The organism is Streptomyces sp. NPDC047982 (assembly GCF_043204165.1).
Lineage (GTDB): Bacteria > Actinomycetota > Actinomycetes > Streptomycetales > Streptomycetaceae > Streptomyces.
In genome coordinates this window covers 57,672-173,014 of record NZ_JBIDBS010000013.1, presented here as the reverse complement: position 1 = coordinate 173,014, position 115,343 = coordinate 57,672, and the positions used below count along the sequence as shown (strand labels likewise).

General features: G+C 70.7%; 86 protein-coding genes and 3 pseudogenes (1 of these 89 only partly in view). 49 read left to right on the top strand and 40 right to left on the bottom strand.

What is annotated here, in order from left to right; translation table 11 throughout:
• Nucleotides 1-514 precede the first annotated feature (514 nt).
• The 4 genes from ACGF2V_RS18105 to ACGF2V_RS18090 all read left to right on the top strand — a co-directional run bounded on the left by ACGF2V_RS18105 (nt 515) and on the right by ACGF2V_RS18090 (nt 12,821).
• The gene (locus ACGF2V_RS18105) at nt 515-685 is read left to right on the top strand and encodes a hypothetical protein (protein ID WP_362707041.1); all 171 of its coding nucleotides are present in this window, start codon (nt 515-517) and stop codon (nt 683-685) included.
• Nucleotides 686-889: 204 nt separating this feature from the next.
• Nucleotides 890-2,161: an MFS transporter gene (locus ACGF2V_RS18100; RefSeq protein WP_362707038.1), complete on the top strand. Its 1,272-nt coding sequence runs from the start codon at nt 890-892 to the stop codon at nt 2,159-2,161.
• On the top strand, nt 2,158-5,448 hold the full coding sequence (locus tag ACGF2V_RS18095) for a beta-ketoacyl synthase N-terminal-like domain-containing protein (protein ID WP_362707035.1): 3,291 nt from the start codon (nt 2,158-2,160) through the stop codon (nt 5,446-5,448). Before ACGF2V_RS18100 ends, ACGF2V_RS18095 begins: the two co-directional genes overlap by 4 nt.
• A gap of 47 nt (nt 5,449-5,495) precedes the next feature.
• Nucleotides 5,496-12,821, top strand: a complete 7,326-nt coding sequence (locus ACGF2V_RS18090) for a MupA/Atu3671 family FMN-dependent luciferase-like monooxygenase (RefSeq protein WP_362707097.1) — start codon at nt 5,496-5,498, stop codon at nt 12,819-12,821.
• Nucleotides 12,822-12,910: 89 nt separating this feature from the next.
• Here ACGF2V_RS18090 and ACGF2V_RS18085 read toward each other — a convergent pair whose 3' ends face one another.
• A complete protein-coding gene (locus tag ACGF2V_RS18085; protein WP_362625654.1) occupies nt 12,911-13,678 on the bottom strand; it encodes a MerR family transcriptional regulator in 768 nt (255 codons plus the stop codon).
• Between the two features lie 32 nt (nt 13,679-13,710).
• Between ACGF2V_RS18085 and ACGF2V_RS18080 the strand changes: the two genes are divergently transcribed.
• Nucleotides 13,711-14,178: a DUF6194 family protein gene (locus ACGF2V_RS18080; protein ID WP_362625714.1), complete on the top strand. Its 468-nt coding sequence runs from the start codon at nt 13,711-13,713 to the stop codon at nt 14,176-14,178.
• Between the two features lie 110 nt (nt 14,179-14,288).
• Here the strand turns inward: ACGF2V_RS18080 and ACGF2V_RS18075 are convergent.
• Together ACGF2V_RS18075 and ACGF2V_RS18070 are read right to left on the bottom strand one after the other, a co-directional pair.
• A pseudogene (locus ACGF2V_RS18075) lies at nt 14,289-14,397 on the bottom strand (WhiB family transcriptional regulator); the annotation flags it as partial.
• A gap of 5 nt (nt 14,398-14,402) precedes the next feature.
• Entirely contained in the window at nt 14,403-14,657 is a 255-nt protein-coding gene (locus ACGF2V_RS18070) for a hypothetical protein (protein ID WP_362707033.1), read from the bottom strand.
• A gap of 197 nt (nt 14,658-14,854) precedes the next feature.
• Between ACGF2V_RS18070 and ACGF2V_RS18065 the strand changes: the two genes are divergently transcribed.
• The 3 genes from ACGF2V_RS18065 (at nt 14,855) to ACGF2V_RS18055 (ending at nt 18,919) form a co-directional block, all read left to right on the top strand.
• Nucleotides 14,855-16,948, top strand: coding sequence for a HelD family protein (locus tag ACGF2V_RS18065; protein WP_392912625.1), 2,094 nt, complete (start codon nt 14,855-14,857; stop codon nt 16,946-16,948).
• Nucleotides 16,949-17,400: 452 nt separating this feature from the next.
• A complete protein-coding gene (locus ACGF2V_RS18060) occupies nt 17,401-17,835 on the top strand; it encodes a hypothetical protein (RefSeq protein WP_362707030.1) in 435 nt (144 codons plus the stop codon).
• A gap of 439 nt (nt 17,836-18,274) precedes the next feature.
• A complete protein-coding gene (locus ACGF2V_RS18055) occupies nt 18,275-18,919 on the top strand; it encodes a TetR family transcriptional regulator (RefSeq protein ID WP_362707027.1) in 645 nt (214 codons plus the stop codon).
• Between the two features lie 377 nt (nt 18,920-19,296).
• Here the strand turns inward: ACGF2V_RS18055 and ACGF2V_RS18050 are convergent, their stop codons facing one another.
• The 3 genes from ACGF2V_RS18050 to ACGF2V_RS18040 all read right to left on the bottom strand — a co-directional run bounded on the left by ACGF2V_RS18050 (nt 19,297) and on the right by ACGF2V_RS18040 (nt 21,583).
• The gene (locus ACGF2V_RS18050; RefSeq protein ID WP_362630787.1) at nt 19,297-19,716 is read right to left on the bottom strand and encodes a hypothetical protein; all 420 of its coding nucleotides are present in this window, start codon (nt 19,714-19,716) and stop codon (nt 19,297-19,299) included.
• An 845-nt stretch (nt 19,717-20,561) separates the two neighbouring features.
• Nucleotides 20,562-20,801 (bottom strand): hypothetical protein, encoded by a 240-nt coding sequence (locus ACGF2V_RS18045; RefSeq protein WP_362707024.1) that lies wholly within the window; start codon nt 20,799-20,801, stop codon nt 20,562-20,564.
• A 587-nt stretch (nt 20,802-21,388) separates the two neighbouring features.
• Entirely contained in the window at nt 21,389-21,583 is a 195-nt protein-coding gene (locus tag ACGF2V_RS18040) for a hypothetical protein (protein WP_362630792.1), read from the bottom strand.
• Nucleotides 21,584-21,668: 85 nt separating this feature from the next.
• Here ACGF2V_RS18040 and ACGF2V_RS18035 point away from each other — a divergent pair, with 85 nt between their 5' ends.
• Nucleotides 21,669-22,682, top strand: coding sequence for an alpha/beta hydrolase (locus ACGF2V_RS18035; protein ID WP_362707021.1), 1,014 nt, complete (start codon nt 21,669-21,671; stop codon nt 22,680-22,682).
• Between the two features lie 500 nt (nt 22,683-23,182).
• Here the strand turns inward: ACGF2V_RS18035 and ACGF2V_RS18030 are convergent, their stop codons facing one another.
• Nucleotides 23,183-23,638, bottom strand: a complete 456-nt coding sequence (locus ACGF2V_RS18030; RefSeq protein ID WP_362630798.1) for a hypothetical protein — start codon at nt 23,636-23,638, stop codon at nt 23,183-23,185.
• Between the two features lie 334 nt (nt 23,639-23,972).
• Nucleotides 23,973-24,230 (bottom strand): type I-U CRISPR-associated protein Cas7, encoded by a 258-nt coding sequence (locus tag ACGF2V_RS18025; protein WP_362630823.1) that lies wholly within the window; start codon nt 24,228-24,230, stop codon nt 23,973-23,975.
• Between the two features lie 188 nt (nt 24,231-24,418).
• Between ACGF2V_RS18025 and ACGF2V_RS18020 the strand changes: the two genes are divergently transcribed.
• Together ACGF2V_RS18020 and ACGF2V_RS18015 are read left to right on the top strand one after the other, a co-directional pair.
• A complete protein-coding gene (locus tag ACGF2V_RS18020) occupies nt 24,419-25,069 on the top strand; it encodes an RNA polymerase sigma factor (protein ID WP_362630820.1) in 651 nt (216 codons plus the stop codon).
• A complete protein-coding gene (locus ACGF2V_RS18015; RefSeq protein ID WP_362707019.1) occupies nt 25,066-26,133 on the top strand; it encodes a CU044_5270 family protein in 1,068 nt (355 codons plus the stop codon). Before ACGF2V_RS18020 ends, ACGF2V_RS18015 begins: the two co-directional genes overlap by 4 nt.
• A gap of 127 nt (nt 26,134-26,260) precedes the next feature.
• On the opposite strand, the gene ACGF2V_RS18010 is transcribed toward ACGF2V_RS18015, so the two are convergent.
• A complete protein-coding gene (locus tag ACGF2V_RS18010; protein WP_362707017.1) occupies nt 26,261-27,238 on the bottom strand; it encodes a DsbA family protein in 978 nt (325 codons plus the stop codon).
• 63 nt (nt 27,239-27,301) lie between these two features.
• Between ACGF2V_RS18010 and ACGF2V_RS18005 the strand changes: the two genes are divergently transcribed.
• Nucleotides 27,302-27,859 carry a TetR/AcrR family transcriptional regulator gene (locus ACGF2V_RS18005; protein ID WP_362707014.1) on the top strand — a complete coding sequence of 186 codons (558 nt, stop codon included), beginning with the start codon at nt 27,302-27,304 and terminating at the stop codon, nt 27,857-27,859.
• Between the two features lie 534 nt (nt 27,860-28,393).
• Here ACGF2V_RS18005 and ACGF2V_RS18000 read toward each other — a convergent pair.
• Complete coding sequence (locus ACGF2V_RS18000) at nt 28,394-33,055, bottom strand: cation-translocating P-type ATPase (protein ID WP_362707011.1); 4,662 nt, start codon at nt 33,053-33,055, stop codon at nt 28,394-28,396.
• Nucleotides 33,056-33,180: 125 nt separating this feature from the next.
• Complete coding sequence (locus ACGF2V_RS17995) at nt 33,181-33,705, bottom strand: hypothetical protein (RefSeq protein WP_362629922.1); 525 nt, start codon at nt 33,703-33,705, stop codon at nt 33,181-33,183.
• A gap of 805 nt (nt 33,706-34,510) precedes the next feature.
• Between ACGF2V_RS17995 and ACGF2V_RS17990 the strand changes: the two genes are divergently transcribed.
• The 8 genes from ACGF2V_RS17990 (at nt 34,511) to ACGF2V_RS17955 (ending at nt 46,715) form a co-directional block, all read left to right on the top strand.
• Complete coding sequence (locus ACGF2V_RS17990; protein WP_362707008.1) at nt 34,511-36,451, top strand: ABC transporter ATP-binding protein; 1,941 nt, start codon at nt 34,511-34,513, stop codon at nt 36,449-36,451.
• A gap of 348 nt (nt 36,452-36,799) precedes the next feature.
• Nucleotides 36,800-37,516 carry a DUF6083 domain-containing protein gene (locus ACGF2V_RS17985; RefSeq protein ID WP_362707005.1) on the top strand — a complete coding sequence of 239 codons (717 nt, stop codon included), beginning with the start codon at nt 36,800-36,802 and terminating at the stop codon, nt 37,514-37,516.
• Between the two features lie 512 nt (nt 37,517-38,028).
• Complete coding sequence (locus ACGF2V_RS17980; RefSeq protein ID WP_362707003.1) at nt 38,029-38,634, top strand: TetR family transcriptional regulator; 606 nt, start codon at nt 38,029-38,031, stop codon at nt 38,632-38,634.
• A gap of 56 nt (nt 38,635-38,690) precedes the next feature.
• Entirely contained in the window at nt 38,691-40,286 is a 1,596-nt protein-coding gene (locus ACGF2V_RS17975) for an MDR family MFS transporter (RefSeq protein ID WP_362707000.1), read from the top strand.
• A gap of 274 nt (nt 40,287-40,560) precedes the next feature.
• Nucleotides 40,561-42,450 (top strand): glycerophosphodiester phosphodiesterase family protein, encoded by a 1,890-nt coding sequence (locus ACGF2V_RS17970; RefSeq protein ID WP_362706997.1) that lies wholly within the window; start codon nt 40,561-40,563, stop codon nt 42,448-42,450.
• Between the two features lie 598 nt (nt 42,451-43,048).
• Nucleotides 43,049-43,609 carry a 2Fe-2S iron-sulfur cluster-binding protein gene (locus tag ACGF2V_RS17965; RefSeq protein ID WP_362706994.1) on the top strand — a complete coding sequence of 187 codons (561 nt, stop codon included), beginning with the start codon at nt 43,049-43,051 and terminating at the stop codon, nt 43,607-43,609.
• Nucleotides 43,606-44,598, top strand: coding sequence for a xanthine dehydrogenase family protein subunit M (locus ACGF2V_RS17960; protein WP_362629943.1), 993 nt, complete (start codon nt 43,606-43,608; stop codon nt 44,596-44,598). The genes ACGF2V_RS17965 and ACGF2V_RS17960 overlap by 4 nt, the downstream gene beginning before the upstream one ends.
• Nucleotides 44,595-46,715 carry a xanthine dehydrogenase family protein molybdopterin-binding subunit gene (locus ACGF2V_RS17955; protein WP_362629946.1) on the top strand — a complete coding sequence of 707 codons (2,121 nt, stop codon included), beginning with the start codon at nt 44,595-44,597 and terminating at the stop codon, nt 46,713-46,715. Before ACGF2V_RS17960 ends, ACGF2V_RS17955 begins: the two co-directional genes overlap by 4 nt.
• Nucleotides 46,716-47,280: 565 nt before the next feature.
• Here ACGF2V_RS17955 and ACGF2V_RS17950 read toward each other — a convergent pair.
• From ACGF2V_RS17950 to ACGF2V_RS17940, 3 genes are all read right to left on the bottom strand, one after another.
• Nucleotides 47,281-47,925, bottom strand: coding sequence for a hypothetical protein (locus ACGF2V_RS17950; RefSeq protein ID WP_362706991.1), 645 nt, complete (start codon nt 47,923-47,925; stop codon nt 47,281-47,283).
• Nucleotides 47,926-49,172: 1,247 nt separating this feature from the next.
• A complete protein-coding gene (locus ACGF2V_RS17945; protein ID WP_362630300.1) occupies nt 49,173-50,552 on the bottom strand; it encodes a radical SAM protein in 1,380 nt (459 codons plus the stop codon).
• 154 nt (nt 50,553-50,706) lie between these two features.
• Nucleotides 50,707-51,543 carry a pentapeptide repeat-containing protein gene (locus ACGF2V_RS17940; RefSeq protein WP_362706988.1) on the bottom strand — a complete coding sequence of 279 codons (837 nt, stop codon included), beginning with the start codon at nt 51,541-51,543 and terminating at the stop codon, nt 50,707-50,709.
• A 166-nt stretch (nt 51,544-51,709) separates the two neighbouring features.
• Between ACGF2V_RS17940 and ACGF2V_RS17935 the strand changes: the two genes are divergently transcribed.
• From ACGF2V_RS17935 to ACGF2V_RS17915, 5 genes and pseudogenes are all read left to right on the top strand, one after another.
• A complete protein-coding gene (locus tag ACGF2V_RS17935; RefSeq protein ID WP_362706986.1) occupies nt 51,710-52,456 on the top strand; it encodes a hypothetical protein in 747 nt (248 codons plus the stop codon).
• A gap of 155 nt (nt 52,457-52,611) precedes the next feature.
• Nucleotides 52,612-53,115 (top strand): hypothetical protein, encoded by a 504-nt coding sequence (locus ACGF2V_RS17930; RefSeq protein ID WP_362630290.1) that lies wholly within the window; start codon nt 52,612-52,614, stop codon nt 53,113-53,115.
• Between the two features lie 141 nt (nt 53,116-53,256).
• Complete coding sequence (locus tag ACGF2V_RS17925) at nt 53,257-53,484, top strand: hypothetical protein (protein ID WP_362630288.1); 228 nt, start codon at nt 53,257-53,259, stop codon at nt 53,482-53,484.
• Nucleotides 53,485-53,608: 124 nt separating this feature from the next.
• Nucleotides 53,609-53,845 (top strand): annotated as a pseudogene (locus ACGF2V_RS17920) (rhamnose isomerase); the annotation flags it as partial.
• Complete coding sequence (locus ACGF2V_RS17915; protein ID WP_392912661.1) at nt 53,838-54,131, top strand: hypothetical protein; 294 nt, start codon at nt 53,838-53,840, stop codon at nt 54,129-54,131. The pseudogene ACGF2V_RS17920 and the gene ACGF2V_RS17915, both read left to right, overlap by 8 nt.
• A gap of 153 nt (nt 54,132-54,284) precedes the next feature.
• Here the strand turns inward: ACGF2V_RS17915 and ACGF2V_RS17910 are convergent, their stop codons facing one another.
• The 5 genes from ACGF2V_RS17910 to ACGF2V_RS17890 form a co-directional block, all read right to left on the bottom strand.
• Complete coding sequence (locus tag ACGF2V_RS17910) at nt 54,285-55,358, bottom strand: enoyl-CoA hydratase/isomerase family protein (RefSeq protein ID WP_362706984.1); 1,074 nt, start codon at nt 55,356-55,358, stop codon at nt 54,285-54,287.
• 285 nt (nt 55,359-55,643) lie between these two features.
• Nucleotides 55,644-56,132 (bottom strand): GNAT family N-acetyltransferase, encoded by a 489-nt coding sequence (locus ACGF2V_RS17905; protein ID WP_362630282.1) that lies wholly within the window; start codon nt 56,130-56,132, stop codon nt 55,644-55,646.
• Between the two features lie 54 nt (nt 56,133-56,186).
• Nucleotides 56,187-56,600 carry a roadblock/LC7 domain-containing protein gene (locus tag ACGF2V_RS17900; RefSeq protein ID WP_362630279.1) on the bottom strand — a complete coding sequence of 138 codons (414 nt, stop codon included), beginning with the start codon at nt 56,598-56,600 and terminating at the stop codon, nt 56,187-56,189.
• 343 nt (nt 56,601-56,943) lie between these two features.
• Nucleotides 56,944-58,371, bottom strand: a complete 1,428-nt coding sequence (locus tag ACGF2V_RS17895; protein ID WP_362706981.1) for an LCP family protein — start codon at nt 58,369-58,371, stop codon at nt 56,944-56,946.
• A 332-nt stretch (nt 58,372-58,703) separates the two neighbouring features.
• Nucleotides 58,704-59,474, bottom strand: a complete 771-nt coding sequence (locus ACGF2V_RS17890; RefSeq protein ID WP_362706979.1) for a hypothetical protein — start codon at nt 59,472-59,474, stop codon at nt 58,704-58,706.
• Between the two features lie 938 nt (nt 59,475-60,412).
• Between ACGF2V_RS17890 and ACGF2V_RS17885 the strand changes: the two genes are divergently transcribed.
• The 3 genes from ACGF2V_RS17885 (at nt 60,413) to ACGF2V_RS17875 (ending at nt 61,430) form a co-directional block, all read left to right on the top strand.
• Nucleotides 60,413-60,538, top strand: coding sequence for a hypothetical protein (locus tag ACGF2V_RS17885; RefSeq protein ID WP_362706977.1), 126 nt, complete (start codon nt 60,413-60,415; stop codon nt 60,536-60,538).
• Nucleotides 60,539-60,603: 65 nt separating this feature from the next.
• Nucleotides 60,604-60,804, top strand: coding sequence for a hypothetical protein (locus ACGF2V_RS17880; RefSeq protein ID WP_362630270.1), 201 nt, complete (start codon nt 60,604-60,606; stop codon nt 60,802-60,804).
• On the top strand, nt 60,801-61,430 hold the full coding sequence (locus tag ACGF2V_RS17875) for a hypothetical protein (RefSeq protein WP_362706975.1): 630 nt from the start codon (nt 60,801-60,803) through the stop codon (nt 61,428-61,430). Before ACGF2V_RS17880 ends, ACGF2V_RS17875 begins: the two co-directional genes overlap by 4 nt.
• 584 nt (nt 61,431-62,014) lie before the next feature.
• Here ACGF2V_RS17875 and ACGF2V_RS17870 read toward each other — a convergent pair.
• A complete protein-coding gene (locus ACGF2V_RS17870) occupies nt 62,015-62,794 on the bottom strand; it encodes an SAM-dependent methyltransferase (RefSeq protein WP_362706973.1) in 780 nt (259 codons plus the stop codon).
• 403 nt (nt 62,795-63,197) lie between these two features.
• On the opposite strand from ACGF2V_RS17870, the gene ACGF2V_RS17865 reads away from it, so the two are divergent.
• The 8 genes and pseudogenes from ACGF2V_RS17865 to ACGF2V_RS17830 all read left to right on the top strand — a co-directional run bounded on the left by ACGF2V_RS17865 (nt 63,198) and on the right by ACGF2V_RS17830 (nt 71,201).
• The gene (locus tag ACGF2V_RS17865; RefSeq protein WP_362706970.1) at nt 63,198-63,635 is read left to right on the top strand and encodes a hypothetical protein; all 438 of its coding nucleotides are present in this window, start codon (nt 63,198-63,200) and stop codon (nt 63,633-63,635) included.
• A 423-nt stretch (nt 63,636-64,058) separates the two neighbouring features.
• Nucleotides 64,059-64,361 (top strand): annotated as a pseudogene (locus ACGF2V_RS17860) (integrase core domain-containing protein); the annotation flags it as partial.
• 204 nt (nt 64,362-64,565) lie between these two features.
• Nucleotides 64,566-65,429, top strand: a complete 864-nt coding sequence (locus tag ACGF2V_RS17855; RefSeq protein ID WP_362706968.1) for an SDR family oxidoreductase — start codon at nt 64,566-64,568, stop codon at nt 65,427-65,429.
• The gene (locus tag ACGF2V_RS17850) at nt 65,429-66,151 is read left to right on the top strand and encodes an HAD-IB family phosphatase (protein WP_362630624.1); all 723 of its coding nucleotides are present in this window, start codon (nt 65,429-65,431) and stop codon (nt 66,149-66,151) included. Before ACGF2V_RS17855 ends, ACGF2V_RS17850 begins: the two co-directional genes overlap by 1 nt.
• Entirely contained in the window at nt 66,148-67,650 is a 1,503-nt protein-coding gene (locus tag ACGF2V_RS17845) for an NAD(P)/FAD-dependent oxidoreductase (protein ID WP_362706965.1), read from the top strand. Before ACGF2V_RS17850 ends, ACGF2V_RS17845 begins: the two co-directional genes overlap by 4 nt.
• Nucleotides 67,647-68,483, top strand: coding sequence for an alpha/beta hydrolase (locus tag ACGF2V_RS17840; RefSeq protein ID WP_362706962.1), 837 nt, complete (start codon nt 67,647-67,649; stop codon nt 68,481-68,483). Before ACGF2V_RS17845 ends, ACGF2V_RS17840 begins: the two co-directional genes overlap by 4 nt.
• 75 nt (nt 68,484-68,558) lie before the next feature.
• Nucleotides 68,559-70,265: an aldehyde dehydrogenase family protein gene (locus ACGF2V_RS17835; protein WP_362706959.1), complete on the top strand. Its 1,707-nt coding sequence runs from the start codon at nt 68,559-68,561 to the stop codon at nt 70,263-70,265.
• A gap of 129 nt (nt 70,266-70,394) precedes the next feature.
• Nucleotides 70,395-71,201 carry a methyltransferase gene (locus ACGF2V_RS17830; protein WP_362706956.1) on the top strand — a complete coding sequence of 269 codons (807 nt, stop codon included), beginning with the start codon at nt 70,395-70,397 and terminating at the stop codon, nt 71,199-71,201.
• 790 nt (nt 71,202-71,991) lie between these two features.
• Here ACGF2V_RS17830 and ACGF2V_RS17825 read toward each other — a convergent pair.
• The 8 genes from ACGF2V_RS17825 to ACGF2V_RS17790 form a co-directional block, all read right to left on the bottom strand.
• Nucleotides 71,992-72,477 carry a hypothetical protein gene (locus ACGF2V_RS17825; RefSeq protein WP_362706953.1) on the bottom strand — a complete coding sequence of 162 codons (486 nt, stop codon included), beginning with the start codon at nt 72,475-72,477 and terminating at the stop codon, nt 71,992-71,994.
• 2 nt (nt 72,478-72,479) lie between these two features.
• Complete coding sequence (locus ACGF2V_RS17820; protein ID WP_362706951.1) at nt 72,480-73,142, bottom strand: fumarylacetoacetate hydrolase family protein; 663 nt, start codon at nt 73,140-73,142, stop codon at nt 72,480-72,482.
• A gap of 162 nt (nt 73,143-73,304) precedes the next feature.
• Nucleotides 73,305-74,336: a GNAT family N-acetyltransferase gene (locus tag ACGF2V_RS17815; protein WP_362630609.1), complete on the bottom strand. Its 1,032-nt coding sequence runs from the start codon at nt 74,334-74,336 to the stop codon at nt 73,305-73,307.
• Nucleotides 74,333-75,379 (bottom strand): L-threonine 3-dehydrogenase, encoded by a 1,047-nt coding sequence (gene tdh / locus ACGF2V_RS17810; RefSeq protein ID WP_362706948.1) that lies wholly within the window; start codon nt 75,377-75,379, stop codon nt 74,333-74,335. The genes ACGF2V_RS17815 and tdh overlap by 4 nt, the downstream gene beginning before the upstream one ends.
• On the bottom strand, nt 75,376-75,948 hold the full coding sequence (locus ACGF2V_RS17805; RefSeq protein WP_362630603.1) for a pyridoxamine 5'-phosphate oxidase family protein: 573 nt from the start codon (nt 75,946-75,948) through the stop codon (nt 75,376-75,378). Before ACGF2V_RS17805 ends, tdh begins: the two co-directional genes overlap by 4 nt.
• Nucleotides 75,948-76,679 carry a class I SAM-dependent methyltransferase gene (locus ACGF2V_RS17800; protein ID WP_362630600.1) on the bottom strand — a complete coding sequence of 244 codons (732 nt, stop codon included), beginning with the start codon at nt 76,677-76,679 and terminating at the stop codon, nt 75,948-75,950. Before ACGF2V_RS17800 ends, ACGF2V_RS17805 begins: the two co-directional genes overlap by 1 nt.
• 93 nt (nt 76,680-76,772) lie before the next feature.
• Nucleotides 76,773-76,955 (bottom strand): hypothetical protein, encoded by a 183-nt coding sequence (locus tag ACGF2V_RS17795; protein ID WP_362706945.1) that lies wholly within the window; start codon nt 76,953-76,955, stop codon nt 76,773-76,775.
• Between the two features lie 168 nt (nt 76,956-77,123).
• Nucleotides 77,124-77,501 carry a lipocalin-like domain-containing protein gene (locus ACGF2V_RS17790; RefSeq protein WP_362624424.1) on the bottom strand — a complete coding sequence of 126 codons (378 nt, stop codon included), beginning with the start codon at nt 77,499-77,501 and terminating at the stop codon, nt 77,124-77,126.
• A gap of 354 nt (nt 77,502-77,855) precedes the next feature.
• On the opposite strand from ACGF2V_RS17790, the gene ACGF2V_RS17785 reads away from it, so the two are divergent.
• Entirely contained in the window at nt 77,856-78,230 is a 375-nt protein-coding gene (locus ACGF2V_RS17785) for a GNAT family N-acetyltransferase (RefSeq protein WP_362706942.1), read from the top strand.
• Between the two features lie 681 nt (nt 78,231-78,911).
• Here the strand turns inward: ACGF2V_RS17785 and ACGF2V_RS17780 are convergent.
• The gene (locus ACGF2V_RS17780; protein WP_362706939.1) at nt 78,912-79,832 is read right to left on the bottom strand and encodes an oxygenase MpaB family protein; all 921 of its coding nucleotides are present in this window, start codon (nt 79,830-79,832) and stop codon (nt 78,912-78,914) included.
• A gap of 312 nt (nt 79,833-80,144) precedes the next feature.
• Nucleotides 80,145-81,299, bottom strand: a complete 1,155-nt coding sequence (locus tag ACGF2V_RS17775; protein WP_362624418.1) for an acyl-CoA desaturase — start codon at nt 81,297-81,299, stop codon at nt 80,145-80,147.
• Between the two features lie 314 nt (nt 81,300-81,613).
• On the opposite strand from ACGF2V_RS17775, the gene ACGF2V_RS17770 reads away from it, so the two are divergent.
• From ACGF2V_RS17770 to ACGF2V_RS17750, 5 genes are all read left to right on the top strand, one after another.
• Nucleotides 81,614-84,517: a DEAD/DEAH box helicase gene (locus tag ACGF2V_RS17770; protein ID WP_362706936.1), complete on the top strand. Its 2,904-nt coding sequence runs from the start codon at nt 81,614-81,616 to the stop codon at nt 84,515-84,517.
• Complete coding sequence (locus tag ACGF2V_RS17765; protein ID WP_362706933.1) at nt 84,514-86,112, top strand: SWF or SNF family helicase; 1,599 nt, start codon at nt 84,514-84,516, stop codon at nt 86,110-86,112. The genes ACGF2V_RS17770 and ACGF2V_RS17765 overlap by 4 nt, the downstream gene beginning before the upstream one ends.
• A gap of 303 nt (nt 86,113-86,415) precedes the next feature.
• On the top strand, nt 86,416-87,765 hold the full coding sequence (locus ACGF2V_RS17760; RefSeq protein WP_362706930.1) for an esterase-like activity of phytase family protein: 1,350 nt from the start codon (nt 86,416-86,418) through the stop codon (nt 87,763-87,765).
• Between the two features lie 451 nt (nt 87,766-88,216).
• Complete coding sequence (locus ACGF2V_RS17755) at nt 88,217-88,810, top strand: N-acetylmuramoyl-L-alanine amidase (RefSeq protein ID WP_362624406.1); 594 nt, start codon at nt 88,217-88,219, stop codon at nt 88,808-88,810.
• A gap of 48 nt (nt 88,811-88,858) precedes the next feature.
• Nucleotides 88,859-89,065 (top strand): hypothetical protein, encoded by a 207-nt coding sequence (locus ACGF2V_RS17750; protein ID WP_362706928.1) that lies wholly within the window; start codon nt 88,859-88,861, stop codon nt 89,063-89,065.
• A gap of 62 nt (nt 89,066-89,127) precedes the next feature.
• Here ACGF2V_RS17750 and ACGF2V_RS17745 read toward each other — a convergent pair whose 3' ends face one another.
• Entirely contained in the window at nt 89,128-90,357 is a 1,230-nt protein-coding gene (locus tag ACGF2V_RS17745) for a DUF6351 family protein (RefSeq protein ID WP_362624404.1), read from the bottom strand.
• Nucleotides 90,358-90,868: 511 nt separating this feature from the next.
• Here ACGF2V_RS17745 and ACGF2V_RS17740 point away from each other — a divergent pair.
• Together ACGF2V_RS17740 and ACGF2V_RS17735 are read left to right on the top strand one after the other, a co-directional pair.
• Nucleotides 90,869-92,290, top strand: coding sequence for an MFS transporter (locus ACGF2V_RS17740; RefSeq protein WP_392912582.1), 1,422 nt, complete (start codon nt 90,869-90,871; stop codon nt 92,288-92,290).
• A 280-nt stretch (nt 92,291-92,570) separates the two neighbouring features.
• Nucleotides 92,571-92,744 carry a hypothetical protein gene (locus ACGF2V_RS17735; protein WP_362706923.1) on the top strand — a complete coding sequence of 58 codons (174 nt, stop codon included), beginning with the start codon at nt 92,571-92,573 and terminating at the stop codon, nt 92,742-92,744.
• Between the two features lie 172 nt (nt 92,745-92,916).
• On the opposite strand, the gene ACGF2V_RS17730 is transcribed toward ACGF2V_RS17735, so the two are convergent.
• Nucleotides 92,917-93,381: a universal stress protein gene (locus tag ACGF2V_RS17730; protein WP_362706920.1), complete on the bottom strand. Its 465-nt coding sequence runs from the start codon at nt 93,379-93,381 to the stop codon at nt 92,917-92,919.
• Nucleotides 93,381-93,641, bottom strand: a complete 261-nt coding sequence (locus ACGF2V_RS17725; RefSeq protein ID WP_362706917.1) for a hypothetical protein — start codon at nt 93,639-93,641, stop codon at nt 93,381-93,383. Before ACGF2V_RS17725 ends, ACGF2V_RS17730 begins: the two co-directional genes overlap by 1 nt.
• 289 nt (nt 93,642-93,930) lie before the next feature.
• Between ACGF2V_RS17725 and polX the strand changes: the two genes are divergently transcribed.
• Together polX and lpdA are read left to right on the top strand one after the other, a co-directional pair.
• Nucleotides 93,931-95,658 carry a DNA polymerase/3'-5' exonuclease PolX gene (gene polX, locus ACGF2V_RS17720; RefSeq protein ID WP_362706914.1) on the top strand — a complete coding sequence of 576 codons (1,728 nt, stop codon included), beginning with the start codon at nt 93,931-93,933 and terminating at the stop codon, nt 95,656-95,658.
• Between the two features lie 341 nt (nt 95,659-95,999).
• Nucleotides 96,000-97,412: a dihydrolipoyl dehydrogenase gene (gene lpdA, locus ACGF2V_RS17715; RefSeq protein ID WP_362706911.1), complete on the top strand. Its 1,413-nt coding sequence runs from the start codon at nt 96,000-96,002 to the stop codon at nt 97,410-97,412.
• A gap of 309 nt (nt 97,413-97,721) precedes the next feature.
• Here lpdA and ACGF2V_RS17710 read toward each other — a convergent pair whose 3' ends face one another.
• Nucleotides 97,722-98,933: a Dyp-type peroxidase gene (locus tag ACGF2V_RS17710; RefSeq protein WP_362706908.1), complete on the bottom strand. Its 1,212-nt coding sequence runs from the start codon at nt 98,931-98,933 to the stop codon at nt 97,722-97,724.
• A gap of 57 nt (nt 98,934-98,990) precedes the next feature.
• Between ACGF2V_RS17710 and ACGF2V_RS17705 the strand changes: the two genes are divergently transcribed.
• Nucleotides 98,991-100,331, top strand: coding sequence for a right-handed parallel beta-helix repeat-containing protein (locus ACGF2V_RS17705; protein ID WP_362706905.1), 1,341 nt, complete (start codon nt 98,991-98,993; stop codon nt 100,329-100,331).
• Nucleotides 100,332-100,442: 111 nt separating this feature from the next.
• Here the strand turns inward: ACGF2V_RS17705 and ACGF2V_RS17700 are convergent, their stop codons facing one another.
• From ACGF2V_RS17700 to ACGF2V_RS17675, 6 genes are all read right to left on the bottom strand, one after another.
• Nucleotides 100,443-101,267, bottom strand: a complete 825-nt coding sequence (locus tag ACGF2V_RS17700) for a hypothetical protein (protein WP_362624385.1) — start codon at nt 101,265-101,267, stop codon at nt 100,443-100,445.
• Between the two features lie 152 nt (nt 101,268-101,419).
• Nucleotides 101,420-104,110, bottom strand: a complete 2,691-nt coding sequence (locus ACGF2V_RS17695; RefSeq protein ID WP_362706903.1) for an SdrD B-like domain-containing protein — start codon at nt 104,108-104,110, stop codon at nt 101,420-101,422.
• 1,053 nt (nt 104,111-105,163) lie between these two features.
• Nucleotides 105,164-107,296, bottom strand: a complete 2,133-nt coding sequence (locus ACGF2V_RS17690; RefSeq protein WP_362706900.1) for an ATP-binding protein — start codon at nt 107,294-107,296, stop codon at nt 105,164-105,166.
• On the bottom strand, nt 107,293-107,997 hold the full coding sequence (locus ACGF2V_RS17685; protein WP_362624379.1) for a DUF4255 domain-containing protein: 705 nt from the start codon (nt 107,995-107,997) through the stop codon (nt 107,293-107,295). Before ACGF2V_RS17685 ends, ACGF2V_RS17690 begins: the two co-directional genes overlap by 4 nt.
• The gene (locus ACGF2V_RS17680; RefSeq protein WP_362624377.1) at nt 107,994-111,152 is read right to left on the bottom strand and encodes a hypothetical protein; all 3,159 of its coding nucleotides are present in this window, start codon (nt 111,150-111,152) and stop codon (nt 107,994-107,996) included. The genes ACGF2V_RS17685 and ACGF2V_RS17680 overlap by 4 nt, the downstream gene beginning before the upstream one ends.
• Nucleotides 111,153-111,356: 204 nt before the next feature.
• Complete coding sequence (locus ACGF2V_RS17675; RefSeq protein ID WP_362706897.1) at nt 111,357-112,082, bottom strand: LuxR C-terminal-related transcriptional regulator; 726 nt, start codon at nt 112,080-112,082, stop codon at nt 111,357-111,359.
• A gap of 234 nt (nt 112,083-112,316) precedes the next feature.
• On the opposite strand from ACGF2V_RS17675, the gene ACGF2V_RS17670 reads away from it, so the two are divergent.
• Entirely contained in the window at nt 112,317-113,621 is a 1,305-nt protein-coding gene (locus ACGF2V_RS17670; RefSeq protein WP_362707093.1) for a hydrolytic protein, read from the top strand.
• An 863-nt stretch (nt 113,622-114,484) separates the two neighbouring features.
• A protein-coding gene (locus ACGF2V_RS17665; RefSeq protein ID WP_362706894.1) for a phage tail sheath family protein crosses the window boundary here: on the top strand, nt 114,485-115,343 show its 5' portion. Its footprint extends 671 nt past the window's final position; only the first 859 of its 1,530 coding nucleotides appear in the window; it begins with the start codon at nt 114,485-114,487; the stop codon falls past the right edge of the window.

Here is a 115,343-nt window from a genome sequence, read left to right as displayed (position 1 = left end):
ACACGAAGCGGCGCGAGCGACCACAGGAAAGGCGGGATCAAAAAGGTTTCTTTACTCATTCTCCATGACAGGCCGAAGTAACGTGACGGTAATGCGTGAAGGACGTTTTTCAGTCATGAGCTTTTCGGTAGACCGGACGACCAGTCGATCAAACCGCCTGGTCATGGCGCCGCATGGGCGACCCTCATCCATCTTGCATGCGGCTTGAAGGCTCGCTCGAGGATGCCCGTCCGCGCCATGGGGTTGCAAAACGTAAAGCGCCGTTATTGCATTGATCGCGTCCGGACGGGCCCGTCGCCCATAACGACGCAACTTGCTCAAACGTCAACTTTAATGTTGGTTTCCGGCCACCTTCCGGCGAGAACCGCACCCCCGCCCCATGGGCCGGGGGCGGAAAGGCCTGCATTTTGATGATCAAGTTCGGCACGTACGGAGGATGCCGGTTCCCTTTCACTCGTACACGGAAAGGGAAGTATCCGGTGCAGTGCCGCTCGGCGAACAGTAGGGAGATCACGTGAGTGCGCGTTCTGCCGATGGCGGTGATGTCCTCGGTGGTCTTCACGTCGTCTCCAGCATCGGCGGCCTCCGCCCCGGTGACGGCGGCGAGCCCCACGCTTTCTGCTTCCCCCAGGGCCGCAATCCGGCCCCGACGGCGCCCTTCGTGATCGGCCTGGCGCAGCCGTAGCGAACTGCCGCGCCGCCCGGCCCGGCCCGAAGACAGGCTCCGGCGTCCCGTGCAGCCGGTCCGCTCCGGGCCGTGAGGAAGCCCGCGGGCTCATCGACCGCGCATCGGCGCCCCGGGCCGCCGCGGGCAGCAGCACCGCAGGAGGAGAACCGACCGTGCCCGCCACGCGGTTCACGCCGTTCAGCAGATTGAAGGAAACGTCGCATGAGGTATTTCCACCTGCTCGTCGTCGGCAACGGGATCTCGGCGTACGGCAGCTACCTGAACATGGTGGCGCTGAACGTCTTCGTCTACGACGTCACGGGCAGCGCGATGGCCGCCGGGCTCTTCATGGCCGTACGCCTGGTGACGAGCGTCGGGTCGGGCTTTGTGAGCGGCCGTCTCGTCTCGGCCTGCGACCGCAAGCGGCTGATGGTCGGCGCCGACCTCTGCCAGGCCGCGGCGCTGCTGACGCTGCTGCTGGCCCCCGACGGGGCGCGTCCCGGGCTGCTGTACGCCCTCGCCGTGGTCACCGGCGGCTGTTCGACGCTCACCCAGGTGGCGCTGCGCAGCAGTGTCCCGGCGATCGTCGGCGACGAGCACCGGGCCCGCGCCAACGGTCTGCTGGTCATCGGCCGCTCGCTCGCCATGATCCTTGGCTTCGCCTCGTCGGGCGTGGTCGTCGCGCAGCTCGGCTACTCCGCGGCGTTCGCGCTCGACGCGGCGACCTTCATGGTCTCCGCGACTGTCATGTTCCTGCTACCCATCCGCACGAGGGCGGCCTCGTCGGAGGCGGCCACCGACGGCGGCCCGGCCGGGTCCTCCGGCGCCGCCCGATGGACCGCCCGCGTCCTGCTGCGGACCGCTCCGCTGCTGATGGTGATGATCGTCATCCGTGCGGTGGACGGGCTCGGCTCCTCGTCCCACAACGTCGCCCTGCCGCTCTACTCCCACGGCCTGGATCCCGGCCATCCGGCTGCGTTCATCAGCCAGTTCTGGGCGACGTGGGCGATCGGCAACATCGTGGCCCAGCAGGTGTTCGGCCGGGTGGCCAAGAGGACGGGCCGGACGCCGGGCGAACAGGCATTCGCCCTCGGGGCCTGCGTGATGTCGGCGGGGTTCATCGTGGTGTTCAGCGGGCTGCCCACCGTACCGACCGTCATCGCCGCCCTTGTCGCGGGGGCCGCCGACGGGTTCACCGAGATCGTGTACGTGACGAGGCTGCAGGCCGCTCCCGACGAACAGCGCGGCCGCCTCTTCGGACTCTCCGCCTCGGCCGAGAACGCCGGCTTCGGTCTGGGGATGCTCGTCAGCGGGGCGCTGCTGGAGACCTTCTCGCCCCTGCAGGTGGTGGCGGCTTTCCACGGCCTGGCCATCGCCCTGTGCGCCACCCTGTTCGTGGTGCTCCTCGGACGGGCGGGCGCGGCCACCCGGAACGAGGAGGAACCGGTCGGCCGGGACAGACCGGCGGCGGCGGAGGAGGGGCACGGTCGATGACGAGGCACGCCTCCGACCCCCGCATCGCCGTGATCGGCATGGCCTTCCGGCTGCCGGGCGCCGACACCCCCGAAGAGTTCTGGCGCGTCATCCGCGACGGCACCGACTGCGTCACCCGGTTCACGGACCAGGAGCTGGCCGTCGCCGGTGTCCCGGCCGAGCAGTACCGGGAGCCGGACTTCGTCGGCGTGTCCGGTGTATTGGACGACATCGCCGGTTTCGATGCCCGGCACTTCGCGATGAGCGCCCGCGAGGCCCAGCTCACTGATCCCCAGCAGCGCATGTTCCTGGAGTGTGCCCAGCACGCCCTGGAGAATGCCGGGTACCCGGACGAGCGGGACGGCGGCCGCGTCGGCGTCTACGCCAGTACGGGCTTCCACCTGTACTCCCTGCAGAACTACCTCCTGAACAACGTCCTGCCCCGGCGGGCCGTCAGCGACTGGCTGACCGGGTTGCAGATCACGATCGGCAACTACACCGATTTCACGGCCACCCGCGTCGCGTACCGGCTCGGTCTCACCGGCCCGGCCGTCAGCGTGCAGACCGCCTGCTCCAGCTCCCTGGTCGGTGTGCAACTCGCCGCGCAGTCACTGCTCATGGGCGACTGCGACATCGCCCTGGCAGGTGCGACCGCCGTCCACGTGCCTCAGGTGCTGGGCTATCGCCACGTCAGGGGCTCGATCCTCTCCAAGTCCGGCCGTCTGCGGGCCTTCGACGCCGACGCGGACGGCACGGTGGGCGGTACGGGCGTGGTGGCCGTCGTGCTGAAGAGGCTGGCACGGGCCGTCGCCGACGGCGACACCGTTCACGGTGTCATCCGCGGCTGGGGCGTCTGCAACGACGGCGCCGACAAGAAGGCGTTCACCGCGCCCAGCGCGCGGGGCCAGCACGTGGCCATCCGGCGGGCCCTGAAACGTGCGGGTGTCGGTGCGGAGACCATCGGCTACCTGGAGACCCACGGCACCGGCACGTTCAAGGGCGACCCGATCGAGTTCGAGGCCGCCGCCGCCGCGTTCCGCGAGGACACGGACCGGACCGGCTACTGCGCCCTCGGCTCGGTCAAGGCCAACGTCGGCCATCTCGACGTGGCGTCCGGACTGACCGGGCTGGTCAAGACCCTCCTGGTCCTCAAGCACGGGGTCATCCCGCCGATGGCGAACTTCAGCCGGCCCAACCCCGCCCTCGATCTGGACGGCAGCCCGTTCTACGTTCCCCGGGCCGTCCTGCCCTGGCCCGAGAGCGACACCCCGCGCCGCGCGGGTCTGACATCCCTCGGCGTCGGCGGCACCAACGTCCATCTCGTCCTGGAGCAGGCCCCCGAACCCGCGCCCCGTTCCGGCGGCGCCGCCGCGCCGGACGTGCTCCTGGTCTCCGGGAGCAGCGCGGAGGCCATGGCGGCCAACGCCCGCGCCCTGCGCGACCGGCTGCGGGAGCGGCCCGGAACGCCTCTGGCGGATCTGGCCACCACCGCCGCCCTCGGCCGCGTTCACGGACGCCACCGGCTCGCCGCCCGGGGCGCGGCCCCGGCCGCTCTCGCCGCCGCCCTCGACGCCTGGCTGGTCGGCGCCGAACCGGCGGCGGTGACGACGGGCACGGCGCCGCGGGAGGGCGGCCCCCGGGTGGCGTTCCAGTTCACCGGGCAGGCCAGCCAGTACCCCGGCATGGCCGCGTCCCTGTACGAGCGCTTCTCCTTGGTACGCGAGGTGCTCGACACCTGCGAGCGCCGATACCGCGTCCTCACCGGCGGCTCCCTGCACACCGAACTGCTCGGCAGCGGCTCCCGGAGCGGCGGGCCGTGGCACACCGACACCGCGCAGCCCGCCCTGTTCGTGCTGCAGTGCGCCCTCGTCCGATTGTGGCGCGACGCCGGTATCGCTCCGGTCGCGGTGACCGGGCACAGCGCCGGGGAGTACGCGGCGCTGTACGCGGCCGGCGCCCTGTCGCTCGACGACGGTCTGCGTCTCACCGCCGCCCGCGGCCGGCTGATGCAGCGGCTCTGCGCGCCCGGCGGGATGGTCGCGGTGGCGCTCGCACGGGACGCCGCCTCGGCGCTGGCCGCCGAGGTGCCCGGCCTGGAGCTGTCCGTGACCAACGGGGAGCATGCCCAGGTGCTGGCCGGTCCCACCGCGGCCGTGGACCGGCTGTGCGCGCTGCTGACCGAGCGCGGCGTACCGGGCGAGCCGCTGCCGGTGGACCGCGCCTTTCACACCGCTTTGATGGAACCCATGCTGGAGGAGTTCCGGGCGGTCCTGGGCGAGGTGACCTTCCGGCCGCTGCGGACCCCGTTCGTGAGCGGGCTGGACGGCCTGACCCGCTCCCGCGGCTGGGTCCCGGACGCCGACTACTTCGTCCGGCACTCCCGTGAGGCGGTCCGCTTCGACGAGGCGCTGCGCGGCATCGGCGGACACCGGGCCGACGTGCTGCTGGAGATCGGGCCGCACACCACGCTCAGCGCCCTGGCGCGCCGGGCGCGGCCGGATGTGCGGTCGGTGCCGTCGCTGCGGCGCGGCACCGGGCTCGACGCGCTCTGGGGGGCGGCAGCCGCGGTGCACTGCGCGGGGGCGGACGTCGACTGGAGCCTGTTCCTGGCCGGCTGCGGGGGCAGAAGGGTCCCGCTGCCCGGTTACCGATTCCAGCACGAGGACCACTGGGCAGGGCCTCCCCCCACGGGCCTGCCGACCGGGAAACCAGCGAGAGAAGGAGCCGTCATGACCCAGCACGACGCAGTGATCGAGCACGTACTTTGCAGCATCATCGAGTCGACCGCCCGGCACCTCAGCCATGATCCGTCGGCCGTCTCCGGTGAGACACCCTTCTTCGACCTCGGCGCCGACTCCTTGCAGATGATCAGCGTGCTGCGCGAGCTGGAGCAGGAGCACCACGTCAAGGTGACGATGCGGGAACTGTTCGAGGAGACGGGCACGCCGCGCCGGCTCGCGGAGCTGATCGCCGCCCGACGGCCGGGAACGCAGCCGGTGTCGCCGGTTCCCGGGCCCGAGCCGGCCCGGGAACCGCGGCACGTCGCCCCGCAGGCCTCGTCCGCGCCGGAGCCGACTGCACCGCGGCCCCGGCCCGCCCCGGAGCCCTCCCTCACCGTTCCCGAGCCTGCCCCTGCCCCTGCCGACGCTTCCGGGTACGCCACCCGCCAGGAGCTGGAGGAGCTCGCCCAAAGACTCCACCAGATATCCCAGATACAACTGCAGATGATGTCCCAACTGTCCCAGTTGCTCTCGCTCCAGACCGCTTCGGCGGCGCTCCGGCTCAACGGCGAGGCGGCCCAGCAGTGACCGGACTGAACGGCCTCTCCGCGGCGTTGGACCGGGACCTGGCGGCCATGGCCGAACTCTCGCAGCGCATCGCCGCGCAGGTGGGCTCCGGGGAGCAGCCCGCCGAGCCGCCGCGCACGCACGGTCCCCGAGTGGTCCTCGCCCGTACCTCCGGCATGGTCCAGGATGCCTCCCCGCGCTCCCAGCAGGAACACCTGCACGATCTCGTACGCCGTTACACCGCCAGGACCGCGACCTCGAAACGGATCGCCCAGCGCTACCGCCGTGTCCTGGCCGACAGCCGTGCCGTTGTCGGCTTCCGCAGCGCGACCAAGGAGATGCTGTACCCGATCGCGGGCCGCCGGGCGAGCGGGGCGCGGCTGGAGGACGTCGACGGCAACGAGTACGTCGACATCACCATGGGGTTCGGCGTGCTGCTCTTCGGCCACGAGCCGGGCTTCGTCGCCGAGGCCGTCCGCGAGCACCTCTCACGCGGCGTCCAGCTCGGCCCCCGCGCCATCGAGACCGGTGAGGCGGCCGAGTTGCTGGCCGGGCTGACCGGCATGGAGCGGGTGGCCTTCGCCAACTCCGGTACGGAGGCGAACTCCGCGGCCATCCGCCTGGCCCGCGCGGCCACGGGGCGCGACAAGATCGTCACCTTCACGGGGGCGTACCACGGCCATGCCGACACCGTTCTCGGCCGCTCCTCGGGCACCGGGGCGGATCGGGTCACCGTGCCCGTCTCCCGCGGCATCCCGCACGGCGCCGTCTCGGATCTGCTGGTCCTCGACTACGGCAGCGACACGGCCCTGGAAGCGATCGAGCAGCACGCCGCGGAGATCGCCGCGGTCGTGGTCGAACCGGTGCAGAGCAGGCATCCCTCGCTGCAGCCCGCGGAGTTCGTACGGAAGGTGCGCGAGCTGACCCGCCGCCACGGCATCGTGCTGATGTTCGACGAGATGCTGACCGGCTTCCGCCCCGCACTGCGCGGCGCGCAGGAGCTGTACGGCGTCACCCCGGACCTCGCCACCTACGGCAAGCTGCTCGGCGGCGGCTTCCCCATCGGGGCCGTCGCGGGCCGCGCCGACATCATGGACGGCGTGGACGGCGGCTACTGGGCGTACGGCGACGACAGCTACCCGCCCGCCGATACCACCTTCTTCGGCGGTACGTACATCCAGCACCCGGTGTCGATGGTCGCCGCGCGCGCCGTTCTGACGCATCTCAAGGAACACAGTCCGCACCTTCAGGAGCGGCTCAACACGCGGACCGCCGAACTCGCCGCGACGCTCAACGGCTTCTTCGAGGCCGAGGAGTTCCCTCTGCGGATGAGCCACTTCGGCTCCCAGTTCCGCTTCGAACACCGTGCCGACATGGAACTCCTGTACCCCCACCTGATGCTGCGCGGCGTCCACGTCTGGGAGTGGCGCAACTTCTTCCTGTCCACCGCCCATACGGACAGCGACATCGAGTTCGTCTCGGAAGCGGTGCGGGGTGCGCTGCGCGAGCTGCGGTCGGCGGGCTTCTTCCCCGGCAGCCGCCCGGTGGCCCGGTCGGCCGCGTCCCCGGCGTCGGCCGCACCGCCCACCGCGCCCACACCCGCTGAAGCACCCGCATCCGCCGAGGCACCCGCCGAAGCATCCGCACCCGCCACGGCGGCCTCCATGGCATGGAACTCGGCCGCGGCCGCCATGTCCCGCCCGGCACCCGCCGACGAGGCTGCCCGCCGCGCCCCCGCTTTCAGCGTCTACTTCTTCGGCGACTATCCGCAGGACGCCGCCGAGCCCCGGCACGGCAAGTACGAACTCCTCATGGAGACCGCCCGCTTCGCCGACCGGAACGGCTTCCACGCCCTGTGGCTGCCGGAGCGGCACTTCCACTCCTTCGGCGGCCTCTTCCCCAACCCTGCGGTGCTCGCCGCCGCGCTGTCCCGCGAGACCGAGCGCATCCGGCTCAACGCCGGTTCCGTCGTACTGCCTCTCCACGATCCGATCCGTGTCGCGGAGGAGTGGTCGATGGTCGACAACCTCTCCGGCGGACGCGTCGGCATCGGCGTCGCCAGCGGCTGGAACGCCAACGACTTCGTCTTCTTCCCCGACCGCTTCGGCCGGCACAAGGAGGTGATGTACGAACAGCTTGAGCAGGTGCGGGGCTTCTGGCGCGGTGACGCGCTGCGGCGGACCACCGGGGACGGCGAGCGCGAGGTGCGGCTCTTCCCGCGGCCCGTGCAGGACGCCCCGCCCATGTACACCGCGGTGGTCGGCAATCCGGCCTCGTACGAGTTCGCCGCCCGCCACGACCTGGGCGTCGTCACCAACCTGATGACGCAGAGCGTCGAACAGCTCCGGGAGAACATCGCCCGCTACCGCCGCGCCCGGGCCCGGCACGGCCTGGACCCGGACGCCGGGCGGGTGGCCGTCCTGCTGCACACCTACCTCGCGGCCGACCACGACACCGCGCGGGCCGAGGCGTACGAGCCGCTGTCCCGCTACATGCGTGCGTCCCTGTCACTGTTCAGCGGCGTCACCAACAGCCTCGGGCACAGCGTCGACCTCTCCACCCTCAGCGAGGAGGACCTGGAGACGGTGTTCCGCCGCGCCTACGGCCGCTACTGCGACCAGCGGTCCCTGATCGGCACGGCGGACAGCGTCCGTCCCGTGGTGGACATGGTGACCGCCGCGGGAGCCGACGAGATCGTGGCCCTGGTCGACTTCGGGGTCGCACCGGACGCGTTGCGCGTGGGTCTCCCGCATATCGCCGTGCTGCGCCGCCGGTATCAGGAGGGCCCGGAAGAAGCCGGGCCGAACGCCACCGCGCTGGCCGCCTCCGCGTCGGCCGCCCCGGAGCCCGCGCCCGGTGACACGCCCGAGGACGCCCCGCTGTCGCAGGGGCAGGAGAGGATCTGGTTCGTCGAGCACCTGCTTCCGGGGCGTACCGCGTACAACGAGGTCAAGGCGATCCGCCTCGACGGCCCGCTCGACGTGCCCGCCCTGCGCGCGGCCCTGCGCGGCCTCGTCGCCCGCCACGAGGGGCTGCGCACCGTCTTCCGGGAGACCGGAGAGGGGCCGCGGCAGGTGGTGCGGGCGCCTGCCGAGCCGGACTTCGAGGTCGTGGACGGTGCCGGTGGCCCGCAGGACGTGCTCCGGGAGGTTCTGGCGGCGGAGAGCGCCCGCCGCTTCGACCTGACGGCGGGCCCGCTGTTCGTCACCCGGCTGGTCAGGATGGCCGACGAGGAGCACGTCCTCGTCCTCTCCCTCCACCACATCGTGGTCGACGCGGCCTCCGCCACCGTCCTGAGCCGCGACCTGTCCGCCCTCTACCGCGCCGAACGCGATGGCGCCGCTCCCGCGCTGCCCCGGCTGACCTGGAGCTACGCCGACTACGCCCGGGAGCGGGCGGCGGCCCTGGACATCCCCGGGACCGCCGAGGACCTGGCCTACTGGCTGCGCACGCTCGGCGGGGACCTGCCCGTACTGGAGCTGCCCACCGACCGGCCGCGGCCCACGCCGATGACCTCCAACGGCCGGGCGGTCTTCCGCACGCTCGACCCGGAACTGTCCCGGCGGCTGCGGGAGCTGAGCCGCCTGCGCCGGAGCACCCTGTTCATGACCCTCCTCGCCGGGTACGCGGCGATGCTGCACCGGGTCACCGGGCAGGAGGACATCATCATCGGCACCCCGGTCTCCGACCGGCCCGAGCGGGCCGGGGACCTGCTCGGTTTCTTCGTCAACACCCTCGCGCTGCGCTTCGACCTCTCCGGCGACCCCACGTTCGGCACGCTGCTGGACCGGGTGCGCACCGTCGCCCTGGACGCGTACGACCACGCCGGTGTGGCGTTCGAGACGGTGGTGCGCGAGCTCGCCCCGCCACGGAGCGCGGACCGTACCCCGGTGTTCCAGGTGCTCGCCGAGTACCAGCGGACCGAGCCGTTCCGTTTCGAACTGCCCGGCATCGACGCCACCCCGCTGGACGCCGGCCCGGACAAGGCCCTCACGGATCTCACCTTCTACTTCACCGACCAGGCACAGGGCATCCGCTGCCACCTCGAATACAACACCGACTTGTTCGACGCGGACACCGTCGAGCGGTTCTTCACCACCTTCCGGGACCTGCTCGCGGCAGCGGTCGTCGCCCCGGAGACCCCACTGTCCCGGCTCGCCGCGACGGCCGCCGAGGGTGATCCCGTACCGGAGTCCTGGCAGCGCGGTCCGTCCCGTGCGCTGTCGGACGGCGGCGTCCACGAGCTGGTGGCCCGGCAAGCCGCCACGAACCCGGACCGCACGGCCGTGGTCAGCGGCGACACCGTTCTGACATACAGTCAACTCAACGAGCATGCTGTACGGTTGGCCGCCGTCCTGAGGGAACGGCACGCGGAGGGCGGTGACACCGACACGGTGGCTCTGTGGTTGCCGCGCTCCGCCGACCTCGTCGTGGCCATGCTCGCGGTGCTCAGGACGGGACGCGCGTATGTGCCGCTCGATCCCTCCCTGGGCCGGGCACGCGCCGAGCAGGTGATCGCCGAGTGCGGAGCCCGGACGGTGGTGTCCACGCCGGCCGGGGCGGCCGCGCTGGCGTTGCCCGGCGGAGTGACCGTCGTGGCACCCGACGCCGTCCCTCGGCACACCCCTCCCGCCGCGGCCGCCGCCGGCCACGCATCCCTGTGCTGCGTCCTCTACACATCCGGCAGCACCGGCACCCCCAAGGGCGTCGCCGTGCCGCACCGCAGCGTCGTGGACCTGTGCCGGTGGCACCACCGGCGCTTCGCCTTCACCCCGGCCGACCGCAGCGCCGTCGTCTGCAGCCAGAGCTTCGACGCCTCGATCCTGGAGATCTGGCCGGCGCTGACCGCGGGAGCCTCGGTCACCATCGCCGACGAGACGGTCCGCAGGGACCCGCTCGCCCTGGCCCGCTGGTACGCCGGACAGGGCGTCACCTTCTCCATCCTGCCCACAGCCCTGGGCGAGGCGGTGCTGCGGCTCCCGCCCGGCGACCAGCCGCCGCTGCGCCATCTGCTGCTGGGCGGCGACGTCCTGCGCACCCGACCGCGGCCGGAGGCACCGTACGAGACGGTGAACGTGTACGGGCCGACCGAGGTCACCGTACTGTGCACCACGCAGACCGTGCCGCCTCGGGCCGAGGGCCCCGGCGGGACCGCCGGGACGATCGCGATCGGCCGCCCGGTCGACAATGTGCGCCTGCGCGTGACCGACGCGTCGGGCAACCCGGTGCCGGTCGGCACCGTGGGGGAGCTGTACGTCGGCGGCCCGGGCGTGGCCCTGGGCTACCTCCACCGGCCCGAGCTGACCGAGGAGCGCTTCCTGCCGGACCCGGACGGGGGCAAGGGCGCCCGCCTGTACCGCACGGGCGACCTGGTCCGCTGGACCCCGGACGGCAGGCTGGAGTTCCGCGGCCGGACCGACGACCAGGTGAAGATCCGCGGCTTCAGGATCGAACCGGAGGAAGTCTCCCTGACGCTCAACGGCCTGGACGGCGTGCGCGAGGCGGCCGTGCTGGCCCGCCGCGACGAACGAGGTGAAGCGTATCTCGCCGCGTACGCCGTCCCCGCCGACCCGGTCGACGACACCCCCGACGACCGGCAGGCCTTCGCCGACCTCATGGCTGACGAACTGGCCGTCCTGCTACCGGAGTACCTGGTGCCGCGCGCCTGGCGCGTCCTCGCCGAACTGCCCAGGACGGACAACGGCAAGCTGAATCGTTCGGAGCTGGCGCCGCCCGACCTCGTCACCGCCGCACCGCACCGGGAGCCGGGCGCGACGGGCGGGGCAAGGGAAGCCGGCCTCGGCACAGCCGTCGAGGGCCGCCCCCGTGCGGAGGTCGAGCGGTGCGTACGGGCGCTGTGGGCGGCCGAGTTCTCCATCGACGCCGACGGCATCGCGGCGGACGCCTCGTTCTTCGACCTGGGCGGCCACTCGATCACCGCGATGCGGCTGGTCAACCGGGCCCGAGAGGAATTCGGCACCGAGTACCCGATGGTGCGGTTCTACCAGGAGCCGACGCTGCGGGCCATGACCGACCACATGGCCGCGGAAGCGGGGGGACGCCGGCCGTCCGCGGCCCACATCGGCCCCGGCACCGTCGAGCACCGGGCGCCCGCCACCGAACAGCAGACCCGCTTCGTCTCGGTGCACGTCCGTCATCCTCTCCCGCAGGTCCTCAACGTCGCGATGCGGATCACTTTCTCCGGGGCCCTGGACGTGGCGGCGCTGCGCACCGCTCTGACCCGGCTCGTGGAACGCCACGAGGGCCTGCGGACCCGCTTCGCCGAGAACGGCGACGGCTGGCAGCAGGAGGTGCTCCGGCCCCGGCCGGTCGACCTGCCCGTCGAGGACCTCACCGCCCGGCCACCGCGGGAGCGGGAGGCCGCCGTGGAGCGGGCCGGTGCCGAGGCCGCCGAGACACCGCTCGACCCCGTCGACGGCATGCCGGTGGCGCTGCGTCTGCTGCGCATAGGCGAGAGCTCCTGGGTGCTGCTGTTCACCCTGCACCACGCCGTGTGCGACGGATGGTCCGTCAGCCTGCTGCTGAAGGAACTGGCCGCGCTCTACGGCTCGGCCGTCACGGGTGTCCCCCACGCCCTGCCCCCCGCGCCGTACCAGCCCACCGCGTACGCGCAGTGGCAGCGCGACCACGCCGAGCCGGGCAGCGACGAGCGGAAGCTACGGTTCTGGCTGCGCCAGTTGGACGGTGTGCCCTTCGACATCGACCTGCCGCTGGACCGGCCGCGGCCGACGACCCCGAGCGGGCGGGGCGGTGTCGTGACGTTCACCGTGCCCGGCGAGGTGCGCCAGGCCGTGGAGCGCCTCGCCCGAACGCGGGGCACGACCCCCTTCGTGGTCACGGCAGCGGCCCTGGGCCGGCTGCTGTCGCGGAAATCCGGGCAGCCGGACGTGCTGTTCAACATCTCCTACGCGAACCGTGAGCGCCGCGCGTTCGAGTCGCTCGTCGCCTGTACGGTCACGGGGTTCGCGCTCCGGATACGCGAGGGCGCGACCGGCTCTTTCGCCGCCCTGACGGACCAGGTCGCCCGCACCACGGTGGAGTGCATCGACCTGGCCATGCCAGTACGCCGGATCGCCCCGGTGATGCTGGAGCGGAAAGGCATCGCCGTGCCGGACAAGCTGGCCGTCGGCTTCGCCTATCAGAGCTCGTTGGACACCGACATCGAGCTGCCCGGCCTGACCGCGGCCGTCGAGGACCTCGCCCCCGCCGCTGCCCGGACGGAGCTCACCGTCGGACTCGTACCGGCCGGGGACGTGCTCTCGGGCTACCTGGAGTACTCGGCCGACCTGTGGGACCGCGCGACGATCGAAGGGTGGGCCCACGACTACACCGAGCTTCTGCGCAAGGAAGTCCGGCAGGCTCTCGACGACTGAGCGGACGGTCGCAGCCGCGACAGGGCACTCGGCCGAAACGGGCCGGGCGCCCGACGACCCGGATCGTCAGCACGCGAGGCGGTCCGGGTCTATCGGGCGATCGGCGGTTCCTGGGCCGACGTGACAACGGCTGCCAGGTCTGCGCCCGCTCGAAGCAGTGCAACGGTGCGCATGGCGATCTGGTCGAGACGTTGTTGCAGGATCCGCTGCGTTTCTCCCAGGCCGTCGAGCTGGTGCAGGGAGCCCATGATGTCGCGAACTGCGGGAATGCCGTAACCGGTGCCGCGGAGGGCCGCGACGATTCGGGCCGCTCTGATCGCTGAAAGCCCGTATCGACGTGCTCGCAGTGACGTCACTCGCTCGGGGATGACGAGCCCTTCCTGCTCCCAGAACCGCAGGGTTGAGGGACGGACATCGAGCGCTGCGGCCAGCTGCGTGATCGTCATCGCGTCGCTCTCGTGCTCGAACTCGGGTGCGTTCGTCTCCCCATGGATCGCACGCAACGCTTGTTGAGCACGCAGAGCCTCATCCCGTTCCCGCGCGAGCCGAACGTGCACCGCGCTGATCGCCGAGGCTGCCTCCGTGATCATCTCCGTCCGCAGCTCCGCGAGCATCTGCCGGGCTGCGACAGGCCCGACAGCACCGGCGAGTCCGCGATAGGCGCGAAGAGCATGCACGTGAGCTGATGTGTATGAACGGTAACCGTTGCTCGATCGAGCGGCTGGGGGAATGACTCCCAGCCGCTCCAGGTCGCGAACCTGTTGCACCGAGTACCCCGACTCTCTGGCGACATCGACTGTTCTCAGCGGTACTCGTCGCGAACCGCTTGTGGTCTCGTCCACCAGCCAACCCCACATAAGCACTTGAAGGTAATGCTTGAACCATGAGTATGGAACAGATCATCGCGACTGTGCGTGGCCTTGACGGCGCGCTCGTGTTTGTCCCCGAACCGGGAGGCGACTTCCCTGAAATCGCGTGGGGGGACGCGTTCTTCCACTACGCCCCCGACGGCCGGATACCCAAGAACGTTCAGCCCTACGGGACGATCGTCACCAAGAACTACCCCGACGACGCCGCTTCCGACCTGGACCCTCCGGGCCGCTGGCGCGTGAACGTCCACGTCGACCGCGTGATGTTCCAGGAGCTCACTGGAGAGGAGCCACGCAGCATCAGCCGCCCTCGCGACTACGCAGCCGCCGACAGTGTGATGCCGCATCCGGTATACGGCGCGCTCGGCTGGATCTCCGTCGTCAATCCCGGTGAGAGGACAACGGCCACAGTTGTGCAATTACTGCACAGCGCTCACGAGGCCGCTCGTGCGCGGTTCACGCGGCGACATGAACCAGGACCCGCCTGATGCAGCACTGGCACCACAGGTTTTGCACACGATGCTGTCGATCACACCGGCGCTGAGCTGCACAAAGTGGTTCCTACTCCCGTCGCGCCACGGGGTTACCCCCAGAGAACCCGGCAGACGGCCTTGGCTTCCTCGATCTGGAGGAGGGCCGGGCCGGTGGTGCCGGAAGAACAGCTCGGGGTCTTCGTCGCGACAGACCGCGTTGTGTCGCCAGTCCATGACGATCAGCCCCTCATCTGCGCGAGGGTGCGACGGGCGCGGCGACCGGCCCGGGCGGCGCGGGTCGCCTGCGGCGACGAGGTGGCGGACGAGTCCATGAAAGCAGCGGGGGTGGAATCAACGGAGTTGGCGTATCCGCCGTCGGCCCACACCGGACCGACCGCGCGGAAGCCGACGGCGAGCCGGGCCAGGACAGCGCGGCCTCCGGCCCGGTCCTGCACGGACGCGGAGGTGACCGCGACGACCAGCAGCAGGCCCATCGACCGGCCGCTCCACGCGCTGGGCGCCGCCCAGGTAAGCAGCCGCTCTCAGCGCTGCCGTGCCGTCGGCGGGATCCGGCCGCCAATAACACAACTCAGCCAGTCTATTAACCCGGTTCAGTTATGCTGCGACCCGGAATTCGTCGTCCGGTCGCGCCGGGCGGCGCGCAAGGCCGTCACTTCGGAAAGGTCGATCGATGACGTCACACGTCCAGGACACGTACGGCACCCAGGAGGCCGGCGGACTCGACGACGAGCTGGCCCTGGAGCGTGCGTACGTCGCGATGTGCCGCGAGGCGATGATCCGCCAGGTGGACGATGCCCAGTACCAGGTCGTCGCGGGCGAGGACGTGTCGGGCGACGGCGCGAGCGCCGAGGCGCTCGGCCGCTACCTGCGCACCCGCGCACGGCAGATGGCGGAGGAGCCCCACAGCCCGCTGTTCTTCGGCCGGCTCGCCTTCGAGGACTCCGAGGAGGCCGGGGACCACCGGCGGCAGCGGTATTACATCGGCCGCAGGCGGGTCTCGGAGCACCCGGCCGCACCGCCCCTGGTGATCGACTGGCGCGCGCCGGTCTCCCGCACCTACTACCAGGCGAGCGCCCTGGAGCGGCGCGGAGTCGCGGTGCGGCGGCGCTTCGGGTGGGCGCCGTGGAGCCACGGCGCTCCCGAGGACCTCACCGGGCTGGAGGACGAGCACCTCGACCACGCCCGGGGCGAGGACGGCGGGGACGCGGCGAGCGCGATCGTCGCCGCCGAGATCGAGCGGCCCCGCCTCGGTCCGATGCGCGACATCGTCGCCACCATCCAGCCGGAACAGGACAACCTGGTCCGCAGCGAGCTGAACGAGTCGGTCTGTGTGCAGGGCGCGCCGGGCAGCGGCAAGACCGCCGTCGGCCTGCACCGCGCCGCGTATCTCCTCTACACGTTCCCCGAGCGGCTGCAGCGCAGCGGTCTGCTGATCATCGGCCCGAACCGCACCTTCCTGCGCTACATCTCGGAGGTGCTGCCGTCGCTCGGCGAGATCGACATCGCCCAGTTGACGGTGGAGGACGTCGTCGCCCGGCACCCCGTGCGCCGGGTGGACTCCGAGGATGCCGGCGTCCTGAAGCACAGCGACCGTATGGCCACCGTCCTTGAGCGTGCGCTGTACGCCCGGGTGAGGCACCCGGAGGAGTCCATCGCGGTCACCGACGGCTCGTACCGCTGGCGGGTGGACTCGTACGACCTGGCCCGGGTCATCGACGAGGTGCGGGGCATGGGCGTGCCGTACGGGATCGGCCGCGAGCATGTGCGCTCGCGGGTGGTGAGGCTGATCCAGCAGCAGGCCGAGCGGCGGGCCGGCCCGAAGAGCGTGACATGGGCGCGGAAGATCGGCCGTTCGAAGCCGGTCGCCGCTCTGCTGGAGGCGGCGTGGCCGGTGGCGCGGCCCGAGGAGGTCGTGGCCACGCTGCTGAGCGATCCCGCGGTGATGGAGGCCGCCGCGGACGGGGTGTTCGACGCCGCCGAGCAGCGGGCCCTACTGTGGGCCAAGCCGCCGCGGTCGGAGAAGAGCGCCACCTGGTCGGTGGAGGACATGCTGCTGCTCGACGACGTCGCGGGGCTCATCGAACGCCCCGAGGGCTACGGCCATGTGGTCGTGGACGAGGCCCAGGACCTGTCGCCGATGCAGTGCCGGGCGATCGCCCGACGCAGCGCGTTCGGCTCCCTCACGGTGCTGGGCGACCTGGCCCAGGCGACAGCGCCCTGGTCGGCGCGGACCTGGCAGGAGCAGCTGACGCACCTGGGCAAGGCGCAGGCCACGGTCGTCCCGCTGACCACCGGCTTCCGTGTGCCCGCCGCGGTCATGGAGCTGGCCAACCGGCTGGTGGGCGCCCTCGGTGTGGACGTGCCGCCGGCCCGCTCGCTCCGCCATGACGGCGAGTTGAGGGTCAGCGCGGTCGACGACGTGGCGTCCGCCACCGTGTCCACGGTCCGCGCCGCCCTCGACCGGGAGGGGTCCGTCGCCGTCATCGCCGCCGACGACGCGGTGGCCGCCACGTCGGCGGCCCTGCGCAGGGCGGGCATCGAGACGGCGACGGCCGAGGAGGTCGGCACCGCCGCCCGGGTGACCGTACTGCCCGCGACGGTCGTCAAGGGCCTGGAGTACGACCATGTCGTCGTGGTGGAGCCGGCCGCGATCGTGGAGTCCGAGCCGCGCGGACTGCACCGGCTCTACGTCGTGGTGACGCGTGCGGTGTCCCGGCTCGACGTCCTGCACGCCCGGCCGCTGCCGGAGCCGCTCGTCGCCTGACGGCGGCCTGTCCGAGACGTGCGGCCCGGGGACTCCCCCGGCCGCATTTTTCTTACGCCTCTTTGAAGAACCCCAAGGCAGAAAGTTGCCCTGGCTTTCGAAGTTGGCCGAATTGCCGTTCTCGAAGGTCACACTTGCGCCAAATCCCTGTGGCGATGACCACTGAAGGCCCCCGGACTGCCTGATATTGCAGGATGGCCGAAGACCTACCGAAGCCTCGGCACCATAGGGAGCATCCTGCGGATGTCCCTCGTCGGACGGGGCGTACAACTCACCCAATTACATGACCTGCTGGCCGCACGCGACGGCGGAGCGGGTCCGATCGCCCGGTCAGTGGCTCTGCCGGGGTCGGCAAGACGCTCTCCTGCACGAATTCACCCAGCGCGCGGCGAAATCCGGTTCCCTCGTCCTGAGAGCGGCCTGCTCTCCGAGGGAACGCGCCAACGCATGGGGTGTGGTCCATCAACTACGACGCCGCGGAGGTGCTGGAGCTGGTCGACCACCAGCTGGCCGACGACCCGGGCGAGGAGGGTGTGGCCGAGGTGCGGGCGCTGCAGCGGTGGCTGTCCGTGCTGTGCCCGCCGTTCCACCGACGGATGTTCGGCGATGTGTCCCCGACGCCGCCGACGAGATCGCCCCCGCGGCGATCGCCGCGGGGGCGCGGGCTGCAGGCGGCCACCGCCCTGTCCGTCGTCCTGCGGGGCGGCGAACCCGGGCCGGCGGTGGTCGGCGCCGCGCATGTGCTGGAAATGTCCAGTCTGACGTCGGCGCTGGAGACCATCCCGCTGGCGCTGACGACGCTGTTCTACGCCGACCGCACCGAGCAGGTCGACGCATGGTGCGCCACGCTGCTGGAGGCGGCCCGTGAGCGGAACATCCCCACCTGAGACGCGCTGCTGTCCTCGCTGCGAGCGGCGAACCTCATCCGGCAGGGCCGGCTGCTGGAGGCCGAGCGGCACAGCGACGTGGCCCTGTCGCGGATGTCGTCACGGGGCTGGGGCTGAGCATCGGCCTGCCACTGGCGAGTTCGGTGTACGCGCTGACCGCGATGGGCCGCTACGACGAGGCGCGGGCCCGACTCGGCCAGCCGGTGCCCGAGGCGGTCTTCCAGAGCCAGGGCGATCCCCCCCAGCCCCCACCACCGGGAGCGCACCGACCTCTCGGTGGAGGCCGCTGTTGTCCTGATGCCCTTCCCTCGCCGCGGGCGGCGCTCCGTCCGGCCCGTCCGTCTTCCGCTGGAGGTCACTGGAGCAAATTACTTAACCAAGTCAATTCACAGACTCGGTCACCTGATTGCCTAAGTAAGGGATGTGCTAGGATGACCTGGTGAATGCGCCGATGGGCTTGCGGGAGCGCAAGAAACAGCGAACGCGAGAGACGATCTCCGACACGGCGATCACGCTCTTCCTCGAGCACGGGTTCGACCAGGTCTCGGTCGTCGATATCGCGTCTGTCGCCGAGGTCTCCAAACCCACGCTGTTCAAGTACTTCCCCACCAAGGAAGACCTGGTCGTCCACCGCTTCGCCGACCACCAGACGGTGAGCAGCACCGTCGTCGCGGAGCGGCCGCCCGGGGTGTCCGCGATCGACGCCCTGCACCGGCACTTCCTGGACGGACTGGCGGCCCGGGACCCCATCACGGGGCTCAACGACGACGAGGACGTCCTCGCCTTCCATCACCTGGTGTACTCCACGCCGAGCCTGGTGGCGCGCGTCAGCCAGTACCTGGCCCAGGCCGAGGAGGCGCTCGCCCAGGCCCTGGTCGACGCGCTCGACTCCGACCGCGAGATCACGGCCGCCCTGCTGGCCGGCCAGGTCATCGCCACCGAGCGCATCCTGGCGTCTGCGAACTGGCAGCGCATCGTCGCCGGCCGGTCCGCGGACGAGGTGTACCCCGAGGCGGTGGCCGACGCCGACCACGCGTACGAACTGCTGCGCCAGGGCCTGGCGGGGGCAGCCCCCCAGAAGTGAGAACGACAACGACGACGGCGCCGCCTCCGAAGAGGCGGCGCCGTCGTCGTTCTGCAAGCGTCCGGTTTCTCCTGCGCAGCCGGTGGGACAAGGCGCTGGAAGCCGTCCTGGAGGACCTGGAGTTCGCGTGGGGCCGGTACCCCGAGACGTCGCGCTTGATCAGCAGGCAGGTGCCCGTCGGCCGAAGCAGGCAGGCGGGCACCAAGAGGGCTGATCAGCGATCACGTGTACCGGCACTCTCCCGCGCCGCGAAGGACGTGGGCGACACCCCCGGTGAGTACGCATCGAGACTGCACTCGCCGCCTGTCACCCGCCGATGGTCGCGCAGGTCCTCTTGCGTGGGGCACGGCGCACGATCTGAGCCCGGTGGTGGGCCGTTACAGGACGGCTACGGTGAACGGCCGGTCTGCGCCCTTGCCGCTGCTGTCGCTGGTGACGACGGTGATGGTGTGGGCGGCGTTGCCGCAGTAGGAGTGCGGCGCACCGATGGCGGTGATCTCTCCTCGGAAGTTGTTGAGCGTGGCGACGATCGCCGCGGTGGAAAGGTTGCTCACGGCGCGGGACGCGACCTTGACGCAGTAGGTGGCAGCGGCGCTGCCTCGGGTGACCGACTGGACGTTCTTGGTGCCCAGGAGCTTGGCGTCGGAGGAGACCTTCGCAGCGGCGCGGGCGTAGGGGGCGTCGATGTCGGCAGCCGAGGCGGTGCCGGACAGAACGGTCAGAGACGTCGCTGCTGCGAGAGCGAGCGTGAGGAGGCGGCTGGTAGCCGGGGTCGTGGTGCGCATTTTCTTCTTCACAGCCTTTGCTGTAGAGCGATTACAAACAGCGGTAGTTTCGAGGTCGCGGGCAGCCGTTTGTGAGTTCTGCGGCACAAGCCCCCCAGACGAAGGATGTGGCACGTCCCGCTTGACCACGTCTCCGCCTGTGGTCGGGGCTGATTCGAACAACTCCAGGACATGATGTTGTCGAAACTCCTGAGCATCTGCTGTCGGTCATGAACAGAGCCGCTGGGCGGACGGAGTGTCCGTCGGACGGGGGAGGTGTCCTTGCCTCCGCCGGCCGCGTCGTCCTGGTCCTCGGTGCGCTGGGCGGGGAACCGGCCGGAGCTCCGGTCCGCGCGGGCCAGCAGGGCCGGGGAGGGATCGCCGTGGGCAGGCGGCTGGAGGCCGCGGCCCTCCGGGGCCGGGGCAGTGGTGTCGGCGTGCGCGCTCCGGTGAGTGCGCCCGGGTTCCAGCCTCGTGAGGGAGGCGGGGATGTGCCGGACTATCACCTGTCGGGACGGGTGATTCGGAGGGGGCGTGAATGCGGTCGGGGCGGTCGTGGCAGTCGGCCCTGCCCGTACTGCCGGGGCGCATGGCGTCGAGGTCGCGAGATGGGCGGGAGTCCGAGGTCGACCAGCCTGTTGGAGACCCTTACGCCCCGTGTCGGCACGGTCGGTTGCTGCCGCATGCCGTCGGACGTGTACACGGCCCCTGATGGGCGTCGAACTCGGGCGGCAGGGACCGGTGTTCGGGATCGGTCGGGTGGAGGAGTTCGCAGACAGGCTGCCAGACCCGGTGGTGCGGAACGCCGGAAGGACCTGGGCCCGGGACCGCCTGAGCCCACCGGGCGGCCTGGGCAGCCCGGTGGGCTCAGCGGTGGGTCACGACCAGGACGCGGCCACCAGCGAGCGTTCCGCAGCCACCCGGGGCACGGCCGAGGCGAGCCAGGCTCTTGCGTAGGCGTCGGCCGAGAGGTCGGTCAGGCGGCCGAAGGTGTCGCGGGGGCGGCGACCCGCCTCCGTTGTCAGGGCCTGTGCGAGGTGGGCCGCTGCGCCGATCTCCGCCCGGGTCAGGCGGGCGGAGAGCGAGGCCGCGTCCGTTCCTCGGCCTGCGTCGGCCACGGCACGGCGACCGCCCGCGACGCCCGTCCAACAGGCGCCGGACACGCCACAGCGGTGCCTGCGCCAGCGGGTCGGGGCCCGCGGTGACCGGCCCGCGGTCCGCGGATCCCGCCGTCTGGCGGGGGAAGTGCTCGCTCTGGAGCCGGTCACGGCCCAGGTCGGCACGGCCCTTCCACGCGTCCTGCAGCCGCAGCATGGCGGACTCCCCCGCCACCGGCCCGACGGCAGTGGCCGGAGCGTCGCCGCCCGGTCGGGGCGGCCGAGCACAGGCAGAGCGAGCCCCGGGTGTTCGGCGATCCGGCGCAGGTTGGCGGCGTGCGGCCAGCTCCGGCCAGGGGTGTGCGGGGCGGAGGCGCAGCAGCGGAGCGCGAGCACGTCAGTGCGTCCCGCGTCGGCGGCCCGCGCGGGGACCTCCTCGCGTACGTCGGTGCCGCCTGGAGCTCGCCAGGGCCGTCCACAACGGCAAGGAGTGCGGCGAGGTTCCCCCGGACGCCGACCCCGACCTCGCCGGCCTCGAACTGCACAGCCTGACCGAGGGGCGGCCCTTCAGCTCGGGTCCGACCCCGACGACGCCGCCCGCGCCGCTATCAGTCTCGTGGCGAAGCGGGCCCGGGCCGTGTTCCCAGGGCGTTGCCGCCAGTACGGATGAACGCGGGGCGTCGGTGGCCCAGCCGCTCGCCGTGCCATCGCAGCGCGTCGTCCGTGGCACGCAGCCGCATGCCCCGCAGGACCCTCTCCCTCTTACCGTGCCGCTCCACCGCTCCGTCCTTCGAGATTGCCAACCCGGCAAGGCTGTTCGCGGTGGGCGGGTGCCGAGCCGCATGATCGACGGGTAGCCGCGTCCGCCCGCGAACCGAGGAGAAGCCTATGCAGCCCGAACCCGCCGCCGAGTTCCGCCACCGCACCGTTGAGGCCCCGGCCGGGCGCCTGCATCTGGTCGAGCAGGGAACCGGCCCGCTGGTCCTGCTCGTGCACGGCTTCCCCGAGTCCTGGTACTCCTGGCGCCGACAGTTTCCGGCCCTCGTCACGGCCGGCTACCGGGCGGTGGCGATCGACGTGCGCGGTTACGGCCGTTCCTCCAAGCCTGAGGCGACCGACGCCTACCGGATGCTCGGCCTGGTGGAGGACAACGTCGCCGTCGTGCGCGCCCTCGGCGAGGAGAGCGCGGTGGTCGTCGGCCACGACTGGGGCTCCAACATCGCCGCCGCCTCCGCCCTGCTCCACCCCGAGGTCTTCCGCGCCGTCGGCCTGCTGAGCGTCCCCTACGCGCCGCCCGGCGGCCCCCGCCCCACCGACATCTTCGGCCAGATAGGCGGTCCCGAGCGGGAGTTCTACGTCTCCTACTTCCAGGAGCCCGGCCGCGCCGAGGCGGAGATCGAGCCTGACGTCCGAGGCTGGCTCGCGGGCTTCTACGCGGCTCTGTCCGCCGACACCATGCCCGCCCAGGGCGAGCCCGACCCGCACTTCGTCGCCCGCGGCGGCCGGCTGCGCGACCGCTTCCCCACAGGCGCCCTCCCGGCCTGGCTGAGCGAGGACGACCTCGACGTCTACGCCGGGGAGTTCGAGCGCACCGGCCTCACCGGCGCCCTCAACCGCTACCGCAACATGGACCGAGACTGGGAAGACTTCACCCCGCACCGCGGAGCCCCGATCGAACAGCCGTCCCTGTTCATCGGCGGCGCCCTGGACGCCTCCACCACCTGGATGTCCGATGCCATCGACGCCTACCCCACCACCCTCCCCGGCCTGTCGGCCTCCCACCTCCTGGACGGCTGCGGCCACTGGATCCAGCAGGAGCGCCCCGACGAGGTCAACCGCCTGCTGACCGACTGGCTCGCCTCCCTCCAGGGGCTGAACCAGCGGGACGACCGGGCAAATTGACGACACGTTCGGGGCAGGCGGCGGTGACAAAGCGCATAGCCGTCTGCTCGCTGATGCTGAACAGCCGCATCCGCCTGCGCGGGGCGATGCTTTCGGTGCTTCTTGAGGATGCGGGCCCTGGCTCAGGTCGCTCAGCGCGAGACCGCGGACAGCGGCTCCGCAGCCTGTCAGACAGCGCGGCGGCGCTCAACGTGGTGGCATCCGGCACCGCGGGCGCCGCCACACCGTTGTTCACGCTGTGCGACGACAGCAGCTTCGTCGGCCGCTCGTACACCATCTACGGCTACGAGGGCGGCTGTGACCGCGCCGGCTACAGGTACCCCGCGTTAGGCTGGTCGTACAACGACTTTGCGCGGTCGATTCGGCTGCACGGTGCCTGCAACACGGCCAACCTCCATGAACACGCGAACCGTGGCGGCGCGGTGAGTGGGCGGGACCTCCTCACGCCCGCAGACCGGCGCGGCCTGACCCCGCTCTTCTGGTTCGGCGAACGTCCAATCTCACTTCGAGTAGCGGACCTTGCAGAGTGCCGTCCACTTTCGCTCAGCCTCGTGCACCCTCTCCAGCGCTGCTGTGCTGTTCTGTTGTCTTCGTAGCGTGGCCGCCCAGTCCTGGTGGGCGTATACCGACTCGCGCAACCTCCCACGGAGCTCAGGCTCATCGGTTGCCTCCGCAGCCGTGAGTAACCTCTCGGCATATGCCAGGGCATCCGCTTGCCATTCCTCTGACGTCACAGTGGTCGTCTGGACATTGCGAGCGGCGACTGCCAGGGCGCAAGCTTTGGACCGGGCGGAGTCCTTGTCGTTCAACAGGTCGTCGAAACTCGTGATGCCGAAGAACGCCAAGACGGCGATCACGGACACCGCGATCCCCAGGCCCGTAGCGAATTTCTGCGTGCCAGAACCGTCGCTCACCTCTGTGCCCCCGCCACCCGAAAGCGTTGCCACCTCGAGCATAGGGCCAGGGCGGTAGTTGGCGGAGCGTCTTGTCTGGCACCGGTCCTGGCCATGCAGACCGACAAGCTCACCCTCCCTCAGAGCTCGTAACACGAGCATGAGTGGGTCTTCTTGAGGCGTCGCTAGCAGATGAGGCTGCAGGCGAGGGAGACGAAGGCGTCGTGGAGTCCGGTGCGTCGTTCCCATCGGACGGCGAGGCGTTCATCGCCCGCCTCGCCCATGCCCACTGCTCCCCGCCCGCCTACCTGCGGCGTTTCTCGCGGGAGCTCCCGGATATCGCGGCAGCCCGTCCTGGGAACGGCTCGCGGCCGTCACCGGACGTGACGCCGGACAGCTACGGAAGACTCCCGACACCGCCGCAGCGCGGTGCCGGGCTCCGTCTGGTCGAACGCCGTACCGTCGCTGTTCTCCGCGTCGCGGAAGTAGGCGTCGCGGACCGGTGGGGAGCCTTCATGCTCGTGATCCGCACCGGCATCCCTTCTGCCTCGGTCGTCAGCTCCGGGTGGGGGTTGAACAGGTCGTGCCGGTGTACGGCGTTCAGGAGAGCCTGCTCGCACCGGTTCGCCTGGGACTGGCGCTGGTCGAGGAGCACGACGGTGACCTGCTCGCCGTCCACGCCCGCGCGACCGGACCTGCCCGATCGCGAACCGCCGCCTCGTACGGCCTTCGTCGTGCACGCAGGCGTTCTCCTGCTGTCCCGCCAGACTTCGTGGACCGGGATGCTGGCGCAGCGTGACGTGCGTCACGGGAACTGAGTGGGTGGGGCGGACAACGATCTACGTGGACTATTCACTGCATGCCCGGATCCGGGCAGGAGATCCGGAGGCGTTCCGGGAGCTTTTCCGCGACTATGCGCAGTTGGTGTTCCGTCATTCCGTGCGTGTGACGGGTGATTGGGCGGCGGCTGAGGATGTCGTCTCGCTGACGTTTCTGGAGGCGTGGCGGTTGCGGGCCCGGCTGCGGGACGAGGGGGACAGCCCGCGGCCCTGGGTGATGGGTATTGCCGCGAACGTGCTGCGCAACATTTCCCGGGCCGCGCGGCGTCATGCGTACGCGGTGGCTCGCATGCCTGCCAAGGAGGCGATGCCGGACTTCGCCGATGAGCTGGTGGGGCGGATGGCTGATGCCGAGGAACTGGCCGCTGCCGGGCGGGCGCTGGCCAAGCTGCGGCGCGGTGAGCGGGAGGTGTTCACGTTGTGCGTGTGGTCCGGGCTCGGCTACGCGGAGGCGGCGTTGGCGCTGGGGGTGCCGTTGGGCACGGTCCGTTCACGGCTGTCGCGTGCCCGCGCCCGGCTGCGCAAGCTCGCGCACGAGGAACTCGCCGTAGCTCGAAGGAGCGGGCGAAGCGGCATGGAACCCCTCCCGCGCCGCGGACAACAACAGGGCAGCCGCACCCTTGCGGCCCGGTCGGACGAGGAGAAGCACCGATGATCCCCACCCCGTGGCGACGGCCCGAGGCTCCGGACCCCGCGGAGCTGGCCCGGCTCCTGCCGGCGCCGGGCGATCCGGTCATGCCGCGCGACCGGCACCACCAACTCGAGGAGTTCTTGATGAAGCAGATCCAGCAGCAGACCGTCCCTGCCCCGGCGCCGGCCGCCCCGCGCCGCCGGGTCCTGCTGATCGGGGTGCCGGTCACTGCACTCGCCGTGGCCGCCGGCATCACATTCGCCCTGGCCGGCACCGGCTCCGACTCGCCTGGGAAGCCTGCCTCGGTCGCGGCCCCGGTCGTGGCAGCCCCGGTCGCGGCCCCGGTCGTCCAGCTCGAACCGGGCAGTACCGTACAGCTGGCCTCCACCACGAAGCGCATCGCCGACGCCACCGCCCGGCACGCCACACCCCAGCCGTCCCAGGATCAGTACGTCTACGTCAAGACCAAGGTCTCCCACCTCTCCACCAAGGTGAGCACCGACACCAACGCGTCCCGGACATGGGTCGAGCCCCTGCACACGCGTGAGGTGTGGATGTCCCCCGACGGCCTCAAGGGGTGGCTGGACGAGCCCGGCTACCAGCCCGAGGGAGGGATCACCCTCGACCGCGACGAACCCGGCGACTCCTACTACAAGGTCAAGGCCCTGCCCACCGACCCCGACACCCTGCTCAAGCGGATCTACGCACGCACCAACAGCGAAAGCGACCGCGACCAGCAGGCATTCACCCTCATCGGAGACGTCCTGAGCGAACAGTTGGTCCCCGCCCGCACCGCCGCCGCCCTCTACCAGGCCGCCGCGAAGATCCCCGGGGTGGTCGTCGTGGAACACTCGCAGGACGCGGCAGGCCGTGACGGCGTCGCCCTCGCCCGCCTCGACGCCCGAACCGGCGTGCGCACCGAATGGATCTTCGACCGGCATACCTACACCTACCTGGGCAGCCGAGGCGTCCAGGTCAACGCCGTGGACAACGTCAAGCCGGGCACGGTCGTCGACCGCACCGCAGTCCTCGAACGCGCCGTCGTGGACCACAAGAAGCAGCGCCCCACCAGCCCGGATGCCGCCTGACAGAGCCGTCCGCGCAGCAGTCGGGTGGGGTCACCGGCCCGTAACCGGTGACCGCACCCGGCGGACCGGCCACCACGACGAGGGCCCGATGGGGCCGTCTCGCGCGCCGTGTCGGCGACCAGATCGGTCAGGCGAACTCGGGCGTCATGGCGACGGCCATCTTCAGGTGCGAAGAGGCTTGGCCCTCATCCCCCAGGCGCTGGAGGGTGCGCCCGAGCATGAGCCTCGCATAGGAGTCGTCCGGCGCGTCGTTGATCAACTGTTCCAGTATGTCGCGGGCCCGGGTCAGTTGCGCGGAGTGGAAGTAGCCGCGGGCCGCTATACGACGGACGTTCAGGTCATCCGAGTAATCGTCGAGCAAAGGCTTCAGCAGGGTAAGGGCGCCGAGCGGCTGCCGCTGGTCCAGCAGGGACTCGGCCCAGCGCAATCGCTGGACCTCCTGCGGCACCTTGCGCCCAAAGTCGCCTGCGGCGAGAAAGTCCGCAATCGCCTCCGGCGGCTGGGCGCCGGCAAGGGCCCGGTCACCGACCACGATCGTCGGTGATGTCGTGATGCCTCGTGCTTTGCCGATCAGAAGGAGCTCCCGTACCTCTCGGTCGCCCGCGTCGGTGTCCAGGAGCTCCGCGCCCTCGGCAAATCCGGAGCGGACGGCGGCCGCCCCGAGGCGTCGGCGGTCACTGATGTCGTCGCCATCGATGAAGTGCGCCTTCAGTACCTGCTCGGCGACCTCGTTCTGCAGCGCGGCGCTGCCGCGCTCCCCGGCCAGGTGGAGGAGACGGTGAGCGTCGTGGCTGCTGGCGTGCCAGGCCGCTCCCCACTGCGGCCCCAGTCCTTCGTCCGCCGCGATCTGGGAGACGCGGATCCGGTTCTCCGCCGAAGACAGACCCGGGGCGCACTGCCGCAACGTGGCGTCCACCAGCGGATCGCGCCACGTCTCCTCGAGGGGAACGGCTCGGTCCGGCGCGGTCGGGTCGATGCGGAACGGACGCCAGACCACCTCGGCGCTGGCATCGGCGAGTGCCGGACTGGCCAGCGCCTTCTCCAGGCGCCGCTTGCCGATGTAAGCCCATGGACAGACCATGTCCGCCCAGATCTCGATTCGCATACCCGGAACACTAACCGACACCCGTCGATTATCAAGGCAACAGATGTCGGTTAGTGTGCAGCAATGAACCTGGACGACCCGCGTGCCCAGCGCAGCCGGGCCCGGCTGCGCACGGCGATCCTGGAACTCGCCGCGGTCAAGGACCCCGCCGCGATCACCATGTCGGAGGTCGCCAAGCACGCCGAGGTGAACCGGGCCACCGTGTATCAGCACTTCCCCGATGTGAACGCGCTCGTGACGGACGCCATGGAAGACGCGGTGGCGCATGTGGCATGCGTGGCAGCCCTGTGCCCTCTCGACGCGCCTCGGGACGACGCGCCCCAGCCCTTGAACGATTTATTCCAGCACATCGCCGACAACGCAGCCCTGTACCGCCGCATGTTGGGCCCCCAGGGAAGTGCATTGCTCGCCGCGCGCATGCGGGAACGGCTGACCAGCGAACTCGTCACCTCATTCCGCGAAGGACGCCGCCCCGCCGGGTTCGACGATGTGCCGGAGGAAGTACATGCGGCGTATCTGGCCGGCGCCTTGATCGGCGTGATCACCACCTGGACCACTGAGGACGCGCCGGTGTCCGCGCCGACGATGGCCCTTGCCTTCTGGAGGATGTTCCAGCGCTGACTCCCCAACGGCCGGGCGGGCGCGGCGATGGTGCCAGGTTGCCAGGTTGCGGCGTCGGCGCGGCCGCGTTCTCGGGGGAGGCGCGGGCGTTTGCGTACGCGCTCAACGGACCACCGCCCCGAGGTCGCACACTCACCCGACCTGGACGCGTGTCAGCCGAGTCGCCCAGGTACACGCCCCCTGACCAGCAGGAACAGCGAACTGCGACTGGAGCACCAAGCGCTGCACAGGCGGCGGGACGGGGGGGGGGGGGGGGGGGGGGGGGGGGGGGGCGCGGCGGCGCCGCCCCCCCCCCCGCCCCCCCGCCCCCCCCCCCCCGCCGCGGCCGGGGGGGGGGGCGGCCCCCCCCCCCCCCCCCCCCCCCCCCCCGTTACTGCCCGCTGACGTCCCCTTCTCCGGCCGAGCCGGGCCGCCGCGGGCGCTACCGCCACGGAGTGAGGTTCGCCGGCCCACGGCCATGACGTGCGCCCGGCATCCGGCCGCGCGGCGGCTCACGCCCGGCGGAGCCCAGCGCATCCGTCTGCTGGACCGGTGTCAGTGCGGCACAGGGATGAACCGCTTCAAGGGCTCCAGGCGTGTGCTGATGTCGGTCAGCAGGCGCTCGGTGTGCGGCACTGCGCGGGGTGAGAGGGCCGCGGTCGCCACGGCGAGGGCGACTCCGGTCCAGGCGAGCGGGCCCAGCGGGGTGCAGTCGAAGAAGTGGCTGACCCCGGGGGTCTGGACGAGCGCGATGAGGAAGGCGGCGGTGCCGAGGACGGTGGCCAGGATCAGGAGGCTGTGGCGACGGTCGAGGAGGATCTGTGTGAGCTGCGCCCCGACCACGCCGCACAGGGCCATCGTGCTGGTGCGCCGGGCCGTGCCCGGTGTGAGGTGGCCGATCAGCCAGGCGCAGGCGGCTCCGATGCCGGTGACCACGCCGCGTTGCCGGATCTGGCGGTTCAGGGGGGACTGGAGGGCGGCCAGGCCCACGGATCGGCTGCCCGGCTGCGGGTCCTGGGGGGTCACGGCGACGGCCATCGCGGGGAACATGTCGGTGAGCAGGTTGACCAGCAGCAGTTGGCGGGTGGACAGCGGGGAAGCCCCGGCGAACAGGGTGCCGAGGACGGAGAAGCCGACCTCTCCGGCGTTGCCGCCGAGCAGGATGCTGATCGCGTCGGCGACGCTGTGCCACAGGGCCCGGCCTTCACCGATGGCGTCGGTGAGAACGGAGAGTTCGTCGGTGGTGATCACCAGGTCCGCAGCGTTGCGGGCGGCCGCGGATCCCCGGGTGGCGATTCCGACGCCGACGTCGGCGGCACGGATGGCGGCTGCGTCGTTCGCGCCGTCGCCGACCATGCCGACGACGCGTCCGGCGCCCCGTAGCGCTTCGATGACCTGGAGTTTCTGCTCGGGAGCGACTCTGGCGATCACGTCGCAGTCCTTCAGGGACCTGATCTGCCCGGCCCGGTCGAGCGTGGCGAGTTCGTCACCGGTGACGACCGTGACGTCCGTCGGCCAGCCCAGGGCACGTGCCACCGTCTGGGCGGTCCGGGGATGATCGCCGGTGAGCATGACGGGCCGTACGCCCATGTTGTTCAGCCCCGCGACCAGCGGTGCGGAGCTGGGGCGGGGGGTGTCGGCGAGTGCCACGAACCCCATGAACTCCAGGAGTTCGAGGGGCTTGTCCAGCGACTCGTCCGGTGATTGGCCCGTCTCGTCGTCCGCGGACAGCCGACGCTGAGCGAGGGCCAGGAGCCGCAGACCTCGTGCGGCGAGCCTGAGTGCGGGATCGAGGGCGTCCGGACCGGCGTCGGGGCAGCTGGGCAGAACGACTTCCGGTGCGCCCTTGACGACCAGCAGGTGGGCGCCGTCGGGTCCGCAGCCCACGGCAGCGGCGTAGCCGCGGCTGGCCTCGAAGGGCCGTCCTGCGAGGGTGGTCCACTGCGTGTCGTGCGGGGCTGCGGCCAGGACTGCCGCGTCGGTGGAGTGAGCATGTGCGCCGCTGTCCTGGGCGGGGCGGGGGCAGGCACGCGCGGCGAGACGCAGGAGCGGTGCCGCCTCGGGATCGGACGGCTGGTGCTCGGTGCCGGAGGCGGTGGCGAGCTGGACGACCTTCAGGCGGTTCTCGGTCAGTGTGCCGGTCTTGTCGAAGCACAGGGTGTCCATGCGCCCCAGTGCTTCCAGGCTGCGCGGGGTGCGGACGAGAACGCCCAGCCTGCTCAGCCTCCGTGCCGCCGCCATCTGCGCCACCGTCGCCACCAGCGGCATGCCTTCGGGGACGGCGGCGACGGCGACCGCCAGTCCGCCTCGCAGGGCGGTGCGCATCGGGCTCCCGCGCAGCAGGGACAGCCCGGCCACGGCGGCACCGCCGAGGAGGGTGAGGGGCAACACCTTGCGGGTCAGTTCGTGCAGCCGTGCCTGGGCCCCCGCCGATGTGGGAACACGGGCGGCGAGCGCGGCGGCGCGGCCGGCCTCGGTCTGGGCGCCCGTGGCCACCACGACCGCTCGGGCGCGACCGGCCACGACGGTGGTGCTCTGGAAGACCATGCAACTGCGGTCGGCCACGGCTGCCTGTGGCTTCGACGCCAACTGCTTGCGGGTCGGCAGGGACTCGCCGGTGAGTGCGGACTCGTCCACCTCCAGGTCCTCGACCTCCAGCAGCCGTGCATCGGCGGGCACCACGTCGTTGGTACGCAGCTCGATCACCTCGCCCAGAGCCAGGCTCTCCGCCGCCACGACGGACGGCTGCTCGTCTCTCGGGCCGGCCAAGCGCCTGGCCGTGTGGCGCTGGCTGGTGACGAGGCCCGACAGGGCGCGTTCCGCGCGCAGCCGCTGCATACCGCCGACCAGGGCGTTGATCGTCACGGCGCTGGTGACCAGGAATGCGTCCACCGTGGAGCCGAGCAGGGCGGATGCTGTGGCGCCGACCATCAGGACCGGCGTCAGGGGATCGTCGAGTTCGGCCCATGTGACGATCAGCAGACGCAAACCCCAGCGCGCCGGGGAGATGAACGGGGAGACGTACGGATGCGCCGCGGCGGCACGCGCGACGCGGCTCGCGTCGGCGCGCAGCGTCATCAGGGCGGTGGGGGCGGAGCGCGGCGCCCCGGCCAGCCGGGCCAGCACCTCTCCCGGCTCCAGCGCGTGCCAGGGCACCCGCGGCCTGGGGTGTGGAGTGGCGTGCACGGCAGTGCCCAGCGCGGCCCACCAGCCCCAGACCAGCGCCGCGGCGACGGCGATGTTGACCGGGCTGAGCCGCACCTTGAGTGGAAAGGGCGGTCGACTGGTGCGCGTTCCTCTGCTGAGCACCAGCAGCGCGGACAGTGCCGCGCCTGCCTCGGTGAAGAACTTGGCATGGCTGCCGACCGTCCGTGCCGCCGGGACCGCGCACAGGAGCCGCCACACACCCGCCAGCCCGCGCACGCACATCACGTCCGCACCCCAGACGACGGCGCTGCGCTTGTCGGTGATCGCGACGGCGATGTCGCCGGCGAGGAGCCCTTCGGTCACGTCCCGGCCGCGGGCGGACAACCGTGGTCTGGCCGGCCCCGACAACAGGGGGCGGCCAGAGGCGTATTCGTGCGGAACGCGAGCCACCGTCAACACCGTCCGCCCCTCGTCCTGCAGGGCTCGGACCACACGGGCGAACGGCCGGTCGGCGGGGGCGAGTTCATCGGCCAGTACCCCGAACTCGCCCAATGACTCGTCCTCCAGGACCACAACGTGCAGGCCCGCGCGCCGGGCCGCGTCCATCGCGGCCTCGGCCATCGGGTCGGTCTCCCAGCCGACCAGCACGGTGCCGACGTCCCGGTCGCCCACCGAGGCGATCATCATGCCCGTCTCCGCGGGCGGGCCGCCGGGTACCGGGCGCAGGCCGAGGCAGGCTTCCTCCGCCATACCGGCTGCCCCGCCGTTCGCCCACGAGACATCCCACGACGCATCCCACGAGGCCCCCTGGAGAGCCCTGGTGGCGGCCTGCCAGAGCCGGTGCCGGTCCCAGTCGTCGGTGCTCGGGTGAACCTCCAGCACACACAGCCGGTAGCGGTGCAGCGCTTCCGGGTGCAGCACCACGGTGTCCACGAGTTCGAGCCGACGCAGCCGCTCGATGTCGCGGACCAGGGCGTCCTCGCCGGCCAGCAAAGTGCTCAGCGCCGCGGTGAAGCCGGCCGGGCCGTACCGCGCCGCCTTGGGGGTCCCGGCAAGTGCGGCCTCGGCAGCTTCGCCCATGTCACGGGTGAACAACAGCGTCGTCGCCGCCCCGGCCAGCATGCCGTTCACGGCGGCGTCGGCGTACTCCTCCCCCGGGCAGGCCCGCAGCGCAGGGCGCTCGGCGTGGTCCCCGGCAACTGTCAGCCGGCTGGGTTCGCACAGTGCGTCGTGCACCGCGTCGAACGCGGCGAGCCGGGCCAGGGCCGCCACCAGTTGAGTGGTCCGCAGGGCCGCGTCCAGCAACAGCGGTGCGGGCGACTGACCGACGCCGTTGGCCGCCGCGTACGCCGCGGCGAGCAGCAGATCGGCACCGTCGGTGCCCAGCGGGCCCCGCAGCAGGGCCCGCACCCGCGAGTCCTCCCGCAGCAGCGTGGCCATGGCCGCCACCACCTGGGGCGCCTGCTGCACGTGAGCGCTCCGCGCGGCCAACGCGGCGGCGACACCAACGGCGTCGCACGCCAGGCCGACCAGGCTCGCGCGCACGCCCCCGGCAGCGCCCGGATGCGCGTGGGCCAGCGTCGGCTCACCTACACGCTCCAGACCGTGCCCGGCGGCCAATTCGGCCGCCGCATCCGCCACCACCTCATCGGCCGTGTCGTTGGCAAGCTGCACGACGAGCCGAGCCAGTCCCCCGTCCCAGTAGGCGCTCACCACATCAGGGTGCTCGCACAGTTCGGAGGCCACCTTCGCGGCCTCGGCCTCGAGGCGCGCCATCGACCTCACCGGCGCGTCCGGGGAGTGGTGCAGGACAAGGTGCATCCGAGATGCGGCGTGCCAGTATCCGACCTGAGGGGTCATCGCGTTACGGGCTGCCCTGCCGAACAGCAGTGCTGTGTTCGACACGGCCACCGCGCCGCTCACAGCACCTCTCGAACCGGCGCTGACGATCTCGGTCGCCACCCGTCCGGCCGCCGAAGCCGACATACGGCGCGTGACGCGGGCCGGCGCAGCGGCCAGCGCGCTGCTCAGCTCCGTGGCGGGCAGCAGGGTCAGCAAGCGCGACAGCATCTCTCACCTTCACGGGCTCGTCGTCAGACCGTTGTGCTGGGACTGGGCCTACGAGCCCGGGGGTGAGCGCACCGGCCACCCGATGACGGCCGGCGGGCCGTCAAGCACGCTGAACCGACGTCGGTTCAGCTCTTCTTCCGCCCGGCTGCCGCAGGCTTTCGCGCACTGCTGCGCTGCCCGGACGCACCGGCCTTCACCTTCCCTTTCGCGCCAGTCGTCTTTTTCGCCGGCGCCCTCGTCGGCGACTTGGGCTTCCGCGCAGCCGTCGTGGAGGCCGATGCCTTGGCCGACCTGGCCGCCTGTTCGGCCCGCGGCCCGCCACCGTCACCCGCCGGCTCCTCGATCACGTCCTCGGGACGGGGCTGGGTCAGCCACACCACCGCGGCGCCCGCGACCGCCACCGGCCACTCGATCAGCCCCGCCGCCCCGAGCAGGCCGGCCCCGGCATACGCCGTGACCCGCCGGGCGTGCGGCGAGATGACTCCGATGGAATCCAGCACGCCATCGGCGAGGCCTTTGACCTCCTCGACACCCGGGATCCTGTCCACCACCGCCGTCATGGTCTCCATGGGGTGCGCCAGAGCGTCCTGGACGGGATGCGTCGCCGGCTTCGTATCGCCGGAGCGCTGTCCGTCGGCTTTCGCAGCCATGATCGCTCCTTTCGAAAGGCTCTCGAGGCAGAGGGCGGCGTCACCGCTCCCCTCCCGCCTGCGGATTTATCGTCCCAAACGCAGGCACATCCGGCAATGTCAAGGAAACCGAACGGAGGCAAGCGACTACGTACTGTCGCACGATCTGCCGACAGGCTCACCCCGTCGCCAAAATCCGCGGGAAGCGACGCTCTACTTCACCGCTCTCCCCGACCTGTCGACGGCGACCTCTCGGAAACACACCCCGGCTTCGCTCTGTACTCAAGGCCCGACCTACTGGCCCAACGCACGGCGCGCACCGAGCGCCCCGGAACCGGCGTCGCCTGTCGCCGGATCGACGACCACCCCGCCCTCACCGGCCCGGACGGCAGGCATGTCCAGGAACCGGACCGCGAGGGTGCCTCTCGCCGCGGCCCTCGCCCCGTGTCGACCCCGCCCCGACCCGGCCGTCGGCCGCGCCTGCACACGCGTCCTCGCCACGCCGGAGCGGGCTGCCGCACTGTTCAACTGGGCCCCACGGCTGCGGAGCAGATCGACGGCGTCCACGAGGCCCGCCGTCACCTCGACATTCCTCGGGCCGCCGCCAACCGGTCACCGAACTGTCCGACCCGCCCTGGTAGCCGTCTCGGCGTTTCGGCCACCACCGCCACCAGGCCCGGCCCTTGCGGGACTTGAGTCCGGCACGACCGGCGGCATTCCACCGCGCATTCCTGGGCTTCACAGCTCGTCTGAAACACGCGTGTTCGAAAAGCGTGCGGGCTCGTTGAGCCTCACGACCCCGGTCACGACCGACAAGGAGACCCGTTTGACCTCGGCCGAGAACAAATCGCCTGACGCACAACCATCAGAGACGGACACACCGCTCGACACGGGCAGCGCCCACGAGGAGGAGTTCCTCTTCCGGGACGAGTCCCGGCTCCAGGCCGGTGCGCAGTTGACCACCGGCACGATGGCGCGGCGGCTGCCCGCGCTGGTGATGAGGTCGCTGAAGACGGCGTGGCAGGTGGACCGTGTCGCGACGGCCGGGCTGCTGGCGTGCCAGGTCGGCACGGGTGTACTCGCGGTGCTGGGGCTGCTCGCGGTCACGGGGACGATCACCGCGCTCATCGCGTCGGGTGACATCACCGAGCGCCTTTGGGAGGCGGCTCCGCAGCTCGCGGTCATCGCCTCGGCGGCCGGCCTGCGCGCGCTGCTGGGGATCACGGTGACGTGGCTGACCGCTCGGCTGCGCCCCGTGCTGGCCCGGGCGGCGGAGATCACCATGATCGAGGCGGCGATCGGTGCCGAGCTCGCGGCGAACAATCAGCCCGGCTACAACGATTCCTACGACATCGCCGACCGTGGTGCCCAGGTCACCCCGGACCTTGTCGATGAGGCCCAGGACGTGCTGGCCGCGACCGCGACCCTGGGGGCCGGGATGTACGTTCTCACGGTTCTGCACCCCGTGCTGCTCCCTCTGCTCCTCATGGCATGCCTGCCGCAGGCTGCGGCCTACGTGCGAGGGGCGCGCGTACTGTACCTGGCGGGACTGGAGACGTCGGGGCGCCGCCGCATGCTGTCCAAGCTGCGCTGGCACATGGCGTACATGGAGTCCGGCGAGGAGATGCGGGCGTGTCTGGCCGGGCCGTTCCTCCTCCGCCGGTACCGGCGGCTCGCCGATTCGGTCAACGCCGCTGAACGGAAGGCGGCGGACACAGGTGCGTGGATGGGGCTTGCCGGGGCGGCGGTCGGCGGCATGACGTCAGCGGCGGTGTGGGCGGCGCTGCTGTGGCTCCTGGCGTCCGGGCGGATGGATCTCGCGGCGGGCGGCAGCGCGGTCTTCGCCCTCCAGACGGCGACCGGATCCGTGCGCGGCATCATCAACGGCGGGGCCCGGCTGGTGCGCACGGGCTGGTACGTGCAGGACTGGCAGAGGTTCCTGGACAACGCGCACGGGCAGGCCATGGCCTCCTCCCGCGGCGCCAGGACGCTGCCCGGGCCGCCGGAACGGTTCGAGGTCCGCGACGTCACCTACCGGTACGACGGTGCCTCGAAGGACAGCCTGGCCGGGGTGTCCCTGCATGTGAAGCGCGGCGAGATCGTGGCACTGGTCGGGGAGAACGGGTCCGGCAAGTCCACTCTCTCCCGCCTGTTGTGCGGTCTGCTGCTGCCCACGTCCGGCACGGTGGCGTGGGACCACACAGCAACGGTCGACCTCGATCCATGGGAGGCATGGAAGCACGTCGGCCTGACCCCGCAGAAATACACCTACCTTCCGCTGAGCATGCGCGACAACATCACCTTCGGGCAGGGCGACACGAGCGATGCCGCGGTGCTGGCCGCGTGCGAGGCGTCCGGAGCAGCAGACATGCTGCCTGCCCTCCGGTCCGGACTGGACACCCTGCTGACCTCGGAGTGGTTCGGCGGGCAGCAACTGTCCGGAGGGCAATGGCAGCGGGTCGTGCTCACCAGGGCGTTCCACCGGCAGGCATCCCTGCTGGTGATGGACGAACCCACTGCGGCCCTCGACGCACGGGCCGAGCACCGCATCTTCACCGGGCTGCGGGATCTGGCGAAGGACCGAGCGATCCTGCTGATCACGCACCGGCTCACCAACGTCTGCGTCGCGGACCGGATCATCGTCCTCGATCAAGGACGAATCGTTCAAGAGGGTACCTACGAGGAGCTCACCCGTCGGCCGGGAGGGCTGTTCCGGTCCTTGTGGGAGCTCCAGCGCGCTGCGGAAACCGCCAGGAGGCCGCGATGAACCCTGCGGCCTCCCCGACACCACCCTGTGCGGGGTTCGGACGGCGGCATGTGGCTCCGGCCCCTGCCGCCGTCAAGGCGCGGTGGCTTGGTGTTCCCTCGTCCCACCGGGACCGGCCTGGCGGAGGTGGGGATGAGCGGCGCGCCCTCGTCGGAGAAGGAGTAAGGAGGCCCCGGCCTCGGAGCAGTTGCTGTTCGGCGGCCGGCTCACTTGGACATCGCGTGGAGCCGTCACCAAGGCGCGTGACTGGTCCTGATTCCGTGGGCCATGGCATGGGGAGTCGAGGCTGGTGGGGGTGGCCTCCGGTTGACGCATCGGGCCGACGTGCGCCCGTTGCGGGCCGTTTAGATGGCCGAGCTGGGCAGGGCCAACGGGCGGGCTGCCAGTCCGTGGGCCATCAACTCCGTGCTGGGACACATGTCAACCTGGTGGGCGGCAGGGGGCGCTGTGGCCTCCCGTGTGAATGCAGGGGGCACCGCGGAGAGGGCTGCTCCTGCGGGCACCTCGACCACCGGCGAGCACGCACCGGTGCCGGGCAGGGAGGAGAACCGCGGGACGTTCGAGAAGGTCGGCCGAATCGCGCCCTACCGGACCCGACGGCCTGTCCGGACCCTGAACCGTATGGGGGACACCGAATCCTTCCCGACAGGCCGGGACCACCCCGACGACGATCTCCAAGCCCTTGCCGAAGGCGCTACCGCTCCGCCGCCTCCAAAACCGCCCGACTGCCCGGACTGCGGCCTACGACAAGACCGGCGCCCCACCCTTTACCAAGGGCACTGGGTGCTTCTCGAACCCGGCATCGCCGTACCCGCTCATCACCTCCCGCCACGTCGGCGATGGGTCATCGGCGTGGACGGCATCGCGATCAACACCTGGGATGCCGAACCCGTCCCCGGTGCCCTGTCCCGCGTCGCACACCACCTCGTGTGCCCCTTCCCCACTGTCGCCCCTCTCTGGCCCTGGCCCCGGGGCATGGAGATGCGCGCGGAGAACAACCGTCGCTCATCATGGCTGTTCGACCTTCCGGGCCCGGAGACCTGCCCCATGCAGGACGAAGTGTGAGCGGGCCGCGGAGGCCATCCGCCCCTACTGACCCGGCTGACTCCTCACGCGGGTCACCACCTGCACCGGACTCGGAGGGCACCATCGGCCGCAGGCGCCGCGATCTTCCACGGCCCGTACCTCCTGCACCGTCGGGCGCATGACCTTCCCGAGCCCAAGGGCTGACCCCGATCGCCGGCCGGACGCCCGTCCCGGGCATGGTCCGTTCACCGGTTTCAGCGCCGGGCCGCGTCGCTGCGTCGGTGAGCAGTTCGGGCTGGTCGCGTCGGCCCCGCTGCCCGCCACGATCATGCGCGTTCCCACCGGTCCGTCGCGTCCGCGCGGCAGGCGTGGGCGCCACGGACCGTCGGCCTCGCGGTCGCGTGCCGTGCTGCGACGAGGCTGCCGGGCCCGGGCCGGGAACTCCTCCTTCGCGCCGGCCTCTGCGTGCCCGCGCCGGTGTCTCTCTCCCCCGGCAGAGGCGGGCGCATAATTTTGCGTGCAGTGCAAAGTTGCATTTAGCATGCACGTCCATGAGTACCGCCGATCATTCCCTCGGGCTGCGTGAACGCAAGAAGCGTGCGACACGTGATGCTCTCGCGGGTGCGGCGCTGCGCATGGCCGCGGACCGCGGAATCGAGAACGTGACCGTGGAAGCGGTCACCGAGGCGGTCGGCGTCTCCGTCCGTACCTTCTTCAACTACTTCCCGTGCCTGGAAGACGCGATCACACGGGCCGACCGGGACAACGCCGAGCGGATGCGCCAAGCCGTACTCGACGCACCGGAGGAACTCTCGGCACTCAGCGCTCTGCGCGAAGCCATCGCGCGAGAGCTCGCCCACATCGAAAGGGATCACGAGCGCTGGGAGCTCCAGACGGCCGTGCTCAGGAGAAGTCCGTCACTGCTGCCCGGCTTTCTGGCCGCCCAGGGCGCGGACGAACGCGCACTGGTCGCGGCGGTGGCGGAGCGCCTCGGCCGGGATCCCGACTCCGATCTCCGTCCTCGGCTTCTCGCGCACGTGGCGATCGCCGCTGTACGGGCCGCCGTAGAGCTCTGGGTGGCCTCCAGGCCCACCCGCACGTTCGAGAGCATCTACCGCGAGGCATTCGCTTCCCTGGCCGCCGGTCTGAACGACTGAAGCACACCGGGTGCCCCGTCGGGGCCCCTTCACCAGAAAATGAGGAACGTCAGCTGATGACCGCTGCTGTCACACCCGATGCCGGTGCGCCCGAGGAGGCCGCACCGGCCATGACACGCCGGCACATACTTCAGGCCATGTCGGGCCTGATGGCCGGCATGTTCGTGGCCATCCTCGCCTCCACAGTGGTCTCCAACGCCCTTCCCAGGATCATCTCCGACCTGAACGGCAGCCAGTCCTCGTACACCTGGGTGGTCACCGCGGAGCTCCTGGCGATGACGGCGACCGTCCCGATCTGGGGCAAGCTGTCCGACCTCTACGACAAGAAGCTGCTCATCCAGCTTTCCCTGTCGATGTTCGTCGTCGGCTCGCTCGTCGCCGGTTTCTCGCACAGTGTCGGTCTGCTGATCGTGAGCCGTGTGGTGCAGGGCATCGGTGCGGGCGGTCTCACCGCGCTCGCCCAGGTCGTGATGGCGGCGATCATTCCGCCCCGTGAACTCGGCCGCTACTCCGGCGTGTTCGGCGCCGTCTTCGCCGTCGGCACGGTCGCGGGACCGTTGATCGGCGGCGTGCTCGTGGACACGTCGTGGCTGGGGTGGCGCTGGTGCTTCTTCATCGGTGTGCCGTTCGCGTTGCTGGCGATCGTGCTTCTCCAGCTGACCCTGAAGCTGCCCACGGTCCGCCGGGACGTGAAGATCGACTATGCCGGTGCCGTCCTCATCATGAGCGGGGTCAGCGCCCTGCTGCTGTGGGTGACCCTCGCCGGCAACCGGTTCGACTGGGTGTCGTGGCAGACCGCCGTCCTGGTCATCACCGGTGTGGTCCTGCTGGTCGCTGCGGTCCTGGTCGAGTCCAGGGTCCCTGAGCCGATCATCCCGCTGGGCATCTTCCGCAATCGCACGGTGGCGCTGGCGACGGTGGCGAGCCTGCTGGTCGGCGTGGCCATGTTCGGCGGCACGGTGTTCCTCTCCCAGTACTTCCAGATCTCGCTCGGCAAGTCGCCGACCGTGGCGGGACTGATGAGCCTGCCGATGATCCTCGGTCTGATGGTCTCCACGACCGTCGCCGGGCAGATCATCTCCGCCCGGGGCAAGTGGAAGGGCTTCCTGATCGCGGGCGGCATCGTCATGACGGCGGGCATGGGCCTGCTGGCCACGATCGGTGCGGACTCCTCGTTCGGGCTGCTGAGCGTCTACATGGCGGTGCTCGGTGTCGGCGTCGGCATGCTGATGCAGAACCTGGTACTGGCGGCGCAGAACGACGTACCCGCGTCGGATCTCGGCTCGGCGACCTCGGTCCTGTCGTTCTTCCGCAGCCTCGGTGGGGCGATCGGCACGAGCGCACTGGGTGCCGTGCTCGGCCACCGGGTGACGAGCGAGTTGGAGAAGGGCTTCGGCGGGGCAGCGGGCGGGGGCTCGACGCACGGCATCCCCGACCTCAGCACCCTTCCCGAACCGGCCCGGCAGGTGGTGGAGCACGCCTACGGGGTCGCGACCGCCGAAGTCTTCCTGATCGGAGCGCCCTTCGCGTTCCTCGCCCTGGTCGCCGTGCTGTTCATCAAGGAGAAGCCGCTCAAGACGACGAGCGGCATGGAACGGCTCGCGGAGGAGAGCGCCGCGGCGGCGAAGACATCGGCTGCAGCCACGTACTGAACGCACCGGGTTGGGGGACGGCCGCGTGCCCGGACAGAGTCCGCGAACGCGCGTGATGCGGCGTACACGTAGGACGGGCGCGCGCGGCGGCGGAGGGCGGCGCGGCGGGGCCGGCGGAACCGGCGGGGGAAGACCGGACCGCATTCTGACCATTCGCCGGATTTCATTGAATTGCCGGCGGGCACCCGGTGCGGCTTCAGCATCCGTGCACCGTCCAGCCCGCGTTCCCCTGCCGGTCAAGGACCGTTGATCTTGCGACTTTATGTTTCCAGCCATGTCTCGTCGCTCACTTCACATGGCCTGCGCACTGCTGACCACGGCGGTGCTCGTCCCCTTGTTCACGGCCGAGCCCGCCGGCGCCGGAACCAAGTCATCCCCCTCCACCGCGGCCGACGGCCGCGTCGTCGTCTCCGAAGATTTCTCAGGCAATTCCCTGCCCGCGGGGTTCCGGGCCGCGGAGGGCTCCTGGGAGGTCAAGGACGGCCGGTTGTACGGCACTTCGGCCGACAGCAACCAGCAGAGCCGGATCACCTTCGGCGAACACCTCGACGACTTCCGCATCGAGGTGACCGCCCGGTTCGAGTCCGTGAAGGACTCCGCCCGTTGGACGGCGATGGGGCTGGACGTCCCCGCCAACGGCTCCGTCCCGTGGTCGATCGCCACCATGCGCAGCGCCACCACCGCCTCCAACGGCCTGGAGTTCGCGCAGCGCACCGCGGCCGGCGCCTGGAACGTCACCGACACCGCCGCCGCTGCATCGGCCGCTGGAACCGGCCGCGACGTACGCATCGCCGTGGAGGTGCACGGCACCAAGGCCCGCTGGTTCTTCGACGGCCGTGAGGCCATGCGCACCACGCGTGTCGCCCGCTCCACCGACGGCGTCGAGGCGCTCGTCGTCAATGGCTCCACGGTCTCGTTCGACGACCTGGAGGTCACCGAACTCCCCTCCGAGAGCTGGATCCGTCCCGCCGGCTCGCCCCTGACCGTGATCGCGCACCGCGGCGCCTCCTCGGCCGCGCCGGAGAACACTCTGGTGTCCGACGAGGTCGCCCGGCGCGGCGGAGCCGAGTTCATCGAGAACGACGTGCAGCCGAGCAAGGACGGTGTCCCGTACGTCCTGCACGACGGCACGGTCGACCGCACCACCAACGGCAAGGGCGCCATCCGCAGCCTGACCTCCGCCCAGCTCGACGCGCTGGACGCCGGTTCCTGGTTCGGTCCCTCCTACACGGGCACCCGTATCCCCACCCTGGCCGCGCAGCTCGACGACCTGCGCGGCCGTGGCGGCAACCTGCTGCTGGAGATCAAGGGGGCGCACACCCGCGACGAGGTCGCCACGATCGTCAAGACCATCCGGGACCACGGAATGACCGACCGGGTGTTCGTGCAGAGCTTCGAGGTCGACGCGTTGAAGTACACCCGCGACCTGGCGCCCGAGCTGCCGCTCGGTCTGCTGCGCGGTTCTCTGGACGCCGACCCGGTGGCACTCTCCAAGGAACTGGGCCTCGCCTCTTACAACCCGTCGGACGGCGCACTGTCCAAGCGCCCCGGCATCGTGGCCGACCTGCACCGCGCGGGCGTCGCGGTGATGGTCTGGACGGTGGACAGCCCGGCCCGCTGGCAGGCCCTGGAAGCCGGTGGGGTGGACGGCATCATCACCAACCGCCCGGCCGAGCTGTCCGGCTGGAACGCGGCCCAGCAGCAGGAACGTCCCACGCGGCCGGCCGCGCCGACCGTGACCATCACCTCCCCGGTCGCCGCGGCGTCGCTGGACCGCTCGCAGACCCCGGTCGCCGCGGTCCAGGCCGCCGGCGCCGACGAGGTCACCCTCACCCTGGACGGTGGCGCCGTCACGCCCGGCAAGCCGCTGGACCTCACCGCGCTGGCCGCCGGAGAGCACACCCTGCGTGCCGAGGCCACCGGTCCCGGCGGCACCGCTCGCGCCACGTCGACCTTCACCGTCCGTGCCACCCCGACCGGTCTGGCTCACCTGATCCTGACCTCGGGCGCCGATGCCAACCGGGTCGCCACGATGACCACCATGCTGGGCCACGGCCATTACTCCCAGCTCGCCAACTGGGCCGGTCACCAGTCCGGGGACGGCCTGAACGCCGCTCGTGCCGCGCTGATCGTCGCCGAGGCCCGGGCGTTGGCCGCCGCATAGCGCGTACACCGGCGTCCGGCGCCCCGCCGGCCGGGTGTTTCCGGGCCGACTGCTCCCCGGACCCCCGGCCGCGGGATCAACGACATGCCTGACGGAGCAGTGCAGGTGGGGGCGCGGCTTGCCACGCCCCCACTCGTGTTCGCATAAGTGGGCACGAACGTCCGAGCGATGCGGCAGCGCTCGAACGACGGCGGCAGGAGTGTGACGGCCCGGGTCACCGGGCCGTGTTCCCACCCGCCGCACGCCCCGCCCCACGCGCTCGCGACGCCTCCGGCCGCCCGAGCACAGGGCCCGGCCGCCCGACCCCGAGGCCCCGCGACTTCCGTCCCGCACTCGGCCTCCGGCGGCATCACGTTTGAGGCCGCCTTGCTGAGCGGACAGCTCTCCACTAGGTTCGACCGCTGCCGGACGGCTGCCCGTTCGAGTTCGCCCTGCTGTCGGATCCGGCGGTGTTGGCAGACCGGTTGCCCCGCCACCGGTTCTTCCCGTACCCGTATCGCCCACTCCCCGGACGAGTCGGCCCCGGGAGCGGGTCCGGGGGCGCCCGGCGGGGCCGTTTCGTCCCGGCGCACGTCCGCCACGCGAAAGAAGGCTGATCATGGCCCCATCCACGTCCACCGTCACCCTGAGCGTCAACGGCAAGCAGTACACGTTATCCGTCGACCATCGCACCACGCTGCTCGACGCCCTGCGTGAGCGTCTCGATCTGACCGGTACCAAGAAGGGGTGCGACCAGGGCCAATGCGGTGCCTGCACGGTGCTGCTCGACGGACGCCGCGTCGTTTCCTGCCTCCAGTTGGCAGTCGCCGCCGAGGGCTCCGCGATCACCACCATCGAAGGCGTCGCCGATGGTGATCGGTTGCATCCGGTGCAGCAGGCATTCATCGATCTGGACGGCTATCAGTGCGGATACTGCACGCCCGGGCAGATCTGTTCGGCTCTTGCGGTCATCGAGGAACACGCGGCGGGCTGGCCGAGCGCCGTGACCGCCGATGTCCGGCCCGAGGCCGGGGTGCCCGCACTCACCGCCGAGGAGATCCGTGAGCGAATGAGCGGCAACCTGTGCCGGTGCGGCGCCTACGTGTCGATCGTCGCGGCCGTCGCGCGGGCCGCTGAGGCCACCGGGGCGGAGGCCGGGGACGAGGGGGCCGCGGCATGAGGGAGTTCGGTTACGAGCGCGCCCTCGACATCCCGGGGGCCGTCGCACTGCGCGGCACCGGCCCCGAGGCCCGCTTCCTCGGCGGCGGCACCAACCTCGTCGACCTGATGAAGGCCGGTGTGGAGAGGCCCGCACTGCTCGTGGACGTGCGCCGACTCCCCCTCGACCGGGTCGAGTCGACGACGGACGGCGGGCTGCGCGTCGGTGCGACGGTCACCAACAGCGATCTCGCTGCCCATCCGGAAGTAAGGCGCCGCTACCCCGCCCTCGCACAGGCCGTCCTGGCCGGTGCCTCGGGCCAGTTGCGCAACATGGCCACGGTGGGCGGGAATCTGCTCCAGCGGACGCGTTGCGGCTATTTCACCGATGTCAGCAGTCCGTGCAACAAGCGCTCCCCCGGCAGTGGTTGCCCCGCCATCGCGGGCGAGCACCGCAACCACGCGATCCTCGGCTCCTCCGAGCACTGTGTCGCCGTCCACCCCTCGGACATGGCGGTCGCGCTGGCCGCGCTCGACGCCGTCGTCTCGTACCAAACGGCCGACGGGCCGGGCGAGTTGCCGATCACCGGTCTCTACCCGCCGGTGGGCGACGCCCCGCAGGTCGAGACCGCCCTGCCGCCCGGCGCGCTGGTCACCGGCGTCACGCTGCCCCCGATCCCTTCCGCGGCCGGCTCGCGGTACCGGAAGGTGCGCGAGCGCGCCTCGTACGCGTTCGCGATCGGCTCCGTCGCCGCCGCGCTGGACGTCCGGGACGGTGTCGTGCGCGAGGTGCGTCTCGCGTTCGGCGCGGTCGCGTCCCGGCCGTGGCGGGCCCGGGTCGCCGAGCAGGCGCTGACCGGCGGTCCGGCGGATGCGGAGGCGTTCGGCGCCGCGGCGGCTGCCGAGCTGGCGGCGGCCGAGCCGCTACCGGGGAACGTGTACAAGGTGGCGTTGGTGCGGGACCTGGCCGTCACCGTTCTGAGCGAACTCGCCGAGGAGGCCGCCCGATGACCACGACGACCGAGGCCGCCGCGTCGGCGGGAGCCGTCGGCTCCGCGCACACCCGGGTGGAGGGACGGGCGAAGGTCACCGGGGCGGCCCGCTATGCCGGGGAGATCTCGTTCGCCGACCTGGCGCACGGCTGGCTGGTGCTGTCGTCCGTGGCCCGCGGCCGTATCCGCCGTGTCGAGGCCGCCTCCGTCCTGGAGATGCCGGGCGTGCTCGCCGTGCTGCACCACGGGAACGCGCCGCGCGTCGACACCGGCTACGTGGGCATGCTGGGGCGGCCGAACCCGGTCCTCGGGCTCTTCCAGCACGACCGTGTGCCCTTCGCGGGCTGGCCGGTGGCGCTGGTCGTGGCCGAGACGCCCGAGCAGGCCCGGGAGGCCGCCGAGGCCCTGGTGGTCCGGTACGACGAGGAACCGCACGACGTGGCGTTCGACGCCGGGCGTGCCGACGCGTACACGCCGGAGAACAACGCCATGATGCCGGCCGAGACGGAGAAGGGGGACGTGGAGGCCCGACTGGGCGCATCCGCCGTCGTCGTGGACGAGGAGTACACCACGCCGGAGGAACACCACCATCCGCTGGAACCGCACGCGGCGACGGCCCGCTGGGACGGCGGACGGCTCGACGTCGTCGACTCCAACCAAGGCAGCAGCTGGGTGGCGGGCGAACTCGCCAAGCTCTTCTCGCTCGATCCGGCTTCCGTGCACGTACGGTCCGAGCACGTCGGCGGTGCCTTCGGTTCGAAGGGGACCGGCCCGCACCAGGTGGCCGCCGTCATGGCCACGACCCTGCTGCACCGTCCGGTGCGCGTCGTGCTGACGCGCCGCCACATGTTCTCCCTCGTCGGCTACCGCAGCCCCACGGCACAGCGGGTCAGGCTCGGCGCCGACGCGGACGGGCGGCTGCGCGCGTTCGACCACCAGGCACTGAATCAGACGTCGACGGTGCACGAATTCATCGAGTCGAGCGCCGCGCCGGGGCGCGTGATGTACGACGCCGACGCGCATCACACCCTTCACCGGCTCGTACGGCTCGACGTACCCACGCCGTCCTGGATGCGCGCGCCCGGTGGGGCACCGGGGTCCTTCGCCCTCGAATCCGCCGTCGACGAACTGGCGGAGAAGTGCGGCATCGACCCGATCGCGCTGCGCGTGCGCAACGAACCCGGGACGGGACCGGTGTCCGGGCTGCCGTTCAGCAGCCGCAACCTGGTCGCCTGCTTCGAGGAGGGGGCCCGCAGGTTCGGCTGGGCGGACCGCGACCCGCGACCGGGCGTGCGCCGCGAGGGGCGCTGGCTGCTGGGCACCGGAACCGCGGCCGCCACCTACCCGTCCGGAGTCGGACCGTCCACGGCGGCCGTGACGGCGGAGCCGGACGGGACGTTCACCGTGCGGATCAACGCGGCGGACATCGGTACCGGGGCACGGACCGCGATGGCCCTCGTGGCCGCCGATGTGCTCAAGGCTGCTCCGGACCGTATCCGCGTGCGCATCGGGGACAGCGACCTCGGACCGGCGATGATCGCCGGTGGTTCGATGGGGACGCGCTCCTGGGCCTGGGCGGTGACGCTCGCGGCGGCGGAGCTGGTGAAGCGGCTGGCTCTCGGCGGCGGTATTCCGCCCGAGGGAATCACCACCCGGTCGGACACCGCCGAGGCCGTCGGCTCGCTCATGGAGAAGGAACGGCACTCCTTCGGGGCGCAGTTCGCCGAGGTCGCCGTGGACGTCACCACGGGTGAGGTCCGGGTGCGGCGGCTGCTCGGCATCTTCGCGGCGGGCACCATCGTCAATCCGCTCACCGCGCGCAGCCAGTTCATCGGCGGGATGACCTGGGGACTGTCCATGGCTCTCCACGAGGAGGCGGTCAGGGACCGGGCGTCGGGGGCCCATGTCGGCGCCGACCTCGCCGGGTACCACTTCGCCACGCATGCGGACGTGCCGCTCGTCGAGGCGGACTGGGTGGATGATCCCGTGCCGGACGATCCGGTCGGCATGAAGGGCATCGGCGAGATCGGTGTCGTGGGCGTCGCGGCCGCGATCGCCAACGCCGTGTGGCACGCGACCGGTGTACGCCACCGGCACCTGCCGATCCGTCCCGACCGCGTCCTGGCCAGGTCCTGACCATGCCCTGAGCGCGTCGGACGCGGTCGGGCACCGGACGGGCGGAGCGGGGCCCGGGGTGCTCGACGTGGTCGGGGTGGCGCGAGCGCTTCCCGGCCACGTCGACCGCTCCGCCACTCGTGGCAGTGCACGGCACCACGCCGTGCTCCTCGGGTGCGGCGGGGCCGTCGGTGGTGCGCGAAACCGATGCCGTGTGCGGTCCGCGATCCTGTGCGGTCGACCGCCACCCTGGCCGTCGGCAGGTTGCCGCGACGGACTGGATCTGCGCCAGTCAGGGTGACTGATCACCCGGCGGTTCGTCTCGTCGACGTGGTGCCCCGGGTGTCGAGCTGGTGCCCCGGTGTCGCACGCCACTCGCCTCGCTCTCCGGTGTGCGGCGAGCGAGGCGAGTGATGGGCTACGGGTGCCTGGTCGGCGCCCTGCGGGACGAGGGAGCGCGACGCGCCGGGCAGTGCGCGGACAGGCCGCCCGCTGCCGGTGCTCCGGTCCCGTGGACGCCGTCAGGACACGGAACCCCGGCCCGATTCCGGCGGGCCGGGGTTGTGTGTGGGGTGGAGCGCTCGGGTCAGTCGCGGCCGCCGCCGTAGCCGCCCTCGTCGCCGCCGCCGTAGCCGCCCTCGTCGCCGTAGCCGCCTTCGTCGCCGCCACCGTGACCGCCGCCGTGGTGGCCGTGGTGGTGGTGGATGACGCGGAAGCTGGCGACGATTCCGTTCTTGACGTGGACGCCGCCCTTGACGTGGCCCGGGCGGACGCCGTCGCTGGAGCTCCACGGGCCGACGGTGGCGATGGGGGCGCCGTTGTCGCAGGTGACGCCGCGGAAGACCTCGACGGTCTTGTGGCTCTCGTTGCGGATGTTGAGGGTCTTGGATCCGAGCCCGCTGATCACGGTCACGCAGCCGCCGCGCTCGTCGGTGTAGGTGCGCTCGTTGATGTGGATGCGGCCGTGGTGGTGGCGGTGGTGGCGGTGGTGCTTCTTCTTCTGGTGGCCCTTCTCGTGGCCGCCCTCGTAGCCCCTGCCCTCGTTGCCCCCGCCCTCGTTGCCCTTGCCGGCGTCGCCGCCGTCGAGGGCCATGGGGGCGGCGGCCTGCTGGACGATGGGGGCCGCCTGGGCCGGCTCCGATGTGGCTGCCGAGGCGTAGGTGATACCGGTGGCGGCCAGGGCCGCCGCGGCCGCGACAGCGCCGGTAACGACGGTGGAACGGGTAACCATGTCACTTCTCCTGTCTCAGGGAGGCCGGCTGAGCAGTCGGCCCGTGATTGAACGTACTGACGGTCCCCATACCTGTCATATCGGACACGTTGCCGCGCGGAGCCGGAACGCCTATCGAGGTACGCAACGTACGCCAAATGCTATTTCCGGATAATCTGACGATCTCTCAACTGACGTGGGATAGGCGCCTCTTGATGTCTCGTTGGTCTGTCCGGGCGACTTCCTGAGGCCCGCTCACCCCCGCGACAGCGTGTCCGTCGTTGACACGCTCCGAACAGTGGGGATTCCCCGCCCCGCATGCACGTCCGCACCTTTGGTTCTCGTGCTCTCCTGGCCGCCCTGCCCTGCCGGGACGAAAGCCTCTGCGGACGGAGAGAGCGACGGAGCGGCGTCACCTGCCCGCCGCCTGCTTCGCTCGGGCAGTCCGCCGAATCGTTCCTTGGTCACATCGTGCCGCCGCGCACCGCGACCGACCATCTGAACGCGCACGCCGGTTCGGCACGCTCGACCGGACTCGCGGCAATTGGGCCCTCGCCCCGGGACCGCGCACCGTCCGCGACCCACGGGAGGCGTGGGAGGAAGCCTGAACGGCTTCGCTGCTCGCGTTCAGCACCGTTCCGGACGGGCAGTACCTCGGCCGCCGGACGTCGACGGCCCCGGTCCCTGCCCCTCCGCGTGAGCATGGGCGTGGACGCGGCGCAGCAGCGCCGCCAACTGCTCCTGTTCGACAGCGGTCAGGGGCGCGAGCAGTTCCCGCTGGACGTCCAGCGCCTCCGCCTGCCGGTCCGCCGGCACCGCGCGGCCCCCGGGCTCCGAGTGGCCGCCGCAACGCTGCTCCGCGCGATGGTTGCTCCCGGACGGACACGCGGTGGCGCAACATCCGCACGCCTCCCCGATCCGGGGCGCGGCCGGCCGTCCCCCGGTCCGGTCGTCGGTCTGCAGCCCCGGGCCGTCAGGCGCTGCCGGTGGCCGGTGACGTACCGGGTTCCGTCCCGCCGGGTGCCGCGCGCACCGGAGCATCGGCGGGACGCGACGGTCCGGTGCGCGCACCCGTCGCCCCGCACCGCGGCGGTCCGGGGCGGTCGGCTGCCTGCGCGCCCTCGCGCCCTGCCGACGGCGCGGGTGCGGTCCGTCGGAAAACGCCCGCCCATGCGCGTCGCGCGGGCACGGAAGCACGTGCCGCGCCACGGCACGTGGCGTGGCACCGGCGCCGCATCGGGCGATCGGGCGGCCGAGGTGCGGTCCGCCTATTCCTGGGCGTCGTCCGGCCGGGCGGGGAGGCTGTCCATGAACGAGCTGACGGAGAAGACGGCACGGCCGGCCCCGGGCGGGCCGTAGCCGGGAGGCGAGCTGAGGCCGAACTCCTCCATGGTCGCGCGGTAGGAGTCGAGCAGGCGGATGTGGTACTCCAGCGGCGCTCCGTCCGGGTTGGTCTTCCCGAGCGGGGTGGTGGGCTCCGGGCACCAGGTGGTGAAGCGCGGCGTGATGCCGTGCGACATGAAGAACCGCAGCCCCTCGGTGGTCGACTCGATGGCTTCCTTCACCGTGGTGAAGCCGAAGGGCGCGGCCATCTCCACGCCCGCGACGAAGTTGGGGATGACATTGCGAGCGCCGAAGACGTCGGCCGAGTCCAGGATGCGGCGGTGCCACTCGTCGCGGCCCACGTAGCGTTCCTTGCCCGGGCAGTAGAGCTCGAAGAGACGGCGATCCCACACCTCGTAGTTGGGGTGGTAGATCTGGATGCCGTAGTCGTGGAAACGCCGGACGTCCGCCTTGGGCAGGGCCTGTGCGACGACCTTGCCGATCCACCGGCCGGGGAAGCGCTCCTCGATCGCCTTGGCGTACTGCCCGTAGAAGTCGGCCTCGTCGCGCCCGCCGATGTGGGACGTGATGGCGCCGCCGGTGAGGGTGTAGGCGGTGGACGACTTCGCGGTGTCGTACCGGTCGATGATGGCCAGGGCCTCCAGAACCTCCTCGACCGGCTTCACGCCGGTGTAGGGGCGCCCCGCCGCCTTGTGCTGGCGCCAGTTGTGGTTGATGTCGCAGTACTGGCACTCCTCCTTCGCGCCGAAGTACTGGCAGACCCGGAAGACGGTCAGGTAGACGAGGTAGCCCCACTGGATGGTGGGTGCGACCTCCATCACGGACTTGCCGTTCTCCAGGGTGTGCCGGTAGTAGTCCGGCATCGGAGGCAGGCCGACGTCGGAGATCCGCCGCCCGTCCAGGTACAGCCCGAGCACGCCGTCGTCGTCGGCCGCGACGCGGTACGGGGAGGCCGGATTGACCCGTACGGAAACCACCGTCCGCCGCAGTTCGTAGGGGCCTGCGGTCAGCACGATCTCCTCCGGGGGACGGCGCAGTGCGGCCGCGCCGAGTTCGGGGAGTGTCCCGTGGTCGAACGAGAAGATGAAGTACGACTTCGGCTTGACGTCGCCGCCCTCGTTGTCACTGAGTGCGGACTCGTCGAACGCCACGCCGCCGCGCAGCAGGTCCTCCTTGATGACGGCTTCCCGGGGCACGTGCGGGAACTGTTCCATGAGCCGCTCGACCAGACGGGTGCGGCTGCCATCGGTATGGCCGCCGTCGGTACGGCTGTGCTCGGTAGTGCGGTCGGTACTGCTGGCCATGTGCGGGACTCCTCGGTCCGGTCGTAGGCGCTCCGGATACGTCACGCTGTGCAACGAACCACGGGCGCCGGCGGTGCCCGGCCGCAGGGGGCGCTCTGCCCCGATGCGGCGCGGCTGGTGTCCGGGCCGTCGCTGGTGCGGTCCGGGTCGGGGTTCAGTCGCCCCAGTGCCTGGGGCGGCCGAGTGAGGGCGGTAGCTTCGTCGCCGCGTCGCCCCTGGCCGCGTCGAGCTGGGCCTGGGTGAGGAAGAGGCTTGCGGTGAGGTCGGCGGCGCACAGGTCGGCGTCCCGGAGATCGGCCCCTATCAGGTCGGCCAGTCGCAGGTCGGCCCCCGTGAGGTCCGCCGCGATGAGGTACGCGCCGCGCAGGTCGGCGCCTCTCAGGTCGACGCCCCTGAGCCGGGCGCCGATAAGGTCCGCGCCGCGGCGGTCGTGCTTCCTTCCTCGGGGCGCGGTGGCCCGGACGGCCCGGCTCGCACGGGACAGGAGTGCGGCGACCGACTCGTGGTGCGCGGCCACGTCCAGTTCCGCGAGCGCGTCGGCCGGGAGGTGTGTGAGGCGTTCCGTCGCGTGGAGGGCGCGCCGGATCTCAGCGTGGAGGGAGCGGGCCGGTCCGAGGGACAGCGCCTCCGTGAGGTACCAGAGGAGTTCGTGGAGCTGTCGCATGACCGGGAACACCTGGAACATCCGTCGGGCGGTGTCCGGGGACCCCCGCCAGTCCCGCCCTTCGAAGGTCTCGCCGGACACCTTCTGCCCGGCCCCGAAGCAGTCGTACACGGTGCAGCCGGGAAAGCCGCGGGTGCGCAGTTCGGAGTGGATGCCGCAACGGAAGTCCTCCTGAAGGTTGCGGCAGGGCTTGCCGGCCTCCTTGTCGATCGCGAAGTCCGAGGAGCGGGTGAGGGTCAGCGCGACGCAGCAGAGTCCGAAGCAGTTGGCGCAGTCGGCTCGCAGTGCGGCGTGATCGACGCCGGAACCTGGGACGTTGTCGGGCACGGTCGGTGAGTCCTCTGGGTACGTGACTGTCGGACCGTCAACCCTATCGCTGGGCGTCACTCGTACGCGCCGGTCCCGTGAGCGCTGCCGGACGCACCTGCCGCCGTACCGTCCGTCTCGCCTTGTTCCCTCGGTGAAAAGAGCCTTTCTTCTGCCTGTCAGCACGATGTCACCCTTCCCGCCCCGCTCGGTCCGCCGCCGCGCCCCGCTGCTCCGCGGACTCCTCGCCGCCTTTCCCGTTCCTCTGCTCACCCTGGACGGCACCGTGCTGGGCGGCCCGGGAACGGCATCGGCCGCTCCGGCGGTCCGCGTCGCGCATCCGGCCGTCGCCGATCCGGATGCCCCGTGCACCAGCAACGATCCGGTCGTCCGCTCGATCCGCGAGATGGCTTCCGAGGAGCGGGCGGAGGCACGGGAGATCCGGATCCGGTACCACCAGTTGCTCGATTCCATGGAGGCGGGCGAGGCCCGGAGGCGTGCCGAAGGCCGTTCCGACGAGGAGATCGCCCGCGTCCTGGTCGCCAGGCGCAACGAGGCGAAGGAGATCACCCGTGCCGGCATGTCACCGGAGGCCGTGGAGGCCCTTGAGGCCCGCAACATGGCGAAGCGCGGCAACCCGCTGGGCCCGACGGCCGACCAGCGGTTCGCCAGGTACGGCATCCGGGCCGCGGTCATCGACGCGGCGACCCGCAGCAACGCCGCAGTCGACCGGGAACTCGGCCGTCCTGCGCGAGCACTACCTGCGGGGCCTCGTTCCCGTGTGACATCACGCGCAGGCTCCCGCTGCGGACGCGAGGACGGCGCGGCCCGGCCCGTGCTCAGGAGTCCGGGCGACTCCGCGCGCCCGGCGGCACCCCGTGTCCGAACGACTGATGCTCCTATCAGGTCAGGTTCCGCCCGGTCGGAGCCATGAGAACAGGTTCCGATGTCGGGACGGTGCAGTTGCAAGGCAGCCCGGCAGGGCGCCAGTGGGTGCCATGGCCACGGACACCGGAACCCGGGTAGCAGCATCGATGTCAGTGCCGCGACGCACACTGGCAGCAGTACCGGAGGGCGAAGGGGACGCTGGTGGGCATCGGGGACGACGCCGGTTTCGAGCCGGCCACGGGGGACGGGCGGGCGACGGCGCCGGACGAGCGGCGTGCGGCCTCGGTGCGCACGGCGTTCGAGGGGATGCTGCAGATCCGTCGGCTGACGAACAGGGGGTTCCCGAACCCGGAGGGCGTACCCGCGAGGTGGGAGACGCACCGGCCGATACGGGCCGTTGCCCTGGCCTTGGAGGCATCGGGCCTGGCCGCCTCCGCGGTCGACGGCTCCGGCGCACGGACGGCGACCGGCTACCGCGTCGCGCGGGGCGAGGCGCCGGGCGGCGCGAGAGTCGAGTGGCTCGGTCCGCCGGGTGGCGGGGCGACGCATGCCGAGGAGAGGGAGCTGGGTCGGTGCGCGGCCGTGCTGCGGGAGCTGGGCTGGACGGTGCTGCCGTACCGGGGGCCGCGTCGTCGCAGGTTCCTGGAGGTCGAACCGCCGGCCGACGTCCGGAGACGCGACAGCGGCCCGGACGCGCCCCGGTAGGACGCGTCCCGCCCGGCGCCGCCGAGCGGGCCCGTCTCCGACGTCGTCTGACGGGCGCTCCGGCGCTGCGCCTCGCCCAGGCGCTGTCCGACCCATGAGGAATGCTGGTGGGTCCGACACCTCTGAGCGGGAGATGCTGAGATGAGCAACGACGAACTCGCCGCGGCCCAGGCGTATGTCCGACTTCTGGAGGCCACCCGGGCGGCGTTGGCGGAGCCCGGGGAAGGCCCCTTGTACGTATCGTTGCTCGCCTCTCCGATCGCGGAGGCCGATGGAGCGCTGGAGCGGTCGGGGCTGTGCGGGAACGAGTCGCGGTTCTTCGACCTGGTACGAACGCTCCGGCCGGGCGTGCCGCACGGTGGTCGCTGAACGGACCGGGCGGGACGGGGCCGCCGGCCCGGTGCTCCCCGTCACCGGTCCACCGCCCGGCCCTCGGCCCGTGTCCTCCTCCGACAGCCGGGATCCGGACGGGGCAGGAGCGGCCGCCGAGCACCGGTTCTACGCGGACGACGACCTGATGGCCGGGGCCGCCGACCCGTTCCAGCTGTTCCGGATCATGCACGAGGTGGTCAAGAACGGCGGGCTGGAACCCTGTACGAACGTCAACTTCATGCTCGACCAGTGCCACAACATCGAGGCCAAGATCCCCGCCGTCATCCGGTAGGTCGCCAACGTGCAGGAGGCGACCGCCAAGGCGCTGCTGGTCGACACGGAGGCGCTGGGTGCCGCGTAGCGGTCCGGTGACCACGTTCGGTATCGGTCAGGACGCGGACGGGACCTTCCCGTTCGTCGTCTCCGAGGGCGAGGTCGTGCCGGGGCCCCTGCTGGAGATCGGCAACACGACATCGCGGGTCGACTTCGGCTTCGACCCCGGCGAGTGGACCGACGCGTGGGCGGCGACCGGCATCGGTCATCACTGGGCCCTGTGCACCGGCCACCGCGCTAAGGATCTCAGGGCGGTGGCCGAGCTGCTCGGCGTCCCCTTCCGTGCGGTCACCGGTCCCGGCCCCCTCTGAACGGTCCTCCGCCCGCGCACGGTCTTCCGCCGGGCTTGCCGGTTCCTTCCCGTCTGGGCCCTCCGGTTCCGTCCCGATAGGCCCCGTTCCGCCTCCTCCCGTCCGCCCATCCCCTCGTCCGTCCATCCCTCCTTCGTCGTTCGGCGGGCGGACTCAGACGGTCGTCCCGGGCGCGGGGGCCAGGCCGAGTTCGCGTTCGCCCAGCGGAACGAAGAACCGCGCCACGTCCTCGTCCGTGACCTCGGCCAGATCCGCCGGGCTCCACCGCGGTCGGCGATCCTTGTCGATGATCTGGGCCCGCACGCCCTCCACGAGGTCGGGCCGGACGAAGGCGCTGGACGACGTGCGGTACTCCTGGTCGAGCACCGCTTCCAGGCTGCCGAGCCGGCGGGCCCTGCGCAGTGCGCAGAGGGTCACCTTGAGCGCGGTGGGCGACTTGGCGAGGATCGCCGCGGCGGCCTGTTTGGCGGCGGGGACGCCGCTGTTGTCGAGCCGGTCGAGGATCTCCTCGACCGTGTCCGCCCGGTAGCAGGTGTCGATCCACTCGCGGTGGGCCGCCAGTTCGCCCTCCGGTGCGGTGGAGGCGTGTGCTCGCACCGTCTCGTCGATCTCGTCGGGCGTGCGGCAGCCGGCGAGTGCCGTGGTGAGGGCGGCGAGGCGCCGAGCCGGCACGAAGTGGTCGGCGAGCCCGCACAGCAGGGCGTCGCTCGCCACCACCGCGTCCGCCGTGAGTGCCAGGTGGGTACCGAGCTCGCCGGGGGCGGATGCGAGCAGGTGTGTTCCGCCCACGTCGGGGACGAATCCGATCCCGGTCTCGGGCATGGCGACGCGTGAGCGTTCGGTGACGATCCGGACGTCCCCGTGAGCCGAGATCCCGACGCCGCCGCCCATCACGATCCCGTCCATGATCGCCACATAGGGCTTGGGATACCGGGCGATGCGGGCGTTGAGCCGGTACTCGTCGCGCCAGAACGCGAGGGAGGCGGTGCCGCCCGCCCGGGCGTCGTCATGAATGGAACGGATGTCTCCGCCCGCGCAGAGGCCCCGCTCCCCCGCGCCGCTGATCAGCACGGCGGTGACGGAGTCGTCGCGCTCCGCTTCGCCGAGCGCTTCGTCGATGCGCAGCACCATGGCGTGATTCAGTGCGTTGAGGGCCCGTGGGCGGTTGAGCGTGATGTGGCGGACCTGCCCCTCGGTGTGCGTCAGAACGGGATCGTCATGGTTCATGAATGCGCTCCGGTCAGCCCTTGTCCGGCATCGTCCGTGGCACGCGGACGATCTTCCACCGCTCATTGTCGGGTGCGGGTCCCTCACCCCGAAGGCAGGGGTGCCGGCCACCGCAGGGTTCGCGGGCCGCCCGGACCTCCCTGGCCGCCGTCGGTCCGTCGCGGTCCGCTGGTCCTGTGTGGCGGCGATTCGACACCGCACACCCCCGCGCGCCACGTTCCGGCCAAAAGCCCGCCGCGGCGGTCGTCGCAGCGGTTGTGAACGGACGTGCGCCTTGTGACGTCCTCAGAGGCGGCGATGCATGATGTGCAGCCCGACGAAGCCTTGTACGGGATGCCTGAATCCGTCGGGCAAGGTGCCGAGGATCTCGAAGCCGAGCGAGCGATAGAGCCGGACGGCATGGGTGTTCGTCTCCACCACCGCGTTGAACTGCATCGCCCGGAAACCTGACGAGCGGGCCCAGTCCAGCGTGTGGACGCACAGGGCCCGGCCCACCCCCCGTCCGGAGTACCGGGGGTCGACCATGTAGCTGGCACTGGCGATGTGCGAGCCGTTGCCCATGTGATTGCTGTTCATCTTGGCCGTGCCGAGGATCGTCCCATCGTCGCCGACCGCGACGACCGTGCGATTCGGCCGGGTGAGGAACCACCACGAGCGGGCGTCGTCCTCGCCGAGGTCGAGCGGGTAGGTGTAGGTCTCGCCAGCGGCCACGATGTCGCGGAAGAACGGCCAGACGGCGGGCCAGTCCTCGGCGGTGGCGTCTGCGATCAGCATGGGGCCAGGATGCCGATGCCGGGCCCCGCGCACGAGTCGTTTATCGGTGGCGGGTCAGACCCGATCGTCCTCCTCGTCCCCGGTCTGGCGCGCGGCGACACCGAGGTGTTCCCCGACTCTGTTGACGAGCAGGGTCATCTCGTAGGCGACCTGGCCCACGTCGGCGTCGGCCGCGCTCAGCACGCACAGGCAACTGCCCTCGCCCGCTGCCGTCACGAACAACAGCGCCTCGTCGAACTCCACCATGGTCTGGCGGGCCTTCCCCGCACGGAAGTGGCGCCCCGAACCACGGGCGAGGCTGTGGAGCCCCGACGAGACCGCGGCAAGATGTTCCGCGTCCTCACGCGCCAACCCCGTGCTCGCCCCGGTCACCAGTCCGTCGTTCGACAGCACCAGTGCGTGCCGTACGTGCCCGATCCTGTTCGTCAGATCGTCAAGGAGCCAGTCGAGTTCCTTGTCCAGCGCCATGTGCCCGTTCCTCCCCGCTCATGCGTTCCCTGTGCCCCACGTTTCGCGTAAGCCTTGCGCACTGGTCACGAACGGGCAAGCACTCCTCGGCCATGTGGCCAGGTCCCGGCTCCTCGGCTCGGTGCCGGACGGACGAAGAGGCCCTGCTCACCGAGCCGTTGACACCACCCCGTGTGTGCATCGCGTTCGTGACCGCCGGTCCCGGACCCCGCCCCGCCCCGTGCGGGGCGGCACGCACCATGCGCATGTGCCGAGCCGGGCGGACCCGGTCCGGCTCGGGTGGCACGCCTCCCGCGCGAGCACCCGGCCATCGCGCCCCCGCTGCTCCCGGACACGAATCGGCTCATCCCTGCGGGACGTCGACGCAGGGGTCGTCGTCGGCCGAGCGCGCCTCTTCGGCGACAGCGGGCGGCACCGTGGAAGGAGACGTTCCCCAACGCTCGGCCGCCGGGCCCTCGGCGTAGGAACTGCCGAGAACGACCCGGATTCCGGCCGTATCGGACGCGTCCGTCCTGGCGCCGGGCAGGAGCCGGGCTGTCGCCTCGGCCTCGTTCCGCAGCCCCGGCCCGTATTCGACGACCGTCGAGACGTGGTCCTGACGGCTCGCCGTGGCCGTGGTGGTGACCGTGAACCCCCGGGAGCGAAGGAGTTCGGTGGCCCGGGCCGCGAGCCCGGTGACCGTGGTGCCGTTGTAGACGGCGATGCTGATGCCCTTCCCCGGGAGCGCGTCGGCGGTCGTGGACGGGGCGGCGCCCTTGCCGGTCCGGTCCCGCTCGGCGGACCGTCTGCCGCTGGCATCCTTGCCGTCGACCGTGCGGTCCGCCTTCAACGCCGCCCAGAGAGCGTCGGCGTCGGACTCGACGATCGCGACGCGAGCGCCCTCGTAGCGCCACGGGACGGTCACGAACTTGGTGTTGTGCAGGTCGACGTCCTTCATCGACATGGCGAAGGAGAGCAGCCGGTCGGCCGATCCGAGTCCGGGATCGACGGTCAGGGCGTCTGTGGCGGCGTTGGCGAGGGGCAACAGCGTGCTCGGATCCATGCCTCGTGACTTGACCTTCTTGATGAGGGAGGCGACGAACGCCTGCTGACGCTTGATGCGCCCCAGGTCGGAGCCGTCACCGATGCCGTGCCGCAGCCGGACGTAGTCGAGTGCCCGTTGCCCGGAGACGGTCTGCGGGCCCTTCGCGAAGATCCGAGCGCCCTGGGTGGGCAGTTTCGGACTGAGGTCGCGCTGATGGATGTCGTGGGGCAGGCAGACGGGCACGCCTCCGACCGCCGAGGTGAGTGCGGAGAAACCGGCGAAGTCGACGACGACCGTGTGGTCGACACGCAGGCCGGTGAGTTGCTCGACGGTGTTCTGGGTGCAGGCCGGATTGCCCTCGGCGGTCTCTCCCACCGAGAAGGCCGCGTTGAACATGACGTCGTGCTGCGGGGCGGTCCATGCGCCTCCCGGGAGTTTGCAGGCCGGGATGTCGACCAGCGAGTCACGGGGGATCGACACGGCGACGGCGTGCTCGCGGTCGCCGTACACATGGAGAAGGAAGGCGGTGTCGGAGCGTCCCACCACGCCCGTGCCGCCACCCAGTTCGCTGTTGCCTCCCGCACGCGAGTCCGATCCGATGACCAGGACGTTCTGCCCCATCGACGAACCGGGCGGCCGGTCCCCGGAGAGCCCGTCCGCGCTGAAGGTGTCGATGCCGCCGTTCAGTTTCAGGTACACCCAGCCGGTGCCCGAGACGAGCAGCACGAGAAAGGACAGGCCGGTCACGGCCGTCCGCCTCAGGCGCCTGCCTCGCGACCGGCCCGTCGCCGCCTTGCCCTGTGCTGTCATCGGCCACCCCGTCCGTCCGCTTCAAAGAGGAGCACTCGGCTTCCGTCGAGGCTCCTGCAACGATTCCGCGATCCGTGATCCCATCGCCGGTGTCACGTTCGCGTACACGCCTTCCACTCCCCCGAGCTCGTGTCCCCTGCGAGTCTCGACCGCCACCCGCGGGTGGCCATCCTCGTCGAGCCACTCCTTGTGGCCGTGTCTCAGGAGATAGATCCGCCTCTTCGCCATTTCCGGGCACCGCAGGGATCTCCGACCGTGCATACTGCCGCTTACGTGCCGGGCTCCCATCTCGGATCGGATACCAATACGTCTTCTCGAACCGTGTTCCGAGCAGCGGCCCCCCTTTGTACGCCGGGGAACACCCACTGAGCATCATGCGATGCCAGCAGTGCTGTGTGCATCTCATGCAGAAACGGCGGCACCACCAACGTCCGCCATGAGTCGTATTTCGGCTCCACCAGCTTTCCGTCCCCGTCAACCCACTGGTGCTGGTATTGCACCCGGAGCGCCGGCATCTTCGTGCACCGATCCAGGTCCGGTTCACGTCTCACATCGTCTACCTCGAGCGGGTCCGAGGCCGGCCAGTTCGGCGAGGCGAAGCACCGCTGCAGCCCCCACATCTCCTTCGGCCGCATACCGGTGAACGCCGCGGTCCAGATGTACGTCCAGCCGGTGTACCCCCAGACCTGGTACGCGTTGGTCGCGAGGCGATGGAGCGTGATCATCTCCATGGGGCGCTTGGGCACACGTATGTTCTTCTTGTACTTGCCGCGGCCTCGTTTCCCCCTCACGACTGGTGTCCTCGCACGGAGTTGGTAGCGGATCACCGAGTCATCCATCATGACACTGAAGACCATGAGGATCTCTTTGACGTATCCGGCCGAAATGTCTCCGTTCTCAGAGGCTGCGCGCAGGGCCCTCCTCCACCCTTCGTACTCGAATGCAGTGATATCACCAACGGCCCGGCTTCCCCAATAAGGCTCGATCCTCTTGTTGATGATGGCCTTCGGACCGTTGGCTCCGGCCCCGGTCCCGGGCACCCGTCCGGCTCGTCCGGCGCAGGGCATCATCGGTCCGTTGGCCCCGGCGCGTCCCGCTCCGGTGCCGCCCGCCACCCCGGCCGGGGGCAGCGGGCTCCGGCCACTGGTGGTCGGTCGGGACGCCCGGAGGCCCCGCCTCCGGCCCCGAGGGTGACTCCGGCGGCTCCGGGCCGTCAGCCCGTTCCCCGCCCTGGCGGCGGGAGCGGCCGGACGGTCAGTCCGGCGCAGCGTTCCGTGGCTCCGGCCCCGGCTCCGCAGGTGGTTCCGGCCCCGGGCCGAGGCAGCCCGCCCCGTCGGGCAAGCCCCCGTCGCGGCCGCAGCGCACGGCCGGTCAGGGCCCGGCCAGCGCCGAAACCCCGGTGGCGCAGCGGAAGTCCGAGGGACCGGCGGTCCACCGCAACGGACGCGGGAAGCCGAAGAAGCAGAAGGAACAGCTCGTCGCGAGTGAGCTCGCGCAGAAAGGACGACGGCGTGAAGGGATCGTGGACGAGCAGAAAGAAGCCCCTCGAGAAAAATGAGGAGACCGCACAGGGTCCGGACCGGGCAGCGGGATCAGCAGCTTCGGCATGTGGCCGCTTCCGGCCCGGGCCCCCGCAGGATTGCGGAGCATCACGGCGCGCCGGCGTCGGCGACGGTGTGCCGCCGGGCACCCGCACGCTCCCCCACGGGACGCGCAGCATGTTCACGGGGGCCGGTCCCGGACCGGTCCCCGGGGCATGCTCCGGGCAGGCGTAGAGGTTAGTCTCGGGCCCGCTGTCGCTCTGCATTCGCCGTACGGGCACTGGTGCGCGCGTCAGTGTGCGGCACTCGGCGCACCGTGCGACGCGGCCCGTGAGGATGCCCGGGGGCGGCTCCTCACTGGTCACGCGGTCACCTCCGCGCCGACGAACGCGGACGTCGGGAAAGGTGCCCCGGCAGTCGCAGGTGCTGCACTGCTCGTGGCTGCCGGACCAGTCCCAGAGACGGCGGCGGACCGGTACGGGAACAAGGGGGTGAAGTGCGAGGAGACCGATCCCGAGGGGCGGGTGATTCCCACTCCGTACGGCAACGGCGACCTCGGCTGAACCACTTCTCCGGCAAACACAACATCAGGATGTGCCGGGTCGTCGATGCTGCCCTGACCGGGAAGGTGGACAGGAAAAGCGGGGGGCGTCTGGAGTACTACGGGGTCGCCCGCAACGGCCGCCGAATGGTCGGAATCGTGGTCATCGTGCAGTACGCCCGCCGCACAGCGGACGGTGAGCACGACGCGGGCAAGGGTGAGAAGATCGGCGTCATCACCGCGTACTGCAAGGGCGTCGCCAAATGCCCGGACTGGGTCAACCCGTGAGCGGACTGTGCCAGGAGACGGTCGAGCACCAGGCGTATCTCACCCGATTCCTTCTCGACTACGCCGCCGTGCCTCTCGTCGGCCACACCTTTCTACGAGGGGTCCTGCCGACTCAGGACGCGGTCCGGATCGTGGCCGGCGCCGACGACGCCGTGGCGCCCAACGCGTTGACCGCCTACGAGATCCCACTGAACGACGACGAAGACGAGCCCGTCACCGCCCCGCTGGTCCTGGGCTGGACACGAACGCTCGCAGCCGGTGCTCCCCCGCGCCCGGACACGGCCGTGATGGGCATGGACCTGGTCCGGGTGGACACCTCCGCCGTCGGACCCGCGCCACCGGCACCCACCGACCAGGCGCTGCGCGTGCTGCGGACCCTTGCCTGGCCGTCCACCGCAACATCGCCGCCGGTGCTGTGCGGTTTCCTCCTCACCGGTCAGGACGGCATGCGGCTCTACATGGCGGTCGAGGAGGCCGACGGCCTGGTCGCGGCCGACGTACGCCTCACCGGCGCGCTGACCGCTCTGCTCGCCGCTCTCCCGGCGCTCTTGTGCGAGGAGGAACGCTGGACGGTCGACGAGACCGACCCGCACTGCGTCGGCGTGGTCGACCTGACCACCTGGTGACGCCCGGCCAGCCTGGGCCTGGCCGAACGGTGTGCGGCGGGCGCGGCCGGCCATGCCGGGCCGGCGGATGGGGGCATGCGGGCTCGGGTGGCGCGGGCCGTCAGCTGTGCACGGGTGTACGTGGCCGAGTCGTTCTGCGGGATAGTGCACAGCAGGTCGAACAGGCCAGGTGAGGGATCGGAGTGTGGGAGGTCACGGGGGCGGAGATGTCGAAGAGCAAGGCGCTCGGTCACCGTCGTCCGTATCCGGACGGATTGACTCAGCGGCATAAGGACAGGCATGGCCGAATGGGGCCGGGGTGAGTTGGTGGAGCAACGGCGCGCGGAGGTGCCCCGCCCAAGGGGGGCGGGCGGGGACCTGGGCGCACAAAGCGCGCGTATCGAATATCGGCCTTGCACTCCGGAGTACGCACGCACACTGATGGAAAGTGCCTTGCATGGACAACGCGTAGTAGTTGCGCTCAGTGGGGCGCGACACCGGAGTTGACCAAGTCCGTGTTCGCAGGTCAGAGGCGGGTCCGACGTCGCCACTTCCCGCATGCAGTGTGGCGCGCAGTCTGTTCGTTCACTGGGCCGCCGCTGCGCCTACTTGCGGGCGACGAATCCCCATTGGTCGACTGGTTTGCTGATGTGGTCATCGGGGTTCGGGCGCCAGAGCGAGATGGACCCGAATCCGGGCTCGACCAACGTCATGCCGTTGGCGCTCGCGCGGATCTCCTCGGGCTGGCGTACCAGGTACGGCGGGGTGTCCCCTGCGGCGTAGGCCTCCTGAGCTGCGAGCGTCTGCGGGGTGGAGATCGTGTCGCAGAGGACGAGATAGCTGCCTGCCGGGAGGGCGGCCATGTATTGGCGGGTGAGGTCGATGCCGGTCTGGGGCTCGACGTGTCCCAGTGTGGACAAGAGCATGACGGCGATGGGCTGGGTCATGTCCAGGGTTCGGCCGGCTTCCCGGAGGACGTACTCGACGTCCAGCATGTCCGCGTGGACGTAGTCCGTCATACCGGCCGGTGCGCTTGTCAGTAGCGCCCTGGCGTGGGCCAGGACCAACGGGTCGTTGTCGACGTACGTAATGCGTGCCTGTGGCTGAACGGTTTGCGCGACCTCGTGTGTGCTGTTCTGCGCGGGGAGGCCTGTCCCAATGTCGAGGAACTGGGTGATTCCGGCGCCTGCCAGGTATCGGACTGCGCGCGCCTGGAAGGCGCGCGAGGCCAGGGCGAGCTCCCGCGTCTGGGGGTAGCTCGCGATCACCTGGTCTCCCAGTTCCTGGTCCACCGGGTAGTTGTCCTTACCTCCGATCCAGTAATTCCAGACTCGGGCCGAGTGGGGCACCCCGCTGTGGAACCGGTCTGTGATGCTGTCGCTCATACGTGACCTCGCGTCTCTTGAATACACGTCGTGCATCTGCGCCCGACGAAGCTCATGTGGACGGCCTCCGGCGAGCCAACTCCTGCCAGTCCTGCTGATGTACTGCCCGTTCGGTCGGTTCCTTCAGCGGCCGGACGTCGACGGGGAGCCAGCGGGCCAACTCACCAGCGGAGCACTCCTCCTCATGAGGTCTTCCCTGCATGCTGCCAGGAATTTCATCCCTCCAGTGGCGGTCAGCAGACCGCCACATGACAGGGAAGGTTGTTTCCCAGTCGCCGCTGATGTAGCCAGCATAGGCCGCGCCACCCAGGGCTCACCCTGGGAGGTTGATGTGGCGGCGACGGCAAGAGGGCGCCATGAAGACGGTTGCGAGCTGGCCTCCGGTGGCTTCGGATACGGGGCCGTGGCCGAGGCATACGAGCGGGTTCCGTGTTGGCCCTTGTTCGTCGGCACGACGCTCCTCTCCAGGGACCGTGCCCCCGCCGAACTGACGCACAATCCGGGCAGCCGGCTGAGCACGACCTGCTCCGCCGTGGATGCCGTGACCGTTCCGTACGGGGTCGGTCTGGAAACCATGGTCCTGCTCGGACGACGGGACATGGGGCCGGTGCCCTGCCTGATATCGCATCAGGACCAGGCCACGCTCCTGGTCCGGGCCGGGACCAACAGGACATTTGCCGGGATAGAGAACATCCAGATCAAATCCGGCACAGGGGAACGACTATTAACCCACCCGCCCAGAACGATCCTCGAACTGGTCGTGCACGGGTCCTCTCAGGTGTTCGCCTGGGACATCACCCGGCTGCCCGGTCCGGCCAAGAGCGTCTGGTTCCACGCCTAAGGGCTGTCCCGTAATCCCTGGTGGAGCAGCGCGCGGCGTCGGATGCGGTGCATCGCAAGGCGGAGGGGCGCCCGCATACTGGACGTATGTGGGCGTTCCGACAACGCGGCGAGGCGCCGTAGCTGTCGTCGTGCGCCCGCCAGGGATTACGGGACAGCCCTTACGTGATCAGCGACATCTTCAGCCGCCGCATCGTCGGTCACACGGTCGAACGCACCGAAACCGCCGAATAGGCCGCGGAGTTGATCCGCGAGACCATCGAGCGCAAACACATCGTGCCCAACACCGTCCACGCGGGCCCCGACACCTCCGTGCCAGCAAGAAGGTCTCCCAGTTGCCGACCGACCCCGGTGTCACCAGGAGCTGTTCCCGCCCCGGAGTGAGTAACGACAACCGGTTCGGCAGAAGCGGTTTTGCACCACGACGTGCGACGCCGACTACCTCGAACGCTTCGACTCCCTGACGCACGCCAGGCAGTGGACGGACGCGTTCATCAGCTACTACAACCACGAGCACCGGCACTCCGGGATCGGCCTGCACGCCCCCGCCTCGGCCCACTTCGGTACCGCCCACGAAGTGAGGGACCAGCGGGCCGTCGCCCTCGCCGAGGCTTGCGAGCGCCACTCGGAGCGCTGTGCCCGACGGCCGAAACCACCCGAGATGGCCCTCCAGGTCCGGATCAACGACTCCACCAAACTAGCGCAACTAAAGACAAATCGCCCTTAGCCGGATAAACATCTCATTTTACTTGACAAGTGCCGTCCAGGTCAGAAAGATCGTCAAGCACCTGTCCAACCCCTTCGCGGAGCCGACGCCCCGTACCGGCCCGTCTGCGATCGATGACCCGGTCGAGCCACAACTACCAGCAGGCAGGACAGCGGTTGCCCGGAACCTGGCCGCCTGTCCCAAGGTCGGACTGAAGGAGCGGAGATGACATCCCGGCTGAACAAGCCCCTGCGTGACCGCCTGACCGGCGCGGCCTGCCTCGTCACCGGAGGTGCCCAAGGCATCGGTTGGGCCGTGGCACGCCTGCTAGCCGAGCATGGCGCGATGGTCCACGTCTGTGACATATCGAGGAGTGACATCGAGGCGGCGCGCTCCATGGCATCGTCCCGATCTTTCCGCTTCGAGCAGGTGGACGTCACCGACCGGCACGCCCTGGAGGCGTGGATATCCGCCTCGCACAGCCACCATGGGCGTGTTGACGTACTCGTGAACAATGCTGCGTACAGCCGCTGGGTAGACGACGCCGACATGAGTGATGACGACATCGAACGCACCATGCGGACCAGCTTTGACGCTATGGTGCACGCGACCCGCGCGGTGGTCCCCTTGATGCTTGCCGACGGAGGCGGGCAGATCATCACGATGGGATCGCTGGCAGGGAGCGTCTACGTCCGCGGCCCCGCTGCAGCGTACGCCGCGGCCAAGGCAGCAGCGGAGGCGTACAGCCAGATACTGCGCCTGGAACTCGCCTCTACCCCCGTCGATGTGACGCTCGTGCGCCCCGGCGCGGTGGCTGGTACGAATTTTTTCCGCCACGTGTCCTCCCGGAGAATGTCGCGGCTCAGCGACATCTTCCCGGCAGCGACACCGGAGCAGGTCGCACGGAGTATCGCCAAGTCCCTGGTTCGACCACGTCCTGTGGTGAACGTCCCCGCCTACGTGCCGTACGTCGCGGCCTTCCACACGCTCGCGCCGGAAAAGCTGAGGTGGCTCGCCCAGCTCAGCGGTGAGTCGAGGCGTGACTATTCGATGGTGAGGGACCAGCGCACCGGGAGACGGGAACTCTGATGAAAATCGCGCTACTTGATATGGACGGCACACTCACGCCCACCGCGCTGGGGATGGCCATGCTCGGATCCCAAGGTGCCACGAAGCTCATAAATCCCGTGGCGATGAAGGACCTCGGCCGACTTTACCAGGATGCCCGGAACTCCGTCACGAGCATGTACGCGCTCTACGAAAAATACGCTCAGACGCTGGCCGGCCTGCCCGAGTCGGCGATACAGGAGCTGGCGGAGGAGGTGTGGCAGCACGAGAAGGTATCCATCTACCCCCATACGAAGCCACTGATCGACACACTCCATCTGGCCGGGTATCGCACGCTTCTCGTCTCCGGGAGTCCGGACGAGATCGTGCGTCTGGCCGCCCGGGACCTCGGCGTCCACGCCGGGAGCGGAACTCGACTCGTCCGCACCGAGGGCCAGTACACCGGCCATATCGAACTGGCTCCTGCGCTGCCGGGAGGAAAAGCGGCTGTACTGGAGGAGGCGGTGCAGCCCAGGACGGTGGACTGGAGTGTCGCGTACGCGCTGGGAAACTCTTGGCCGGACATCGAGGTACTGAACCGCGCCGGATTGTCGCTGCTGTTCGAGCCGCACCCCCATATTCGTGAGGCCGCCCAGTGGTTCGGAATCCGCCAGGCGACTCGTCAAACCGTGCTGGAGCAGACTCGGGAGCTGCTGTCGACATCACTGACGGCGTCAGCGCGCGACGATGGAGGGCGAAAGTGACGAGAGGCCGGCGAAAGGCCCGGATTGCGATCATCGGCGCCGGAGTCTCCGGGATCTGCCTCGCGGTCAAGCTCAAGCAGGCCGGAATCGACGACTTTGTCGTCTACGACAGAGGAAAGTCCGTGGGGGGAGTGTGGCGAGAAAATGTCTATCCGGGTGTTTCATGTGACGTCCCGAGCAGGATCTACTCCTTCTCGTTCGCGCCGAACCCTGACTGGGATTCCTATTTCGCCCGAGGAGGTGAGATCCTCTCATACCTCAATAGGGTGGTGGAAATGTACGGAATCAGCCCTCATCTGAGACTGGGGGAAGAGGTGGTAGAGGCCCGGTTTACCGCAGGGGAATGGAGAGTAGGGACGTCCCGGGGCGAGGAGTCGCGTTGGGACTTCCTGATATGTGCCACAGGGCTGCTCGTGCAGCCAGCCTTGCCCGAGTTGCAGGGGAGGAGCGCCTACCGGGGGGTCATGATGCACTCCGCTCAATGGGAAAGCGGCGTGGACACACGAGGGAAGCGCGTCGCGATCATCGGCACGGGGGCGACAGGAACGCAGATGACCTGCGCACTTGCCGCGGAGACCGAGCACCTCTATCTGTTCCAGCGCACCGCGCAGTGGGTCTTCCCGAAGCCCGCGCAACGGTACTCCGCGATCACGAAGAGACTTCATCGCGTGGTGCCGGGCTTCAGCCGGCTCGCAGATCGCTTCTGGCGGGTGGTATTCCAGGGGACGATAAGTGCGGCAGTGGTCAGAGCAGGGTGGCAGCGGAGACTGATCGCGGGGGTCTGCCGACTGTCTCTCAGAAAGGTCCGTTCCAAGGACTTGCGGCGACTTCTCACACCTCCGGACAACCCAATGTGCAAGCGATTGGTGGCGGCTTCCGGGTTCTACCGGGTCGTGCAGCAGGACAACGTCACAGTAATCGGTGAGGAGATCGAGAGAATCACGGAACGGGGGATCTTGACCCGTGACGGTGTGGAAAGGGAAACAGATGTCATCGTTTTCGCCACAGGGTTCCGTGCAGATACCTTCATGCGTTCGATGAAAATCGCAGGAAAATCCGGAAGAACGCTTGAAGATTTCTGGTCCGACGGCCCCAAGGCTTATCGGACGGTCGCACTGCCGGGCTTCCCGAATTTCTTCATGCTCGTCGGCCCGAACAGTCCGTTCTCAAGCGAGTCGGTCATGCGCATCGCCGAGACGCAGTCAGATTACGTCCTTCGCTGGATTGAACTCTTCAAATCCGGTGCCGTTGCGGAGATGTCCCCCACTGAGGAAGCCTCGGATAAATTCAACAAACTTCTGCGGAGTGGCATGCCGGGTACGGCCTTCTCGTCCGGGTGTACATCCTGGTACCACGATTCCCAGGGGGGGCTGATGGTCTGGCCCTGGACGGTGAGAGCGCACCATAAAATGCTGTCACGGATTCAGCTTTCACACTTCGACGTCCGGCAATACGGCGAATCCGACAATTCCGGGTCAGGAAGCGAGTGCGGCTCATGACTCCGAAACCTTCCCTGCTTTTCGTTCATGGACTGGGTGCTGACGGGACATACTGGGGTGAAGTCCGCAGTCTCCTTGCCCGGTACGAGTCATACGCCTATGACCAACGTGGACACGGGACAACCCCGTTGGGAAACGAGGAGCTCACACTCGATCGGCTCGCGGGAGATCTCGGTGCCATCGTCCGGAGTTCCCCCGTGCCGGGTCCTGTCGTTCTCGTCGGACACTCGGCCGGAGGTGCCGCCATCCTCAGGCTTGCCGCTCTTGAACCGACGCTGTTCGGTTCGGAATCGGAGATCGTCGGCGTGGTCCTGGTCAGTGCATCCTGCCTGGATCTCCGCTGCTCGGTGAGCGGGTATCCAGGACGCCTCCTGGAACGGGCTCTGCTTTCTCTGCCCAGCATCGCTCTGAGGAATGAGCGCTGCGGATATTTTGGCCGATGGATGGCACGCGGTGCGATGAAGGCAATAAGGGTGATCAGTACTTGGCGGTGGCCCCTCTACGGGGCTGAAGCTTCCAGGGGTGCTCGACACAAGTTCTCGATCATGCTGTCGAGCACTCCGCCGTACACGCTGAGCGTCATGCTCGGACTGCTCTCCAGGTTCTCGCTGCCGAATCTCGCCGCCATGAGGAGGGTTCCGGTCCTGATAGCGGCAGGGGAAGGTGACAGAATAGCTTCGCGTACATACATGAGGCTACTCTCCGAAGAGCTCCCGTCCGCTCGGTTGGCCGTGATCCCTCGCGCCGGCCATCTCCTTCCTCTCGAATGCCCGGAAGAATTGAGTAGGGAGATTCAGAGATTCATGGACACGTTGTGCGAGGAGGGCAAATGATACTGCTCCGCGTGCGAACTCCGGCCGAGAATGGGTATTTGGGAAAACAGGTGTGCGCTCGGGAGGCGGCCTGTCGTGAATAGGATTTTTCCGGGCGCGGTAGTCATGGACGAGGCCGTGGACGCACTGCGGCGACACGCCCCTTCATGGGCTGCCACTCCGCTCGAGGAACGCATCGCCCTGCTTGAACGACTCGTACCGAGGATTCTCAGTGTGGCCTCGGACATGGTCGCGGTGGCAGCCCGCGCGAAGGGCTACGCCCCGGACTCCCCGTGGGCGGCCGAGGACTGGGCCGGCGGCCCTTGGGCCCTGCTCCAGGGCGTCAATGCCCGCCTTGAGGTGCTGCGTCGTATAGCAAAGGGAAGAGACCCGGTGGAGTCCCACGCGGTGCGCATCCGTGACGGACGCATCGCGGTCGACGTCTTCCCCGCCACGGGGTGGGACCGAATTTTGCTCAACGGGCATCGTGCCGAGGTGCAGATGCAGGAGGGCGCCACGCCCGAGAGTGTTCGGGCTGGCGCGGCAAAGGAATACCGTGGCGGTGCGAGCCCGCCTGGCGTCGCATTGGTACTCGGAGGCGGCAACGTCGCCTCCGTCACCGCGCTCGACGTTCTCCACAAGCTTTACACCGATGGTCAGGTCGCCGTGGCGAAGACACACCCGGTCAACGCCTACCTTCGGCCCCACCTCGAGCAGATCTTCAGCGAGTTCGTCGAGCGCGACTGGCTGCGGTTCGTCGACGGAGGCGAGGCGGAGGGCGCGTACCTCACCACACATCCGGGTGTGGACTCCATTCACGTGACAGGAAGCGACCGCACTCACGACGCCATTGTGTGGGGCACCGACGGCTTGGCCGAGCAGCGGCGCCGCAAAGACACTCCCTTGGTCATCAAGCCTTTCACCAGCGAACTGGGCGGAGTCAGCCCCGTCATCGTCGTACCCGGAGACTGGAGTGACGCAGACTTCCGTTTCCAGGCCGAGCACATCGTCACCAGCAAGATGAACAACTCGGGCCACAACTGCGTCGCCAGTCAGGTTCTCATCGTGCCGTCCGGCTGGACCGGATCCCAGCGGCTGCTGGACGAGATCCGCCTTCTCGCACGTGCGCTTCCCACGCGCGCCGGCTACTACCCCGGCACCGAGAACCGGCTGGCAGAAGTCCTGGCCCGCCACCCGGAGGCCGAGATCCTCGGTACCACAGGCCTCGTCCTGGTACCGGAACTGCACGACCCCAACGATCCGCTCATCACGGCCGAGATATTCGCCGGCGCCCTGGGGGTGGTCGAGCTTCCTGGCGACAGTCCGCGCGAGTTCCTCCGCCGCGCGATCGACTTCGCCAACGATGCTCTGCCCGGGACGCTGGGCGCCACAGTCCTCGTCCACCCACGGACGCAAAAGGCGGCATACCCCGCCGTCCGGGACGCCGTCGCCGCGCTGCGCTACGGGACCCTGGGCATCAACTGCTGGCCAGGGGTGGGGTTCCTACTCGGTTACACCCCCTGGGGCGCCTACCCCGGCCACACCCGACAGGCAGTCGGCAGCGGCACCGGATTCGTGCACAACGCCTTCATGCTGGGAGAGATTGAGAAGACCGTGCTCCGCGCACCCTTCGCACCGGCCCCACGTGGCCTCTTCGCCGGTTCTCCGTCGCTCTCACCTCGCCCGCCGTACTTCGCCACGAGTCGCACCGGGCGCGCGACTCTTGAACGACTCACCCACTTCGTCGCCGCACCGCAGGCAAGGCGCTTGCCGGCTCTCGTCTTCTCCGCGCTCAGGAGCTGACGCAGGGCCGAGCACTTCTCACCTTCATCAGCATCGCCTGCACCCTCATCTGCTACCGCGGGCTCACCAAATCAGATGACTTCTGCATTGCCATACCCGACTGCCGCGACATGCAAGGAGCACTTAACGATGACCAGCAACCAGCTGCAAAACTCCGCGTACGGGTACAACGAGAGTTCGATCGGTCATCAGGTGCACAGCGAACTCGAAAGGCTTCGCCGCCTGGAGGACGCGCTGGATCCCGAGACCATTGGCCTGCTCTCCGACTGCACGGTGCAGCCGAACTGGCACTGTCTGGAGCTGGGGGCAGGCGCCGGATCGATCGCGTACTGGCTCGCCGGGATGTGCCCTGAGGGGCGCACCACCGCCGTCGACCTGGACACCCGCTTCCTCGACCAGGGGGCCTTCCGCAACCTCACGATCAGTGAGCGGGACGTCTTCGAGTGCGACTTCGCTCCACAGTCCTTCGACCTGATCCACACACGTGCGCTGCTCGTTCACCTCCCCCAGCGCGAGGAGATCTATCGGCGCGCCGCTCAGTGGCTCGCTCCTGGTGGATGGCTCGTGACCGAGGAACCCGTGATCATCGATGATCGCGAATCCCCCTACCCGGAGTTCAGCAAAATGACCCGAGCCGTCAGGACTCTCTGGGGAAGGCACGGCGCGGACTTGCGGTGGTCGAGGTCCCTGCCTGGTCTGGCCCTGCGGAACGGCCTGGCCGACCTGTCCGTCTCCGCCCGGATAATGCAGTGCGGGCAGGGGGGCGCGGGTGACCGCCACTGGACGTTTATGATCAACCAGATGCGCGCTCCTCTGATATCCGCAGGACTCCTCTCGCGGGAAGAGTGGCAGGCGGGCATCGACTCCTTCAACGATCCGGCCTTCATGGACATCAGTCTGGTCATGATCTCCGTCCGGGCGCGTCGCCCCGTCTGACGACATGCCACGTGAGGCAGGCCGGATCGGCCTCACCCTCGCAGACGGCCAACGCTGGCGGGTGTGTGAGTGAGCTGGAGTGCTGCAGATCGGGTGAGAGGGAGGCGTCGTAGCATATGGTCTGGTGATGGGCTGGCAGACCTGGGCCTGTGTCAACTCTCCTGGGAACACGCGAGCTAGACGCACGTACCTTCTGCTTCTCATGGCGCGCCGGTTGTGTTTTTGCTGTTCACGGGCTCGCGCGTGCGACGAGCTGCGCCCCGGCCCTGCAGGGCGTCTCTGTGGCTGGATCCGCAGCACCACGCAGCATTCCGGTCATTCACGTCCCGAACACCGTGCCCGGCGTCTTGCGGGTTCGGCCCGCAGCTCCACTGCGGTCTCGGAGACGTCCGGGTCCTGGAGGGCGGCTGGGTTTCGTGCCTCCCGTATCGCAGAGACGCTTCCCGGACGCATCGCTCACCCCGGTGCAGCGGGCCGCCGCTGTCCACGCCGGCCAGCAGGCTGCGATGCCGGAACTGCTGGAGGGCCGCACGACCGATCCAGCTACGTGGGTGCGCTCGCCGGAGAACCTCGCCCGCCTCGCTGCCTACAAGCGCGAGTCCAATGCCCACCGCCGCATCCCCGACAGAGTCAGGAGACATGGCCGAGATTTTCCTGGACCACCTTCAGCTCTGCCCCGGCGGCGAGTTCGCCCGCAGGTCGACGTGAAGACACGAACAGGCACGAACGAAGCGGCCGTGGAGTTCTCCGCGATCAGTGATCGCCGGGGTGTCCGTGCCTGCTGTGCGGATCACGCCTGCCAGAACCCATCGGGGCCGAATTCCGTGCCGTGATCGGCGGTGTCCGTCCCCTTCACAGCGAGGACTCCGTCCACGCGGCGGGGAACACCGAGCGAATTGTCGTCGCGCAGCTCGGGCGTGAGCACCCGTTGCGGGGTGTCCTGGTAGGCGATCGGGCGTAGGAATCGCTGGATGGCGGAGGCGCCGACCGAGGTGTGCGCGGAGTCGGTGGCCGCCGGGTACGGTCCGGAACGGTTCATCGCCCAGCTCACCGCGACCCCGGTCGGATAACTGTCGCACACCACCCGCCCGGTGCTCCGGGTGACGACGTCGATCACACGACGCGGGAGATCCTCCTCCCCCTTTCCCATCTGCAGCGTCGCGGTGAGGCGGCCGAGCAGGGCGAGGAGTTCCTCCTCCGTGGTGTACTCCACCAGCACGGTCACCGGGCCGAAGCATTCCTCGGTCAGCGCCTCGCTGAACATCGCGCCAGGCACCCTCAGCACGGTGGGCGCCGCCCTGCCGTCGAGGTCGCGCGGCTCCTCGGCTCCGGCCAGTACCTGGACACCCGGCTGGGCGGCGAGCTCCCGCACGCCTTCGGCGTATGCCGCCAGGATGTTCCCGGTGAGCAGCGTGCCGGCGGGCGCGTCGGCACCGCGTGCGGCGAGCGCCTCTGCAGCGCCGTCCCGTGCTCGCCGGCCGGTACGAAGGCGAGTCGCGGTGTGGTGCAGAACTGGCCCATCCCGGGAAGGTCCGGCACCAGGCAGGTGCCGGTCGCCAGCACGGCGCCGTCCGGGAAGACGTCGGCGGCGAACAGGTATCCGGCCAGGTCGTCAAGCCGCCGGTCCAGATGCCCGGTGTCGGTCTCACCGGACCAGGTGACTGCGCCGCCGCGACGGATCGTCATGCGGATCGGCAGCGCGTAGGGGTCGGCGACCTCCCACACCGGGCGGATGGCCGGGCCGACCGCGCAGCCACCGAGATAGATCTCGGCCTGGGGAGGGTACAGCGGGTTCTCGCCCTCGATGGTGCGTGAGCTCATGTCGTCGCAGATCGTGTACCCGACGATCTTGCCGTGCGTGTTGAGCACCAGGGCCAGCTCAGGCTCGGGCACGTCGATCGTGGAGTCGGCCCGCACCGCAACCGTGCCGCTCGTCGCCAACTACCCGCCATGCGACGGACTCGAAGAACAGCTCGGGCCGTGGCGCGTCGTACACCCGCTCATAGACATCCGCGGCGGCGGCGTCAACCAGCGCTGTTGCTCTGACCGGTTGAATCTGAGGACCAGCCGCCATGGACGATCAGGCTCACGAAAGCGCGAGGTTTAGATCGGTGTGGTCCAGGCGGTGAGGGTGCGGGGGGTCAGGCCGTAGCGGCGTTTGAAGACGGGATTGCGCCGGCCGCCTTCGAACCAGGGGCGGCGGTTGGCCATGGCTTCGCGTAGCAGTTCGGCGAAGGCGATGTAGAAGGGGCTGAATCCGGGGCATGCGTCGTAGTCGATGCCGCACGCCCAGAAGTGCAGCCGGGCAGGGTCGACGAGGGCGAGCGCGGAGCCCACCAGGTGGCCGTCGATGCGCAGTTCGAGGACGCGTACGTCGTTGCCGAGCGCGCGGACGAAGTCCTGGAAGAGGCCGGGCCGGTAGTAGTCGGAGTTGTGGTGCTTGGCGGCGGTGGCGCGGGCGAGGCGGACGAAGCCGTCCAGGTCGGCTTCGTGGGGCGGGTGGAACGAGGTGGTCAGTCCTGCGTCCTGCGCGTTGCGCAGGTCGTGGCGCATGTTGCGGCGGGGGGCCTTGCCGAGGCCGTTGAGGTAGGTGTCGAAGTCGGGTATTGCTCGCAGGTCGAGGCCCCAGCCGGTGTCGATCTCGATGGGGTGCAGGCCCGCTTGGGCCAGGATCTTCGTGTGCGGGTGGGCGGCGTCGATGTTGGCCAGACCGATCAGGGCCGCGTCCCAGGCGGTGGCTTGTCGGCGCAGGGCGCTCAGGAGCGTGTGGGCGGCGGTGTCGTCGGCCAGGGGGTGGAGGGGCAGAACGGTGTCGAAGCAGTGCCAGACGTGGCTGAAGACGACTGGCATGTCGACGGTCTGCGGCAGGTGGTCGGCGAGGACGCTCATGGGGTCGACACGTTGTTGCAGATAGGCGGGGAGTCCTGCGACCGCCAGTCCGGCGTGGTCCCGCACCAGCAGGTAGGCGGTCTGTTGCACCGGGTGCAGGGGGTGTTGTTCGAATGCGCGCAGGAAGGGGCGCCGGTAGAAGACGGGTGCGTCGGCGGCGTTCATGAGGGTGTCCCATTCCGCGCCGCAGTCGTCGATCGAGGTGTGGGCCGTGACGGTGAGGCGGTCGGTCGGGGTGCGGGTCATGCTGTGGCTCCTGTCGGCTCGGACCAGGTGAGTACGACCTTGCCGGCGCTGCCGTCGGCGGCAGCGGCGAATGCGTCGTCGTGCTCGTCGGCCGGGAAGCGGTGTGTGATCACGGGCTGGGGGTCGAGCCCGTCTCGCAGGAGGTCGCGCATGCTGTGCCAGGTGTCGAAAACCCTCCGTCCGCTGATGCCGTGGAGGTTGATCATGCGCAGGGAGAGATCGGCCCAGTCGACCGGGACCGGTTCCGGCGGCAGGCCCAGCAGTCCGACATGGCCGCCCCGGTCCACGTAGGACAGGGTTTCGTGCAAGGCTTGGGGGTGTCCGGACATCTCGAAGGCGACATCGAAGCCGGTGTCCGTGCCGAGGTCGGCGAGCAGGCGGGAGAGAGCTCCGGGGGCGGCCTCGACGGCGTGATGGGCGCCGAGTGTCTGGGCCAGCTTCAGCCGGAAAGGGTTGACGTCGGTGACCGCCACCAGCCGGGCACCACGGTGGACGGCCACCGCGGCGGTCAGCGCGCCGATCGGCCCGGCGCCGGTGATCAGAACGGTGCGGCCGTCCAGGTCGAAGGTGTCCGCGGCGTGCACCGCGTTGCCGAACGGATCGAAGATCGCGGCCACGTCCAGGGAGGTGCCGGGGGCGTGGACCCAGATGCTCCGGGCCGGCAGCGTAATGAACTCGGCGAACACACCGTCGCGTTGAACACCGAGCCCCTGCGTCCCAGTGCACAGATGCCTCGCCCCGGCCCGGCAGTGGGCGCAGCGTTCACAGGTCAGGTGGGCCTCGGCCCCGACGAGCTGCCCCGGCCGCAGCGCGCCGACGCCCGCCCCCACCTCCACGATCTCCCCGACGAACTCGTGCCCGACCACGCGCGGCAGGGTCAGGGTGCGCTGCGCCCAGCCGTCCCAGCGGTGAATGTGCACATCGGTGCCGCAGATCCCCGTGCGCAGGACCCGGATGCGGACGTCCTCACGGCCCATCGCCGGCTCCGGTACGTCCACATAGCTCAGACCGGCGGCCGCCGTGGTCTTGATCAGCGCCTTCACAGCCGATCCACATCCTCGGCGGAAGCCTCGCCGGGGAGGGGGGCGTGGAGTCGGTCCAGGGGCACGGCGATCCGCCGGTCGTTCTTGTCCTCCAGCCAGCCTTCGAGGTCGAACAGCCACCATGCGTCGACATCGACGACGTAGAACCGTCGAGGCCCATGGCCCTCGTACTCCGCCCTGTCCAGACGCCATTGCTCGCGCACCTGCGGGTCGGCGAAGTTCCGCTCGTAGTACCACTGGCTCAAGGCGGTGAGTTCATCGGAGCCGACCGCCCGCGCCGTTCCGGTGAACTGGGCTCCGTCCAGGCCAAGTTCGTTGTCGATGCCGGTCATGAACAATGACGCGGACAGCCGCCCGTCGGCCTCGATGTTGACCGAGTGCCGCGCGGCCCGCAGGGAGTACCACAGCAGGCGCAGCGGACCGCGCAGGGGCACGAAGTTCACCGTCGACGCCCACGCCCCGTCCGGGCCCACCGTGGCCAGGGTCATGAAACGGGCCTGCTCGATCAGGAGGTTGCTGCGCGTGACCAGCCGCTGCGTCCGGTCGGCCGCGGGCCGCGACGGGGCCATCACAGTTCCTCTCCCTTGACTGCGTCGAGGATCAGCGCGTGCGGCACCCGTAGATAGTCCGCGCCGAAGCCCACCGGGGCGTCATCGGTCACCAGGTGGGAGCGCTGGGCGGGGGCGCCGAACCCGCACCCGGTCAGTGCCCGGCACAGCGCGGCCGTGCTCCACAGCCGCGCCACGACGTGCTCGTCGTGCTGGCCGAAACGCAGATCGAGTCCCAACGGCGCGCCATCGCCCCTGGAGCCGTGGTCGTACATGCGGAAACCATAGGAGGCGTAGTAGTCCGGGTCTGGGTGAAAGGCAGGGTTCACCGGCAGCGTCACGAACCGGCCCCCGGGCCGCAGTGCCCGCGCCGCGGTGCGGCACATCGCCGTCAATTCCTTGTACGTGGTGGCGTAGGGCAGCACATACACGCCGAGGACGATGTCGAACGAGGTCACCATGGCCTCCGGCAGGGCACCGGCCACGTAGGTGATTCCCTTGGGCTCCCGCTCCTCGGCCCGTCGGGCGTGGGCGACCATGCCGTCCGCCTCGTCCATCCCGACCACCGCGTCGGCGCCCTGCTCCGCGAGTAGCCGGCTGTAGATCCCGCTGCCGCACCCGAGGTCCAGGACGCGCAGGCCCTTGAGTGCACCGACGGCTTGCAGCACGGAAGGGATCTCGAGATACCGGCGAAAGGGTGCCTGGGAGAACTCCTCGTACAGCGGGGCGAGTTGATCGAACTGGCTGCTCACTGTCACTCTCCTCTGGTTAAGACGTCGTCTCATTCGGCGTGATCGGTGGTCTGGGCTTGTGTTGATCGTGGAACGCTTGGGGGCGGGGGGTGTTCACGCAAGCGAGAACAAGATCAGTGACGGCACGGTGCCCGCCTGGGCGAGGATCCGGGACAGCGCCACTGACGCGGCGAACTGCGCCGGCATGCTCGTCCCGTGCGGTGCCGTGTCGGCCGGCTTGCGGCCCAGCAGCACGTCATGAAGGGCATCGTGTGCCGGGTAGCCGTGGCAGGCCATGGCCTGCGTGACCTCTGCGAGGACCTCGCTCGCCGTGCCCCATGATCCGGCTGGAAGGGCGGTGTTCGTGCCTTCGTGGAGGCCGGCCAGGGCTCCGGTGGGGTCAAGTTCGCTGCCCGGCGGCGAGGTAGACCACTGCTTCGTCGTGCATGTGCGGGAAGTCGTCCATCAGTGGCCCGACCGCTTCCATACGACCGTCACGGCGGGGAGGCCGTTTGCTGGTTCGGCGCGCAGGACCAGCAGGCCGTCTCGAAACTCCACGGTGCGGGAGAAGGCGGTGTTCTCCCACTGCGGGGTGCTGCCGACGATCGTGTGGTGGACGACCACGTCGTTGTGGAACTCGTACCGTCCGGCATAGCCGACATATCCGCCCGAGCCGCCGAGCTGGGCGGACATGCAGCCATCCGTGGTGTACATGATCTGGCCGCGGGCGTCCTCACCGAGCGGGTGGGTGATCTCGCCCTTCTCCGTGCCGGTCAAAGACAGCAGTTGCCAGGTGCCGGCGAGCAGAAGCGGGTCGGCCGGCGACTTTGATGCCTGGTCCATGTTCGGTGTCCTTTGTTCTGGGGTCGAGTGGGATCGGGAGGCGGCGGGTCGCTCGGGCCAGCCAGGGCGGGTGCGACGGTGGCCATCGCCATCAGCCCGTCCTGCACCGGGGTCCGGGGCAGGCAGCAGCCAGAACGAACACAACGGGTTACGCCTGTCGTTGAAGACGACAACCAGTACACCGCGCGGATTTTCCGACGGACAGACGGTCGAGGCGGTGAATGCGCTGCAACCGCTGCACCATTGCGCACTTGTGAATTCGGGGCAGGGTGGCCTGGTACTCCAGTACGACTTCGCGACCTTGCGGCAGGGTGTGGCCGCGTATGGGTCGCCGACGAAGGACGCGCTGTCGCCGTGTGGGCCACTCCCGACGAGGATCCCTCGCCCGCTTTCGCCGAGGTCGGCCCGGTGCTCGGCGAGCTGACCGGCGACCGGCAGGCCGCCTACGAATCCGCAGAGCAGGCTGTTGCTCCATACCGGCCGCAGGAGCCGGCGTGGTTCCTCAACACGGTGGCCGTCTCTCCCGAAGCGCAGGGGAAGGGCCTTGGCAGCGAGGTGCTGGTTCCCGGTATCGAGGAGGCAGGGCACGCCGGGTATCCGGCGTGCCTGGAGACCTCCAGTGAGAGGAACGTGCGGTTCTACGAGCGGCTCGGCTTCCGGGTCACGGCCGCTGTCACCCTCCCCGACGGCGGCCCCCACACATGGTGCATGCGCAAGGACCCGCGCTGAGGTCTGGAATTGCTGCCGGCAACGGGGCGCACTCGGGCGGGCCACCCCGCCGGGAATCGCAGTGCGGGTAGTTGCAATCCTGGCGCGGACCGGACCGGAGATCCGCCGTATCCTCGCCGCCGTGTTCAACCCGCCAGCCCGGGAACGCCGAGCGCAAACACCGGCCGAGGTGCAGCGGTGAAGTGCGCTGCGCACCGCCACGCAGCGGTCGAGGCCGCCCGCCCCGGTCGGCCGTCGGGGGGTGCACGGCGTTCTCCCGACGTCCGCCGCCGCCGGGACAGGCGCCCGGCCGTCCGGACCCACGGTTCCCGGCCCGTGACGTGGCCGCAACGCCGCGCGAGAGAGCGCGGGCTGCGGTACGAGGCGGGCGCTGCCCGCTCTGCGGTCTGCCGTGGGGCCGGACGGCACGGTGCTGGGCCGGGATCCGTCGCGCCGCCCTGGCAGCCCGTCACGGGCGCCCGCTCACGGACGACGACGTGCGGGCGAGGCCAAGCTCCGTCCGTTGCTGGCGCGTTACGGCTGGTGTCTCGACGCCTACGCCGACGCCTACGACCGATTCCTCGCGCGTGCCGTGCGCAAGCCCTGATGCTCGGGCCTCGCGAACGCTCCGCAGCGCGCCGGGCGACAGCCGACGATCGGGGGAACGCGCGCCGCCGACGGGCGCCCGTCATCGTCTTCGGTTCACTCCTGTCCCGGCACGTGGGCGCGCCGACCGTGCGGAACCGGACAGCCGCGAACACCCGGCGTGGGGAACGTACCGAGCCGGGAGACCTCGTAACCGTTCGGGTATCCCTTGATCTCGGGGTTCTGTCGGGCGTAGTGCGGGCTGGTGCGCGGCGGCAGCAGTCGGACGGCTCGCGCCCGCAGACGCAGGGCGCCGTGGGTGAGGCCACGCGCCACCGGCCCCGGGCGTTCGTACCTGAAGGCTTGGAGCAGCGAGTCGTCGAGGAGCGCGAGGGCAGCCTTCCGCAGCACCGGCGCGAGGGGGCGCGGGTACCAGGAACCCATCAGGCCCAGTGTGGCGTCGGAGACACGGCGTCCGCCCTCGTCCCAGCCGAAGTGCTCGGCCTCGTAGTCGTCCAGTGTGCGCTCGAAGTCCTCGTACGTCTCCGGCAGGTCCTTGATGCCCATGTGGGCGCCGAGGGTGCGGTAGTAGACGGCGCACGCCCGTAGTTCGTGCGAGGACAGCCGGCGCCAGCCGAAGTCGTCGAGCCACCGCTTCGGCGTGACGACGAAGGTGCACAACACGTAGCGCATGTCGTCGTTGCTGATGTCGTAACTGCGGTGCATCTGATTGATCCGGCGGATGGCCGTCCGTCCCTCTGCGCTGGTGAAACCGTGCTCCACGACCGTGTCGAGGAGAAGTGCGGTGTCGTCGTAGCGTTTCTGCGACCGCTCGGTCAGTTCGGCGGTCTCGGCGAGAAGCCGGCCGATGCTGGGTACGGCATAGGTGCGGTACAGGGCCAGTTCGAGTGCGCGGGCGATGTCCCACGGAAACTCGCAGGTCGCCGTGATGCGATAGATCCGCAGGAAGTCCCGTTCCGGATCGAGACGCTGAATCTCCTTCAGACGGTCGTAGCGCTGCACCGCTCTGCCCCCCATTGCCTCGGTCGGAAGTCCCACTCTATGTCGGACGGGCGATGCGGTCGTCGAGGAGGACGCGCTGTATCGGCCCAGCGGCGCATGGGGGCGGAAGATCGTGGGGCACGCAACTGCCGGGCCTGCTGGAGGCGCTGGACGCGATCGCGGTACGGCCGGCCTGACCTGCGCTCCACAGGACGACGTCCCGGTCACCGGTGCCTGCGAGGTCGCGGACACCTGAACGGGCCGGCGGACCACGCCTCCTTCGCGACCGCAGCCGCTCCCGCTGTGAGAACACCCGCGGAGTTCCGTCGGTTCCAGCCTGCCCGAGAGTCACCTCAGCGGCTCGCCGACCTCGTGCATGTGCCGGAGCGCCTGGCGGTACGACTCGACGAGCCCGGTCTCCGTGTACGGCATGCCGAGCGCCTCGCAGTGGGCGCGCACCAACGGCTGCGCCAGCCGCAGATGCGGGCGGGGCATGCTCGGGAAGAGGTGGTGCTCGATCTGGTAGTTGAGCCCGCCGAGGAACCAGTCGGTGAGGGCGCCGCCGCGCACGTTGCGCGACGTGAGGACCTGGCGCTGGAGGTGTCCCCAGCGGTCACCGTCGGGGTCGGGCATCTCCATGCCCTTGTGGTTGGGCGCGAACGCCATGCCCAGGTGGAGCCCGAAGAGGGCGTGGTGCAGCAGAGCGAAGGCGGCGGCCTTCCCGGGTGACATGACCGTGAGCAACAGTGCCGCGTAGAGACCGAGATGGGCGACCAGGAGCAGGGCCGAGAGGGCGCGCTCCCTGGCGGGCTGACGGCTCAGGTACTGGAATCCGGCGATCTTGAGGGCGATGCCTTCGAGGAGCAGCATGGGGAAGAACAGCCGGGCCTGGTGACGGGTGAGCCGACGGGCGAAGCCTTCGCGCAGGGCCGCCTGTTTCCGGGTCCAGACCAGGGCTCCGACGGCGACGTCCGGGTCCTTGTCGATGTGGTTGGGATGGGCGTGGTGACGCACGTGCTTGTCGTTCCACCACGCCTCGTTCATGCCCAGCAGCAGGTTGCCGTGCACGAGACCGACGGCCCGGCTCGTCCGGCGGCGGGCGGATATCTGGGCATGTCCGGCGTCGTGCCCGATGAACGCGGTACGCGACCAGAAGAGTGCCAGCGGCAGCGCGAGAAGCAGGGTCCACCAACTGTCACCGACGAGGAACATGCCGGTGACCACGGCACTCAGGGCGAGCAGATTGGCGGCGATGCCGAGCGCGTACCAGCCGGTGCGGTGTTCCAGAAGCCCTTGCCCCTTGACCGCTTGGAGCAGCGGCGCGAAGTCGCTCCCCCGGCCCGGGGCGGCGCCACGACTCGGCGCGGCCTCCCGGCTCGCGGCGGTCTCCTGACTCGGGACGGCTCCACGACTCTGGGCGGCTTTGTGCCCTCCTGCCGCGTCAGTGACGTCTCCCGTACCGTCCCGGGCACCTTCCGCAACGGTGGGCATGGCCTGGGACATGGGGTCTCCGTCTCTGGAGGGCTGCGTTGACCTGTCGAAACGTACGGTTGCCGGAGCCGTGGCGACCATGGCGCCACCACCCCGGGTCAGGTGGGGCCAGCCCCCCTCCCGCCGAGGGGGCCGGCTGCACCGGGGACGTCGTGCGGCGGCTCGGCGGGCGTGGCGAGCAGAGCGCCGCATCGTCGGGAGCCGGACCACCACACCTCCCGAGAGTGAGGCGGATCACAGCGACATCCGGCGTGATCCAGGGGAGAGCGGAGTACCCTCGGCCTCCCAGAACTCGCTAGTCAAATTTGAGGAATTCGGCCATCGCTGTGCACAGGTCCCCTGCCGCAACGCTTCCCGAGGTCTCCGCGCTCTCCGGCTGTTCCGTGGTCTTCCTGCCCGGGGACCCCTTCCGTTCCGGTCGCATCGCCTTCTGGCATCCGGACGGCAGCGCTCCGCCCGACGGGCCGGGTTCCGCCGAGGAGCTGGCAGTCGTCGGGGCCGACGCGCAGGTGTATCTCGTACCCGCGCTGACGCTCCCCGTCCGGGACGCGCTGCCCGTGCTGACACGCGCCCGAATCGCGCCCCATGCCTCCGACGCCGCCGCGTTCTGGGGCGCCGCCGCGCTTCTCGCGTTGCAACTCGTCGCCCGCGGCCTGCTGTTGCCCGGGCTCACCCCCACCGACCACGACGCCTGGCGGGCCGGTCCGCTGACCGCGGACGACCACGAGCGCATCCGTACGCTCGCCGCCTCGATGCCGCCGCTCGCCCACGCCGTTCCGCTCGACGCGTCCGCGCACCCGGTGCTGCTGCCCGAACCCGAGCGGCTGCTGCGCGCGTTCCTCGACGCGGTGGCCGACGGCCTGCCGCGCACGCCGGCCGCGGCCCTCGCCACGACAAGCCCCGCGTTCGCCGTCGACGAGGCGCTGCGTCTGCCGGGCCGGCGCGCCTGGGCCGCGACTGTCGCGGCCGGACACGATGCGGGCGTCCGCCTCTCGCTGCGGGTGGAGGTGTCGGGTCTCACGGACGCGGAAGCGGACGACGGGCCTCCCGCCGGGGCTGGCGACGGACCGTCCTTCCGGGCCGTCCTCCAGGTCCACGGTGCCGACGATCCGGCGCTGGTCGCCGATGCCGCCGACCTCTGGAGAGGGGCGGGGCCCGCTGCGGCGTTCGGCCCGCGCGCCCGCATGGACGCGCTGCTGGCACTGCGTCGGGCCGCCCGGGCCTGGCCGGCGCTGACACCGTTGCTCTCGGCCTCCGTGCCCGACTTCGTCGAACCGGCCGACGAGGAGCTCACGGAACTCCTCGGTCCCGCCGGACGGGCTCTCGCCGCGGCCGGGGTCCAGGTGCACTGGCCGCGCCAACTGGCCCGCACGCTCACCGCGCGCGCGGTGATCGGCCCGCCCGACGACGTTGCGGACCGGGAGCCCGGGGAGCCGTCCCGTGCCGTTGCGGAGATGCCGTCGTTCCTGTCGGCCGACGCGCTGCTGTCGTTCGACTGGTGGTTCGCGCTGGGCGACCAGAAGCTCAGCCGCGCCGAACTGGACCGGCTCGCGGAGGCCAACAGGCCGGTGGTGCGACTGCGCGACCAGTGGGTGCTGATCGATCCCGAGGAGGCGCGACGCGCCCGGGAGACCCGGGACCGCAAGGTCGCACCGATCGACGCGCTGGGCGCGGTACTGACCGGTTCCGCCGAGGTCGACGGCCACCGAATCGCCGTGCGGGCCACCGGCCGACTGGAACAGCTGCGCCGCAGGCTGGCGGATCCGGAGTCCGACGCGGCACATGGCGAATCGCGGACGATCGGTCAGCCCGCCGCGCTCGACGCGGTGTTGCGCGACTACCAGCTGCGTGGCCTGAACTGGCTGCACACCATGACCTCGCTCGGCCTCGGCGGCTGCCTCGCGGACGACATGGGCCTCGGCAAGACCATCACTCTGATCGCTCTGCACCTGCACCGGATCGCCGCCGATCCGGCCACCGGGCCGACCCTCGTGGTGTGCCCGACCTCGCTCATGGGGAACTGGCAACGGGAGATCGAGAGGTTCGCGCCGGGCACGCCGGTCCGCCGTTTCCACGGCGGATCGCGCAGCCTCACGGAACTGGCGGCGGGTGAGTTCGTCCTCACCACTTACGGCACGATGCGGCTCGACGCGACGAGGCTCGCCGAGATCGAGTGGGGTCTGGTGGTCGCCGACGAGGCACAGCACGTCAAGAACCCCTATTCGGCGACCGCCGGACGGCTGCGGACGATCGGCGCGCGGGCGCGGGTCGCGCTCACGGGAACGCCGGTGGAGAACAACCTGTCCGAGCTGTGGGCGATCCTCGACTGGACCACTCCCGGTCTGCTGGGCCGCCTCGGCACCTTCCGCACACGCTACGCGCGGACCGCGGAGGGCGGTGATCCGGCGGCTGCCGAACGGCTCGCCGCACTCGTGCGGCCGTTCCTGTTGCGGCGGCGCAAATCGGATCCGGGTATCGTCCCGGAACTGCCGCCGAAGACCGAGACGGACCGGACGGTGTCGCTCACCGCGGAGCAGGCCGGACTCTACGAAGCGGTGGTGCGGGAGACTCTGGCCGCGATGTCGGGTACCGACGGCTTCGCGCGGCGGGGGCTCGTGGTGAAGCTGCTGACGGCGCTGAAGCAGATCTGCAACCACCCGGCGCAGTACCTCAAGGAGAGCGCGCCGCGGATCGAGGGCCGCTCGGGGAAGGTGGAGCTGCTGGACGAGTTGCTCGACACGATCCTGGCGGAGGGCGGAAGCGTGCTCGTGTTCACGCAGTACGTGGGAATGGCCCGGCTGCTCGAACGTCACCTGGAGGCCCGGGGCGTGCGCACGCAGTTCCTGCACGGCGGCACACCGGTCACGGAACGGGAGGCGATGGTACGGCGGTTCCAGGCCGGCGAGTCCCCGGTCTTCCTGCTGTCGCTGAAGGCGGCCGGCACCGGGCTCAACCTCACCCGCGCCGGGCATGTCGTGCACTTCGACCGATGGTGGAACCCGGCAGTGGAGGCGCAGGCCACCGACCGCGCGTACCGGATCGGCCAGACCCAGCCGGTGCAGGTGCATCGACTGATCACCGAGGGCACCGTCGAGGACCGGATCGCCGACATGCTGGCCAGGAAGCAGGAGCTGGCCGACGCGGTGCTCGGCTCCGGCGAGGCGGCACTGACCGGATTGACGGACGTGGAACTGGCCGAACTGGTGGAACTGCGAGGGGGCGCCCGATGAATCACGGGTACGACGGACGCGGCGTATACGACGGATACCACAGGGAGGAGGGGCCCGGCGGCGCCGCACACGGACAGGACGGGTACGAACAGAACGGGCACGGACAGGACGCGCACGGGCAGGACGGGGACGTCGACGCGGTGTACGGCCGGGGCGACGACGCGGGCGGACCCGGCGCCGCCGTGCGGGCGTCCGCCGACGGCGGGCGGAACAGCGGCGCGGCACCGCCGCAGGAACGCACCTTCGCCGCCCTGCCGCCCGCGCGCGGACGCGGCTTCGCCTCCTCCTGGTGGGGACGCGCATGGCTGAAGGCCCTGGAAGACACGGCGCTGGACGGCACCCAGCTCAAGAAGGGCCGCGGGGTCGCGCGCGAGGGCCGGGTCGGCGCGATCTCGGTACGGCCGGGCCGGATCACCGCGGTCGTCCGCGACCGGGACGCGTCGGCGTACCGCAGTGACGTACTGCTCCAGGAGCTGGACGAGGCGGAATGGGAGCGTTTCCTGGACGTGGCCGCCGCCCGCGCCGGGCACGTCGCGGCGCTCCTCGACCGCGAGTTGCCGCCTCATCTGGTCGAGGACGCGGCGGCGGCAGGGGTGGAACTGCTCCCGGGAATCGGCGACCTGGAGCCTTCATGCAGCTGCGAGGCGTGGGACCACTGCCCGCACACCGCCGCGTTGTGCTATCAGGTGGCGCGGCTGCTCGACCAGGACCCGTTCGTGCTGCTGCTCATGCGGGGACGAGGCGAACGCCTGCTCCTGGACAAGCTCCAACTGCGCATCGCGGCCCATGCCCCGCAACGGGTGCCGTCCGGCAGCAAGACCCCGGCCGACGGGCCCGGTGCCGCGTGCGCCGCGTCGGCGGAGGCGGCGCACGGAGGTGTGCGGGCGGACGAGGCGTTCGCGGCACGCGACATCCTTCCCCCGCTGCCCGCTCCCCCGCCGCTGCCGGACGAGCCGGGTCCGGTCCCGTCGCTGGAGACGGAGGCAGAAACGGAGCCCGGCATCGACACGGCGGCCCTGGAGTTGCTCGCGGCCGACGGGGCGACACGTGCCCACCGGATGCTGGCGGACGCCCTCTCCCCCGACCATGCGCACCGGCCGCTGCCCACCGCGCTGACGCCGCAGCAGGACGCCGTGCGGCTGGTCGCCGACGCCCGCCCCGGTCCCTGGATCGTGGAGCGGCTGGCCACCGGATCGGGGCGGAGCCCGGCCGCGCTCGACGCGGCTGTGCGCGCCTGGCGGTACGGCGGGGCGGCGGGAATCGCCGTGCTCGACGAAGAATGGGCCCCGGATCCGGAGACGCTGGCCCGGGCCCGTGCACGGCTCGCCGACGCGTGGGAGGAGGACGAGCGTCCCCGGCTGCGGGCTGCGGGCAACCGCTGGACGGCCGCGGAGGACGGTGTGCAGCTCCGGTACGGGCGGGACGGCCGCTGGTGGCCCTACCGCGAGGAGGACGGACACTGGGTACCGGCAGGACCGGGGGACGAGGACCCGGCGGCGGCACTGGGCGGTTCGGACCGGGCGGAGAGGGCCGAGGGCCCGGACGGGACAGGCGGGGGGAACAGGGCCGGGAGACCCGGCATTTCGGACGGCTGAGGACGCCATTACGCGTTCGCCGCTCCCCCTCCGCCGCTCTCGCCGCCCGCGTGCCGTTCCCCGCTCCCCCTCCGCCGCTCTCGCCGCCCGCGTGCCGTTCCCTGTCCTGCGCTCCTCGTCCTGCGCTCCTCGTTCCACGGCCCCTCACGAAGTCCGGCGACGGTCGGGGCGCGCCAGCGCGTTCCGCCCCCGTCCGTCGCCACCCTCCCCCAGGTGTTCAGTGTTCAACTCGATGTCACCCCGCGTTGAGAGGAAAAGCGGAACCTGACGCCCGTCCGATCTGTTCGTGCATCAGGAGGCCCCATGTCCGCGCGTGTCGTCCGTCGTTCCCTTGCCGTCGGGTTGCCGCTCGCCCTGCTCGCGACGGTTTCGGTCGCCGCAACCACGGCGGGCGCACAGGACCGGCACGGGCGTCCCGGGCCCACCGCGCGAGTCACCGGGAGCGCCGTGCTCGGGGACGTGCCGCTGGCCGGATTCAGCAACGGACTACTCCCGGGCACGGTCGACGACGACCGAGGGGTGATGCTCGGCGGGATCGGCAGCGACCTCTACCCGGCCGGGCGCAAGGGTGAGTTCTGGACGGTGACCGACCGCGGCCCCAACGGGCAGATCAAGATCGACGGGAAGAAGCGGCGCACCTTCCCGATACCCGGTTTCGACCCGGCGATCGTCGAGGTCCGGGTCGACGGCGGGCACGTCCGCGTCGTGCGGTCCATCCCGCTGACCACCCGTTCGGGCGCCCCGGTCAACGGCCTGCCGAACCAGCCGGGCCGCGACGAGGCCCCGTACACGTACGACGCGAGGACGCCGCTCACCTACGACCCGAACGGTCTGGACACGGAGGGCATCGTCCGCGCCTGCGACGGGACCTTCTGGCTCGTGGACGAGTACGGCCCCTCGCTGGTGCACGTCTCGGCACGCGGCCGGGTGCTGGCCCGTTACGTCCCTGAGGGACTGGGGCTGACGGGCACCGACTACCCCGTGGTGGAGGCGCTGCCCGGCGTACTCCTGCACCGCAAGACCAACCGCGGTTTCGAGGGGCTGGCCCAACTGCCGGGCGGCGACCTGGTGCTGGCGGTGCAGAGCCCGCTGTCGCTGCCCGACCAGGACGCGGGCGAGTCCTCGCGCAACACGCGGCTGCTGCGCTTCTCCCCGAAGAAGCGCGCGGTCACGGCGGAGTACGCCTACCGGTTCGACCCGGTGGATGTCGTGGATCCGGGCGAGGACGACACCTCCGAGCTGAAGATCTCCTCGGTCGTCGCGATCGGCCGGAACACCCTTCTGGTCCAGGAACGCACGGACAGGACGGCCCGGCTGCACCGGGTGACGCTCCCGCACGGCCGCGGCATCCTGGGCTCCGCCTGGGACGACCCGGCCACGTCGCCGTCGTACGAGGAGCTCACCGCCCCGTCGGCGGCCGGCGTGCCGGTGCTCCGCAAGAGTCTGGTCGTCGACCTCGGCAAGGTGCCGGGGGTGCCCGGGAAGATCGAGGGCGTGGCGGTGACGGGACGGAACACCCTCGCCGTCATCAACGACAACGACTTCGGGATGACCGACGGCCCCGACGCGTTCGACGCGAACGGCCGACTCGTCGACAGTGGCATCGACACGTCGGTGACGCTCCTGAAGCTGCCACGCCCGCTGCACGGCTGACCACCGGTCGCACACGACGGGGCCGGGCCCGGGCGGTGGTGGCCCAGGTCCGGCCCCGCGCACGAACCGGCCCGCTCCGTGACCCGCCGTTCGCCCTCCTGCCCGGACCGGCCGCCTCCCCGGTCCGCCGTTCTCGCCCGTCCCCGCGCCCACATCGGGCACCTGGCGTCTTCCGCCGCCCGCGCGGCGCCCGTACGGTGGGGCGCGCGAGCTACGGTCCGTCCCGGCTCGACGCCTGCCAACTGGTCGGCCAGGCGGGCGAGGCGCCGCCGGCGATTGTGGGCGACACCAACCACACCAGCGTCGCGAAGATCCGCAAGGAGTGTCTGCCGGCGGCTGATCCCCATCGTGGGATGCGCCGCCACGCGTGGAAGAGCGCGGGTTTCCTCCCCCGGCCCTGGCACCCTTGTCCCTTCCCCCGCCCCGATTTCCCCCACGTACAGGAGTTCTCATGCACCGCAGAAGGATTTTCCAGGGCGCCGCGGCGACGGCGGCAGCGGCGCTGCTGCCCGCCTCCGCCCGCGCCGCGGCAGCCACGCCGGCGGGCGAAACGGACTACCCGGTCGCCCACTGGGCGCCCGCGTCCGCGTCCAACTACACGGCGTCGAACCGTCCTTCGACCTATCGGGTCCAGTACGTGATCATCCATGTCGCGCAGGAGACGTTCTCGGACACGGTCGGGATCTTCCAGAACCCCGCCAAACAGGTCTCCGCCCACTACGTGGTGCGTTCGGGGGACGGCTACGTCGCCCAGTGCGTCCGGGAGCGGAACGTCGCCTGGCACGCGGGCAACTGGGACTACAACACGCGCAGCATCGGCATCGAGCACGAGGGCTGGGTGGATCAGCCGACGTACTTCACCGACGCCATGTACAAGAAGTCGGCACTGCTGACCGCCTCGATCTGCGACCGTCACGCCATCCCCAAGGACCGGGCGCACATCCTCGGCCACATCCAGGTCCCGGGCTCCGACCACACCGATCCCGGACCGAACTGGGACTGGGTGCGCTACATCCGTCTGGTCAACCTGTACTCGGCCGGCTGAGGCGTCCCCGCCGACGCCCGGCCGAGCGGCGAGCCCGTCCGATCGCTGATGCGCACGTTCACCCGCGAACTCGCCCCGCGGGGCATCCGCGGCAACGCCGTGTCGCCCGCAATCGTCGACGCCGGGATGGCCAGACGCCAGTGGCCCGGGAGCCGCCTACGACGCCGAGCCCGCGCCGCGCACCCCGGCCCGTCGCGGCCGGCCGCGACGGGCTTGTGCCGTTCCGGCCCGCAGGGTGCGGGCCAAAACCGGTGAGGTGGTGCGATCGCTGCGAGAGGTCACACTGCCCCAGTCTTGGATCACCTGCCGAAAGCCCGTCACTTCCGGTCGAAGGAGAGCCATGTACCGGCGAGGTCCTGCTGACCCGCCCCGGGCCTGGACCAGTCGCAGACACCGTCCCGGAAGATCGCCTTCAGATCCCTGAACTGACCGTCGGTCACCGGCACTCGGTAGTCGGAGCGGGTCACGGGACGCTTGCGGCACTTGACGATGTCGTTGGCCACATCGGCTCCGGCGACCATCCGCGGCGATGTCCACACCGGGTAGAGGGTGTTGCACTCGGTGTTGTCGATGCCCTCGACCTGGGGCTCCGCGATCTTCTTCGCACCGATGCCACGGGTCCAGCACGCGTCCGTGAGACCCTGCGGTTGGTGGCGGACGATCTTCTCGATAGGGGCGTCGTTGCCGGAGTCTCCCTTGATGCCGGTGAGCCACTGGTCCATGTCGGACAGCATCCCTGCGAGAGTGAATCCGTGCCCGTTGGAGCGGGTGAGCATGACCTGGTTGGCGTGGGTTCCGTTGGCCTTGTCCAAGCGCGCCCGAGTGGAGAAGGAGTGGAAGCGCATGTGCATGTCGCCGGCCGCCGCGTCGTCCGTGTAGTCGCGGTAGTCGATGATCGGAACGTCGGCGAGGCCGGCACCGCCGTTCAGCATGCGGCCCGTGCGGTAGGCCGTCCGTACCGCCTTGAGGTCGGCGACGGTGCGCTCCGCGGCGGGCTTGGCATCGTCGTCGAGGCCGCCGATGCGCCGGTTCAGGTCGATGAACTGGTCCATGTCGATGGTCCCCTTGTTCAGGGCCTCGAGTCCGTACTGGATACCGGTGTTGTCGAGCGGCCTGCGCGCCTTCCCTGTCTCCGGTACCTCGCCGTAGACGTTCACGGTGTGGCTGTAGACGTCACAGCGGGCACCGTCCGGGTTGGTGTCGGGGTCGTAACGCTGTCCCTGGGGCAACTGGGGCGGGCAGAACACCGTGGGGCCGATACGGCCGCCGGCCCTGGCCAGGCTACCGATACTCTCCCACTTGCCGAACCCGGAGACCGCCTTCTGCTGCTCCTTGGTGAAAGCGTCCGGCGCGACTTCCTTGAAGTAGTGGTTCAGGAGCCGGGCGTCGCTGAGCGTCTGAATCGTCCCGAAGCCGACGTCGGGGAAGCTGCAGCCGGAGAGGATGCCGTCCAGCAGACCCGGGTAGTTGTCGGCGATCTGGTGGGTCTGGTACGAGCCGCCGGAGTGCGTAGCGCAGCAGCCGCTGCATCGGCCCCGGCCGCGCATGCCCGGCCTGTTCGGCCAGCACCCAGCAGTTCTTCCGCTCCGCCTTCGACAACAGCCCGAGCAGATAGGCACGGGCACTCGCCCTCGGTTCAACTCGTCCGAAGCGGCCCGCGATCCGGGCCATGGCCTGCTCGAACATCGCCCGCCAGCGGGTGCCGTCTATGCTGTGACCTGCGGCCACCGCACGATCGTCATGAGTCCACACAACCCTTGATGATCACGCGGTGGCCGTTCCCGTTCTCAAGCGGGTCCGACCCAAGATCGCGAAACCAGACTGGAGTATTAGGCGCTGAGGGCGGATCCCGCGGTTTCGGGCCCCGCCCCGCTTCGGTCGAGGTATCCACCACCACGCCCCATTGTCCGGGCATCCCGATGTGGGCCCCTCCCCCAGACCCCGTCGGAAATGTGTACCTCTGTGCCTGATTCCTCCGCCCCTGCAGCCGTCGCCCCACGCGAACGGCACATCCGCCGAAGCGGCGGGAGCCCGTGGCGCTGCCTGCGTTCCGCGAGCATGCGCTGGTGGTCCGTTGCCAACCTCGTCTCCAACACCGGTACGTGGATGCAGCTCACGGTCCAGAACCTGCTCGTCCTGCAGATCACCGGGTCGGCCGCGGCCACTGGGCTCTCGCTGGCGGTGCAGGCGGGCCCCGGACTGCTGCTCGGTGTGTTCGGCGGCGCCATGGTGGACCGGTGGCCCCGCAAGGTCACCGCCGCCGTGAGCCAGGGGGTGCTCGGCGCGATCGCCTTCCTGACGGCGACGCTGATCGCGTGCGGCCTGCTCAATGTGCCCGTCCTGCTTCTGCTGGCGGCCGTGACGGGCATCGTCAACACCATCGACGGGCCCGCGACGTCCTTGCTCGGCAATGACCTGGTACCTCGCAAGGACGTTCCGTCGGCCATCGCGCTGGGCTCGATGGTGCACAGTGCCGGACGGCTGATCGGCACCGCGCTGGCGGCCGCGGCCGTCGGCACCCTGGGCATGGCGTCCGCCTACGTGGCCAATGGTGTGTCGTTCCTCTTCGTGACCGCCGTCATCCCGTTCCTGAGGCCCGCGGCGCACGCCGTGAGGGCCGCGGCCCGGGAAGCCACGGCTCCGGTCGAGGCCGCACCCGTCACGACGAGAACGCTCCCGTGGCCGCGCCGCGGCCGTCCGCCGGTCGGGACACCGGACGGGGCTCGCGCCGGGCTCGCCTACTTCCTGGGGCGGCCCCGCCTGGTCGCGCTCGCGGGCATCACCGCCGTCAGCTCGATCTTCGGGCGCAACTACCAGCTGACCCTCGCTGTCCTGGTCATTGGGCCGCTTCAGGCCGACCAGAGCGACTTCGGCACGGTCTCGGCGGTGCTGGCGATCGGCGGGATCCTGGGCGCCGTTCTGGCCGGCCGACTCCAGAATCCGACCGTACGCCTCGTCGGCGTCCTCGCCGCGTGCGGCGGGGTCCTCCAGGTGGCGGCCGGGCTCACGCCGGGACTCCTCGTCCTCGTCGCCCTGGTCATACCCATGGCGGTCGTGGAATCCATATCCGACACCGCGGGGGCGACAGTGCTCCAGACGGATCCCGCACCCGAGATGCGCGGCCGGGTCCTGGGCGTCTGGCGCAGCGCCAGTACGGGGTGGCAGCTGGCCGGCCCGCCACTGCTGGGTGTGCTGGTGGAGTTCGCGGGCGCGCGCGGGGCCCTGGTCTCAGGAGGGCTGCTGATCGCCGGTGCCATCGGCTGGGGAGCGATGCGCCACCGCGCCGCCGCTCGCCGTACCGCGGTAGCGCCGCAGGCCGCGCCGGCCGTCCCGGTGCCCGTCCCCGGGCTCGGCCGGCCTCGCGCGACGAGCCCGAGCCGGTCGCCCCGGCGCGCGAACCCGCGGGCGACGGCTCGTCCCACGCCGGTGCTCGCACCGGTGACCACGACCGTTCGGGGCATGACGGCGAACCTCCCCTGACAACGGCGGCGGCAACCAGCGTCCCGGACGCCCGTGCGGGGCCGCCTCACCCCGGCATGCGTCCCACCCGTCCGCGACGCGACGCGGTCGCCCACCCGTTCCCGCACCGCAGTCCCCGTCCCCGGGTCGCGGAACGCACACCGGGCGGCGGGGCGGACGGAGCGGCCGCCCGCCGCCGCTCGACGGGCGGAGCGGCCCGTCACGGCGGAGCCGGACGTGGGAGGATGGAGAACGTCGGGCGTTCCTCCCGGGCGCCCGCGCGACAGGAGGGATCTCCCTCATGACAGACCCCGAGTTCTACCGACGCGACCGGCCCGAAGGCACATCTCTTCCCGAGGACCGGCCCCGTGGCGGCGGCCCGGAAGACCCGTCTCCCCGACACCGCACCCCTTGGGTCTGGATCACTCTGATCGTCGTCGTCCTGGCGGTCGTCATCATCCTTCCGCTGATCTGAAGCGGCCGTCGCGGTGTCGACGCCTCGTCGCGTGTGCGTGCGGCGCCCCCGCGGGCGCTCCCGCACGTCCGCGCTCGTGGCCGCCCGCGATGGCGTCGTCCGCACCGAACCCCCCTCGCAGCGCCGGTGCGCCACCGGGCGCACCTAAGCGGGACGCGCGTCGTCGCGTTGTTCAGGCTCCGTGGCCGAAACCGCGGACCACGACGACAGGGCACGGCGCGTGCTGCACGCAGTGCTGGCCGACCGACCCCAGCAGTGCCTCACCGAGCCCGCCGTGTCCTCGGTTGCCCACGACCAGCAACCGTGCTCCCGCGGCGGCATCGAGCAGGACGGCGGCCGGGTGTCCGTGGGCCGAGACGGGGCGGATGTCCACGGGCCGTCCCGGGCCCGGGCCGAGGGCCTCGTCGATCGCCTGGTCCAGGACGTTGCGTGCCTCCTTCTGGTAATCGGCCGGATCCTTGTCCGCGGGCGGGGCCAGGCCGTACCAGGCCGTCGGGAAGTCCCAGGCAATGATCGCGTCGACAACGCCCCCCGTCAGCTTCGCCTGGGCGACCGCCCACCGCAGGGCCGCCTTCGACGACTCGGAGCCGTCGACACCCACGACGATCCGCGGAGCCGACGTTGCTTCGTCCCTCATCACGCACCTGCCTGGACGCGCTTCGTGTCCCCCTTCTCACCATCCCTGCGGCAGCCGCGTGCCGCCACCTCCCAGGACGTCGACGGCGTGTGCGGACAGCCGGCCACCGCGCTCGGACGCGCCTGCCGGTGGGCGTCGGCGGCCGTCACGGCCGCCGTCACGTCCGGGTCCGCGAGGCGACAGCGCGCTTCGTCGCGCAGACCGGAGGACACCTCACGGGTGTGGAGCAGGTACGGAGCGTCACCGCGGGAATGCGTCACCTGGCGACGAGCCGCCCCTGCGGGCTGTCCGCCGTCTGCCGTCCGGGGACTGCCGCGCGGGCACTGCCCGAGTGTGCCGGGAGGAGTGAGGACCGGTCCTCGCATCGTGTCCGGATCAGCGCACCAGGCTCTCGCCAGTGCCGCCGCGGCCGCGCTGGACGTACCACCCGTGGCCCGCGGGCCGGAGCGGTTCGCGGACGGTGAAGTGCCTCCCGTCGTCGGCCACGTGCGGGACACGGATGTCTCCTCAACTGGCATGTCGGACAAGTCGGTTCCTAGACTGTGAGACATGGTCCGGCCCAATGAGGAGGTCGAGGCACTCCTTCAGGAGTACGCGGACCTCGTCGCCATCACCGGAGGTGACGCGTTCAAGGCGCGTGCCTACGAAAAGGCCGCCCGTGCGATCGGCGGTCACCCCGCTGATGTCTCCCACCTCGATGTCGCGGGCCTCAAAGAGATCCCCGGCGTCGGCAAGTCGATCGCCGAGAAGGTCGTCGAGTACTTCCGCACCGGCAAGGTCACGGTGGTCGAGGAGACGCGGGCCAGGATTCCGGCAGGGGTACGGCAGCTCGTCACCATCCCCACCCTCGGCCCCAAGAAGGCGATGGTCCTCCACAGGGACCTGCACATCTCCTCGGTGGCCGAGCTGGCCGACGCCATCAAGGCGGAGAAGCTGCGCGACCTGAAGGGCTTCGGGAAGAAGACCGAGGAGAACATCCTGCACGGTATCGCCCTCATGCAGCAGGCAGGAGGGCGGATCCCCCTGGGCACGGCCATGGAGTCCGCCGAGGAGACCGTGGCCGAGCTCTCCCGCGTCACCGGCTGCGAGAACTGTGCGTATGCCGGATCCCTGCGCCGCATGAGGGAAACCATCGGCGACATCGACATCCTCGTCGCCGCCGACCGGTCGGCCCCCTTCATGGACGCGCTCACCGAACTGTCCTCCACGGCCGAGGTCATCACACACGGCGAGAAGAAGACCTCGATCCGTACTGTCCAGGGCCTCCAGATCGATCTGCGCGTCGTGCGGCCCGACTCCTGGGGCGCCGGCCTGCAGTACTTCACCGGCTCCAAGGCGCACAACATCCGCACCCGCACGATCGCCGTCCACCAGGGGCTGAAGCTCTCCGAGTACGGACTGTTCCAAACCGACGGCGGAAAGCGGGTCGCCTCCCGGACCGAGGGCGAGGTGTACGCCCGACTCGGCCTGCCATGGATCCCACCCACGCTGCGCGAGGATCGGGGAGAGATCGAAGCCGGCCTGCGCGGCGAACTGCCGCAGGTCGTGACGCAGGACGACGTCAAAGGTGACCTGCACACTCACACCGACCTCACCGACGGCCTCGCCCCGCTGGAGGAGATGGTGACGGCGGCCGCCGAGCGGGGCTACGCGTACTACGCGGTCACCGACCACGCACCGAACCTGTACATGCAGCGCATGACCGACGAGAAGATCCTCGCCCAGCGCGAGCAGGTGCGGTCACTGGACCGCAGACATCACCGGATGCGACTGCTGCACGGCACCGAGCTCAACATCGGACCCGAGGGGGAGGTGGACTGGCCCGACGAGTTCCTCCGAGGCTTCGACATCTGCGTGGCATCCGTGCACTCCCACTTCGGCATGAGCCGCAGGGCGATGACCCGGCGGATCGTGAGCGCCTGCGAGAACCCGCACATCAACGTGATCGGACACCCCACCACCCGCCTGGTCGGCAAACGGCCGGGCATCGACGCCGACCTCGACGAGGTGTTCGCCGCGTGCGCCCGCACCGGCACGGCTCTGGAGATCAACGCCCAGCCCGACCGCCTCGACCTGGGCGACGAGGACATCCTCCGCGCCAGAAGCCACGGGGCGAAGTTCGCCATCGACAGCGACGCCCACTCGCTCCCCCAGCTCGCGTACCTCCGCTATGGCATCGGCACGGCACAACGCGGATGGCTCACCCCGGACGATGTCATCAACACGTGGCCTCTGCGCCGACTGCGCCGGTTCCTGCGCAAAGACCGGACGGACTGAGGGACGCCGTGCTTCGTCGACAGGGTCCACGACATCGTCGGCCGGCCGGCGCCGCCACAAGACAGCAGCCTCCTCGGGCACGACAGCGACCCCCTCGGAGGTGCGAAAAGCAGCGACCCGAATCCGACGGGCATCTTTTCCGGTTCGTCTCCTCACCGAGCGGCCATGTACGGCTGTCCCGCTCGCCGAGCCGGCGAGCGTGCGGACCCGGGGACCGCTCGTGCTCCGTCAGGGGAACCGACACCACCGATCGGCCACGCGGACCCCAGATCTCCCGACTCGCCCGACGAAGCTGGAAAATTCATCACGAAACAGCAGACAAGGTGAAAGAGGGACGATCCATGGTCGAGCAGGACGATCGATTCGATGTTGTCGTACTCGGCGCGGGACCTGGGGGCTACGTCGCCGCCATTCGCGCCGCCCAGCTGGGTCGGCGCGTCGCCGTCGTCGAAGAGAAGTACTGGGGCGGCGTGTGCCTGAACGTGGGCTGCATCCCCTCCAAGGCCCTCCTGCGCAATGCAGAACTGGTCCACATCTTCGCCCGGGAGGCGAGGACCTTCGGCATCGGGGTCGACGGCCAGGTCTCCTTCGATTACGGCGCGGCCTTCCGCCGCAGCCGCAAGGTCGCCGACGGCCGGGTCAAGGGCGTCCACTACCTGATGAAGAAGAACAAGATCACCGAGCTGAACGGCCGCGGCACCTTCCTGGACCCGCACACCCTTCAGGTCACCGGATACGACGGCGACACCCGGACCATCGGTTTTGAGCACTGCATCATCGCCACCGGCGCCACTCCCAAGCTGCTGCCCGGCACCAAGCGCAGCGCGCGCGTGGTGACGTACGAGGAACAGATCCTCGCCGAGGAGCTTCCGCGATCGATCATCGTCGCGGGCGCCGGCGCCATCGGTATCGAGTTCGCCTACGTGCTGCACCACTACGGCGTGAAGGTCACAGTCGTCGAGTTCCTCGATCGCATGGCACCCCTCGAGGACGCCGAGGTCTCGGCCGAACTGGCCCGCCAGTACCGCAAGCTGGGCATCCAGGTCCTGACCTCCACCCGCGTCGTCGCCATCGACGAGTCCGGCCCCCTGGTCCGAGTCACCGTCACGGGCAAGGACGGTGCACAACAGATCATCGAGGCCGACAAGGTTCTCCAAGCCATTGGCTTCGCCCCCAACATCACCGGCTACGGCCTGGAGAACACGGGCGTGACGCTCACCGAGCGCGGCGCGATCGACGTCGACGGCCGCTGCCGCACTTCCGTGCCGCACCTCTACGCCATCGGCGACGTCACGGCGAAGCTGATGCTCGCGCACGCCGCCGAGGCCATGGGGGTCATCGCCGCCGAGACGATCGCCGCCGCCGAGACCATGGAACTCGATTACGTGATGATCCCGCGGGCCACCTACTGCCAGCCCCAGATCGCCAGCTTCGGCTACACCGAGGCCCAGGCCCGCGCCCTCGGCCGCGACGTCAAGGTCGCCGCGTTCCCGTTCACTGCGAACGGCAAGGCGCATGGCCTCGGTGACCCCACCGGCTTCGTCAAACTCATCAGCGATGCCACGCACGGCGAGCTCATCGGCGGGCACCTGATCGGCCCGGACGTCACCGAACTGCTGCCGGAGCTGACCTTGGCTCAACAGTGGGATCTCACCGTGCACGAAGTCGCCCGCAACGTGCACGCGCACCCGACCCTGGGCGAGGCCGTCCAGGAAGCCGTGCACGGCCTGGCCGGGCACATGATCAACATGTGAGCTGCTGGAACAGGCGAAGGTCTCCAGGGACAGCCCGCCGTCTCGAGGGAGGTCGGCGAGAGTGCGGGGCCTCGGGCCGTCCCCCATCCGTTCTCGAGCCGTCCTCGAGGCGACAGCCTCGGTCGGCGAGCAGGGGGCGGCTCTCGGCCACCGCCCGGGTGGTCGTGGAGCCGTCCCCCTGGAACCAGCGGTCCAGGACACCGTGCGTCACGCCGTGTCGCCGATGGGTTGGCTGGCGGAACCAGGGTGACTTTCATGGCTGGTGGTCGTGGTGGGGTGGCGTGGTCGGGAGGTGGAGCGAGATGGACGTCATGTCCAGAGCTGTTCGCCGAGAGTCCCGGAGGATGCGGTGCCGGGCAGGACGTAGGCCACGGCCGAGGCCTGGTGCTGGAGGAAGGGGGTGAGGGCGTCGCTGGCGGCCAGGCGGTTCTGAACCCGGGTGAACTGGGCGGGGTCGCGCATGAAGGCGCAGAAGAGCAGGCCGCGGTCGGTCGGTCCGTCGTCGTAGCTGTAGCTGCGGCGGAGCATACGGGCGCCGCCGTCGAAGCGGGGGCTGGCGAGACGCACGTGGGCGGTGGCGGGGATGACGTAGGAACCGTCGGGGTTCTTGGCGTAGATGTCCGGCTCGTCGTGCTCGGCGGTGCCGCTGAGGGGGACGCCGTCGCGGGCGCGGCGGCCGATCACCTGATCGCGCCGGCTCTCGGGGAGGGCCGCGAAGCCGGTGACGTCCATGCGGATCCTGCGGTAGACCAGGACGGTGCTGTTCCGGTGGGCTCCGGGTGGGCCCCAGACCCACTTCTCGGCCGCCGTGTGATCGGGGTTGGCGGTGCCGTCCTTGGAGCCGAACAAGTTGCGCGGGGTGGTGCCCGGGGGCGTGTGGGGCTGGAACCCCGATTGGGTCCAGCGCGGTACGGCGCCGGCCGCGTGCGCGGCCGTGCGGACGAGTTCGGCGACGACGGTGAGGGTCCATCGGTCGGCTGCGCACAGTTGGACCAAGACATCACCGTTGCTGCGGCGCGGGTCGAGACGGTCACCGCGGAAGGATGGCAACTCGCCCAGTGAGGCGGGGACGTTGAGGCCGAGCCGGGCGGCGAGAGCGGGGCCGATGCCGACCAGGGACGTGAGCCGGGTCGCGCCGCCGCCCTGAAGGCGCGGGTCCGGCGGGGCGTCGGAAGCCGCGGTGGCGAGCGTGCGGGTCAGCGCGCCGAGGACGCTGCGCAGGGTCTTCCGGTCGGTGGCGGCGGAGGTCTGCGGGAGGTCGAAGGAGAGCAGGTGGGTCGCCGGTTGCTGAGGCGTCGTCAAGCCTGCCTGTCGGGCGCCGTGGAAGGGAATCGCCGCCTCGGCCGCCGGGGCGCCGGTGGTGCCACGGCTGGCAGTCCGGTCGTCCCTCACCAGTCCGTCGGCCGCCGCGCCGATCCCGGCGGCGAGCACCGCTCCGCCGGCGAGCAGTGCCCGGCGCCGCCCTAAACCGGTTGCCGCGGGTCGGGACGGATCCTGCGCATTTCCCTGTTCGGTGGGCATACGCCTATTGGAGACGATAAAACAGCTGCCATGCAAATCCTCTCTGCACAAGGCCCGTTGAACCGTTCTGCGGTCTGGGCGGCGGTGTTCCGGGCTGCGCTGCGTCTGTCGGTGCTGCTCGTCTCGGTCGCGATGGCGGCCACCGGGTGCTCCGCAACGGAGTCGACGTCCGCCGATGCGCGGCATCCGGGCGGGAGCGTGGTGCGCGTTCCGCAGGACTTCTCCTCGGTGCAGCAGGCGGTGGACGTCGCGCGTGAGGGCGATACGGTGCTGATCGGCCCGGGCGTGTACCGGGAGAGCGTGCGCGTCACCAAGCCCCGTGTGGTGCTGCGCGGAACGGACCGCAACGCGGTGGTCTTCGACGGCGGTGTGCGTCTGGCCAACGGCATCACCGTGACCGGCGCCGGCTCGGTGGTCGAGAACCTCACCGTGCACGGCTACCTCGCCAACGGGGTGCTGTTCACCGGCGTCACCGACGAGCGGTTGCAACAGCGCGGCGCCGGCGGCTCCGCCTACGAGCCGCTGGACCCCGCCCGTTTCCCTGCCGTCCGGGGCTTTCGCGCGACCCGGGTCACGGCGTACAACAACGGCCTGTACGGCATCTACGCCTTTGACGCGCGCGACGGTGTGATCGAGGACTCCTACGCCTCCGGACACGCCGATTCCGGCATCTACGTCGGCCAGTGCAAGCCCTGCAACACCGTCGTCCGCGGCAACACCGTGGAGCGCAACGCGGTCGGCATCGAACTGACCAATGCCTCGGACGACCTGTCGGTGCTGGGCAACCGCGTCGTCCGCAACCGGGTCGGCGTCACGGTCAACTCCAATGACCTGGAGGCCCTCGCCCCGCAGCACGGCGCGGTGATCGCGGGCAACGTGGTCGCCGACAACAACGCCGCCGACTCGCCCCAGCAGGCGGACGGGGGCTTCGGCATCGGCATCGGCATCGGCGGCGGCACCGGGAACCGCGTCCAGCGCAACCTGGTCCGGGGCAACCGGGCGGCCGGGGTGGTCGTCACCGACCCGCCGGGGCATCCGGCGGGCGGCAATCGCGTCGAGGGCAACCGCGCCACCGACAACGGCACCGACCTCGTGCTGGCCTCAGCCGATCCCAGCAACTGTTTCGCGGGGAACCGGCCCGACACCCAGAGCCCGCACGGCCTGGAGGGGCGCGCGGGCTGCGGCACCCGGGGTCGGGGCGCGCTGCCCACTGGCCGGATGACGCCGGTGCAGGCGCCGCCCGGCGTCCCGTTCAGCAAGGTGCCGGCCCCGCGCGCGCAGCCGTCCATGCCGGACCCGACGGTCCCGGGCAGCCCGGCGACCGACCTGCCGGGGGCCGTCGACGCGGCCGCGTACCCGCTCCCGAAGGACGCGGACGCCGTGCCGCACGCGCGCTGAGCACGCAGCTCCGGTGGGCTCGGCCCCCGCTTCACCATGCCGCCCTGAAGCGTGAGTCGAAGATGGTCGTCGGCAACCGCGGAAACCCTGGGGCGCACAGGCACGGAGATGTCAGCCGGTGACCCACGGCGCCTCGGGGAGCTTCGCGCGGCGGTCGCGCCCGGAGAACTCCACGGTCGTCGGGGTCCCCAGGCCCGGCATCCGCATCGTCACCCGCCGCAGTCCGCCGTCACCGTCGACCCAGTACGTCAGCGGCGACCGCCCTCCGTCGGGCCCCGCGCCGGGCGTGGCGCCCTCGGCGCGCGGCCCCGCGAACCGGTCGTAGCTGCGGCCGTCGATGCGATCACGCTCCAGCCAGCGGGCTCCGGACTGTGCGAGCAACAGCGGGTTGTCGGGGCGGTCCGCGCCGAGCTCGATCAGCAACTGGAGCCCGGCGTCCAGGGGATCGGTCGTGTAGGAACGCGCGGACCAGCCCGAGCGCGGGATGTGCTCGGCCTGCCGCCAGGGCGGACTGTTGTCGCCCTTCGGCGCGGGGGCCAGGCCGAGGCCGCCGGTGTCCCAGACGATCAGGCCGTGGTCGAGCTGCCCGGTGGCTCCCGAGGACTTGGCGGGCCCGGAGGCCCCGGTGACCTGGTAACTTCCCACGGCCCGATGGGTTCGGTAGTCCACGACCGCCCTGACCCGCACCACCACTCCGCCGCCCTCGGCGGCGGTGAGGGTCACCGCCACGGGACTGGCCTGGTACAGGTTCAGCCGCGACAGCGCCAGCCTGGACGCCTCCTCCATCGTCACCGGCCGCTCGGTGGCGTCGTCGGAGAGGGTCCGGTAGGCGGTCAGCCCGCCCGCTGCGACCCCGCACGCCGCGATCGCGATCAGTGTTCTGAGCCAGAGGGTCCGGCGCGGCGTACGGCCGCTGGTCTTCCTCTTCCGAGCCATGCAGTCGCCTTCTCTCGTCGGTCGGTCATGCAGGAGGGCGGGTCCGCGAACCACTGGTCCGCGAACCCGCCCGATCCGGCCCGGACGGTTACCGGTACCGGCTGCCCCGCTCGGGGGCTGGTGCCGTGAGCGGCACTAGTGCGGGAGGCGCGCTAGCAGTGCTGCGCCCTTCGCCTGCGCACCAGCACGACCAGCCCCGCACCGAGGGCCGTGAGCACGGCGCAGCCGGCCAGGGCCAGCGGCATCATCCGGCTCATGCCGGTGGACGCCAGATGCGAGTTGGGGGTGTGGCCCGGTGCACCCGGTGCGCCTGGTGCCCCCGGCGCCCCCGGCGCCCCCGGTTTGTTCGGTGTGTCCGGTACCGGTGTCGTCGGTGTGGGCGTCGGGGTGGTGTCGGGCAGCCGCCGGTTGACCGCTGTCACCGAGACCCCGGCGTCGAGGTTGTCGGCAGTCAGCACCAGCGGCCCGAACACCTTCACGTCCGGTGCGGCGTAACCCGCGGGCGGGCTGACCTCCTCCCAGTAATACGTGCCCGGTACGCCGCTGCCGCGGCAGTTGCCGTCGGTCCCGGTCATGCAGGGCTTGCCGACCTTCGTATCCGGCTCCGTCCCGGTGGTCTGCAAGTCGTCGGAGCCATTCGTCTCCTTCCACAGCTGGAACTTCGCCTTGGCCAGCGGTTTGCCGTCCTGGTCGTGCTTGACCAGGCGCAGCACGCCCTCCTGTTGTCGGAAGCCGAAGTCGTAGGTGTGGTCGTTCTCCCCCGGCCCGCCGGTGGTCAGCGCCCGCTCCGGGAACTTCGCGTCGCGCGGGACGATGCCCTTGGAATCGATGAAGTGGTTGTCGCCGACGTCCGCGTCCGTGGGCATCCACTGGTGGAGCGGGCCGCCCTTGGCGTAGTCGGCCGGTTTGTCGAGGCGGATCGTGTACTTGGTCTTCGGCTGGAGGCCGCCGGTGACGTTGGAGTCGTCGAAGTAGTACTCGCCGCGCTCCGTCGTCCTGGTCGTGCCCACGAGCTTGCCCGACTCGTCGTACAGGTTGACGGTCGCGCCCACGACCGGGCGCTGGCCCGGGTTCTGGACGCCCTTGCGTTCGGGGTCGTACCAGACCCGGTTGCCGATCTGGAGCGGGGCCTGGTCGCAGAGTACTTCCAGGTCGCCCATCGAGGCACCCTTGCCGAACGGGGCTGCGGTCCCGGCCGGGTTGAGACGCAGACCGGACTTAGGGTCCTGTTTGCCGTCGCGCTTGTTGAAGGTGGTGCCGTACCCGAAGGCGGTGCTGTTGGGGTCGAAGCCGGAGGTCGCGATGGTGTCCTCGACCTTGGAGAACGCCATGCCCGCGAAGGACGCGTTGTGGTGGGAGCCCATCCGGCTGGTGTCGAAGAAACGGGTGCCTCGGGGGGAGAGCCCGCAGCCGTTGTTGGTGTCCATCACGTACGCGCCGTCCGCCAGGCACGCCTTGTTCAGGTCGCCGCCGGACATGACCCTGCCGACCGAGCCGGGCGTGGGGCCGGCCGGAGCGCGGTCGCCGAAGCGGTCGCGGAACGCCAGCAGCATGGAACCGTCGGACTCGAAGTCGATCTCACCCAACTCCGGCTCGGGCTGAGCCAGATAGGTCCCGCATGCCTGGCCGTTCTGGGAGGTCGGGTAGGTGTTGGTCCAGGGGAACCAGCCTGCGCCGTCGCACGGGGGCCCGCCGACCGTGGACTGGCGCGGGTAGTCCAGCGGCTGATTCAGCACGGCCTTCCGGAAGACGCCGGTGGCGAGGTCGAAGGGCAGAACCACCGCGCGCAGGTCCGAGACCTTCCCGGTGGACTCGCCGGAGCACACCCCGCCGACGTAGCCGGTGCCGTCGTGCAGGCCGAGGCCGAACGGACGCCAGTCCCCGGCCGCCGGGCAGCCCGGGTCCGGGATCGCGTAGACGGACTTCGGCGCCGCCGCGGTCGCCGCCGTGGCGTCATACCGGTAGAGCTTGCGGTTGTTGAGGTTGACGACGAACAGGTCCCTGCCGTCATCGGTGATCTTGATGCCGCCCAGGCTCTCCTTGCCGGGCACGGCGAGGAAGGCGTCATCGGTGCCCGAGCCGTGCACCGTCGTCCCCGCGTCGGGGACGGTGGTGAAGAGAGTGGTCTTCTTCCGCGCGAGATCGGTCACGTAGATCCCGCCGGCGCCGCCCGGACCGTAGTCCGTGGTGCGCTTGGCCACTGCCGAGGAGAACACCCGCTTGTCGGCCTTGTTCCACGCGATGCCGTACAGCGTGCCGGTCTCCGCGTTGGTGGCGACGTTCGTGACGTTGACGTCGACGCCGTCCTGGCCGCGCGCGCTGTACGGGAAGGAGACCAGCGTCCGCTGGTTCCCGCCCTCGCGCGTGGCGGGCTGACAGGCCGTCACCAGCGTTGCGTTCTTCTGGCAGTAGTCACCCGGGTTCCACAGCCCGGTGGTGTACGCCACGTTCTTCCCGTCGGAGAGGTCGACGAACTCCTCGTTGCTGCTCAACTGGTTGGGCGCACCGTCCAGTCCCTGGCGCGAAGCGAAGGCCGGGAACAGCACACCCGGCTTCGGATTCACCACCTGCACGCGATACTTGCCGCTGGTGGCCTTGTCCGCCGTCGGAGTCAGCGTCACGGTGCCGTCGGCCGCCGTGACGCCCTCGATGCCCACCCCTGCGTCGTCGGTGAGTGTCACCTTGACGCCTGCGATGCCCGGTTCCAGCGCGGGCGTCCATACGCCGCTGGTGTCCACGGCCCGGATCACCCGGACCGTCACCGATCCGTCCCCCGCCTGCGAATGCGCCGCGGGCGCCAGGGCTAACGAACCGCTGCCGATTCCCAAGGCGAGCGCGGCCACGCAGCCCACGGTGCGGCGACCGAGCACGCCCGGCCGCCGCCGACGCGGCTCGGGCGCGGCTCCCTTCACTTGTTCATGCGTAGATGTCATCCCCTGCTCTCAGCGTTCATAGGGGCCTGTGGCCCTGGCTCGTGAGGAAGTACGTAGAGATGCGGAGAACCGCCTTGCCAGGGATCTTAAAGGGGTTTTAAGCAAGATCGTGGCGGAATGGCGAACTCGTCCTGCGCCAAATCCTCGGACCACGGCCCCTGCGCATCGCGGGCGGGGCGGCAAGGTGGCGAGCAGGGCTCGCACACCTGTCGCACCGGTCGACGCAGCCATGGAAGCCCTCCCGCTTCCGGCCGAACTCGACGACGGCGCGGGCTCGTTGATCGTTCGCCGGGTCCGCACCGCCGGCCACGGTTGCGGCAAGCGCGTCCCGGGGGATCGCCGTACCGCACCGGCCCCTCACGGCGCCACGCAGGCGAAGGAGAGGCGACCGGAAAAGGCCCGGCTCGGCGCAGGGGCGTAGTGCAGAATACGCCGGCCGTCGACCGCCTCGTGGTCCAGCAAGGCGGACCGGACCACTGGTGCGGCGGCCTGTCGGGCAAGGGAGTTCTCCAGGAGTTCGACACTCGCTGCGACCGGCGCCCGGCCCCTCCCGGGCGGTGCCGGGAAGCGGGTGGCGAAGACACGCGGCCTCGTCCGGCGCAGCGGCGGCAGCCACCACCGGTCGAGGTCGGCCGAGAGGGCGACCGGGACCGCCGCCGCCCCGGCCAGGAAGGCGAGGGCACCGGCAGGCCGGTCGGAGAGCGCCGATCAGCGCCACGTCCGCCTGTGCGAACGCCCGCCAGGTGAGGGGGTGTCGTCACTGGTCGAACAGCCGCAGGAGGACTCCTGTGCCATGGCCCGGCCGTGGGCGAGGTATCCGTGAAGGCGCGCGCCGAGGATCGTGGCGGCGGTCCCCGGCACCGGGATCGTGGGGACCGCCGGCGGACCCGCGGCGTTCAAGGTTCGCCCGCTCCGGTCGCGCGCGGCGGTGTCGCGACCCGCTCACTGCTGCGCAACCGGGGCCTATCCCCCGCCGCGTCCCTGCACACGGTCCAGCCAGGGGCCGAACTCGCTCTCCATGATCAGCCGGCCGAGTTTGCGGTACTCCTGGAGCACGGCCGAGACGATCTGCTCCGTACCGAGCGGTTCCCCCGATTCCGCCGCCCGATAGGCGGCGCTCACCGCGCAGGCGCGGATCGATCCGCCCGTCAGCTCGTAGCGTCGCGCGCAGAGCTCCAGGTCGAGGTCCGGGTCGCGCGGGATCGCCGTCCCGAGGCAGCGGTCCCACAGGTCCAGTCGCTGCTGGGCGTCCGGCATGGGGAACTCCGCGATCACGTCGAGGCGGCGGGTGAAAGCCTCGTCGAGATTGGCCCGCAGGTTGGTGGTGAGCACCGCGATCCCGTCGAAGGATTCCATTCGCTGCAGCAGATAGGCCGACTCCACGTTGGCATGGCGGTCGTGCGCGTCCTTGACCTGCGAGCGCTTGCCGAAGATGGCGTCCGCCTCGTCGAACAGCAGGATGCCGTTGACGTCCGCCGCCTCGACGAAGATTCTTTCGAGGTTCTTCTCGGTCTCGCCGATGTACTTGTCCACCACGATGGACAGGTCCACGACGTAGAGTTCCATGCCGAGCTCCGACGCCACCACCTCGGCGGACATGGTCTTCCCGGTGCCGGACCCACCGGCGAACAACGCGATGACTCCCCGCCCCCGGCCGCCCCCCGGCCGCATGCGCCACTCGCCGAGCACCTGCCCGCGATGGCGCGCGCGCAGGGCGAGTTCGGACAGCTGGCGACGGGTTCCAGCAGGCAGCACGAGGTCGTCCCAGCCGACCGCGGGCTCGATGCGACGGGCGAGCCGTTCGAGCCCCGCGCCGTTCTGTGCCCGGACCGCCGAGCGCAGGTCCTGCACGTCCACCGGACGCTCCTGCGAAGCAGCCAGCCGGGAGGCGACGTCAGCGGCCTTGCGCACCTGCTCGGAGTCGAGCCGGTAGGAGGCGGTGGCCTCTATGACTCCCGCGTCGGCCGGCACGCTCCCGGCGGACAGCCCGACAGACGTGCCGGCCCGGGCCAGCGCCCGACGCCACTGCCGCGCCACGCCCGCGGGGCCGGGGGGCAGGACGTGGACCGGAACCGGGCTGTCCCTGGTCCACAGGGGATCCCAGTTCTTCTTCCCGTACGCGATCAGGGGAGCGCCGCTGACCGCCGCGCACAGGCCACCCAGCAGCCGGGCGCCCTCGGGCCGCTCGGGGGCCAGCGCTTCGAGCGGCCCGAGGACGACACCGCCGCGGCTCAGCCGGGCCTCGGCCGCCAGGGTCCGTACGAGGTCCCCCGGTTCGGGTGCGGCGGCGAACGCCGTGATGTCGACCACCAGCGGACGACGGCCTGCGGCAAGGAGCGCCTCGACCGCCAGTGTGCCGGGGTCGCCTCCCCGGTCGAGCAGATGCACCAGGCCGCTGCCCGTTTCCGATGCCGCCGCGACCCGCAGTGCCTCGGGCTCCGGGTCCGTCGCGTCCTCGAGGCCGGCCACCCGGACCAGTCCGCGCAGCCTCCCGTCGAGTTCGTCGTCGCCGAGCAGGTGGGCGGTGACCCGGTCCGGTGCCCGCAGCACCCGTGAGAGCAGCGGACGGTCGGCCTCCAGGACCGTCAGCAGTCCGCCCGCGACCAGCGGCGCGGACGGCGAGAACCGGAAGCGGCCGGAGCTCGCTGCGGGCAGCCCGCAGAGTTCGAGCGCCAGGCCGATGGTCGGCCTGCGCCGGTTGAGGTCGTCGTTGAGGTAGCCGTAGAGCCGCTCGAACCGGATGTCGATGTCCGGCGCCATCGCGACCATCAGCAGGTCGACGTCGAGCGGTGTCAGACCGAAGTCCTCGGCGAGCCGGTGGATCCGGCTCCCGGACCGAGGACGCGGCGAGGGCTCGGAGGCGTACTCCGGCACGGGTTTGAACCCGTCGCGGGCCGCCAGGATCCGTTCGGCCCCCTCGGGGGTGAGGTAGTGCCCCCGGTAGGGGTCGTCCGGTTGCGGATCGACGGCCCGACGAACCGCGACGGCCTTCCTGACCCGCTGCTCGACGTGGATCAGCCGCTCCCAGAGTTCCTCGACGGCCGTCGGGGCGCCGGGCAGTCCACGGGCGCTGCGGGTGTTCTGCGCCGTGGTCATCGAGCCGCGCTCCCGCGCCTGCGCCGACCGGGCGGCAGTTGCCGTTCGCGTTCGGCGGCGAAGCCCTGCTCGCCGGGATCGGACGCCCCGTCGTAGCGCAGCCGGCGTCCCGGTCCCGCTCCTTCGCCGTCCCGTGCGGGCGCGGCCTTCACGACCAGCCCTTCGGTGACCGGCGGTCCGGCGGACGTCCGTTCGCCTGCCAGCGGTGCCCGCACCCGCAGGTCGATCGCGGCCTTGAGCTCGCCGCCGAGCGCGGACCACACATCGGCGGTGGACTGCCGGTCGGTGTCCGGGCCCGCCGCCTCGATCTCCACGGTCAGCCCCAGTTCGGCGAGGCTGCCGGTGAGCATCCGGGCGGGCAGCACGTCGGACCGTACGAGGCAACGCAACACCTCGGAGAGCAGCCGGTGTTCGTCCTGCGGACGATTGGTCCAGGCAGTCACCAGGTAGGTCAGCTCGAACCAGCGCGGCGGGGTCCGTCGGCCGACCACCATTCCCTCGTCGTCGTGTTCCTCGGCGGTGCCGGTACGGCGCCGGGTCGCGTCCTCGCGGATGCCGTGCAGGAAGACACTGACCGTGGGTGCGTTGCGCCGGGCGGACCATTCCTTCGTCGGCGCGTCGAAGACCAGGTCGACACCGCTGTCCTGGAGACCCGCCTCGACCAGCAACAGCCGCAGTCCTTCGTCGACTTCGTGGATCACCGGCGCCCCACCTCGTCCGGCGGGACGATGGTGCCGCCGACGACCAGGAAGGGTGTGGTGACCGGGCTGAACCCGGGTCCCGTGGCGGTGATGGTGCGCGGTCCCAACCGGTCCTTCACCAGGATCAGCAACTGCGCGATGAACGTACCGTCCGCGCGCGGGGCCGTGGGCGGCGCGCTCGCCGTGATCCCCGGTTTCCAGGTGAGCCTCACCGGGGCGCCCGGCGGGAAGTCCTTGCCCCGTACGGAGGTGACGAACCCCGGTTCGCCGACGGCGGGCACCGCGACGATGCGGGGCTGGAGAATGCGCAGGCGGGCCCTGGCGACGTTGTCGCGGGTGTCGGCGTCGGTGCCGGTCGTGGTGAGCGTGCCGGTGAGGGTCGTGCTCAGTGCCCGGTCGGGCGCGAGCACGACCCGGACCACCGTGGAGGCCCCCGGAGCCAGGTCGGGCAGCGTGCACACCCCGGCCGTGCAGCCCGCCGGAAGCGGGCCCGCCGGGACGCGTGCGGGCAGGCCGAGCTTCAGCCGCAGGCCGGTGGCGAGGGCGTTCCGTCCGTTGCGCACGGTGTACGTCACCACCACCCGGCCGCCGACGAAGCCGGGGCTGGGCTGGGCCCGCACGACGACGCCGGGTCCCGCCTCGGGCTCGGGCGGCAGGGGGGCCGGGGGCCGTGGCGGCGAGGGCGTGGGGGTCGGGGTGGGGGTGGGGGTCGGTGCGTCCCTGACCGGGACGACGGTCCCGGTGGCGTTGTCCGTGGGATTCGGGTCCAGTACGGCGCCGGTGACCGACCAGCCGATCCGCTGGTCCCCCGCGGTCACCCCGGTCAGCCGGGCGGTGACCGTCACGCTCCGGCCAGGCCGGAGCACCCCCAGGTCGCACTGGGGCGAGGCGGCGGCACAGGATCCGGCCGGGGTGGTGAGCTCCTGCAGGCGCACCCCGGGCGGGGCGTCGATGGTGAACACGGTGCCGGGCGAGGGGGCTGGCCCCCGGTTGGTGACCGTGACCGCCACCTCGCCGGTGGCACCGACCTCCACCGATGGGGCGGTGGGCGGCGCGGTCAGGGACAGGTCGACCGACTGCTGGAAGGCGGGCTCCTTCTGCCGTCCGGCGAGCCGCCCGCCGAAGGGCGTCAGGGTACCGGAGGAGAGGTCCAGCACGGACAGCTGCTCCTGGGAGGCGGGGGCGGCCGCCCGGCGCGAACTCATCACGAGTCGTCCGCCGTCCGGCGACCAGGCCACGTCACGGGGCTGGAAGGGGCCGTTCGGCGGGGTGTCCGGGAGGTCCTGGCGGCATGCCTCGGGGTCGTCCCGCCGGGTGTCGGGAAGCACCACCCGGCACGCGTCACCGTTCGGCGAGGTGATCACGATGCCGCCGCGCCCGCTGTTCTGGTCGTTGCCGCCGTCCTTGCGGTTGAAGGCGATGCGGGTGCCGTCGGGGGAGAAGGCGGGGCTGTCGTCGATCTTCTTGCACTCGCCGGGGCAGATCGTGGCGCTGAGGTCGCGCTGCCGGTCGAGCGCGTCCACCGGCGCGGTCCAGATGTGCTTGATGCCGCCCAGACCCCGGATCACGTGGTTGCGGGTGAAGGCGAGGGTGGTGCCGTCGGGCGACCAGGCGGGCTGTGCGTCCTGGCCCGTCAACTGCCCGGCCGGCGGGACGACCTTGCCGATGATCGCGCCCGTCGCGACGTCCGCGACGAGGACGCTGCTGGGCCCCGCTTTCTCGCCGACCCCGCCGGGCGAGGTCCTGGTGAACGCCAGCTTGGTGCCGTCCGGGGAGAACGCGGGGTCGGTGTCCCAGTCACCGGGGGCGCGCCCGGCGAGCGGCATCACCGCGGCGTTGCCGCCGTCGGCGTCGGCCAGCCAGATCCGTTGGGTGCGCGAGCCCTTGTCGCCCTCGAAGCGGGTCACGACGATGCGCCGGCCGTCCGGGGTGTAGCTCTGCCGCTCGGTCCACGGGTCGTAGTCCTTCCCCGGGTTGAACAGCAGGTCCGCGTTGTCGATGGCCCCCGGGTCCTCCCCCAGCACGGGAACTCCGAGGTCGCGCGGGTCCGAGCCGTCCTGCCGGACGTCCTGGAGCGTCGCGACCACCGTGGTGTCCTCGTTCTTGTTGTCCGGCCTGCGCGACGTCTGGCGGGAGACGATGACGGTCCCGGTGTCCAGCGGGCCGGTCCAGGTGGGCGAATCGAGCTTGCGGCTCTCGTCCAGTACGGTCGTCGGCGCGGCCGTGTCGAAAGCGGTTCCCCGGTAGACGCGTTCGTACTCGCACGTGCAGTCGCGGCCGAGGAAGACCAGGCCCGCTCCGTCCGCCAGCCAGGCGGCCGAGCGGGTCCGCCAGGTCGCCTGTCCACCGTCGAGCAGTTCGCGGTCGGTGCCGGGGCGCCCCTCCGTCACCCACAGCCTCGGATCGTCCTCCTTCACGCTGGGGGTGAGGGTGTACGCAATCTGGTCGCGGTGGGCGTCGTCGTCCACCGGATTCCATGCCGGTTCGGTCGCGTTGCCGGTCGCATGGCTGACGGCTCTCGCCGCTCCGCCGGACACGGCCTGCTCGTAGATGATCCCGGCGCCCTCGTCGCCGGAGTCGCAGGAGAACGCGACGCGGGTGCCGTCCGGGGAGAAGGTCGGGGAGGTCTCGTTGTTGCGGGTGTCCGTCAGTCGCCGCAGACCGGTGCCGTCGACGCCGACAACCCACAGGTCGCGCTGGACCAGGCCGTCCGCGCCCCGCTCCGCGGAGTCGAACACCACGGTCCGTCCGTCCGGGGAGAGTTCGGGGTGCGCGGCGTCCCGGTCGTCGGTGAGCTTGCGCACCGCTCCGTTCGCCCCGCGCACGTACACCTGCGGCCGCACGCTGTCGCGCAGGCTGGTGAAGACCATCACGTCGCCGCGTACGAACGGGTCCTGGTCGTAGTGGGCCGGTCCGGGCCCGAACAGCGGGTCGGAGCTGCTCGTACTGACGGCCCGGCCGATGCTGCGGTGCTCGGTCCCGGCGTAGGTGATGCGCCCGGCGTCGACCGGGGTCTGGTCCGCCGCCGCGGCCGGCCGCGGCGCCCCCTGCGGCGCGGATGCGGAACCCGCGACCAGAAGCGGTGCCAACAGCACCACGACGCCCGCCAGTCGGTGCAGCCGGGTTTGCCTCGCCGGGCCAGCAGTGCCGGTCACGGCCCACCTCACAGTCTGGTTGATGACGCTCCCCTCGCCAGCATCCCGCTCGACCCGGACCGGGAACAGGCCCCGAGTACCCGGATCGGGGGAAGAAGCCGCTGCCCTTTGCGGCCGCCACCCCGGCTCCCCTCTCCGGGCGCTTCGGCGTGCTCCCGTGCGGCCGCGTCGGCACGCCGCGCGCACGGGAGCACGAGGCGGGACTCAGATGAGTCCGTGCCGCATGGCGTAGCCGACGGCGTGCGCCCGGTTGCGCAGTTCGAGCCGCGTCGCCATCTCGTGCAGCACGTTCTTGACGGTGCGTTCGGAGTACGAGGTCTTCTGCGCGATCTCCGCCGTGCCGAAGCCCTCCGACACCAGCCGGATCATCTCCGCCTCGCGTGCCGTGAGGGTGGAGAGCGAGAGCCCCCGGGGGTCGAGGACCGTGCGCTGGAGGCTGCTGACGTGGTCGAGGAGCTTTCCGAGCAGATCGCCCGGGAGTACGCCTTCACCGTTGGCTATCGCCGTCACCAGGTGGACGATACGGTCCTGGTCGGCCTCCCCGCGCCTGAGCACGGCGGCCACACCGCACTCGATCAGCGTCTGGAGCGCGCCCGATTCGAAGAAGCCGACAACGAGTCCGGTGCGGGTCGCGGTGTTGCGCTGGAGACGGGAAAGGAGCCGGACGGTGGGCTCGTCCACCATGTCCACCACTACTAAGGAGACCTGGGCCCGGTCGGCCTCGGACTCCGCTGTCAGTTCTATCTCGGGACGCGGGCGCAACTGGTGGATCACGCCGGTCTGAAGGATCAGATCCTCCGCGTACACCGCTACGGAGACTCTTCCCAACGGGGCCTTCCGCCCGCTGCGCTGGGCGGAGCGTTCCGCAGCGGTGGGCCTGCGGAACTGCCCGTGCGCCGCCGCTGCGTTCGTCACGTCTGTCGTCGTCATCGTTCCGTGCTCGTCTTCCTCAGGTGCTACTGCTCGGTATGCCGCTTTCCTTTTACCCTTCCCGTTGCACACCGGGTTGCGTCAGGGGGACCTGGCCCGGGCAAGGGGCTCGGGGACACCGTGCCGTGGGGCCGCCGGGGCACAAGCCCTGCCCGTGCGTTGCCCTCGCGTCTCTGCTGTTCCCTCGTGTCCGCGCCTTACCGTCGCACCGTGACCACATCTGCCGAATTCGAAATGTCCACGGTGACGGTGTCGCCCGGCGCCGAGGCGACGACGGCCCTGACGGTGCGCAACGACGGCGACATCGTCGAGGCGTACACGTTCGAAGTGGTCGGCGACTGCGCCGCGTGGAGCACCGTGGAGCCGGCGCGCGTCTCGCTCTATCCGGGCACGTCCGAGGTGGTGACCGTGCGGCTCGCGCCGCCGCGCTCCTGCGAAGTCCGGGCCGGAGAGATGCCCCTGGGGGTACGTGTCCTGCCCGCGGAGCGTCCCGAGTCGGTGGCGGTCCCCGAGGCCGCGGTGGTCGTCGAACCCTTCCACGAGCTCCGGGCCCAGCTCGATCCTCGTCGGCGTCGCGGCTGGCTGGGCGCCCGGTTCCGGACCTCGGTGCAGAACCGGGGGAACACACCGGTCGATGTCGCGCTCACCGGAACACAGGCCGGGGAGGAACTCCGCCTGACCCTCCCTTCGGACCAACGGCGTCTGGAACCGGGCGAGTCGGCCGAGATGGGCCTGCGGGTACGGGCCCGGAAGCTGATCTGGTTCGGCGAGCCGGCCACCTGGCCGTTCGAGGTCGAGGCCGCCGAGAGAGCCGAGGGGAAGGCCGAGGACGAACAGCCCGGCCGTCCGGAGACGCTGTCCGGCGAGTTCGCGCAACTTCCGGTACTGCCCAAGTGGTTGCTGATCGTGCTGGCCGCGCTGCTCGCACTGCTGCTCGCGTGGTTCGCACTGGTCCGGCCCGCGGTGCGGAGCACCGCGAAGCAGGCGGTCACCGAGGCCGCGGAGAAGGAGAGGACGGACAACGGTCAGCAGGGCGCGACTTCGGCCGGTGGCTCGGGCGATCCGGCCGGCGGTCAGGGGCAGGACGGAGGCCAAAAGCCCCGTCCCGGCCAGTCCACCGGCCCCGGCGGCTCCGGCTCGGGCGGTTCCGGCTCGACGACGGGCATGGGCACGGGCGGCAACCAGCAGATGTCGGAGACGATCGACGTGCAGACCGGGGCCGGGGCCGAGAAGAAGGGGACGTACCGGGTGCCCAGGGGGAAGGTGTTCGGGGTCACGGACATCGTGGTGGCGAACTTCCAGGGCGACGAAGGGGTGCTGACCATCACGTTCGGGAACCGGAAGATCACCACCATCGCCCTGGAGACCTTCCGCAACCAGGACTACCACTGGGTCACCCCCATCCAGATTCCGGAGAACGCCGCGGTCACCGCTTCCGTGACGTGCGACAAGCCGGGCACTCCGGCCACCGGAACCCAGGCGACCGGATGCCACCAGGTACTCAATGTCAGCGGCATACTGAGCGACCTCGCACCGTAGGACAAAGCGCCGGGCCCCACTTCCCCCGTGCGGGACGAGAACAGCAGAGAATGCGACCCGGGGAAAACCGGCTTGCCGGTCGTTGGCGAAACCCTTTCCCCGCACGCCCCGGTGATGCGGACCCGCGGCACCCCGCGAAACCGGCGGTGGGCGAAGAACGTCCGGCGTTCGTATGTCCCCCGTCCCTCCCGCCCTTACCCGGCAGGGCATCGCACGAGCGGCCGGTGCTGGTCCGCCGGGCTCCTTTGGTCGCGAGGGGCCCGGCCGGTCGTCCGGTCGCGCTGCCCACTCTGGCTGATAGTGATCGCCCCTCGATCGGGCCCCGGCCACGAACCGTCCCGTCGGCCGCGGAGGCGGGGCGGGGCGGGGGCGCCGATGGCCCGCGCACGGCGCGCCGGAGAGGCGGCCGCGTCGGGGCGGGTACGGGCGCCATCGACAAAACGCGGTGATGTGCCGCAGCCGCGCTCGCGCGCGCTCCGGGGGATGACGGGACGGCCGTCGCCACGGATGTTCGCGAGCGGTTCCGGGAGCCTGACAAGGGCCGGCACCGCATCGCTTCGTTCGCCGTCACTCATCGAGTCCGGGCATCCGCGTTTCTGGCGATCACCGCGCCGACGGGCGCCGTCACCCCTCTTCTATGGAAGTCGAGTTCATTTCGCGTGCACCGAATGTGCCGGGGGAACTGCTTCGGGCCGGCCTCGGGAAGCCTGCCGCGGACGTCCGCGCGGGGAAGAATTCCCCGTCGCCCGGGTGCCTGGGAAGGCAGCGGCCTTGCCCCCTGCCCAGGACTCCGGGGCCTACTGCCCGCCGGGGCGGCCCGACAAGACTGGGCGTCGACCGGATGACCACCCGAAGGAGCGAGCATGCCGTCGTACCTCACCCCCGGCGTATACGTGGAGGAGGTGCAGTCCGGAGCACGGCCCATCGAGGGCGTCGGCACGGCGGTCGCAGCCTTCGTCGGTTTCGCGGAGACCGGCCCCTTCCACCGGCCGACGCTGGTGACCAGCTGGGACCAGTACGTCCAGACCTTCGGCACCTACGCGCCCGACACGTACCTGACGCCGGCGGTCCACGGATACTTCGCCAACGGCGGCGGCGCCGCCTACGTCGTGCGCGTGGGCGGCCCCGCGCAGGACTCCGCGGAGGGCTCGGCCACCGCGGCGGCCCCGTCCGCCGCTCTCGGGGGCTTCCTGATGTCCGCACGGCGCGGTACGAGTGGCGAGCTCTCGGTGGAGGTCGCCGACGCCGAAGGGGAGAACCCTCCGGAGGACCGGTTCCGGCTGCTGGTGCGGCAGGCCGGCAAGGTGGTGGAGACCTTTGACGTCTCCACCCGCAAGAGCGTCAAGGGCTACCTGGTCACCCAGGCCCGCCAGTCCAAGCTGATCGAGGTCGTCGAGCAGCCCGGCACGGCCCAGAGCCGGCCAGAGAACCAGGTCCTCCCGCTCTCTCCCGCCGCTGCCGGCCCGGGGGCCGGCGCCGTGCGCATCGGCCCGGCCGAGTTCGTCGGGGACGCGTCGCAGCGCACGGGCTTCGCGGGGCTCGAGGCGATCGACGAGATCACCATGGTCGCCGTTCCGGACCTGATGAGCGCCCACCAGCGCGGGGACATCGACGCCGACGGCGTCAAGACCGTCCAGCTCGCGCTGATCTCGCACTGCGAGCAGATGGGCGACCGGGTCGCCGTACTGGACACTCCGCCGGGGATGGGCGCGCAGCGGGTCC

What these genes read in the sequence shown, in the direction of transcription:
- ACGF2V_RS18100 (WP_362707038.1), top strand. Translation starts at nt 890, where the DNA reads ATGAGGTATTTCCACCTGCTCGTCGTCGGCAACGGGATCTCGGCGTAC.
- ACGF2V_RS18095 (WP_362707035.1), top strand. Translation starts at nt 2,158, where the DNA reads ATGACGAGGCACGCCTCCGACCCCCGCATCGCCGTGATCGGCATGGCC.
- ACGF2V_RS18090 (WP_362707097.1), top strand. Translation starts at nt 5,496, where the DNA reads ATGGCCGAACTCTCGCAGCGCATCGCCGCGCAGGTGGGCTCCGGGGAG.
- ACGF2V_RS18085 (WP_362625654.1), bottom strand. Translation starts at nt 13,678, where the DNA reads ATGTGGGGTTGGCTGGTGGACGAGACCACAAGCGGTTCGCGACGAGTA.
- ACGF2V_RS18080 (WP_362625714.1), top strand. Translation starts at nt 13,711, where the DNA reads ATGGAACAGATCATCGCGACTGTGCGTGGCCTTGACGGCGCGCTCGTG.
- ACGF2V_RS18070 (WP_362707033.1), bottom strand. Translation starts at nt 14,657, where the DNA reads ATGGGCCTGCTGCTGGTCGTCGCGGTCACCTCCGCGTCCGTGCAGGAC.
- ACGF2V_RS18065 (WP_392912625.1), top strand. Translation starts at nt 14,855, where the DNA reads ATGACGTCACACGTCCAGGACACGTACGGCACCCAGGAGGCCGGCGGA.
- ACGF2V_RS18035 (WP_362707021.1), top strand. Translation starts at nt 21,669, where the DNA reads ATGCAGCCCGAACCCGCCGCCGAGTTCCGCCACCGCACCGTTGAGGCC.
- ACGF2V_RS18030 (WP_362630798.1), bottom strand. Translation starts at nt 23,638, where the DNA reads ATGCTCGAGGTGGCAACGCTTTCGGGTGGCGGGGGCACAGAGGTGAGC.
- ACGF2V_RS18015 (WP_362707019.1), top strand. Translation starts at nt 25,066, where the DNA reads ATGATCCCCACCCCGTGGCGACGGCCCGAGGCTCCGGACCCCGCGGAG.
- ACGF2V_RS18010 (WP_362707017.1), bottom strand. Translation starts at nt 27,238, where the DNA reads ATGCGAATCGAGATCTGGGCGGACATGGTCTGTCCATGGGCTTACATC.
- ACGF2V_RS18005 (WP_362707014.1), top strand. Translation starts at nt 27,302, where the DNA reads ATGAACCTGGACGACCCGCGTGCCCAGCGCAGCCGGGCCCGGCTGCGC.
- ACGF2V_RS18000 (WP_362707011.1), bottom strand. Translation starts at nt 33,055, where the DNA reads ATGCTGTCGCGCTTGCTGACCCTGCTGCCCGCCACGGAGCTGAGCAGC.
- ACGF2V_RS17995 (WP_362629922.1), bottom strand. Translation starts at nt 33,705, where the DNA reads ATGGCTGCGAAAGCCGACGGACAGCGCTCCGGCGATACGAAGCCGGCG.
- ACGF2V_RS17985 (WP_362707005.1), top strand. Translation starts at nt 36,800, where the DNA reads ATGGCCGAGCTGGGCAGGGCCAACGGGCGGGCTGCCAGTCCGTGGGCC.
- ACGF2V_RS17980 (WP_362707003.1), top strand. Translation starts at nt 38,029, where the DNA reads ATGAGTACCGCCGATCATTCCCTCGGGCTGCGTGAACGCAAGAAGCGT.
- ACGF2V_RS17975 (WP_362707000.1), top strand. Translation starts at nt 38,691, where the DNA reads ATGACCGCTGCTGTCACACCCGATGCCGGTGCGCCCGAGGAGGCCGCA.
- ACGF2V_RS17970 (WP_362706997.1), top strand. Translation starts at nt 40,561, where the DNA reads ATGTCTCGTCGCTCACTTCACATGGCCTGCGCACTGCTGACCACGGCG.
- ACGF2V_RS17965 (WP_362706994.1), top strand. Translation starts at nt 43,049, where the DNA reads ATGGCCCCATCCACGTCCACCGTCACCCTGAGCGTCAACGGCAAGCAG.
- ACGF2V_RS17960 (WP_362629943.1), top strand. Translation starts at nt 43,606, where the DNA reads ATGAGGGAGTTCGGTTACGAGCGCGCCCTCGACATCCCGGGGGCCGTC.
- ACGF2V_RS17955 (WP_362629946.1), top strand. Translation starts at nt 44,595, where the DNA reads ATGACCACGACGACCGAGGCCGCCGCGTCGGCGGGAGCCGTCGGCTCC.
- ACGF2V_RS17950 (WP_362706991.1), bottom strand. Translation starts at nt 47,925, where the DNA reads ATGGTTACCCGTTCCACCGTCGTTACCGGCGCTGTCGCGGCCGCGGCG.
- ACGF2V_RS17945 (WP_362630300.1), bottom strand. Translation starts at nt 50,552, where the DNA reads ATGGCCAGCAGTACCGACCGCACTACCGAGCACAGCCGTACCGACGGC.
- ACGF2V_RS17935 (WP_362706986.1), top strand. Translation starts at nt 51,710, where the DNA reads ATGTCACCCTTCCCGCCCCGCTCGGTCCGCCGCCGCGCCCCGCTGCTC.
- ACGF2V_RS17925 (WP_362630288.1), top strand. Translation starts at nt 53,257, where the DNA reads ATGAGCAACGACGAACTCGCCGCGGCCCAGGCGTATGTCCGACTTCTG.
- ACGF2V_RS17910 (WP_362706984.1), bottom strand. Translation starts at nt 55,358, where the DNA reads ATGAACCATGACGATCCCGTTCTGACGCACACCGAGGGGCAGGTCCGC.
- ACGF2V_RS17905 (WP_362630282.1), bottom strand. Translation starts at nt 56,132, where the DNA reads ATGCTGATCGCAGACGCCACCGCCGAGGACTGGCCCGCCGTCTGGCCG.
- ACGF2V_RS17900 (WP_362630279.1), bottom strand. Translation starts at nt 56,600, where the DNA reads ATGGCGCTGGACAAGGAACTCGACTGGCTCCTTGACGATCTGACGAAC.
- ACGF2V_RS17870 (WP_362706973.1), bottom strand. Translation starts at nt 62,794, where the DNA reads ATGAGCGACAGCATCACAGACCGGTTCCACAGCGGGGTGCCCCACTCG.
- ACGF2V_RS17855 (WP_362706968.1), top strand. Translation starts at nt 64,566, where the DNA reads ATGACATCCCGGCTGAACAAGCCCCTGCGTGACCGCCTGACCGGCGCG.
- ACGF2V_RS17850 (WP_362630624.1), top strand. Translation starts at nt 65,429, where the DNA reads ATGAAAATCGCGCTACTTGATATGGACGGCACACTCACGCCCACCGCG.
- ACGF2V_RS17840 (WP_362706962.1), top strand. Translation starts at nt 67,647, where the DNA reads ATGACTCCGAAACCTTCCCTGCTTTTCGTTCATGGACTGGGTGCTGAC.
- ACGF2V_RS17830 (WP_362706956.1), top strand. Translation starts at nt 70,395, where the DNA reads ATGACCAGCAACCAGCTGCAAAACTCCGCGTACGGGTACAACGAGAGT.
- ACGF2V_RS17815 (WP_362630609.1), bottom strand. Translation starts at nt 74,336, where the DNA reads ATGACCCGCACCCCGACCGACCGCCTCACCGTCACGGCCCACACCTCG.
- ACGF2V_RS17805 (WP_362630603.1), bottom strand. Translation starts at nt 75,948, where the DNA reads ATGGCCCCGTCGCGGCCCGCGGCCGACCGGACGCAGCGGCTGGTCACG.
- ACGF2V_RS17795 (WP_362706945.1), bottom strand. Translation starts at nt 76,955, where the DNA reads ATGGCCTGCCACGGCTACCCGGCACACGATGCCCTTCATGACGTGCTG.
- ACGF2V_RS17790 (WP_362624424.1), bottom strand. Translation starts at nt 77,501, where the DNA reads ATGGACCAGGCATCAAAGTCGCCGGCCGACCCGCTTCTGCTCGCCGGC.
- ACGF2V_RS17780 (WP_362706939.1), bottom strand. Translation starts at nt 79,832, where the DNA reads ATGGGGGGCAGAGCGGTGCAGCGCTACGACCGTCTGAAGGAGATTCAG.
- ACGF2V_RS17775 (WP_362624418.1), bottom strand. Translation starts at nt 81,299, where the DNA reads ATGTCCCAGGCCATGCCCACCGTTGCGGAAGGTGCCCGGGACGGTACG.
- ACGF2V_RS17765 (WP_362706933.1), top strand. Translation starts at nt 84,514, where the DNA reads ATGAATCACGGGTACGACGGACGCGGCGTATACGACGGATACCACAGG.
- ACGF2V_RS17760 (WP_362706930.1), top strand. Translation starts at nt 86,416, where the DNA reads ATGTCCGCGCGTGTCGTCCGTCGTTCCCTTGCCGTCGGGTTGCCGCTC.
- ACGF2V_RS17755 (WP_362624406.1), top strand. Translation starts at nt 88,217, where the DNA reads ATGCACCGCAGAAGGATTTTCCAGGGCGCCGCGGCGACGGCGGCAGCG.
- ACGF2V_RS17750 (WP_362706928.1), top strand. Translation starts at nt 88,859, where the DNA reads ATGCGCACGTTCACCCGCGAACTCGCCCCGCGGGGCATCCGCGGCAAC.
- ACGF2V_RS17745 (WP_362624404.1), bottom strand. Translation starts at nt 90,357, where the DNA reads ATGCGCGGCCGGGGCCGATGCAGCGGCTGCTGCGCTACGCACTCCGGC.
- ACGF2V_RS17740 (WP_392912582.1), top strand. Translation starts at nt 90,869, where the DNA reads ATGCGCTGGTGGTCCGTTGCCAACCTCGTCTCCAACACCGGTACGTGG.
- ACGF2V_RS17735 (WP_362706923.1), top strand. Translation starts at nt 92,571, where the DNA reads ATGACAGACCCCGAGTTCTACCGACGCGACCGGCCCGAAGGCACATCT.
- ACGF2V_RS17730 (WP_362706920.1), bottom strand. Translation starts at nt 93,381, where the DNA reads ATGAGGGACGAAGCAACGTCGGCTCCGCGGATCGTCGTGGGTGTCGAC.
- polX (WP_362706914.1), top strand. Translation starts at nt 93,931, where the DNA reads ATGGTCCGGCCCAATGAGGAGGTCGAGGCACTCCTTCAGGAGTACGCG.
- lpdA (WP_362706911.1), top strand. Translation starts at nt 96,000, where the DNA reads ATGGTCGAGCAGGACGATCGATTCGATGTTGTCGTACTCGGCGCGGGA.
- ACGF2V_RS17710 (WP_362706908.1), bottom strand. Translation starts at nt 98,933, where the DNA reads ATGCCCACCGAACAGGGAAATGCGCAGGATCCGTCCCGACCCGCGGCA.
- ACGF2V_RS17700 (WP_362624385.1), bottom strand. Translation starts at nt 101,267, where the DNA reads ATGGCTCGGAAGAGGAAGACCAGCGGCCGTACGCCGCGCCGGACCCTC.
- ACGF2V_RS17690 (WP_362706900.1), bottom strand. Translation starts at nt 107,296, where the DNA reads ATGACCACGGCGCAGAACACCCGCAGCGCCCGTGGACTGCCCGGCGCC.
- ACGF2V_RS17675 (WP_362706897.1), bottom strand. Translation starts at nt 112,082, where the DNA reads ATGACGACGACAGACGTGACGAACGCAGCGGCGGCGCACGGGCAGTTC.
- ACGF2V_RS17670 (WP_362707093.1), top strand. Translation starts at nt 112,317, where the DNA reads ATGTCCACGGTGACGGTGTCGCCCGGCGCCGAGGCGACGACGGCCCTG.